The sequence below is a fragment of the Synechococcus sp. PROS-7-1 genome, assembly GCF_014279795.1.
GTDB lineage: Bacteria > Cyanobacteriota > Cyanobacteriia > PCC-6307 > Cyanobiaceae > Synechococcus_C.
Genome location: NZ_CP047945.1, coordinates 230,687 through 344,557, shown reverse-complemented (window position 1 = coordinate 344,557; position 113,871 = coordinate 230,687). Strand labels below are relative to the sequence as shown.

General features: G+C 59.8%; 105 protein-coding genes, 1 tRNA gene, 1 other RNA gene and 1 pseudogene (2 of these 108 only partly in view). 45 read left to right on the top strand and 63 right to left on the bottom strand.

From position 1 onward, the window contains the following. The 6 genes from SynPROS71_RS01625 to SynPROS71_RS01600 all read left to right on the top strand — a co-directional run. Positions 1-674, top strand: partial view of a phosphoglucomutase/phosphomannomutase family protein gene (locus SynPROS71_RS01625; RefSeq protein WP_186597807.1) — the end only. 790 nt of this gene lie to the left of the window's left edge; only the last 674 of its 1,464 coding nucleotides appear in the window; its start codon lies beyond the left edge, outside the window; it ends in the stop codon at positions 672-674. Then, a complete protein-coding gene (rdgB, locus tag SynPROS71_RS01620) occupies positions 671-1,264 on the top strand; it encodes an RdgB/HAM1 family non-canonical purine NTP pyrophosphatase (RefSeq protein ID WP_186596209.1) in 594 nt (197 codons plus the stop codon). The genes SynPROS71_RS01625 and rdgB overlap by 4 nt, the downstream gene beginning before the upstream one ends. Positions 1,265-1,340: 76 nt before the next feature. Then, positions 1,341-2,378 (top strand): SAM-dependent methyltransferase, encoded by a 1,038-nt coding sequence (locus SynPROS71_RS01615; protein ID WP_186596208.1) that lies wholly within the window; start codon positions 1,341-1,343, stop codon positions 2,376-2,378. Beyond that, positions 2,378-3,433 carry a Glu/Leu/Phe/Val dehydrogenase dimerization domain-containing protein gene (locus tag SynPROS71_RS01610; RefSeq protein WP_186596207.1) on the top strand — a complete coding sequence of 352 codons (1,056 nt, stop codon included), beginning with the start codon at positions 2,378-2,380 and terminating at the stop codon, positions 3,431-3,433. The genes SynPROS71_RS01615 and SynPROS71_RS01610 overlap by 1 nt, the downstream gene beginning before the upstream one ends. A gap of 11 nt (positions 3,434-3,444) precedes the next feature. Beyond that, positions 3,445-4,617, top strand: a complete 1,173-nt coding sequence (locus tag SynPROS71_RS01605) for an FAD-dependent oxidoreductase (RefSeq protein ID WP_370586838.1) — start codon at positions 3,445-3,447, stop codon at positions 4,615-4,617. 35 nt (positions 4,618-4,652) lie between these two features. After that, positions 4,653-6,233: a BCCT family transporter gene (locus SynPROS71_RS01600; RefSeq protein ID WP_186596204.1), complete on the top strand. Its 1,581-nt coding sequence runs from the start codon at positions 4,653-4,655 to the stop codon at positions 6,231-6,233. On the opposite strand, the gene SynPROS71_RS01595 is transcribed toward SynPROS71_RS01600, so the two are convergent. The 5 genes from SynPROS71_RS01595 to fabI form a co-directional block, all read right to left on the bottom strand. Then, positions 6,160-7,392, bottom strand: a complete 1,233-nt coding sequence (locus tag SynPROS71_RS01595; RefSeq protein WP_186596203.1) for an MFS transporter — start codon at positions 7,390-7,392, stop codon at positions 6,160-6,162. The genes SynPROS71_RS01600 and SynPROS71_RS01595 overlap by 74 nt on opposite strands. A 57-nt stretch (positions 7,393-7,449) precedes the next feature. Beyond that, complete coding sequence (locus tag SynPROS71_RS01590) at positions 7,450-8,172, bottom strand: SIMPL domain-containing protein (RefSeq protein WP_255442283.1); 723 nt, start codon at positions 8,170-8,172, stop codon at positions 7,450-7,452. A gap of 88 nt (positions 8,173-8,260) precedes the next feature. Next, complete coding sequence (locus tag SynPROS71_RS01585; protein WP_186596202.1) at positions 8,261-9,748, bottom strand: carotenoid oxygenase family protein; 1,488 nt, start codon at positions 9,746-9,748, stop codon at positions 8,261-8,263. Positions 9,749-9,802: 54 nt separating this feature from the next. Further along, a complete protein-coding gene (gene hisB / locus SynPROS71_RS01580; protein ID WP_186596201.1) occupies positions 9,803-10,414 on the bottom strand; it encodes an imidazoleglycerol-phosphate dehydratase HisB in 612 nt (203 codons plus the stop codon). A gap of 40 nt (positions 10,415-10,454) precedes the next feature. Beyond that, entirely contained in the window at positions 10,455-11,237 is a 783-nt protein-coding gene (gene fabI / locus SynPROS71_RS01575; RefSeq protein ID WP_186596200.1) for an enoyl-ACP reductase FabI, read from the bottom strand. Positions 11,238-11,356: 119 nt separating this feature from the next. Between fabI and SynPROS71_RS01570 the strand changes: the two genes are divergently transcribed. Together SynPROS71_RS01570 and SynPROS71_RS01565 are read left to right on the top strand one after the other, a co-directional pair. After that, positions 11,357-12,283, top strand: coding sequence for an FAD-binding domain-containing protein (locus tag SynPROS71_RS01570; protein WP_370586837.1), 927 nt, complete (start codon positions 11,357-11,359; stop codon positions 12,281-12,283). Positions 12,284-12,307: 24 nt separating this feature from the next. Then, positions 12,308-12,736: a hypothetical protein gene (locus SynPROS71_RS01565; RefSeq protein ID WP_186596198.1), complete on the top strand. Its 429-nt coding sequence runs from the start codon at positions 12,308-12,310 to the stop codon at positions 12,734-12,736. A 2-nt stretch (positions 12,737-12,738) separates the two neighbouring features. On the opposite strand, the gene SynPROS71_RS01560 is transcribed toward SynPROS71_RS01565, so the two are convergent. Then, positions 12,739-13,221 (bottom strand): hypothetical protein, encoded by a 483-nt coding sequence (locus tag SynPROS71_RS01560; protein ID WP_255442280.1) that lies wholly within the window; start codon positions 13,219-13,221, stop codon positions 12,739-12,741. A 109-nt stretch (positions 13,222-13,330) separates the two neighbouring features. Between SynPROS71_RS01560 and SynPROS71_RS01555 the strand changes: the two genes are divergently transcribed. Then, positions 13,331-13,963, top strand: a complete 633-nt coding sequence (locus SynPROS71_RS01555) for a thioredoxin family protein (RefSeq protein WP_186597805.1) — start codon at positions 13,331-13,333, stop codon at positions 13,961-13,963. 10 nt (positions 13,964-13,973) lie between these two features. After that, positions 13,974-15,197 (top strand): DegT/DnrJ/EryC1/StrS aminotransferase family protein, encoded by a 1,224-nt coding sequence (locus SynPROS71_RS01550; RefSeq protein WP_186596196.1) that lies wholly within the window; start codon positions 13,974-13,976, stop codon positions 15,195-15,197. Positions 15,198-15,201: 4 nt separating this feature from the next. Here SynPROS71_RS01550 and SynPROS71_RS01545 read toward each other — a convergent pair whose 3' ends face one another. Genes SynPROS71_RS01545 through folK form a run of 3 tightly spaced genes read right to left on the bottom strand, consistent with a single transcriptional unit; the run spans position 15,202 to position 17,802 of the window. Next, the gene (locus SynPROS71_RS01545; RefSeq protein ID WP_186596195.1) at positions 15,202-16,680 is read right to left on the bottom strand and encodes an FAD-binding domain-containing protein; all 1,479 of its coding nucleotides are present in this window, start codon (positions 16,678-16,680) and stop codon (positions 15,202-15,204) included. Then, entirely contained in the window at positions 16,680-17,240 is a 561-nt protein-coding gene (locus tag SynPROS71_RS01540) for an NUDIX hydrolase (protein WP_186596193.1), read from the bottom strand. Before SynPROS71_RS01540 ends, SynPROS71_RS01545 begins: the two co-directional genes overlap by 1 nt. A gap of 49 nt (positions 17,241-17,289) precedes the next feature. After that, positions 17,290-17,802, bottom strand: coding sequence for a 2-amino-4-hydroxy-6-hydroxymethyldihydropteridine diphosphokinase (gene folK / locus SynPROS71_RS01535; protein WP_186596191.1), 513 nt, complete (start codon positions 17,800-17,802; stop codon positions 17,290-17,292). 3 nt (positions 17,803-17,805) lie between these two features. Here folK and SynPROS71_RS01530 point away from each other — a divergent pair, with 3 nt between their 5' ends. Beyond that, on the top strand, positions 17,806-19,989 hold the full coding sequence (locus SynPROS71_RS01530; RefSeq protein WP_370586836.1) for a putative cobaltochelatase: 2,184 nt from the start codon (positions 17,806-17,808) through the stop codon (positions 19,987-19,989). 10 nt (positions 19,990-19,999) lie between these two features. Here SynPROS71_RS01530 and SynPROS71_RS01525 read toward each other — a convergent pair whose 3' ends face one another. Continuing rightward, a complete protein-coding gene (locus SynPROS71_RS01525; protein ID WP_186596189.1) occupies positions 20,000-20,929 on the bottom strand; it encodes an MlaD family protein in 930 nt (309 codons plus the stop codon). 3 nt (positions 20,930-20,932) lie between these two features. Next, on the bottom strand, positions 20,933-21,742 hold the full coding sequence (locus tag SynPROS71_RS01520) for an ABC transporter ATP-binding protein (RefSeq protein WP_186596187.1): 810 nt from the start codon (positions 21,740-21,742) through the stop codon (positions 20,933-20,935). A gap of 122 nt (positions 21,743-21,864) precedes the next feature. Between SynPROS71_RS01520 and yvcK the strand changes: the two genes are divergently transcribed. Then, a complete protein-coding gene (gene yvcK / locus SynPROS71_RS01515; protein ID WP_370586835.1) occupies positions 21,865-23,289 on the top strand; it encodes a uridine diphosphate-N-acetylglucosamine-binding protein YvcK in 1,425 nt (474 codons plus the stop codon). Here the strand turns inward: yvcK and SynPROS71_RS01510 are convergent. Genes SynPROS71_RS01510 through ndhC form a run of 3 tightly spaced genes read right to left on the bottom strand, consistent with a single transcriptional unit; the run spans position 23,283 to position 24,968 of the window. Next, positions 23,283-23,831, bottom strand: coding sequence for an NAD(P)H-quinone oxidoreductase subunit J (locus SynPROS71_RS01510; RefSeq protein ID WP_186596185.1), 549 nt, complete (start codon positions 23,829-23,831; stop codon positions 23,283-23,285). The genes yvcK and SynPROS71_RS01510 overlap by 7 nt on opposite strands. Continuing rightward, positions 23,828-24,574, bottom strand: a complete 747-nt coding sequence (gene nuoB / locus SynPROS71_RS01505; RefSeq protein WP_186597802.1) for an NADH-quinone oxidoreductase subunit NuoB — start codon at positions 24,572-24,574, stop codon at positions 23,828-23,830. The genes SynPROS71_RS01510 and nuoB overlap by 4 nt, the downstream gene beginning before the upstream one ends. Before the next feature lie 31 nt (positions 24,575-24,605). After that, a complete protein-coding gene (gene ndhC, locus SynPROS71_RS01500; protein ID WP_006042402.1) occupies positions 24,606-24,968 on the bottom strand; it encodes a photosynthetic/respiratory NAD(P)H-quinone oxidoreductase subunit C in 363 nt (120 codons plus the stop codon). A 100-nt stretch (positions 24,969-25,068) separates the two neighbouring features. Here ndhC and SynPROS71_RS01495 point away from each other — a divergent pair, with 100 nt between their 5' ends. From SynPROS71_RS01495 to SynPROS71_RS01465, 7 genes are all read left to right on the top strand, one after another. Continuing rightward, on the top strand, positions 25,069-25,485 hold the full coding sequence (locus SynPROS71_RS01495; RefSeq protein WP_186596184.1) for a rubredoxin: 417 nt from the start codon (positions 25,069-25,071) through the stop codon (positions 25,483-25,485). A gap of 31 nt (positions 25,486-25,516) precedes the next feature. Further along, positions 25,517-26,527, top strand: a complete 1,011-nt coding sequence (locus tag SynPROS71_RS01490) for a photosynthesis system II assembly factor Ycf48 (protein WP_186596182.1) — start codon at positions 25,517-25,519, stop codon at positions 26,525-26,527. Between the two features lie 87 nt (positions 26,528-26,614). Beyond that, positions 26,615-26,863 carry a cytochrome b559 subunit alpha gene (gene psbE / locus SynPROS71_RS01485; RefSeq protein ID WP_011932178.1) on the top strand — a complete coding sequence of 83 codons (249 nt, stop codon included), beginning with the start codon at positions 26,615-26,617 and terminating at the stop codon, positions 26,861-26,863. 10 nt (positions 26,864-26,873) lie between these two features. Beyond that, positions 26,874-27,011 carry a cytochrome b559 subunit beta gene (gene psbF, locus SynPROS71_RS01480; protein ID WP_011932177.1) on the top strand — a complete coding sequence of 46 codons (138 nt, stop codon included), beginning with the start codon at positions 26,874-26,876 and terminating at the stop codon, positions 27,009-27,011. 18 nt (positions 27,012-27,029) lie between these two features. Continuing rightward, positions 27,030-27,149, top strand: a complete 120-nt coding sequence (locus SynPROS71_RS01475) for a photosystem II reaction center protein L (protein ID WP_006042407.1) — start codon at positions 27,030-27,032, stop codon at positions 27,147-27,149. An 11-nt stretch (positions 27,150-27,160) separates the two neighbouring features. Further along, positions 27,161-27,361 (top strand): photosystem II reaction center protein J, encoded by a 201-nt coding sequence (locus tag SynPROS71_RS01470; protein WP_011932176.1) that lies wholly within the window; start codon positions 27,161-27,163, stop codon positions 27,359-27,361. A 142-nt stretch (positions 27,362-27,503) separates the two neighbouring features. Continuing rightward, positions 27,504-27,935 (top strand): hypothetical protein, encoded by a 432-nt coding sequence (locus SynPROS71_RS01465; protein WP_186596180.1) that lies wholly within the window; start codon positions 27,504-27,506, stop codon positions 27,933-27,935. Here the strand turns inward: SynPROS71_RS01465 and SynPROS71_RS01460 are convergent. From SynPROS71_RS01460 to hisS, 3 genes are read right to left on the bottom strand one after another with little or no spacing between them, the layout of a single operon-like run. Further along, complete coding sequence (locus SynPROS71_RS01460; RefSeq protein ID WP_186596178.1) at positions 27,926-28,969, bottom strand: NAD-dependent epimerase; 1,044 nt, start codon at positions 28,967-28,969, stop codon at positions 27,926-27,928. The genes SynPROS71_RS01465 and SynPROS71_RS01460 overlap by 10 nt on opposite strands. After that, complete coding sequence (locus SynPROS71_RS01455) at positions 28,966-30,399, bottom strand: nucleotide sugar dehydrogenase (RefSeq protein WP_186597801.1); 1,434 nt, start codon at positions 30,397-30,399, stop codon at positions 28,966-28,968. The genes SynPROS71_RS01460 and SynPROS71_RS01455 overlap by 4 nt, the downstream gene beginning before the upstream one ends. Positions 30,400-30,454: 55 nt before the next feature. Then, positions 30,455-31,759 (bottom strand): histidine--tRNA ligase, encoded by a 1,305-nt coding sequence (hisS, locus tag SynPROS71_RS01450; protein ID WP_186597800.1) that lies wholly within the window; start codon positions 31,757-31,759, stop codon positions 30,455-30,457. A gap of 92 nt (positions 31,760-31,851) precedes the next feature. On the opposite strand from hisS, the gene SynPROS71_RS01445 reads away from it, so the two are divergent. Next, positions 31,852-32,256, top strand: a complete 405-nt coding sequence (locus SynPROS71_RS01445; RefSeq protein ID WP_186596176.1) for an HI0074 family nucleotidyltransferase substrate-binding subunit — start codon at positions 31,852-31,854, stop codon at positions 32,254-32,256. Between the two features lie 58 nt (positions 32,257-32,314). Here the strand turns inward: SynPROS71_RS01445 and SynPROS71_RS13820 are convergent, their stop codons facing one another. Genes SynPROS71_RS13820 through SynPROS71_RS01425 form a run of 5 tightly spaced genes read right to left on the bottom strand, consistent with a single transcriptional unit; the run spans position 32,315 to position 34,837 of the window. Continuing rightward, positions 32,315-32,443, bottom strand: coding sequence for a hypothetical protein (locus tag SynPROS71_RS13820; protein WP_255442276.1), 129 nt, complete (start codon positions 32,441-32,443; stop codon positions 32,315-32,317). Next, positions 32,440-33,189 (bottom strand): YdcF family protein, encoded by a 750-nt coding sequence (locus SynPROS71_RS01440; protein ID WP_186596174.1) that lies wholly within the window; start codon positions 33,187-33,189, stop codon positions 32,440-32,442. Before SynPROS71_RS01440 ends, SynPROS71_RS13820 begins: the two co-directional genes overlap by 4 nt. A gap of 13 nt (positions 33,190-33,202) precedes the next feature. After that, positions 33,203-33,553, bottom strand: coding sequence for a nucleotidyltransferase domain-containing protein (locus SynPROS71_RS01435; RefSeq protein ID WP_255442470.1), 351 nt, complete (start codon positions 33,551-33,553; stop codon positions 33,203-33,205). Beyond that, entirely contained in the window at positions 33,510-33,917 is a 408-nt protein-coding gene (locus SynPROS71_RS01430) for a HEPN domain-containing protein (RefSeq protein ID WP_186472489.1), read from the bottom strand. The genes SynPROS71_RS01435 and SynPROS71_RS01430 overlap by 44 nt, the downstream gene beginning before the upstream one ends. A gap of 20 nt (positions 33,918-33,937) precedes the next feature. After that, positions 33,938-34,837, bottom strand: a complete 900-nt coding sequence (locus SynPROS71_RS01425; protein ID WP_186596172.1) for an N-acetylmuramoyl-L-alanine amidase — start codon at positions 34,835-34,837, stop codon at positions 33,938-33,940. A gap of 110 nt (positions 34,838-34,947) precedes the next feature. Here SynPROS71_RS01425 and SynPROS71_RS01420 point away from each other — a divergent pair, with 110 nt between their 5' ends. Together SynPROS71_RS01420 and SynPROS71_RS01415 are read left to right on the top strand one after the other, a co-directional pair. Beyond that, positions 34,948-35,187: a hypothetical protein gene (locus SynPROS71_RS01420; RefSeq protein WP_186596170.1), complete on the top strand. Its 240-nt coding sequence runs from the start codon at positions 34,948-34,950 to the stop codon at positions 35,185-35,187. Further along, positions 35,184-35,618 (top strand): TA system VapC family ribonuclease toxin, encoded by a 435-nt coding sequence (locus tag SynPROS71_RS01415; protein ID WP_186596169.1) that lies wholly within the window; start codon positions 35,184-35,186, stop codon positions 35,616-35,618. The genes SynPROS71_RS01420 and SynPROS71_RS01415 overlap by 4 nt, the downstream gene beginning before the upstream one ends. A gap of 46 nt (positions 35,619-35,664) precedes the next feature. On the opposite strand, the gene SynPROS71_RS01410 is transcribed toward SynPROS71_RS01415, so the two are convergent. The 12 genes from SynPROS71_RS01410 to SynPROS71_RS01350 all read right to left on the bottom strand — a co-directional run bounded on the left by SynPROS71_RS01410 (position 35,665) and on the right by SynPROS71_RS01350 (position 51,048). Then, positions 35,665-35,880 (bottom strand): hypothetical protein, encoded by a 216-nt coding sequence (locus SynPROS71_RS01410; RefSeq protein ID WP_255442271.1) that lies wholly within the window; start codon positions 35,878-35,880, stop codon positions 35,665-35,667. A gap of 167 nt (positions 35,881-36,047) precedes the next feature. Beyond that, a complete protein-coding gene (locus SynPROS71_RS01405; RefSeq protein ID WP_255442270.1) occupies positions 36,048-37,967 on the bottom strand; it encodes a nucleoside-diphosphate sugar epimerase/dehydratase in 1,920 nt (639 codons plus the stop codon). A 1,002-nt stretch (positions 37,968-38,969) separates the two neighbouring features. Further along, positions 38,970-40,067 (bottom strand): hypothetical protein, encoded by a 1,098-nt coding sequence (locus SynPROS71_RS01395; protein WP_186596166.1) that lies wholly within the window; start codon positions 40,065-40,067, stop codon positions 38,970-38,972. 16 nt (positions 40,068-40,083) lie between these two features. After that, positions 40,084-40,809: a sugar transferase gene (locus tag SynPROS71_RS01390; protein ID WP_186596165.1), complete on the bottom strand. Its 726-nt coding sequence runs from the start codon at positions 40,807-40,809 to the stop codon at positions 40,084-40,086. Then, positions 40,806-41,696, bottom strand: coding sequence for a hypothetical protein (locus SynPROS71_RS01385; protein ID WP_186596164.1), 891 nt, complete (start codon positions 41,694-41,696; stop codon positions 40,806-40,808). The genes SynPROS71_RS01390 and SynPROS71_RS01385 overlap by 4 nt, the downstream gene beginning before the upstream one ends. Continuing rightward, positions 41,693-42,493 (bottom strand): transketolase, encoded by an 801-nt coding sequence (locus SynPROS71_RS01380; RefSeq protein WP_186596163.1) that lies wholly within the window; start codon positions 42,491-42,493, stop codon positions 41,693-41,695. Before SynPROS71_RS01380 ends, SynPROS71_RS01385 begins: the two co-directional genes overlap by 4 nt. 3 nt (positions 42,494-42,496) lie before the next feature. After that, the gene (locus tag SynPROS71_RS01375; RefSeq protein ID WP_186596161.1) at positions 42,497-43,609 is read right to left on the bottom strand and encodes a DegT/DnrJ/EryC1/StrS aminotransferase family protein; all 1,113 of its coding nucleotides are present in this window, start codon (positions 43,607-43,609) and stop codon (positions 42,497-42,499) included. Between the two features lie 43 nt (positions 43,610-43,652). Then, positions 43,653-44,825, bottom strand: coding sequence for a glycosyltransferase (locus tag SynPROS71_RS01370; protein ID WP_186596159.1), 1,173 nt, complete (start codon positions 44,823-44,825; stop codon positions 43,653-43,655). After that, complete coding sequence (gene wzy, locus SynPROS71_RS01365; RefSeq protein ID WP_186596157.1) at positions 44,825-46,261, bottom strand: O-antigen polysaccharide polymerase Wzy; 1,437 nt, start codon at positions 46,259-46,261, stop codon at positions 44,825-44,827. Before wzy ends, SynPROS71_RS01370 begins: the two co-directional genes overlap by 1 nt. Continuing rightward, positions 46,258-47,406, bottom strand: a complete 1,149-nt coding sequence (locus tag SynPROS71_RS01360; RefSeq protein ID WP_186596155.1) for a hypothetical protein — start codon at positions 47,404-47,406, stop codon at positions 46,258-46,260. Before SynPROS71_RS01360 ends, wzy begins: the two co-directional genes overlap by 4 nt. Then, positions 47,403-48,737, bottom strand: coding sequence for a polysaccharide biosynthesis C-terminal domain-containing protein (locus tag SynPROS71_RS01355; RefSeq protein ID WP_186596154.1), 1,335 nt, complete (start codon positions 48,735-48,737; stop codon positions 47,403-47,405). The genes SynPROS71_RS01360 and SynPROS71_RS01355 overlap by 4 nt, the downstream gene beginning before the upstream one ends. Positions 48,738-48,798: 61 nt before the next feature. Further along, the gene (locus tag SynPROS71_RS01350) at positions 48,799-51,048 is read right to left on the bottom strand and encodes an N-acetylneuraminate synthase family protein (RefSeq protein WP_186597799.1); all 2,250 of its coding nucleotides are present in this window, start codon (positions 51,046-51,048) and stop codon (positions 48,799-48,801) included. 496 nt (positions 51,049-51,544) lie between these two features. On the opposite strand from SynPROS71_RS01350, the gene SynPROS71_RS01345 reads away from it, so the two are divergent. Beyond that, entirely contained in the window at positions 51,545-52,699 is a 1,155-nt protein-coding gene (locus SynPROS71_RS01345) for a sialidase family protein (protein WP_255442469.1), read from the top strand. Between the two features lie 750 nt (positions 52,700-53,449). Here the strand turns inward: SynPROS71_RS01345 and SynPROS71_RS01340 are convergent. Both SynPROS71_RS01340 and SynPROS71_RS01335 read right to left on the bottom strand, forming a co-directional pair. Then, entirely contained in the window at positions 53,450-54,121 is a 672-nt protein-coding gene (locus SynPROS71_RS01340) for a cytidylyltransferase domain-containing protein (protein WP_186596152.1), read from the bottom strand. A gap of 489 nt (positions 54,122-54,610) precedes the next feature. Beyond that, positions 54,611-55,255 (bottom strand): annotated as a pseudogene (locus SynPROS71_RS01335) (GDP-mannose 4,6-dehydratase); the annotation flags it as partial. A gap of 327 nt (positions 55,256-55,582) precedes the next feature. On the opposite strand from SynPROS71_RS01335, the gene SynPROS71_RS01330 reads away from it, so the two are divergent. From SynPROS71_RS01330 to SynPROS71_RS01320, 3 genes are read left to right on the top strand one after another with little or no spacing between them, the layout of a single operon-like run. Then, complete coding sequence (locus tag SynPROS71_RS01330) at positions 55,583-56,797, top strand: polysaccharide biosynthesis/export family protein (protein WP_186596151.1); 1,215 nt, start codon at positions 55,583-55,585, stop codon at positions 56,795-56,797. Further along, positions 56,794-58,491, top strand: a complete 1,698-nt coding sequence (locus SynPROS71_RS01325) for a Wzz/FepE/Etk N-terminal domain-containing protein (protein ID WP_186596150.1) — start codon at positions 56,794-56,796, stop codon at positions 58,489-58,491. Before SynPROS71_RS01330 ends, SynPROS71_RS01325 begins: the two co-directional genes overlap by 4 nt. Further along, positions 58,491-59,714 carry a hypothetical protein gene (locus SynPROS71_RS01320; RefSeq protein WP_186596149.1) on the top strand — a complete coding sequence of 408 codons (1,224 nt, stop codon included), beginning with the start codon at positions 58,491-58,493 and terminating at the stop codon, positions 59,712-59,714. The genes SynPROS71_RS01325 and SynPROS71_RS01320 overlap by 1 nt, the downstream gene beginning before the upstream one ends. Position 59,715: 1 nt before the next feature. Here the strand turns inward: SynPROS71_RS01320 and SynPROS71_RS01315 are convergent, their stop codons facing one another. Then, positions 59,716-60,741: a hypothetical protein gene (locus tag SynPROS71_RS01315; protein ID WP_186596148.1), complete on the bottom strand. Its 1,026-nt coding sequence runs from the start codon at positions 60,739-60,741 to the stop codon at positions 59,716-59,718. A 69-nt stretch (positions 60,742-60,810) separates the two neighbouring features. On the opposite strand from SynPROS71_RS01315, the gene galE reads away from it, so the two are divergent. Together galE and selD are read left to right on the top strand one after the other, a co-directional pair. Further along, complete coding sequence (gene galE / locus SynPROS71_RS01310; protein ID WP_186596147.1) at positions 60,811-61,878, top strand: UDP-glucose 4-epimerase GalE; 1,068 nt, start codon at positions 60,811-60,813, stop codon at positions 61,876-61,878. Beyond that, positions 61,875-64,028, top strand: a complete 2,154-nt coding sequence (selD, locus tag SynPROS71_RS01305) for a selenide, water dikinase SelD (RefSeq protein WP_186596145.1) — start codon at positions 61,875-61,877, stop codon at positions 64,026-64,028. The genes galE and selD overlap by 4 nt, the downstream gene beginning before the upstream one ends. A gap of 4 nt (positions 64,029-64,032) precedes the next feature. Here the strand turns inward: selD and SynPROS71_RS01300 are convergent, their stop codons facing one another. Together SynPROS71_RS01300 and SynPROS71_RS01295 are read right to left on the bottom strand one after the other, a co-directional pair. Continuing rightward, positions 64,033-66,420, bottom strand: coding sequence for a UvrD-helicase domain-containing protein (locus tag SynPROS71_RS01300; protein WP_186596143.1), 2,388 nt, complete (start codon positions 66,418-66,420; stop codon positions 64,033-64,035). Further along, positions 66,417-67,631 (bottom strand): O-antigen ligase, encoded by a 1,215-nt coding sequence (locus tag SynPROS71_RS01295; RefSeq protein WP_186596141.1) that lies wholly within the window; start codon positions 67,629-67,631, stop codon positions 66,417-66,419. The genes SynPROS71_RS01300 and SynPROS71_RS01295 overlap by 4 nt, the downstream gene beginning before the upstream one ends. 35 nt (positions 67,632-67,666) lie before the next feature. On the opposite strand from SynPROS71_RS01295, the gene SynPROS71_RS01290 reads away from it, so the two are divergent. From SynPROS71_RS01290 to SynPROS71_RS01280, 3 genes are read left to right on the top strand one after another with little or no spacing between them, the layout of a single operon-like run. Next, the gene (locus tag SynPROS71_RS01290) at positions 67,667-68,710 is read left to right on the top strand and encodes an SIS domain-containing protein (RefSeq protein WP_186596140.1); all 1,044 of its coding nucleotides are present in this window, start codon (positions 67,667-67,669) and stop codon (positions 68,708-68,710) included. Further along, positions 68,710-69,273, top strand: a complete 564-nt coding sequence (locus SynPROS71_RS01285; protein WP_186596139.1) for an HAD family hydrolase — start codon at positions 68,710-68,712, stop codon at positions 69,271-69,273. The genes SynPROS71_RS01290 and SynPROS71_RS01285 overlap by 1 nt, the downstream gene beginning before the upstream one ends. Further along, the gene (locus tag SynPROS71_RS01280) at positions 69,266-70,132 is read left to right on the top strand and encodes a sulfotransferase family protein (protein ID WP_186596138.1); all 867 of its coding nucleotides are present in this window, start codon (positions 69,266-69,268) and stop codon (positions 70,130-70,132) included. The genes SynPROS71_RS01285 and SynPROS71_RS01280 overlap by 8 nt, the downstream gene beginning before the upstream one ends. On the opposite strand, the gene SynPROS71_RS01275 is transcribed toward SynPROS71_RS01280, so the two are convergent. Genes SynPROS71_RS01275 through SynPROS71_RS01260 form a run of 4 tightly spaced genes read right to left on the bottom strand, consistent with a single transcriptional unit; the run spans position 70,056 to position 74,324 of the window. Beyond that, on the bottom strand, positions 70,056-71,549 hold the full coding sequence (locus SynPROS71_RS01275) for a hypothetical protein (RefSeq protein ID WP_186596137.1): 1,494 nt from the start codon (positions 71,547-71,549) through the stop codon (positions 70,056-70,058). The two genes, SynPROS71_RS01280 and SynPROS71_RS01275, sit on opposite strands and share 77 nt — an antisense overlap. Further along, a complete protein-coding gene (locus SynPROS71_RS01270; protein WP_186596136.1) occupies positions 71,546-72,793 on the bottom strand; it encodes a CCA tRNA nucleotidyltransferase in 1,248 nt (415 codons plus the stop codon). The genes SynPROS71_RS01275 and SynPROS71_RS01270 overlap by 4 nt, the downstream gene beginning before the upstream one ends. A 2-nt stretch (positions 72,794-72,795) precedes the next feature. Then, on the bottom strand, positions 72,796-73,608 hold the full coding sequence (kdsB, locus tag SynPROS71_RS01265; RefSeq protein WP_186596135.1) for a 3-deoxy-manno-octulosonate cytidylyltransferase: 813 nt from the start codon (positions 73,606-73,608) through the stop codon (positions 72,796-72,798). Beyond that, positions 73,608-74,324 (bottom strand): glycosyltransferase, encoded by a 717-nt coding sequence (locus SynPROS71_RS01260; protein ID WP_186596134.1) that lies wholly within the window; start codon positions 74,322-74,324, stop codon positions 73,608-73,610. The genes kdsB and SynPROS71_RS01260 overlap by 1 nt, the downstream gene beginning before the upstream one ends. Positions 74,325-74,400: 76 nt before the next feature. On the opposite strand from SynPROS71_RS01260, the gene kdsA reads away from it, so the two are divergent. The 3 genes from kdsA to SynPROS71_RS01245 are packed head-to-tail and all read left to right on the top strand — an operon-like array spanning position 74,401 to position 78,716. Beyond that, the gene (gene kdsA / locus SynPROS71_RS01255; protein ID WP_186596132.1) at positions 74,401-75,252 is read left to right on the top strand and encodes a 3-deoxy-8-phosphooctulonate synthase; all 852 of its coding nucleotides are present in this window, start codon (positions 74,401-74,403) and stop codon (positions 75,250-75,252) included. Further along, entirely contained in the window at positions 75,252-76,862 is a 1,611-nt protein-coding gene (locus SynPROS71_RS01250; RefSeq protein WP_186596130.1) for a hypothetical protein, read from the top strand. Before kdsA ends, SynPROS71_RS01250 begins: the two co-directional genes overlap by 1 nt. Positions 76,863-76,874: 12 nt before the next feature. Then, on the top strand, positions 76,875-78,716 hold the full coding sequence (locus SynPROS71_RS01245) for a hypothetical protein (RefSeq protein WP_186596129.1): 1,842 nt from the start codon (positions 76,875-76,877) through the stop codon (positions 78,714-78,716). Here SynPROS71_RS01245 and SynPROS71_RS01240 read toward each other — a convergent pair. From SynPROS71_RS01240 to SynPROS71_RS01200, 9 genes are all read right to left on the bottom strand, one after another. Next, on the bottom strand, positions 78,683-79,549 hold the full coding sequence (locus tag SynPROS71_RS01240) for a sulfotransferase (protein WP_186596128.1): 867 nt from the start codon (positions 79,547-79,549) through the stop codon (positions 78,683-78,685). The two genes, SynPROS71_RS01245 and SynPROS71_RS01240, sit on opposite strands and share 34 nt — an antisense overlap. Beyond that, positions 79,546-80,694 (bottom strand): glycosyltransferase, encoded by a 1,149-nt coding sequence (locus SynPROS71_RS01235; protein ID WP_186596127.1) that lies wholly within the window; start codon positions 80,692-80,694, stop codon positions 79,546-79,548. Before SynPROS71_RS01235 ends, SynPROS71_RS01240 begins: the two co-directional genes overlap by 4 nt. Continuing rightward, positions 80,691-81,974 carry a glycosyltransferase gene (locus SynPROS71_RS01230; RefSeq protein ID WP_186596126.1) on the bottom strand — a complete coding sequence of 428 codons (1,284 nt, stop codon included), beginning with the start codon at positions 81,972-81,974 and terminating at the stop codon, positions 80,691-80,693. Before SynPROS71_RS01230 ends, SynPROS71_RS01235 begins: the two co-directional genes overlap by 4 nt. Then, positions 81,967-83,115, bottom strand: coding sequence for a glycosyltransferase (locus SynPROS71_RS01225; protein ID WP_186596125.1), 1,149 nt, complete (start codon positions 83,113-83,115; stop codon positions 81,967-81,969). Before SynPROS71_RS01225 ends, SynPROS71_RS01230 begins: the two co-directional genes overlap by 8 nt. After that, positions 83,115-85,340 carry a glycosyltransferase gene (locus tag SynPROS71_RS01220; RefSeq protein ID WP_186596124.1) on the bottom strand — a complete coding sequence of 742 codons (2,226 nt, stop codon included), beginning with the start codon at positions 85,338-85,340 and terminating at the stop codon, positions 83,115-83,117. The genes SynPROS71_RS01225 and SynPROS71_RS01220 overlap by 1 nt, the downstream gene beginning before the upstream one ends. After that, entirely contained in the window at positions 85,333-87,156 is a 1,824-nt protein-coding gene (locus SynPROS71_RS01215; protein ID WP_186596123.1) for an ABC transporter ATP-binding protein, read from the bottom strand. Before SynPROS71_RS01215 ends, SynPROS71_RS01220 begins: the two co-directional genes overlap by 8 nt. An 83-nt stretch (positions 87,157-87,239) precedes the next feature. Then, complete coding sequence (locus SynPROS71_RS01210) at positions 87,240-88,304, bottom strand: glycosyltransferase (RefSeq protein ID WP_186596122.1); 1,065 nt, start codon at positions 88,302-88,304, stop codon at positions 87,240-87,242. Continuing rightward, positions 88,301-89,014 (bottom strand): heme oxygenase (biliverdin-producing), encoded by a 714-nt coding sequence (locus tag SynPROS71_RS01205; protein WP_186596121.1) that lies wholly within the window; start codon positions 89,012-89,014, stop codon positions 88,301-88,303. Before SynPROS71_RS01205 ends, SynPROS71_RS01210 begins: the two co-directional genes overlap by 4 nt. Before the next feature lie 74 nt (positions 89,015-89,088). Further along, positions 89,089-89,541 (bottom strand): hypothetical protein, encoded by a 453-nt coding sequence (locus tag SynPROS71_RS01200; RefSeq protein ID WP_186596119.1) that lies wholly within the window; start codon positions 89,539-89,541, stop codon positions 89,089-89,091. 71 nt (positions 89,542-89,612) lie between these two features. On the opposite strand from SynPROS71_RS01200, the gene SynPROS71_RS01195 reads away from it, so the two are divergent. Then, positions 89,613-90,917, top strand: a complete 1,305-nt coding sequence (locus SynPROS71_RS01195) for a ChbG/HpnK family deacetylase (protein ID WP_186596117.1) — start codon at positions 89,613-89,615, stop codon at positions 90,915-90,917. Here SynPROS71_RS01195 and SynPROS71_RS01190 read toward each other — a convergent pair. Then, complete coding sequence (locus tag SynPROS71_RS01190) at positions 90,892-91,842, bottom strand: glycosyltransferase family 2 protein (RefSeq protein WP_186596115.1); 951 nt, start codon at positions 91,840-91,842, stop codon at positions 90,892-90,894. The two genes, SynPROS71_RS01195 and SynPROS71_RS01190, sit on opposite strands and share 26 nt — an antisense overlap. 91 nt (positions 91,843-91,933) lie before the next feature. Between SynPROS71_RS01190 and SynPROS71_RS01185 the strand changes: the two genes are divergently transcribed. Together SynPROS71_RS01185 and SynPROS71_RS01180 are read left to right on the top strand one after the other, a co-directional pair. Beyond that, positions 91,934-93,358: an NADP-dependent isocitrate dehydrogenase gene (locus SynPROS71_RS01185; RefSeq protein WP_186596113.1), complete on the top strand. Its 1,425-nt coding sequence runs from the start codon at positions 91,934-91,936 to the stop codon at positions 93,356-93,358. Between the two features lie 33 nt (positions 93,359-93,391). Next, positions 93,392-94,717, top strand: a complete 1,326-nt coding sequence (locus SynPROS71_RS01180; RefSeq protein WP_186596111.1) for a (Fe-S)-binding protein — start codon at positions 93,392-93,394, stop codon at positions 94,715-94,717. A 12-nt stretch (positions 94,718-94,729) separates the two neighbouring features. Here SynPROS71_RS01180 and SynPROS71_RS01175 read toward each other — a convergent pair whose 3' ends face one another. Continuing rightward, positions 94,730-96,133 (bottom strand): four-carbon acid sugar kinase family protein, encoded by a 1,404-nt coding sequence (locus SynPROS71_RS01175; protein WP_186596110.1) that lies wholly within the window; start codon positions 96,131-96,133, stop codon positions 94,730-94,732. On the opposite strand from SynPROS71_RS01175, the gene SynPROS71_RS01170 reads away from it, so the two are divergent. Then, the gene (locus SynPROS71_RS01170; RefSeq protein ID WP_186596109.1) at positions 96,132-97,388 is read left to right on the top strand and encodes an FAD-binding oxidoreductase; all 1,257 of its coding nucleotides are present in this window, start codon (positions 96,132-96,134) and stop codon (positions 97,386-97,388) included. The genes SynPROS71_RS01175 and SynPROS71_RS01170 overlap by 2 nt on opposite strands. 7 nt (positions 97,389-97,395) lie before the next feature. Here the strand turns inward: SynPROS71_RS01170 and SynPROS71_RS01165 are convergent, their stop codons facing one another. Beyond that, on the bottom strand, positions 97,396-98,253 hold the full coding sequence (locus SynPROS71_RS01165; protein WP_186596108.1) for a galactose mutarotase: 858 nt from the start codon (positions 98,251-98,253) through the stop codon (positions 97,396-97,398). 36 nt (positions 98,254-98,289) lie between these two features. Further along, the gene (locus tag SynPROS71_RS01160; RefSeq protein ID WP_186597798.1) at positions 98,290-99,219 is read right to left on the bottom strand and encodes an alpha/beta fold hydrolase; all 930 of its coding nucleotides are present in this window, start codon (positions 99,217-99,219) and stop codon (positions 98,290-98,292) included. A 73-nt stretch (positions 99,220-99,292) separates the two neighbouring features. Here SynPROS71_RS01160 and SynPROS71_RS01155 point away from each other — a divergent pair, with 73 nt between their 5' ends. Further along, positions 99,293-99,598 (top strand): hypothetical protein, encoded by a 306-nt coding sequence (locus SynPROS71_RS01155; protein WP_186596107.1) that lies wholly within the window; start codon positions 99,293-99,295, stop codon positions 99,596-99,598. On the opposite strand, the gene SynPROS71_RS01150 is transcribed toward SynPROS71_RS01155, so the two are convergent. Next, complete coding sequence (locus SynPROS71_RS01150) at positions 99,595-100,989, bottom strand: cation:proton antiporter (RefSeq protein WP_186596106.1); 1,395 nt, start codon at positions 100,987-100,989, stop codon at positions 99,595-99,597. The two genes, SynPROS71_RS01155 and SynPROS71_RS01150, sit on opposite strands and share 4 nt — an antisense overlap. A gap of 172 nt (positions 100,990-101,161) precedes the next feature. On the opposite strand from SynPROS71_RS01150, the gene SynPROS71_RS01145 reads away from it, so the two are divergent. Genes SynPROS71_RS01145 through SynPROS71_RS01135 form a run of 3 tightly spaced genes read left to right on the top strand, consistent with a single transcriptional unit; the run spans position 101,162 to position 107,246 of the window. After that, positions 101,162-103,597: a phosphoketolase gene (locus SynPROS71_RS01145; RefSeq protein ID WP_186596105.1), complete on the top strand. Its 2,436-nt coding sequence runs from the start codon at positions 101,162-101,164 to the stop codon at positions 103,595-103,597. A gap of 57 nt (positions 103,598-103,654) precedes the next feature. After that, positions 103,655-106,177 (top strand): glycogen/starch/alpha-glucan phosphorylase, encoded by a 2,523-nt coding sequence (locus SynPROS71_RS01140; RefSeq protein ID WP_186596104.1) that lies wholly within the window; start codon positions 103,655-103,657, stop codon positions 106,175-106,177. A 10-nt stretch (positions 106,178-106,187) separates the two neighbouring features. Continuing rightward, positions 106,188-107,246 (top strand): acetate/propionate family kinase, encoded by a 1,059-nt coding sequence (locus SynPROS71_RS01135; protein WP_186596103.1) that lies wholly within the window; start codon positions 106,188-106,190, stop codon positions 107,244-107,246. Here the strand turns inward: SynPROS71_RS01135 and SynPROS71_RS01130 are convergent. The 3 genes from SynPROS71_RS01130 to SynPROS71_RS01120 all read right to left on the bottom strand — a co-directional run bounded on the left by SynPROS71_RS01130 (position 107,229) and on the right by SynPROS71_RS01120 (position 108,244). Beyond that, a complete protein-coding gene (locus SynPROS71_RS01130) occupies positions 107,229-107,684 on the bottom strand; it encodes a hypothetical protein (RefSeq protein ID WP_186596101.1) in 456 nt (151 codons plus the stop codon). The genes SynPROS71_RS01135 and SynPROS71_RS01130 overlap by 18 nt on opposite strands. A gap of 37 nt (positions 107,685-107,721) precedes the next feature. Continuing rightward, entirely contained in the window at positions 107,722-108,075 is a 354-nt protein-coding gene (locus SynPROS71_RS01125; protein ID WP_186596100.1) for a hypothetical protein, read from the bottom strand. Between the two features lie 95 nt (positions 108,076-108,170). Continuing rightward, a tRNA-Arg gene (locus tag SynPROS71_RS01120) sits at positions 108,171-108,244 on the bottom strand. A 22-nt stretch (positions 108,245-108,266) separates the two neighbouring features. Here SynPROS71_RS01120 and rnpB point away from each other — a divergent pair. Beyond that, positions 108,267-108,664: RNase P RNA component class A (rnpB, locus tag SynPROS71_RS01115), an RNA gene on the top strand. A gap of 159 nt (positions 108,665-108,823) precedes the next feature. Here the strand turns inward: rnpB and SynPROS71_RS01110 are convergent. Next, positions 108,824-111,835: a M10 family metallopeptidase C-terminal domain-containing protein gene (locus tag SynPROS71_RS01110; RefSeq protein ID WP_186596099.1), complete on the bottom strand. Its 3,012-nt coding sequence runs from the start codon at positions 111,833-111,835 to the stop codon at positions 108,824-108,826. An 83-nt stretch (positions 111,836-111,918) separates the two neighbouring features. On the opposite strand from SynPROS71_RS01110, the gene SynPROS71_RS01105 reads away from it, so the two are divergent. After that, positions 111,919-112,614: a ribonuclease III family protein gene (locus SynPROS71_RS01105; RefSeq protein ID WP_186596098.1), complete on the top strand. Its 696-nt coding sequence runs from the start codon at positions 111,919-111,921 to the stop codon at positions 112,612-112,614. On the opposite strand, the gene SynPROS71_RS01100 is transcribed toward SynPROS71_RS01105, so the two are convergent. Together SynPROS71_RS01100 and SynPROS71_RS01095 are read right to left on the bottom strand one after the other, a co-directional pair. Further along, the gene (locus tag SynPROS71_RS01100; protein ID WP_186596097.1) at positions 112,611-113,432 is read right to left on the bottom strand and encodes an ion transporter; all 822 of its coding nucleotides are present in this window, start codon (positions 113,430-113,432) and stop codon (positions 112,611-112,613) included. The genes SynPROS71_RS01105 and SynPROS71_RS01100 overlap by 4 nt on opposite strands. A gap of 5 nt (positions 113,433-113,437) precedes the next feature. Continuing rightward, positions 113,438-113,620, bottom strand: a complete 183-nt coding sequence (locus tag SynPROS71_RS01095) for an NAD(P)H dehydrogenase subunit NdhS (protein ID WP_186596096.1) — start codon at positions 113,618-113,620, stop codon at positions 113,438-113,440. Positions 113,621-113,688: 68 nt separating this feature from the next. Between SynPROS71_RS01095 and rimM the strand changes: the two genes are divergently transcribed. After that, positions 113,689-113,871 carry the beginning of a ribosome maturation factor RimM gene (gene rimM, locus SynPROS71_RS01090; RefSeq protein ID WP_186597797.1) on the top strand. Its footprint extends 345 nt past the window's final position, so the window shows 183 of its 528 coding nt (coding positions 1-183); it begins with the start codon at positions 113,689-113,691; its stop codon lies off the right edge, out of view.

Below are 113,871 nucleotides of genomic sequence, written 5' to 3'. Positions count from 1 at the left end.
GCGATGGTGACAGGATCGCGGCCGTTGATGAAACCGGTTGTTTCTGCAGCACCCAGCAGTTAATGCCTCTTCTGATCGACCATCTGGCAGGGTCCAGAAAGCTGCCGGGCACTGTTGTGAAGACCGTGAGCGGCTCTGACCTGATGCGCCTGGTTGCCGAGGATCTCGGTCGAACCGTGCTCGAACTGCCCGTGGGCTTCAAGTACATCGCTGCCGAGATGTTGAGCGGAGATGTCTTGATCGGCGGCGAGGAATCCGGCGGCGTCGGCTTCGGCATGCACCTACCGGAACGGGACGCCCTGTTCGCAGCGATGTTGGTTCTTGAGGCTCTTGTGGAGGGCGGCAAGCCTCTGGGGAAACGCCTCGAGGCATTGCGGGATCGTTGCGGAGGTGCCGGCCATTACGACCGCCTCGACCTGCGCCTGCCCGATATGGCCTCGCGCCGCCGCCTCGAGGCACTGCTTGGGGACCAGCCACCGCAGACGGTGGCTGGTGTTGCCGTTCAGGAGGTGATCACCACCGATGGGGTGAAACTGCGACTCGGCCCAAGCCATTGGCTAATGCTCCGTTTCTCTGGAACCGAACCGCTGTTGCGCCTCTACTGCGAGGCGCCAGACGCTGGGCGTGTAGCCGAAGTGCTCGCCTGGGCCCGCAGCTTCGCGGAGGCAGCATGAGTCCGTCCCCGCGAACGTTGGTGATCGCCAGTGGCAATCGCGGCAAGATCCGAGAGTTCGAACACCTTCTGAGCAGTCTTCCGCTTCGAATCACCGCCCAACCGGAGGGGCTGGAGGTGGAGGAAACGGGGCAGACATTCGCGGCCAATGCCCGCTTGAAAGCCTTAGCCGTCGCCAACGCCACCGAGTCCTGGGCCCTCGCGGACGACTCTGGCTTGAGCGTTGACGCTCTCAACGGAGCCCCTGGGGTGCATTCCGCCCGCTATGCCCCAACCGACCCGGAACGCATCAGCCGACTGCTCGAGGCTCTAAAAGATCAGGACAACCGAAGCGCGCATTTTTGTGCCGCCTTATGTCTGGCGGCACCTGGCGATGGCGTGCTGCTGGAGGTGCAGGGACGCTGCGAAGGACAGATCACCCGAAGCCCCAGAGGCGAGGGGGGCTTCGGGTATGACCCGATCTTCGAGGTGGATGACACCGCACGCACCTTCGCCGAAATGTCCACACCCGAGAAGAAAGCGCAAGGCCACCGGGGCCGGGCCTTCGCCCTGCTGGAACCCCAGCTCCGGCAACTCCTCTTCAAGGCCTGAGGCTACCGTGGTGACCTATGTCACGAAGTCCTGACAGATGACTCCTGTACCGTGAACGCTGTCGCTGACGAGGTCTATGGCCATTGCCATGACCACGGGTTACAGCGCGCAGACCGAAGGCGCTCTCCTCTGCATCGAAGCCGCCTCGGACTGGGCCCTGACTTGTGTAGATCAACTTCCTTTATCTGACAGCCACGTGCTGATCGATTACGGAGCAGCCGATGGAGGTACCGCCGTAGGGCTCTGGAACCAGATCCTCGATCGCCTGCACGGCAATCAACCGCAGGCTCACCTCACGCTGATCGGCAACGACCTGCCAAGCAACGACAACGTGGCCCTGGCCGAAAACCTGGCTCTGCAGATTCCCAGGGAGCCCAAGCCCACCGTTCTGGTGAGTGCCCGCAGTTTTTACGAGCCCTCTGTTGGCCCCAACACCATCAGCTTCGGCTTTTCTGCGACAGCCATGCATTGGCTGAGCCAGTCGCCCGGCCCCCTCAATACCCATACGCATGTGCTGGCCTCGGGCGACGCCGATGCTCTGCAGCGCTTCACCGCCCAGGCTCTTAAGGACTGGACCTACGTGCTCGAACTGCGCAGCCGTGAGCTGATCGTGGGTGGTCGTCTGTTGACCGTGAACCTGTCACGGGACAACGAAGGCCGCTATCTCGGACACAACGGCGGCGAGACACGCAATGTGCACGACCAATTGCATCAGATTTGGCGTGGATTGGCCGACGAAGGAGTGATCAGTGAAGAGCAGTACCGCAATGGCACGGTGCTCAACTTCTACAAATCTCCTGACGAATTCATGGCGCCGCTGAAAGATGAATCATCAGCGCCGTACAGCAACGGTCTGCGTCTGGTGGATGAACGCACGGTGTACGTGAAGTGCCCTTACCGCAGGCGCTGGAACGAGGATGGCGACACAGCCACCTTCGCGGCGGGCCTGATGGCCACGATCCGCAGCTGGAGTCGACACAGCTTCGCCAGTGCTGCGGGCGACAAAGCTGCTGACCTGGTCTATGAGCGCCTCCAGCAACGCATCGCCGATGCGCCGAGCGAGTGGAGCCTTGATTACGTCGAACACCACCAGATGATGGAGAAAGTGGCCTGATGACAACCACCACCCGAACCAAGCCGACCGTGTCGGTGCTTGCTGAGCACGTGTCCGATCATCTGTCCGTGTTTGTTGTCGCTGAGAACACCGACGCCGCTCGCCCCGCCAATGGCGGACTGCGTTTACTCAACTATCCAAGCGACGAGGCGTGCATCGCCGACGGAGAACGTCTGGCTGGACTGATGACGCACAAGCATGACCTCTACGGAACGGGGTTCGCCGGAGGCAAGATCGTGGCGCGCGCCGCTGAACCGGCGGCTGTCAAGGACGAACTGATCCACGTCACCGCCGGCCTACTCGAATCTCTCGATGGCGCCATGATCACTGGCTGTGATCTGAACACCAGCCTGGAAGACATGGAGCGCCTGACGGCGCTCACCCCCCATGTGCTGGCTGCTGTGGGAAGTCCGGTGGACGCCAGTGCCGCCACAGCCCACGGAACCTTGGGCGCCGTTGAAGCCGTGTTGGACGCTGAGCTCAGTCAGGCCACCCCTGGCCGCGCTCTTGTCCATGGCTGCGGCGCCGTGGGGGGCACAGTCGCCCGCGTGCTGGTCCAACACGGTTGGACCGTGTTCACCGCCGATCTCGACCGATCGCGCGCGAGTTTCCCTGGAGCCACACCCCTGCCAAGCAACTGCCCGTGGTGGGAGATCAAGGTGGATTTGCTGATCCCATGCTCCATCTCCGGGCTGATTAACGCAGACATGGCCTCTGCCCTGAAGGTTGCTGCGGTGGTACCGGCAGCGAATGCCCCCTTCCAGCAACCCCAGATCGCGGACGAGCTGCGCCGTCGCAGCATTCGGGTGCTTCCCGACCCGCTGGTCAATGCCGGCGCCGTGATTGCCGATTCGATCGAACGCTTTTCACCGGACGCCTGGGAAGGAGCAGGTGCGAACGATGTCTATGCCTTCGTTCGCCAGGAAGTGCGCCAACGCGCCGCCAACTATCTCAATCAGCGTGATCAGGGCTTGTCGGTGGGGGCTGCCCTGGTGGAAGTGGCTGCAGAACCGGAACATGATCCGATCGGCCTGAGTTTCGGAGACGCGGCATGAGCCAACCACCAATGCCTGTCCAAGCCGAGGTCGTGATCGTCGGTGGCGGTATGGCCGGTCTGAGCTGTGCAGCCGCTCTGGCTCGGCGAGGAGTGCGTGATGTGGTGCTACTGGAAGCGAAGACCCTGGCCCATGCACGGGCCAGCAGCTTCGGCGAAACCCGCATGTTCCGGGAAATGTATTCCGACCCGGTGCTCTGCCGCCTGGCCCAGGAAGCCAATCGGCTCTGGCGAGAGGAAGAGAAGCACGCCGGAGAGCCCCTGCGGGAAACCCACGGATTGCTGTTCTACGGCGAAAGCTGGGACGAAGAAACCATCGAAGGGTCCATCCCTGGCGCCCGGCGGGTGATGGATGAACAGAACATTCCTTACGAGGCTCTGAGCGCAAAGGAGATCGCCGAACGCTTTCCGCTCAAACCCAAGCCCGACTTCACAGGTTTATTCGAACCCACCGCCGGAGCGGTACGCAGCGACAAGGTGATCGCCCACTGGCGGCGCACAGCGGAACAGGCGGGTCATCGCCTTCTGGAAGACACTCCAGTGAAGGGTGTTGATGCCGACGGCGGCGGCGTCACATTGGTCGACGGTCATCACATCGCCGCCGATCAGGTGGTGGTGGCTTGCGGCATCTGGAGCGATCTGTTGCTGGCCCCTCTGGGTCTGTCTCCAAAGCTCGAGATCTGGCCCATGTTGTGGGCGCATTACACCGTTGCCCCCTCCCTGGCGGATCGCTATCCGCAATGGTTCTGCTTCCAACGGGAACGCGGCGACGATGGCGGCCTGTACTACGGATTCCCTGTACTCAGCCACACGGCGGAAGGACGGCCGCGCATCAAGGCCGGTATCGACTGGGCTCCCAAGGAGCTGCGGGTTGCTGAACCGAATGCCATGTGCAGTGAAGCCCCGGCTCGACTGGTCGAACTTCTCGACACCTTCCTGTTCAACGAACTCGACGGAGTGCAGCAACGGGTGGAGACGGTGATGAGCCCGTACTCCATGACGAGCGATGTGAACTTCGTTCTTGATCGCCTCACGCCAAAGCTCAGCCTGTTTGCCGGGGGCTCAGGCCAGGCGTTCAAATTTGCTCCGCTCGTCGGCGATTCCCTCGCCCGATTGGCCTGTGGAGAATCACCGGCCGTGGATCTCTCCTGCTGGAGTCACCAGCGCGAGGCCGTGCGCGCCTGAAGCGCGACCTGTCAATTCTTCGTTAAAGCGTTTTCGTGAGCGATCAAACCAACCTCGGCGACGGACCTGTTTCAGCAGGGCCCTGGTGGCGTCGCCCGCCCCTCTGGATCGGTGCTGGCCCGCTGCTGGCCTTTCTGGTGCTGGCGGCCGTTGACCTCGCACTGGCCCAGCAATTCACCAGCTCCGGTAAGGCCATTGTCAGTGGATCCCTGGGCGGCTTGTGGCAGTGGATGGTGCTGTTGCTGTTCGTGATCGCCGTGGTGATGGCGATCAGTCCAGTGGGCCGCCTGCGTTTGGGAGGCGTCGACGCCAAACCAAGCCTGAAATTCTTTGACTGGTGCGCCGTGCTGATCTGCACGCTGCTGGCCGGTGGCGGGGTGTTCTGGTCAGCGGCTGAACCGCTGTTCCACTTCCGCACTCCGGCGCCTTACTTCAGCAACGTTGAAGGCTCCACAGCCGCAGCCGTCGATCCCTCTTTAGCCGTGAGCTTCCTGCACTGGGGATTTCTGGCATGGGCACTGGTGGCCACCACGGTCACGATCACCCTCTCAATCCAGGAACAACGCGGTGAACCGCTGCGGCCTCGCACCCTTCTGGTGGGACTGCTTCCCCATCGATGGGTCGAAGGTCCGCTTGGAGACCTCGCCGACGGACTGTCTGTGGTGGCAGCCATTGCCGGCACGGTGGGGCCGCTCGGCTTCTTATCACTGCAGCTCAGCAATGCCGCGGGCATGCTCCCAGGCCTCAGCGATAGCGCGGGCCTGCAGTCGCTGGTGGTGGTCCTGCTCACCGCCGTGTTCGCCACCTCCACGGTGAGTGGGATTCAACGGGGCATCAAGTGGCTGTCGGAAGTGAACGTTTGGCTCACGCTCGGCCTCGCCGCGGCCTTGCTTCTGCTGGGGCCAAGGCTTTGGCTGATTCAACACTTCGCCAGTTCCTTCACGCTCTACGTGAGCAACTTGGTGCCGATGGCTCTGGCTCCCAACCGTGGACCCGACAACTGGGTCAATGCCTGGACGGTGTTCTACTGGGGCTGGTTTCTGGGATACGCCCCCTTGATGGGGCTGTTCACCGCAGGGGTTAGCCGGGGCCGAACCCTGCGCGAACTGGTGCTGGCCGTGGCAATCCTCTGCCCAATCGTGACCAATCTTTGGTTCACCCTGCTGGGGGGCACGGGCATGCAACTGGAGCTGAGCAATCCAGGAGCCATCAGTGGACCTCTTGCTGCCAGTGGCGAAGCGGGCGCTCTGCTCGCCATCCTTGGCCAGCTCCCACTCCCCTGGCTGCTGATTCCTGTTGGCTTGATTCTGGTGGTGCTGTTCATGGCCACCAGCGCCGACTCGATGAGCTACGCCGCCGCCATGGTGGTGAGTGCCCAGCGAAAGCCACCCGCACTTCTGCGCCTGTTCTGGGCTCTGATGATTGGCAGCCTCACCCTGGTACTGCTGCGCATCGGCACCAGCCTGGGAGACAGCACGTCGATTAATGCTCTGCAGGCCTTCATTGTGATTTCAGCCGTTCCGGTCACGCCTTTGGTGTTGATCACTCTCTGGACTGCACCGCGTCTGGCCTGGAAGGAATGGCAGCAGCGTCAACAAGCTCCGGGTTCAAGCTGATCCACCCCGCCATCACCACCCCGAACAGGGCTAACGCGCCGTAGATCACCAGCACCAGCGACAGATCACCGCTTGGCGAAGCCTGCAGGATCAAGCCTGACACCACGCTCATCACTCCGCCCATCAGGGTTCCGCAGGTATTGACGATCGAAACGGTCATCGCCGTCTGCCCGAGAGGGGCCGAGGCCTCCGCAATCGGAAAGGCCAAGACTGCCGAACCCATGCCGATGCCGAATGTGAGCGCAGGCAATTGCAGCAGAGGTTGGGGAATCCAGGATGTCAGCAGGAGAAGCAGGGACAACAGCGTGATGAGGGTCCCCAGCAGCAGCACACGGCCCCGTCGCTGGGGCCGACCACCAAGCGCCCCACTGCCGACCATGCCCACCATCAAACCGATCGACATGGTGAGGGTGAGTCCTTCCATCAAGGGGCTGGGCCATCCCTTCAGGGTGGAGAGAAGGCCGTACTGGGCCATCCCGAACACAAATCCCAGCCCCCAGGCATACAGCAGGCAGCACTGAATCAGTCGCAGCACTCCCCCCCGGCTCCAACGCGGCACGTCCACCGGAGAAGCGACGATCGGCAGCCGATCCGCCCTGACCCGCGCATGCCTCGACACGCTCAAGAGCAACACGGGCAAGGCCACCACCAGCAGCAGCGAAAGGCCCTGCAGCAGCACCAAACCCCGCCAGGCTGAGCGACCCAGAAGCAGGGGAACCACCGCAGCGAGCGCAGCCCCCAAACCCACCAGAGCATCGGTACATCCCATCGCCAACGCAAAGCGATGGGTCGGCAGGGTGCGTCGCGCCAGGACCGCCGATGCCGGGAATGCAACGGCACAGGCCATGCCAGTGCCGATGCGGGAGAGCAACAACCCCATCAGGGTTTCACTGCGAGCAAACACCACGCTGCAGCTCGCAGCGACCAACGCAGCAAGAAGCAGCCAGAGCTCAACCCGCCCGCGATCGATCAGTCGCCCCACGGGAACCTGCACAAGCCCGTAGGGCACCAGAAAGCTCCCTGCAATCAGCGCCAGACCCGCTGGCCGGACAAGCAGCTCCGAACCGAGCGCCCGTTCGTAGTACTGAAAGCCGGTCTCCACCCAGACCAGCCAGAGAACAAAGAGAAGACTGAACAGCCAGAGCAGGCGATCACGCACAGCCAGCGAGCAGCAACGACCTCAGTTTGAAGTGATCATCGGGTTGTGCTTCGCGGCTTAAGACAGGCAGTAGTCCAGGGTGAGGCTCAGACTCCCGGTGGGGAGCGGAGCCTCCCCGGGCCTAAAGCGGGGAGCGGCCGTTGCCGCCATCGCCAGCCCACGGGTCGCGGGCTGGCTGCGCTGATCAATGCGCAACAGCTTCACCTTGGACAGCCCCAGGGCTGAAGCCGTGCTCGCCGCCTGCGACTGACCACGCTCCAAGGACCGCTTCAGCAAGCGCTCCTCCAGCTCTGTCTGACCCTGCACTGAAGCCAGGGAGGTCATGCCCTGCAGGCGAACCCCGGGCAGCCGGCCGGCCCGCTGAATCAGCGTGTCGTAATTGCTGCGACTGACCGAGCCTCGGATGGTTGTCGACGCCCGGTAGCGATCAGGAGACTGCGATCGACTGATGGGGAATGTGCTCGGCGCCGGCACTTCCAGATCGCCTTGCACCAATGGGGTGAGCTCCGTGCGCACACGCGCGAGACGACCATTGAGCTGCTCCAGGGCAGCAGCGCTGTTGGACGCTTCAGCCTCCAGACGCAGCGTGAAACGAAAACGGTCGGTGCGCGTGTCGCCTCGCTCCTGCACAGTGAGCTGCAGCACGGTGCCGTTGCAGCGAGGTCCCTGAACCTGCGCCCGAGCCGGCAGTAATCCTGCGGGAAACCCCAGGACTGCCATCGGAACGGCGAGGAGACGAACAGCAGATGTCCCAATGCGCATGGCGGAGGGCGAAGACACAACCTGGACGCTGTCTAAATCCCACCGGCGATGGACGGGTGACTGAACGGTGACGCGTCAGCCGGCAGTTATCACAGAGTGCATCCGATCATCGGGCGTCAACCCAGCTGCCGTGCAGCCCATGGGGAATCGCCAGAGGCAGCTCAATCACAGCAACCTCCTTGAGATCGGCCGCATCAAGAATCACCAAGTCGGATCCTTCCCGGGCCCCATTCCAGACCAGTTCCAGGATCCAGCCATCGTCCTCAGCGGTGGCACCGGGCCTGGGAACCATCAGCGGTTCGCTGACGAAACCATGGGGTGCGGCACTCCAGATCCGGCGTTCCCCGTTACTGAGGTCCAGCTTCTTGATCACCTGCAGGGGATCATTGCCCTGCTCCCGGGCGGCGGCGGCCATCCAGGCATAGCGGCAAGGGAGACCTTCCTTATCAGGATTCACCATGGCGAATTCGCAGCAGCGTTCGCTCAGGCGCGTGGTCTTCACCTCCCCACGTTCCAAGTTGATACGGCATTGCTCCAGCAGGCCTTCTGGAATCAGATCGAAATCCACTGCAGTGAAGTCCATCTCTGGGCCGACGGAGGGGAAGTCGCTGTAATAGATGCTTTCCACCACCACATCGCCGTCGTCTTCCCAAGCGTTGAGGTGATGGAACACAAAACCGTCCGGGGCATCCACAATGCGAGGCGGCTGCCCTGCAAAGGCACCGCTTTCTCGCGGAATCAACCAGAACTTGGCCTGACCATCCGGCTTCGACTGCAGACACTGAGCAGCCCCCTTCTGGCCGAGTACGAATGGCAGGGGATTGAAGGCGATGGCGTTCTGAAGAAACACTGCCCAGTTGGGTGTGATCGCAAAATCGTGGAGAAAGGCAAAGCCGTTGAAACTGTCTTTGCGTTCACAGAGAAGGTCGCCAGCTGTGATGCCCGCAGCAGCATCGGTTTCGGTGGCGAACTCCATTAAGCGGATGGTGCTGCGTGGTCCGGTTTTGACCCCGAAGGTCACCATGCGCGGACGGTCGTGATGGCCGGGATCGAAGCGGGGGTGCGCACTGAAGGCCTCACCTTTCTTGAGCACTCCTCCGAGAAGGCTGATGCCATGGGTTTCAAGGGTGCGGGGATCAAGCGCGTGCGGTTCCGCCGCCTCCCAGAGCGCCAACAACTGATCGCCCAGCTGCACCACCCCGGTGTTCGCAATGTTTTTCAGGCGAAGATCAAAGGCATTCGCCAGGGGCCCACCGGGCTTCTGACTGCCGAATACACCGCGATACAGCACCTTTCCCGCAGCTTCCTCTTCCTGCCAACCGGCCGTTCGCACAAAGCGATTGCGCAAGGCAAGCGTGCCCTCTTCAAAGCGAAGGGCCGTGATCATCCCGTCGCCATCAAAAGGGTGATGCACCCGTTGGCCGTTGCGCTCGAGCCGACCGGGACCGTTGCGGTACAAGGTTCCCAACAAGTCGGCAGGGATGGCGCCGCGCACCGGGGTCAGAGGCACATCGGTGAGCTCCTGCTCCACATTGCGAAAGGCACTAGCCCATTCCGACCGTTCGAAACGGTCAACGGCGGGAGCGACGGTCACAGAAGACGGAGCAGTTAGCCCCATCCTCTCGTAACGGACTGTGAAGCGCGCGCTTCAATTCATTCCGGCCTGCTCCAGTACCCCCTTACTGCTTGGCACCGCATCGGCTCTGCGTGGGTCGATCTCTGTGGCCTGGCGCAGCGCTCTGGCGAAGGCTTTGAAACAAGCCTCCACGATGTGGTGGGAATTGGCGCCATCGAGCTGGCGGATGTGCAGAGTGAGTCCACTGTTGTTCACCACAGCCACGAAGAACTCCTTCACCAGCTCAGTGTCGTAAGTGCCGATTTTCTGGCTGGGAATGCTGAGGCTGTAACTCAGGTGCGGACGACCAGAGCAGTCCAACGCCACCTGCACCAAGGCCTCATCGAGAGGCGCAAGGAAATGGCCAAAGCGATGAATGCCGCGGCGATCTCCGAGCGCCTGAGCCAGGGCCTGGCCCACGGCGATGCCCACGTCTTCATTGGTGTGGTGATCATCAATGTGCGTATCGCCTTGCGCGCTGATCTCCAGATCGATCAGGCCATGGCTGCTGATCTGATGGAGCATGTGATCGAGAAAGGCCACTCCGGTGCTGACCTGGCACTGACCGCTGCCATCGAGGTTCAGGCGCACCTGCACATCGGTTTCTCCGGTGACCCGGTGGATTTCACCTGTACGCATACTCATCGGCCTCAGGATCGGGGACGCCTGCGCTGATCATGCCGGCTCACATGCCATTGATGCAGTAGCCGGCATCCACGTAAAGGGTTTGCCCCGAGATGCCGCTGGAGAGCTCGCTGAGGAGGAAAGCCGCCGTGTTGCCCACCTCGGTCTGCGTGACCGTGCGACGCAAGGGAGCCTTCTCCTCCACGTTGTGGATCATGTCGAGAATGCCACCGATGGCCGAACTGGCCAGGGTGCGGATCGGACCGGCACTGATGGCATTCACGCGCACTTGCTTCTCGGGGCCAAGTTCGGCGGAGAGATAGCGCACAGAGGCTTCGAGGGCCGCTTTGGCCACACCCATCACGTTGTAATTGGGGATCGCCCGCTCAGCGCCGAGGTAGGTGAGGGTGACGACCCCTGCCTTTTCACTGAACAGGGGCTTGGCATGGCGGCAAAGCGGGGCCAGGGAATAGGCACTGATCTCAAGGGCACGGGCGAAACCTTCGGCCGTTGTGGCGCTGTAATCGCCCACCAACTCCTCCTTACCAGCGAAGGCCAGACAGTGCACCAAGCCGTCGAGAACGCCCCACTGGCTCTTGATCTCAGCAAACACGGCCTCCATCTGAGCCGAATCCTGCACGTTCAAAGGAAGAAAGAGGGAGGGCTCCAGGGGTGCGGTGAGCTCACGCACCTTCGACTCGAAACGACCTTTGTCGTCAGGGAGGTAGGTGATGCCCAGCTCAGCCCCTGCGGCTTTGAGCTGCTGGGCGATTCCCCAAGCGATCGATCGGTTGTTGGCAATGCCGGTAACGAGAATCTTCTTGCCCGTGAGATCGAGAAGCATCGGACCGGCTGACGTTGAACAGTGCTGGGATTCTCTCCCATCCCGCACCCCTGCCCTGAGAAGCCTGTCGCAGTTGTCTTCAGCGATCGACAGGATGACGGCGTTCCTGTGATCCCGTGGTGCTGCCCTTACCCCCCGTCACACCCCTGTCCTGGCCTGAACAGCCAGGGGATCTGCCGCGAGACCTGCCGGATCGCAACGCACTCGATCAACTCCTGGCCAACGAATTCCCCAGCGCCCAGGGGCCACTCAGTGGGATCCAAGGTGGCAGGCGAGCGGCCGAAAGCCAGCTGCGCCGTGTGGATGCGAAGCGTTACGGCCGCAGCCGCAACCATCTCAAGGGTGCCGTCACCCGCTTGTCCCCCTGGATTCGACACGGCGTGCTCACCCTGGCGGAGATCAGGGAGGCGGTGTTTGCCCAATTGCGAGATCGCGGCCAGAGCAGGGAGGACGGCGGCAAGCTGATCAATGAGCTGGGCTGGCGTGATTTCTGGCAGCGGATGTGGGGCGATCTCGGCGATGGCATCCATGAGAGCCAAGAGGAGCTGAAGACCGGCCACGATCCCGCCAGCTACAGCCGGAAGCTTCCCGACGACGTGCGCGAAGGCCGCACGGGCCTGGCCTGTATGGATGGATTCAGCGAGGAGCTGGTGAGTAGCGGCTGGCTCCACAACCACGCACGGATGTGGATGGCGGCGTATCTGGTGCACTGGCGCCGGGTGCATTGGAAAGCAGGAGCTGACTGGTTCCTGGAGCACCTGCTTGACGGCGACCCCGCCAGCAACCACCTCAGCTGGCAATGGGTTGCCAGCAGCTTCAGCCACAAGCCGTACTTCTTTAACCGCGGCAACCTGGAGCGCTACAGCGACGGCAAGTACTGCAAGAGCTGCCCGAGCGCGGACACCTGCCCATTCGAGGGAAGTTACGACCAGCTGGAGTCGCAGCTATTCGCGCCCCAGCCCGCAATCCGGGATGTCCCCAGCCGAGGCCGCAACAGCAACTCCCGAGGCAGTGCCAGCGCCGCCTTCGCCCGACCGAAGCGCTGAGCCTCCGATTCCCCCCAAATACCCATGCCATTCCAAAACCCGATCCTCTGGATCCACGAGGAAGCCCTTGGCCCCCGAAACCCTGCCCGGCTCGCCTGGCCTGACGCCCCAGCCCTGTTTGTGTTCGACACGCAGTGGATCGAGAACGACGGCATCAGCCGCAAACGCCTGGGCTTTCTCTACGAGAGCGCCCTGGAGTGTGCGGTGACCCTGCGCAAAGGAGATGTGGCGGCCGAGGTGATCCGTTTTGCCCAGCGGCATCAGGCCGATGGAGTCGTTACCAGCGTGCCCGTGGACCCCCGCCTGGCGGGAATCGCAGCACGGGTTGAGAGCCAATACCCCCTGGAACGACTGGAGCCGGAGCCTTTCGTGAGCCTGCCGCGGCCACCGCGCCTGGGCCGCTTCAGCCGTTACTGGCGTGAAGCAGAACCGGTGGTCTGGGAAGGCTTTTAGGTTTATGACGCATCGTCCTTCAGCAGCGCCTCTTCCCTCCTGAGCTCCTCAGCGGGATCGGTGAGCAAGTCTTCTTCCTCCAGGGCAGGGAGCGCAACGGGGACCACCTCCGATGCCTTGGTCGGCGGCTGAACCCACTGCCAGCGGGCCTTCGGCGCCCGGTCTGCACACAGAGCCTTCAACTCCTCTTGGAGCGCCTTCAGAACAGATCCACGCTGAACAACGTCAAAAAACTCCGAACGCGGGGCCAGGCCAGCACTGAACGGTGCCGTGCCATTGCCGTTAAAGAGACGAGCGGCATCCACAAACCAGCGCGGTTTGCAGACCGCCGGATCACGGGTATCCGTTTCCAAGAACAAATGAAGACCGAATCCATCGGGTTGGCTGACCACAGCCAGCCCGTCATGGGGAACTCTCCGCTGCAGCGGGAACACCGCCCAGGAGGCCTCAGGAGATGCACCACAACCCGCCAAGGTGAAAGCCATTGCAGCCAAGCCTGCAGGAGCCTTTTGAACCCAGCGCACCAACGCCTCACCGCAGGAGTGCCGGATTCTGAAGCAAGATCAGCGACACTGCAGGCTCTTGGCCGGTCGCATGGTGCTCACTCCATCCACGATGCTTCCCCTTGGGCATCCACTCCCCGCCTTCCGTCTGCCCGTCGTGAGCGGCGCGCTGACGCAGCGGTCCCCTGGCACAACCTCGCTGATACCCGAGCTGGGGCGCGACGATCTGCCCAACCAACCGGTCCTGGTGATGCTGATCTGCTCCCACTGCCCGTTTGTGAAGCACGTGGAACCGGAACTGAGCCGCCTGGAACGCGACTACGGCCAGCGCGTCTCCCTGCTCGCCGTCTCGAGCAACAGCGTGATCACCCATCCCCAGGACGGACCTGAAGGCCTGCGCCAGCAGGCCGAACGCTTGGGCTGGGCGTTTCCTTATCTCTTCGACGAGCAGCAGAGCCTGGCGATGGCGCTTCGCGGCGCCTGTACGCCGGAGTTTTATCTGTTCTCACCGGATTCCAGCGCGCAACAGACCCTGCGCTATCGCGGGCAACTGGATGGCAGCCGGCCGGGAAGCGCCGTGGAACTCGATGGCCGCGATCTAAGGCATGCCATGGATGCCGTCCTGGCTGGTCAGCCGCTGGAAGACCAGCAGCACCCCTCGATCGGCTGCAACATCAAATGGCATCCCGGACAAGAACCTCCGTGGTTTGGGAGCCCGGCTTAAGGTGCCCTGCATGCAGGTGCCACCCTTCAGTCTCAGCCAACAGCTCGCGGATCTCGGGCAGGAACTCGATGCCGCAGCGCTTCGGGTGCTGCACAGCGGTCAGTACATCGGCGGCTCCGAGATCCAGGCGTTCGAGCGCTCCTTCGCAGAGGCCGTGGGGACTGCCCATGCCGTGGGCTGCAACAGCGGTACGGATGCCCTTGTCTTGGCCTTGCGAGGCCTGGGGATCGGCAGCGGCGATGAAGTGATCACCGCATCCTTCAGTTTTTTTGCCACGGCGGAAGCGATTAGTGCCGTAGGCGCCACGCCGGTGTTCGTGGACGTCGACCCCGCGACCTATCTGATCGACCTCAACCGCATCGAGGCGGCGATCACCCCCAGAACCCGTGCGCTGCTTCCAGTGCATTTGTTCGGCAGGCCCGTGGACATGACACGGCTGATGGCCATCGCTGAACGCCATGGCTTGCAGGTGGTCGAAGACTGCGCTCAGGCCACCGGTGCCCATTGGGCCGGACGGGGCGTGGGCAGTTGGGGGGACGTGGGTTGCTTCAGTTTTTTCCCCACAAAGAATCTCGGTGCAGCCGGCGACGGCGGAGCCGTTTGTTGTCATAGCCCTGAACTGGCTCAGCGGATGCGCGAACTGGCCGTTCACGGCATGCCACGCCGTTATCTGCACACCGAGCTCGGTTACAACAGCCGGCTCGATGCCCTGCAGGCGGCTGTGCTCAATGTGAAATTGCCCCATCTCAATCAGTGGGTGAAGCGCCGCGGTGCCATTGCAGCCCGCTACAGCGAAGCCCTTCAAAATCTTCCTGGTTTGCAGCTTCCGGAGCCAGACGCCCACGGAGGCCATGGCTGGAATCAGTTCGTGATCCGCGTTCATCGCTGCGCGAGCGGGCAGGAACTCTGCAGCGGCAGCTGCCCGGCGGCCTGCAGTGAGCATGGACTTCCCGACAGCCGCTGCCGCGACTGGCTGAAGCAAAGTCTTCAGCAACAGGGCGTAAACACGATCATCTACTACCCGATCCCCATTCATCGCCAACCGGCTTACGGCGATCTAAATCTGGCGCCTGGGTCTCTACCGATCACTGAACAACTCTGCAGTGAGGTGCTCAGCCTGCCGATTTTTCCCGAACTCAGTCTGGAACAACAAGACCGAGTGATCACCGTACTCAAAAGCTTGCTGAATCAGCGCGACTTCAAAGCCGACCAGTCCTGCGACGTTGCAGCCTGATGCTTCAGACTTTGATCGTGGCGTAGAGCGCTTTGAATTTGGCCTGCTGAATCTTGTGATTCACGAGTGGTTCCGGGTACCCCCTGCGCTCCAGAGCACCGATCTCACCACTAAGCAGATCCTTGGTGCACACATGCCGCAGCTCGGGAACCCAGCGACGGATGTAGTCCCCATCGGCATCGAATTTGGACGCTTGGGTGGCGGGATTGAAGATGCGCAGGGGCTTGGGATCCATGCCGCTGCTGGCACTCCACTGCCAGCCGCCGTTGTTGGCGGCCAGATCGCCATCCACTTCAAGCTCCATGAAGGCCCTCTCACCCCAGCGCCAGTCACAGATCAGGTCCTTCACCAGGAATGAGGCCACGATCATGCGACAGCGGTTGTGCATCCAGCCGCTCTGCTGGAGCTGGCGCATGGCCGCGTCGATGATCGGCATCCCGGTCTGACCGTCCTTCCAAAAGTCGAACCAGTCCTCGTTGTTTTCCCAAGGGAATCGGCGCCACTGTTCCCTGTAAGGACCATCAGCCAGCTCTGGGAAATGGAACAGGGCCTGCTGGTAGAACTCACGCCAGGCCAGCTCCTGTTCCCACACGGCGATGGCCTGACGCTGTTCATCACTACGGGCCAGATCCTTTGCGGCTTGAGCCGCGCACCAGGCCTGCCTCGGACTCACCGTGCCCACACTGAGTGCAGCACTCAGGCCGGAGGTACCAGCGGTGCCGGGGAAATTGCGATCGGGCTCGTAACCCAGAAGCGGACCATCCGCGAAGACAGCCAACTGGTCGGCAGCGGCCGCTTCACCTGGACGGCAAGGGCAGAGATTCATACCGGCGAATCCATGCTCCGTTTGCAGACGCTGCAAAGCCTGCTGCCCATCTGCCCAAAGACGGCCAAGCGCCGTCTCCGTGGAGCTGATCGCCTGCTGCTGTTCCGCTGTCAGATCCTGGAGGTCTGTGGGGTCAGCCACAGTGCTGGGACGCAGGCGTTCCACCTGCCCACGCCAGTTGCGCAGAAAGGGGCCATACACGCGATAGGGATCACCGTTGCCGGTTTTCAGCAGCTCCGGAGCCACCAACAGCTGATCCCAATCCACAAGCACTTGGCGTCCATCGGCCTGCAGAGCCTTCGCCACGCCGCGATCACGTTCGCGGGCGTAGGGCTCCACATCCCGGCTCCACACCACGGTGGAACTGTCCAGGAGCGCAGCGAGCTGCGGAAGCAACGTGAGCGGATCCCCCTGCAACACCAGCAGGCGACTTCCCGCCTCACGCCAGCGATCCTGAAGTTCGACCAGGCTCTCCACCAGGAACCACAGCCGCGCTGGGGCCATGGGCGGCAACTGCGGAGGTGGCGTGATGATCGCCGGGTCGAGGACATAAACCCCGGTCACCGCCGGACCGAGAGCCGCAGCAGCCTGAAGACCAGTGTTGTCCGCCAGCCGCAGGTCACGCCGATGCCAGAAGAGGGTGCGTGCAGACGCCATCACAGACCCAGACGTTGCTTGGCACGGAACCAGGCCGTGACACTCTTGCCATCAAGCCATTCCTCACCGGAGGCCAGGGCAGCGTCGAGCTCAGCCGGGGTCATCTCCAACACCTCAAGGTCCTCATCTTCATCCCCGGCCGGTGGGTTCGCCAATGGGGTGAGCTGCCGGGCCAGAAAACAGTGAATGACCTCATCGGAATAGCCTGGGCAAGGCAACATTGGACCCAGGGAATCCCAAACGGCAGCGCTGTAACCGGCTTCCTCTCCGAGTTCGCGCTGCATCGACTCCAGGGGATCCTCCCCATCCTCGAGGGTGCCAGCGGGGAATTCGAGCAGGCGGGCCTGAACGGCGAAACGGTATTGACGCAGCAGCACCACCCGGCCCGCATCGGTGATCGGCACCGCCAGGGATGCGCCCGGATGCCGGATCAGTCCAAAGGTGCCCTCCACGCCCAGGGGCAGCTTGATGCGATTGCGCTCGAAGCGGATCTTGCGTGCCTGCATCACCTCGATGGTTTCCAGCAGCTCGAAGGGCTCGGGGGCTGGCAGCGGTGCCATGGAGCAGGGGCTCAGGGTGCCCCAGCATGGCGCATGAATCCAGGGACTCTCATGCAGTCCAGTTCACGGATTCCCCCATGGCGGCCAGCAAAGGCTCCATCACAAAAGGCCGCAGATGCAGGCGAGGGTGGGGAAGCACCAGACGCGGATGGTCCAGGCGCCAGGCGCCCCAGAACAGCAGATCAAGATCCAGGGTGCGCGGTCCCCAGCGCTGTTCGCGGGCACGATCACGGCCAAACGCACGCTCTAGGTCATGCAACTGATCCAGTAGCTGCAAAGCATCGCGGGCATTGCAGGCGCGCTGGACGCCCCTGAGGAGCACCACCGCGTTGCAATACATGGGCTGACCGCTGGGTCCGCCCACGGGGTCGGTCATCAGCAAAGGCGACCAGGAGCACACCAGTCCTGAGGCATCACCAGGTTCAGACCAGCGCAGCAACAGCTGCTCGAGCCTGGGGCGAACAGCGATCAGGGTGCGGCGAGGATCACCGGTAGGGCCTGGACGATTGCCGCCAAGGGCCACGGCCAGATCGTTGGGCTGATCAGCGAGACTGGCGCTCACGCGATGGGTCGGACAACGTTCATGGTTTCAGGTGGAGGGGTTGCCGATGGAGTGAGAAGCACGGCCGCTCAGGACCAGGCGAACCGCGCGTTCCCCTTGGCTGCGATCACAGGCCACGGCACGCTCAAACTGGCGTTAATGCTGGCAGCCGTCGACCCGGGATTGGGCGGAGTGATCATCGCCGGGGGACGCGGCACCGGCAAGTCCGTGCTGGCGCGGGGACTGCATGCGCTTCTGCCTCCGATCGAAGTCTTGGATCCAGAGGCGGCAGGTGTTCCCTCAGGCCCAGGGCGCAACCTCGATCCCACTCGCCCTGAGGAATGGGATGCAGCGAGCCGGGAGCAGCTGAGCGCTGAACCACCGGCACGGGTCATTCCGGCTCCTTTCGTGCAGGTGCCCCTCGGCATCACGGAAGACCGCCTCGTGGGTGCCGTCGATGTCACCGCCTCCCTCAGCAGTGGCAGCCCTGTGTTTCAACCTGGCCTCCTGGCCGAGGCCCATCGGGGTGTGCTGTATGTGGACGAGCTCAACCTGTTGGATGACGGCATCGTCAATCTGCTGTTGGCCGCCGTGGGAGCCGGCGAGAACCAGGTGGAACGCGAGGGTCTGAGCCTCAGCCACCCCTGCCGGCCCCTGTTGATTGCCACCTACAACCCAGAGGAAGGCAACGTCCGCGACCATCTGCTCGATCGCTTCGCGATTGCACTCTCTGCCAATCAACTCGTCAACACTGAGCAGCGGGTTGAGATCACCAACGCGGTGCTCAGCCATGGACAGTGCAGCCGCAGCTTCGCGGAGCGCTGGAAGGAGGACACCGATGCCCTGGCCACCCAGCTACTGCTGGCACGGCAATGGCTCCCGGATGTGCAAATCAGCCGCGAGCAGATCGAATACCTGGTCACAGAAGCCATCCGCGGTGGGGTCGAAGGCCATCGCTCCGAGTTGTATGCCGTGCGCGTGGCCAAGGCCCATGCGGCCCTCAGTGGCCGCGATCAAGTCGACGCCGACGACTTGCAGGTGGCCGTAGCCCTGGTGATTGCGCCACGGGCCTCCCAGCTACCACCACCGGATCAGCAGATGGAGCCACCGCCACCGCCCGAGCAACCGGAGGATCAGTCCCCGCCGCCACCGGACTCCGGTGAGCAGAACAACGACGAAACGCCTCCCCCACCCGAGGGGTCCGCTGAGGATGACAACGATCCGCCAGACGACAGCAGCGACGACAGCGACAACGATGACGACAACAGCGACGACGATGAGGACTCGGAGCAGGACGAGGCACCGCCATCGGTACCAGAGGAGTTCATGCTGGATCCCGAGGCGGTGGCAATCGATCCCGACCTGCTGTTGTTCAATGCCGCCAAAAGCAAAAGCGGCAACAGTGGCAGCCGTTCCGTGGTGCTCAGTGACAGCCGTGGCCGTTACGTGAAGCCGATGCTCCCCCGCGGTCCCGTCCGGCGCATCGCCGTCGATGCCACGCTCCGAGCAGCCGCGCCGTACCAAAAAGCCCGGCGGGCACGCCAACCGGATCGCACCGTGATTGTGGAAGAGGCGGATCTGCGCGCCAAGCTGCTGCAGCGACAAGCAGGAGCCCTGGTGATTTTCCTGGTGGATGCCAGTGGATCCATGGCTCTGAACAGGATGCAGAGCGCCAAAGGTGCCGTGATCCGTCTGCTCACGGAAGCCTATGAAAACCGCGATGAAGTGGCGCTGATTCCCTTTCGCGGCGATCAGGCGGAGGTGCTGTTGCCACCCACCCGCTCGATCACGGCCGCCCGCCGGCGGCTGGAATCCATGCCCTGCGGCGGTGGTTCACCGCTGGCCCATGGCCTCACCCAGGCGGCCCGCGTCGGTGCCAATGCCCTAGCCACAGGCGATCTAGGGCAGGTGGTGGTGGTCGCCATCACGGACGGGCGCGGCAACGTTCCCCTCAGCACATCCCTGGGCCAGCCGGAGCTTGAAGGTGAAGAGAAGCCCGATCTCAAGCAGGAAGTGCTCGATGTGGCCAGCCGCTACCGGATGCTTGGTCTCAAGCTGCTGGTGATCGACACCGAACGCAAATTCATCGGCAGCGGCATGGGCAAGGATCTGGCAGAAGCGGCTGGGGGGAAATATGTGCAGCTGCCGAAAGCCAGTGATCAGGCAATCGCAGCCGTGGCCATGGAGGCCATCAATTCCGTGACTTGAACCTGATCCGCTAGTTCGATGTGCCCGTCTTGGCCGGGTACACCTCATCAAAGAAGGCGCCGAGGCCGATCATCACGCTGCGGAGGCCTTGCATGAACTGGCGATCATCGGTGAGTTGTTCGATGTCTCCGCCCACCGCATCAATGCGGGCCGTCAGCTTCCTGGCGTTGGTGACGGTCTGCTTGAGATCACCCACCGTTTCAGGGTTATCAAACGCCTTGGCGAGGTTATTGATGCTGGCCGCGGCAGACGCCGCTTCGGCAGTGGCCCGGTTGAGATTGTCGATCGTGGGCTGGGCACGGGACACCTCAGCGCGCAGTTGTTGCACGAGAGCATCCACGTTTTGGGCTGCCACGTCAGCAGTGTCGAGAAATTTGGAAGCGTCCTCACTGGTCGTTCCAAACTGTTTGGTGGACTCCACAAGCTGGGGGATCAGGTTGGACTTCTGTGCCTGATCGAGCAGCTGCTCCAAACTGGTGGTCACGGATGTGAGGCTGGCTCCCGACTGACCGGGAATCGTGGCACCCGCGCACAGCACACCACTGTTTTTGCAGTTCCCCGCTTTCGGCGATGGCGCGTTTTTGGGCACCGGACGTCCTGTGGTGATGAGCTCCACCTGAGAATCTCCCCCGAGCAGAGAGGCCGAAGAGACAGTGGCCGTCACTGGCAAGGGAAGCCTGAGGTTGTCCTGGTTGATTTCAATGGTGGCCCGAACAGCCATGGGGGTGACTTCAATCGCTCGCACCGTCCCCACAGTGATTCCCCTGAAGGTGACAGGCGAGCGATCAGCCAGACCACTGGCATTCTGGAAATCCGCCTGAACCGTCCAGGTTTCTGAGCCCAAACGCACCCCCCTAAGCCAAAGCATGGTGCCGGCAAATCCGGCGATCGCTCCAACGAGCGAAAAACCGACAAGGGCTTCGCGGACACTACGGCGCATGAATTAATGGTCGGAGGGTTGCATCGGCCCGCGCAGATTACCCGTCCTGAACTGAACAACGTAAGGATTGTCTGAATTGCGGTACTCCTCGACGGTTCCATCCCACTGAAAGCGCCCGCCGTACAACATCACGATCCGTTCAGCGGAGCGCTCGATCGTGCTGTGAACGTGACTCACCACCACCGAGCAGCCGCGCGCCACGGTGGTGGTTTTCACAATGAGGTCTTCAATCCGAGTGGACGCCACCGGATCCAGGCCAGCTGTGGGCTCGTCGTAAAGGAGAAGAGGCATCGCACCCTCTTCACGGTCGGGATCATCGATCAAAGCCCGAGCGAAGCTCACCCGTTTCTGCATGCCGCCACTCAGCTGGCCTGGGTACTTGTCGGCCACTTCATGAAGCCCGACGGCTTCCAGGCACTGCTTCACCCGTTCTCGGATCTGAGCTGGCTTCAGGCGACCCAGGCGTGTCAGCAGAAACCCGACGTTTTCCTCCACCGTGAGAGAGGCCAGCAGGGCTGGGTTCTGAAACACCAGTCGCACATCCTGAGGTCGACGCTGGTCGAGGCGCAGGTAGGTCTGCGGTTCACCGAAGAGGCGCAGTTCACCAGCCGTTGGCAGCTGCAGACCAGCAAGCAAGCGCAACACCGTTGACTTACCGGCACCGGAGGGGCCGACAACGGCAATCCGCTCGCCAGGTTTCATCGTGAGCGACACACGATCGAGCACGGGCCGAGGGCCCCATTGCATGGTGAGGTCGCGCAACTCCACCACGGGCGTCTGCGTTGTTGCTGGGGTGGCGCTCGGCCGGCTCATAGGGGGCCGCTTGACATCTCAAACCATCCTGCCGCGTTTGCCATGGGGGGATGGCCATTGGGGCCAGCTTCCGTAGAGTTTGCTGATTGCAAGGGATGCGAACCCCTCGCTTCGGATCGCACTTGACCAGTCCTCCACGCCGCGGAAACCGTCAACGCATCCGCGCGATGCAGGCGGAGCGGCAGCGCGATTTGATGCTGCGCTCCCGGCGTGCCATGCGCTGGCTGCAGCCCGGGCTGGTGGTGAAGCGTTGGCTGCTCACCTCGGGCATCGGACTGGTGCTAGCCCTGCTCGGTGCGGCCGTTTGGGCCGACCTTCAGCCGATTTACTGGACACTCTGGGCCATCCAGGAAGCCCTTGGCTGGATCACGCGCGTGATGCCCCGTGGAATCACCGGTCCGCTCGTGCTGCTCGTGGGGATCGGCCTGCTTCTTTGGGGCCAGAGCCGCAGCTTCGGTTCGATCCAGCAGGCTCTCGCTCCTGAAAAAGACACCGTTCTGGTGGACGCTCTGCGCGCTAAGAGCCGGCTGAACCGGGGACCCAACATCGTGGCCATCGGCGGTGGCACTGGGTTGTCCACTCTGCTCAGCGGTTTGAAGCGCTACAGCAGCCACATCACCGCCATCGTCACGGTGGCCGACGACGGAGGCAGCAGCGGTGTGCTGCGCCGCGAGCTTGGGGTGCAACCACCGGGCGACATCCGCAATTGCTTGGCTGCACTCTCCACTGAAGAACCACTGCTGACGCGCCTGTTTCAATACCGCTTCTCCTCGGGAACAGGACTGGAAGGCCACAGCTTCGGCAATCTCTTTCTCTCGGCACTGACAGCGATTACAGGCAATCTCGAAACGGCGATCACCGCCTCGAGCCGCGTGCTGGCCGTGCAGGGCCAGGTGGTACCGGCCACCAATGCCGATGTCCGGCTGTGGGCAGAACTGGAGGACGGGCGCCGCATCGAAGGGGAATCCGCCATCGGCAAGGCGCCGAGCCCGATCGTGCGTCTGGGTTGTTTGCCGGAGCGACCACCGGCTCTCCCGAGAGCTCTGGAGGCTATTTCCCAGGCAGATCTGATCCTGCTGGGCCCCGGGAGCCTGTACACATCACTGCTTCCGAATCTGCTGGTGCCCGAACTGGTGACAGCGATTCAACGCAGCCGTGCTCCAAGGCTCTACATCTGCAATCTGATGACCCAGCCCGGCGAAACCGATGGGCTCGATGTGAGCGGCCACCTGCGGGCGATCGAAGCGCAATTGGCCTCACTCGGCATCAATCAGCGGCTGTTCGACGCCGTGCTGGCTCAGGAAGCGATCGCGGATTCTCCTTTGATTGCTCACTACCGATCCAGAGGCGCTGACCCTGTTGTTTGCAACAGGCGGCAGTTGATGGCCGAAGGATATGAAGTGATGGAAGCCCCTCTTCAGGGCAGCAGACCCACGGCCACCCTGCGTCACGATCCACGCTCCTTGGCTCTGGCTGTGATGCGCTATTACCGCAAACACAAGAGAGATCTTCAGAGCTCAGCCAGCCAGCAAGCCGCTCATCAATAGGCGTCCTGCATTTCGTAGAAATCAGGTTGGACGTAATCCTTGCGCAGGGGCCAGCCGGTCCAGTCTTCCGGCATGAGCAGGCGCTTGGGATGGGGATGGCCTTCGAACTGAATGCCAAACATGTCGAAGGTCTCCCTCTCCTGCCAGTCGGCACCTCGGAACAGCCCGTAGAGGCTGGGAACGCTGGGCTGCCCGTCTCGGGACAAGAACACTTTCAAGCGCACTTCACGCACCTGGTCGGCGCCACCTTCGGTGACTTCTGCCATGGCCAGCAGGTGGTAGAAGCACACCAGCCGCTCGCCGGGGCCTTCGTCGTAGCCGCCCTGGCACTGCAGATAGTCAAACCCATGGCTCTTGAGTGCCGCGGCGATCACCGGCAGAAACAGGGCCTCGACAGCGATCTGCTCAACGCCCACATGATCGGGCTCGAGCAGCTCATGCTCGAAGCCCTGCTGGCTGAGCCATTGGCTGACAGGGCCAGGCTCAGGGGCCACGGCCACAGGAGCGTCATCAGTCACTTGCTTGTCAGGAGTGGTGCTCATGAGGGCTCAGAGGTTTGAACAGCGTCCGCGGTTTCCAGGGCAGGCATGGGCAAGCCAGCGCCAGGCTGGAGCGCAGCCACTTGGGTTTCAGCACGGAGATAGGCACCCGTCACGATGGGTTCCACTGGGGTCATCGCATGCTCAACGGTGCAATACCGATGGGTTTGCTTCAGCTGACGACGATCGGCGACGGATTCGTTGGCCACCTTCTTTCTGAGTTTGATCACCGCATCAAAGATCGCTTCCGGGCGAGGGGGGCAACCCGGCATGTAGAGATCCACGGGGATGAGCTTGTCAACGCCACGCACCGCCGTTGTGGAATCGGCACTGAACATTCCACCGGTGATGGTGCAGGCGCCCATGGCAATCACATACTTCGGCTCAGGCATCTGTTCGTAGAGCCTCACCAGGGCAGGAGCCATTTTCATCGTCACCGTGCCGGCCACGATGAGCAGGTCGGCTTGGCGCGGCGAGCTGCGGGGCACAAGCCCGAAACGGTCGAAATCGAAACGAGACCCAAGCAATGCCGCAAATTCAATGAAGCAGCAAGCTGTGCCGTAGAGAAGCGGCCAGAGGCTGCTCAAGCGGGCCCAGTTGTGGAGATCGTCGAGGCTCGTGAGGATCACGTTCTCACTCAGGTCCTGGGTCACCGTGGGGACGCCGTCAGCAGCACCAGCAACGGGACTGCAGCTGGCCTCGCGCAGATCGCGCAGCGCCTGAATGGAAGGGGAGTCTCCGGCCATGGCAGAACGATCAGTGGATGAGGTCATGGGGTCAGCTCCACTCCAGAGCGCCCTTGCGCCAGGCGTAGGCGAGAGCCACCACAAGGATGGCGATAAAAATCAGAGCTTCGATGAACGCCAGCAAGCCCAGGCGATGGAAGGCCACTGCCCAGGGATATAGGAACACGGTCTCCACGTCGAAGATCACGAAGACCAGCGCGAACATGTAGTAGCGGATATTGAACTGAATCCAGGCACCGCCGATCGGCTCCATTCCGGATTCGTAGGTGAGCTGTCGCTCTCCGGCCTGACTTCGAGGCGCCAGCAGTTTGTTGGTCACCAACGCCAGCACAGGAACGGCTGCTGCGATCAGCAGAAAGCCGAGGAAGGCGTCGTATCCCGGAAGCACAAACATCCAATGGGCTCCGATCTGCGGGTCAGTCTGGCATTTGCAGGCGCCATCTGACGTTTGCCGTGATCACGCCGATAGAGTGATAGAGCCCGGATGAGCGACGGTGAGCGACGAATCACAGGCCCCAGACCACGTTGCAGCTGAGGACGCCGAATCCGAAGCTCCCCAGGCGCCCGCCGAACAGACCCTCGCTGAAGCGACGGATCCGCGCACCCACCGCTTCGAATGCCGCAGCTGTGGCTACGTGTACGACCCCGACGAGGGGGTCAAGAAGCTGGCGATACCGAGTGGCACCGCCTTTGAAGATCTGGATGCAGCCAGCTTCCGATGCCCGGTTTGCCGCAGCAGGGTTGGTGCCTTCCGCGACATCGGCCCCCGCTCCAAGGCCAGTGGTTTCGAAGAGAACCTCAACTACGGCCTGGGCGTCAATCGCCTGACCCCGGGACAGAAGAATGTTCTGATCTTCGGTGGCCTGCTCCTCGGCTTTGCCTTTTTCCTTTCGCTGTACTCCCTGCGTTGATCGCGCCGCCCCATTGTTTTCTGTGCCCGGCATGTTTTCTCTGCTTAAACCCCTGATCCAGCTCGTGCTGGTGGCCTGCATCGGCTTCGGCCTCGGCGGCTGTGTCACCACCCGTGTTCCTGTGGCCACGAGCAGTCCCTGGCAGGTTGTGGATCTCAACACCGACGCCAATCCTCTGGATGTGGCCTTCACCAGTGCGGATCACGGCTTTCTTGTGGGCAGCAACCGCTTGATCCTTGAAACCAACGACGGCGGTTCCAGTTGGAACGAACGCAGCCTTGATCTCCCCGATGAGGAGAACTTCCGCCTGCTCAGCATTGCTTTTGAGGGAGACGACGGCTGGATCGCAGGCCAGCCTGGCCTGCTGATGCACACCACCGATGGCGGCCAGAACTGGACCCGCTTGTTCCTTGACACCAAGCTTCCTGGCGAGCCTTACCTGATCACCGCGCTGGGACCCGACAGCGCTGAACTGGCCACCAACGTTGGCGCGGTGTATCGCACCCGCGACGGCGGCGGCAGCTGGGAAGCGGAGGTGAGTGATGCAGCCGGTGCGGTGCGCGACCTGCGCCGCAGTGCTGACGGCGGCTACGTGAGTGTGAGCAGCCTGGGCAACTTCTACGCCACCTGGACTCCAGGACAGGAGGTGTGGCAGGTGCACCAGCGCGTGAGCAGCCAGAGGCTGCAAAGCATTGGTTACCAGCCGGATGGAAACCTGTGGATGGTGGCCCGGGGCGCTCAGATTCGTCTCAATGACAACGCTCAGGACCCCGAGAGCTGGAACAAGCCAATCATTCCCATCACCAACGGCTACGGCTACATGGACATGGCCTGGTCGAAGGATGGTGCCATCTGGGCCGGTGGCGGCAACGGCACCCTGCTGGTGAGCCGTGATGGAGGCGACAGCTGGGAGCGCGATCCCGAAAGCCGCCAGGCACCAACCAATTTCAATCGCTTCGTCTTCGACGACAGCGAGGGGCAGGAGCACGCGTTCCTGCTCGGAGAACGTGGCTTGCTGCTGCACTGGACGGCAGTGAGCTGAGGGCAACGCTTCGTAACCATGGGCAGGCCCCGGCCGCGAAGGCCGGAGCCCTACCCCTAGGATCACCAAGCTGATACGCCCGAAGTCATGGCCGCCGGCTCCACCGGGGAACGCCCGTTTTTCGAGATCATCACCAGCATCCGCTACTGGGTGATCCACGCCATCACACTGCCCTCCATCTTTTTGGCGGGTTTCCTGTTTGTGTCCACCGGCCTGGCCTACGACGCTTTCGGAACACCCCGTCCTGACGCCTACTTCCAGGCCACCGAAAGCAAAGCTCCGGTCGTGAGCCAGCGCTACGAGGGCAAGTCTCAACTCGACGACCGTCTGCAATAAAGCCTGAACCATGACCCAATCCCCCGCAACATCCACGCCGCGCAACTATCCGATCTTCACGGTGCGTTGGCTCGCCGTTCACACCTTGGGCGTTCCCACCGTGTTTTTCTTGGGCGCTCTGGCCGCCATGCAGTTCATCCGTCGTTGATTTCTTCCTGACATCCCCATGGAGCGCAACCCCAACCCCAACAACCTGCCGGTTGAACTGAACCGCACAAGCCTCTATCTGGGCTTGTTGGTGGTGTTCACCACGGGCATCCTCTTCTCCAGCTACTTCTTCAACTGAGGAAACCAATCATGAGTGGTAAGAAATCAGGTCTTCCTGACGGCCGTATTCCCGATCGTCTCCCCGATGGTCGTCCCGCTGTTGCCTGGCGTTCCCGTTGGACCGAAGGCACCCTGCCTCTCTGGCTGGTTGCCACTGCCGGCGGCATGGCTGTGTTGTTTGTCGTTGGCCTCTTCTTCTACGGCTCTTATACGGGTGTCGGTTCCGCTTGATTGTGAACCAAGTGATTGATCTGAAGCCTCCGGCACGACTGCCGGGGGCTTTTTTTTGATTCCACTCAGGCAATCATCAGGCCTACTTGCTTGTGTTCCAGCAGCCTGCTCACCTAGTTTTTTTTGGTGGATAAGGGCCCCGATGGTCTGCATCGAACCACGACGTCAACGTCGCCCCAAGAAGCGCGAGCTGTTCTGCCCAGCGCACCCGGAACAGCACATTGAGGGCAATGGCAAGAAGTACTTTCTGCACCTGCTCAACCCCCAGCAGTTGCAACAACGGGGCGTGTCAGCCAAACGCGCCCAGCTGATCATCAATGCCCACCCCGTGCTCGTTCTCAATAACGAATGGCTGGAGGAGCTGTATTGCCCGTTGTGCCGCAGCCTGCACTGGTGCCACATCACCAAACACGACCGCGTGTTGCACACGGTGCGCTGGGCCCCACGAGAGCTTTGGCAGCAGGTGGCCCATGTGGATCCGATTGCCGCCAACCCAACAGTGAGTGAATTCACCCGCAACGCCGCACGACGCCACCGCCAGAAGCGGGTTGATGGCAAACGCTTTTACGACTGAGCGCTGTAAACGTTGCGGTACCAATCGGCAAAGCGCTCCACACCATCTTCAATTGGAGTGGAAGGCTTGAAGCCCACCCAGGCCTCCAGGGCCGCGGTGTCGGCTGCCGTAGCCACCACATCTCCCGGCTGCATGGGCTGAAAATCCTTGATCGCCTCACGCCCCAGGGCCTGTTCCATCACTTCAATAAAGCGCAGCAATTCTGTGGGCTGACTGTTGCCGATATTGAACACCCGGTGAGGCGCCGCCGCCGTTGCTGGATCGGGAGCCAAGGCATCGAAGCTGGGATTGGCCGTTGCCGGCTTGTCGCAGCAGCGCAGCACCCCCTCAACGATGTCGTCGATGAAGGTGAAATCGCGCTGCATCTTGCCGTGGTTGAACACCTTGATCGGCTCGCCCGCCAGGATCGCCTTGGCGAACAACATCGGTGCCATGTCCGGCCGGCCCCAGGGGCCATACACCGTGAAAAAGCGCAGTCCCGTCGCCGGCAATCCGTACAGATGGCTGTAGGTGTGCGCCATCAGCTCGTTGGCCTTCTTGCTGGCGGCATACAGACTCACCGGATGGTTCACCGGCTGCTGCTCATGGAAAGGGAGATTGCGGTTGCCGCCATACACCGAACTGCTTGAGGCATACACCAGGTTCTCCACCCCGTGATGCCGGCAACCTTCGAGGATGTTGCCGAAGCCCACCAGGTTGCTCTGGATGTAAGCCGCAGGATTCTCGAGGGAGTAGCGCACCCCTGCCTGGGCAGCCAGGTTGACCACCACCCGGGGCCTCTCCCGGGCAAACAGCTCCTGCAAGGCGTCCGCTGCTTCCAGCGCTTGATGGCAGAACGTCCAGGCCTCAGGGGGCGCCACGGCCTCGATCTGCCGCAGGCGAGCCTGCTTGAGAGCAGGGTCGTAATAGCTGTTGAGGTTGTCGAGGCCGATCACCCTCTCGCCGCGCTGGAGCAGGCGTTGCGCCAGGGCCGCACCGATAAAACCGGCAGCACCGGTAATCAGAATCGGACGAGACTCAGAGGCAGTGGTCATGCGTCACCGTCTCCCACACGCCAAAGCTGCAAGCCGGCCGCGCGGATCGTGTCCCGCGACACCACTGAGCGAGCATCGAACACCCAGGCGGGCTGACGCATGCGCGGGGCGAGATCAGACCAGTCGAGCTGCCGGTACTGGTCCCACTCCGTGAGAATCAACACGGCATCAGCACCCTCCAGTGCATCGGCCACAGACGCGCTCGGCCACCAGGTGCCTTCGCCGCTAAGGGAAGCGCGGGTGGGGCCGGACTCGGCATCCGGGGCTTCGCTGGCGGGCAGGCCCAGATCGCGGGCGATCTGCTCGGGCTCCACTTTCGGGTCGTGGATGGCCAGCTGCGCCCCTTCTTCCAGCAGATCCTTGGCGATGCGAATGGCAGGAGCTTCGCGGGTGTCGTTGGTGTCGGCCTTGAAGGCAAAGCCGAGGATCGCCAGACGCTTGCCGGTCACGGTGCCGAACAGCTTCTGCACCACCGTGCGAGCGATGCGGTGCTGTTGCCAACTGTTCAGGTTCACCACCGATTCCCAGTAGTCGGCCACCTCCGGCAAGCCGAAATGGCGGCAGAGATACACCAGGTTGAGAATGTCTTTTTGGAAGCAGCTGCCCCCGAAGCCAGGGCCGGCATTGAGGAACTTCGGACCGATGCGACTGTCGGTGCCGATCGCCCGGGCCACCTCACGCACATCAGCGCCGGTGGCTTCGCAGAGAGCTGCCACGGAGTTGATCGAACTGATGCGCTGGGCCAGGAATGCATTGGCCGTGAGCTTGGAGAGCTCACTGCTCCAGAGATTGGTGCGCAGGATGCGCTCCTGGGGGACCCAATGGCCGTAAACGGAGGCCAGAGCATCAATCGCTTCTGGATGCTCGCCGCCGATCAACACGCGATCGGGTGATTCAAGATCCCGAACTGCGGTGCCCTCAGCCAGGAATTCAGGGTTGGACAGCACCGCAAAACTGCGGGGAGCTTCGTGATCGGATTGCTGCGCTGCCGACAGGATGGCTTTCACGGCCTCGGCGGTGCGCACCGGCAAGGTGCTTTTCTCCACCACGATCGTGTGCCCCTGGGCGGACTTGGCCACCTGGCGAGCGCAGGCCTCAACCCAGCGCAGATCACTGGCCTGGCCAGCACCCAGGCCTTTGGTTTTGGTGGGGGTGTTCACGGAAATGAACACCATGTCGGCCGCAGCGATGGCCTCATCCACAGCCGTGGAAAAGCGCAGATTGCGGCCCCGGGCGCGGCCCACCACGGCGTCCAAGCCAGGTTCGTACACCGGCAGCTTGCTGAGGTCGGCGTCATTCCAGGCATCGATGCGCGCCTGGTTAATGTCCACCACGGTGACTTGAATGTCGGGGCAGCGATCCGCGATCACCGCCATGGTGGGCCCGCCCACATAGCCGGCACCAATGCAGCAGATCCGTTGCACTGGCATGGCTGGCACAGACGTTGCCATCAAGGATCTTGCCCCTCAATCGTGTTGGGGAAGGTTACCGCTGCTGAAGAGCGTTGAGCAGCAGCGGCAGATCGGTGCGGGGGTCGGCCCAGGCCAGGGTCTGCTCGTGGGCGTCACCGCGAAGAGCCTTCAAGCGCACCTGGCCCTGCTCGGCTTCGCCATCACCGACCACCAGGGCCCAAGGAGCTCCGCAACGATCAGCGCGTTTGAACTGCTTGCCGAAGGCGGCACCGGAGCCGTCGAGCTCCACGGCGATACCGGCCTGGCGCAAGTTACGAGCTAAACCAAGGGCCGCCGCTTCGGCCGCCTCACCGCGGTTCACCAAATAAACCGTGGGTGGTGTGGGGGCGGTGAGCTGCGCGGCGGGGCCATCAGGATTGGCGTTGGCAGCAGCTTCGAGCACCAGCAGCAAGCGCTCCATGCCCAGGGCCCAGCCGATCGCCGGCGTGGCAGCACCACCAAGTTGTTCCACCAGGCCGTCGTAACGGCCCCCGCCACAGACGGTGGCCTGGGCACCGAGCTGATCGCTGGTGATTTCAAAGGCGGTGTGGCCGTAGTAATCAAGGCCCCGCACCAGCCGGGTGTTCACGCGAAAGGGAATCGCCAGCTGACCCAGCAGGGCCTGCACCTGCTCGAAGCGCTGGGCACTTTCGGGGCTCAACGCCTCCAACAAGGTGGGGGCGTCCGCCAACAGAGCCTGGGTGGCCTTGTTTTTGCTGTCGAGGATGCGCAAGGGGTTGGTGCTGAGGCGCTCCTGGGAATCCGAATCGAGCTGATCAACGCGCTCCTGCAGCCAGGCCACCAGTTGGGCGCGGTAATGCTGACGATCCTCAGGGGTGCCAAGACTGTTGATCTCCAGCTCCAGGCCTTGCACGCCCAGGGCAGCAAGCAGATCCCAGGCGAGAGCGATCGCTTCCACGTCGCTGCGGGCACTGCTCACCCCCAGGCACTCCACACCGATCTGATGGAACTGGCGCTGGCGGCCGGCCTGGGGGCGCTCGTAGCGGAACATCGGCCCGGCGTACCAGAGCTTCTGGGCACCCTGGCTGAGCAGACCGTGCTGCACGGCTGCCCGCACCACCGAAGCCGTGCCTTCCGGCCGCAGGGTGCAGGAGCGCTCACCGCGATCGAGGAAGGAATACATCTCCTTGCCCACCACATCGGTGCCCTCACCGATGCCGCGGGCGAACAAGTCGGTGACCTCCAGCAGGGGCGTGCGGATCTCCTCGACCCCAGCCCGGCGGAAGTGATCGCGGGCCACAGCCTCCACCGCCTGCCAGCGGCGGGTCTGCTCCGGCAGCAGGTCGACCATGCCGCGCAGGCTCTGCAGCTGACTCACGCCCATCCCCTCGTTCGCTGCCTGGAAGTCTGCCGTCTTGCCGTGCCTCTGAACGGCAAGGCGCCTCGCTTGAAGTTGAACACGCTTGCTGAATGGCCGAGTCGGATGTGCGTTGGCTGCAGCGCCTCGAGAATTACGGACGAGCGCTCGGCACACTCGAACGCGCCATTCAGCTTGCTCAGACTCGAGCCTTGAGCGAGCTGGAACAACAGGGGTTGATCCAGGCGTTTGAATTCACCCATGAATTGAGCTGGTTGTTGCTCAAAGACTTTTTGGTGAATCAAGGCGTGAGTGGCATCAGCGGCTCCAGGGACGCCGTGCGTGAAGCGGTTGTGCGTGAGCTGCTGCCGGCGGGAACGGAAACCACCTGGATGGCCATGATCCGCAGCCGCAATCTCACCAGCCACAGCTACAACCCAGCGATCGCCAGAGAGATTGCCGACCTGATTGTGAGCCAGTCCATCGATGCGCTGCAGGCCAACAGCTTCTCAAGCTGATCCGAGCGCATCCAAGCGTGAACCGTGTGGTGCTGTATGGGTCCAGGGCGCTCGGGCGTCAGCGCTCGATGATTTGCTGTTGCCATGGCGAATTGATCTGCAGCTGCGCCATTTGATCGATCACCAAGACCTTCTCGACCACATCGAACGCGCGGGCCAGGTGCTGTGGGCCCGCGATTGCGTTCACCACACGCGGTAGACGATCCGGCCCAACAGTTCACGCAAGGCCCGGGAGCTGTCATCGAGGGAACGGGCGCTTGGGAACCACTGGGTGGGATCGCGCCAAAGGGGGCCCGCCCAGGCGCCGCGGGCCTGAAAATCCACCGGAAACGGCTGCACCACGAGGCCCCGGCGCTCGAAGAGGCGCTGGGCGCGGCGCATGTGAAAGGCGCTGGTGACCAGGAGGATCGGCGCGCGCGCGGGCAGCAACTGAGCAATGGCGGCCGCCTCCTCGGCGGTGTTGACCACCGGCGGCGTGCTGGCCATGGCAGCAGAGGGAATGCCCAACTGCTGGGCTTCGCGGAGGTAGCGCTCACCTTCCGGGGGCTGACCGGGGCGGAAGGGACTGGACCCACCGGTGAACAGCAACCGCGGCGCCTTGCCGGCGCGGAAGAGATCGAGACCGGCCAGGAAGCGATCGGGATCGTGCCACTCGCTCACCCGGGCCGGGCCCGGGGCGGGATGGCGGCCGCCGCTGAGCACCACGATCGCATCGGCGCTGGGGGCCGCAGCAGCAGGCTGACGGGTCCAGGGGGCTTCCAGCCAACGCCAGAGGCCCTGGCTCACCAACCCCAGAGAAAACACCCACAGCAACAGCAGGGCGGTGATCACGGGCCAGCGCCAACGGCCGAGCAGACCCACCAGCAGCAGGATCAGACTGAGGCCGAGGGGGAGCAGTGCTAGGGGGAGAAGCTTGCTGAGGATGTAGGCCATGGCCGGCGCAGCGTCAGAGCAGCCAACGCAGGTCGCGCTTGAGCTCTATGGCCATGCGGGAACCGTCGTTCAAGCGTTGCTCCAGTTCAGAAGGGGTGAGCACCAGGGCATCACAACTGAGGGGAAGGTCGGCGAGCGGCCACTGCTGCAGGCGCTCAATCTGACCGCCTTTGGCCTGGGCATCGACCAGGATCAGATCAAGGTCGCTGCCAAAGGCGGCCGTGCCACGCCCGTAACTGCCAAACACACCCAGGCGCTGCAGGCTTGGAACCCGCCGTTGCTGCTGCTGTGCCCAGACCTGCACGTCGTCGAGGACCTGCTCAGGAGCTGGCCAGCGCCAGACGGATTGCTTCAACGAGCGCACGGGCATGGCTAATGGCGTCTGAACTTTGCAGGCGGCCGAAGTGGTCGGTGGGGGCACCTTCCGGCAGGCTATCGGGGTAACGCGTGGGGATGTATAGAGCATCCAGCACCCGCAAGCGGTCTTCCAGATCCGTCACCGCTGCGGCCAGTTGCTCAACAACCGCCTCAGGCAGCTCCCGGTAAGACCGCCCCAAGCCGTGGCCCCAGCTCTGCTGCCCCTGCTGAAGATGCAAAGCTTTCAAGGCCTTTTCAACAGCCTGATGGGAGGCAAAGCAGGCCCATTCGTGGTGGCCCGCCCCTGCGCTGAGGCTGGCCTGGGCTAGATCCGCCTGGGCCTGATGCAACCAATCCGCCGAACGATTCATAAGGCCATTCTGAATCGGCACTAGCCTCCCCGGCGCTCAGCCAGCACCAAAGGCTCGTAGCTCACGGAGATCCCAAACTCCTCAGCGAACTCCACCACCCGGCACCAGGCGCGGTCACCGCTGGGGCCTGGGCGGAGGATGCCGGTGAGGATCACCGGGGCGTTGCCGGTCTGCAGGGTGAGTTCCACCAACGGCCATCCCACCGACGCCTGCACGGCATCGTCACGGTAGGTGGGAGCCACATCGAGGGCCCCGATCAGGATGCGGCGCAGGCTGGCATCCCAGACGTAGGGAATCTCGTAGCGGTTGAGCAAATCCGCGGCGAGTGCCCAGGAGCGGCCCAGCGCGTCGATCTGCACCGCCAGATCGGCGCCACGGGCCTGGATCACGGTCTCGCCCTTGAAGAGCAAGGGCGCGGCAGGCGTGGGTGAGGGATCACCGCACAGCAGGGCGCGGATGCGCTGGCGCAGCTGCTCGCCACCGTCGCTGGGGCCATTCTTCTCGAGCTGCAGCAGATCCCAGCGCTCGCCGCTGCCGCCCCAGATCATGGGCCCGTAGTTGTCGTGCATCACGCGGCCATCGCGATTGGAGGCGGCTTCCGCGTGGGTCATCACCGATTGCAGGCTGATGTCTCCCTCCTGCCAGCCCCAGCTGCGGGCGATCGCGGCGGCTTCGGTGCAGAGGCTGGTGAGCTGAGCGGGAGTGGGCGGCAGGGTCCAGGGGTCGGGGATGCCGCCCATGCACGCGCAGGAGAGAGCGACGCTGTTGCGGTTGCGGCCGTAGGTGTGGGCGGGCAGATCCACGCTGTAGGCATGAAGCCGATGTACCCGGCCGTCGCCGCCGATGATCGAGTGGTAGTGCCCGGGCCGGATCCAGTCGTAACCGGTGGCCGTCCAGTGCAGATACAAGGTGGGAGCCATGGGGCTGATGGAGCGTCCGCTCAACCCTCAGGATCAATCAAGCCTCGCCATCACGCCATGGATAGATCGCGTTGATGCGCATTAAAATGCGCATACAAATAAGCTGCTCCATGCGAACAACGCTCGAACTACCAGACCCACTGTTCGCGCGACTCAAAGCGAGGGCTGCCAGGGAACAGCTGACCCTGAAGCAGCTTTTGCAGCACTACGTGGAAAAAGGGCTTGAAGCCCCGACGCCATCGACCGCAGCGCAACGCTCAGCTCGTCAGCTGCCAAGACTTGAGGGTCACCTTGCAATTGACTCCAGCCGCATGAGCAATGCGGCCCTGTTTGAACTGCTTGAGCCATGAGCGGCCGCGTAGACCTACCCGACCTGAACGTGTGGCTGGCATTAGCGACAGCCGATCACAAGCACCACGATCATGCGGTGGCCTACTGGGAGAGCGAAGCCGCTGAACAGGTGCTGTTCTGCACGGTGACGGCCCTGGGCTTGGTGCGCCTGGCAAGCCAAGCGAAGGTGATGGGCGCCGCGGTGAAAAGCGCCCGGGATGCCTCTGAGCTTCTGCGAGCGTTTTGCCAACTCGAGGGGGTGGGCATGGCGACACCAACGAGTGATGGCTGGGATGTCTTCCACGAGCTAATGACAGAGGGCAACCACCCGGCCCGCCTGTGCACCGACACCTACCTGGCAGCGCTGGCCATCAGCAATGGCTGGCGGCTTGTGAGCTTTGATCGCGACTTCGAGCGCTTCGCCGGCCTCGAACGACTCCTTCTGGCCTGACGCATGTTGTCAACTTTGCCTGCTGAGCAAAGCGATGGGCATGGCTTCAGCTCTCGTCATCACGCAGCTGATTCACCAGACTGAGATCCACCACACAACCTGAGGTGTTGATCGGCAGGAGGGGCAAGCCGGACCGCTCCGATCGCGGCTCCTCCGGCCCAGCGGGGCGGCGCAACGCCTGGCGCGCCAACTCACTGACACCGCACCAACACTGAGGTGTCGCTGGCGGACAAGAACGCGTGCGGCATCGAGCATCACTCATCTGACACCACGCTAAACCCGACTGCTGGACCCACCCCTCCCCAGCAGCGTTCACAAGGCCGCCGGCCGCGATGACAGCAAATCACCCCAAACCCCATGGGGAAGGAGTAGCGCCATGAGAGACCGCTTTATGCCCATAAGCGCATAAATCACCCACAAAAAATCGGCTCACGGCTGTCTTGTCCCATCCCCCCGCTGCCACTCGGGAACCAGCTCCGCCAGCAGAGCAAGGGCACCGTCCACATCCTGGGCGGAGATCGCGGCGTCGAGCGCATCGAGGCGAGGCCAGAGCACGTCTGGCGGCAGAGCCCGTTCCTGGGCGCGGAAGATCAGGGGGTGTTGGGTGGATTCAGACTCAGCATCAATGAGAAGTTCTTCATAAAGCTTCTCGCCGGGGCGCAGACCAGTGCAAACAATCTCGATGTCGCCGCTGGGATTCTGAGCATCACGAAGCGACAAACCTCCGAGGCGCACCATCTGCTCCGCCAGGTCTTTGATGCGCACCGGTTCTCCCATATCGAGCAAGAACAGATCACCGCCCTGGGCGAGGGTGGAAGCCTGCAGCACAAGCTGGGCCGCCTCTGAGATCGTCATGAAATAACGAATGATCTCCGGGTGGGTGAGGGTGATCGGTCCGCCAGCGGCAATTTGCTTTCGAAAAAGGGGGACCACAGAACCCGACGAGCCCAGAACATTCCCGAAACGCACCATCGCCAGTCGGGTGCGGGGCTGACCAAGGCCCTCAGCACTCTGGGACAGCTCCAATGCCGACGCCTGCAGCACCAACTCAGCCAAACGCTTGCTGGCCCCCATCACATTGGTGGGTCGCACGGCCTTATCGGTGGAGATCAGCACCAGTTCGCTGACGCCCGTCGCCACCGCGGCCTGGCAGACCACCCGGGTGGAGCCCACGTTGTTGGCGAGGCCCGCCAGCGGGTTCGCTTCCACCAGGGGCACGTGTTTGTAGGCGGCGGCATGGAACACGGTCTGCACGCCATGGCCGGCAAACAGCCGTTGCACCAGCGCCGGATCGGCGGCGCTACCGAGCACCGGCAGCAGGGTCACTGATGCAGGCAGCTGCTGGCGCAGCTCCTGCTCCACGGCATAGAGCGACGGTTCGCTGCTCTCGAGCAGGATCAGCGTTTTCGGAAACAGCTGCAGGATCTGGCGGCAGAGCTCCGAACCGATCGAACCACCGGCGCCGGTGACGCACACCACCGCATCACGCAAGCCAGGGCCGAGCAGCTCCGGCACAGGCGGCACGGGATCACGGCCGAGCAGGTCTTCAATGGCAACGGGGCGGAGTGCATCGATGCGAGCCCGGCCGGAGGTGAGGTCATCGACTGAGGGGATCTGCAACACCGGGATCGCCTGGCGTTGCAACTCAGCCACGATGCGGCGACGTTCACTGCGGGGCAGCGAGGGAATCGTCAGCAACACCTGATCGAGCTGCTCCTGGATCTCGCTCAGCACCTGGGGCGGCTGAATCGGAAAGCCGTTGATCGTGCGCCGCCAGAGACTCGGCGCATCATCGAGAAAAGCCACGATCTGATGGTTACCAGCCAGGCGCAGTGCAGCGGTGAGCTGGGCACCAGCCTCACCGGCGCCGTAGATGGCCACACGCACCATTTGCTTTTGGCTCACCGACCGCAGCGACAGGAGCAGATCACGCAGGGCAAACCGCACCGCTCCGGTGAAACCGGTGAGCAGCAACCAGAGCAGAATCCAACTGCTACGGGGCGGCATCGGCAGACGCAACATCACGCCGGTGCCCGCCAACAGCAGCACCAACAGACCATTGCGACCTGCAAGCCGGTAAAGAGCACGGCTACCGACGTAGCGCGTGAGGCCTTTGTATTGCCCGGTGAGGGCATACAGCGGCAGGCCAACCAGCAACACTGCTGGGATCAACCACAACCCGGCAGACTGAAAGCTGGGATGGAGCGGATGGGCCAGCCGCAGCCAAAAGCTGAGCCACACCGCCAATGGCAGCAGCAGAGCGTCGATGCCGATCAGCAGCAGCCGGCGGGCCCTGGGCGGAAAGCGAACAGCTCGCTCAGCGACTCCAATCGAATAGGAACGCGACAACTCAGGTTTCAATGTCGGGAAGCCACGGCAAAGGGAATGGCAACGTGTTGATCCAGCCAGAGGAAGACGCTCACTCTGTCGACACCCCTCAAGCAAAACCTGTCAAACCAAAAGCTGAGCATTGAAACCAAAACGTTGCACAAAGTCTTTACCAACCAAGCACACGCCTTTGAGGTTGGCATCAATCACCTGGCCTCCGAGAAAGCACCGAAATCAAAAAACAAGAAATGCTCCAGAGAAAAGTGGAGTGAATAGCATGCCTCAAAAATAGCAAAAACTACGCTCAAGATTCTCACGAAAAGGCGCTAAATTCAAAAGAGCAAGTCGGAGCAAAGAGAGAAAGCATTCAAGAAAACAGAATGGTGTGAATAGAGAAACCCGAAAAAGAAGTTACAACAACGCGGTGAATACTGTAGTTAGAGCAATAGTAATCAAACAATCGCTTATTATGAGTGCGGGTGACAATGCAGTTAACACCATAGCTTCTGCAGTGGAAGATATAATGAGACAGAAGAGCGCGACCAACGCCAAGAGAGCGATAACAAGAGTTCACGGCAAAGTGACTTAAGGTCGAGGTACTGAAATTTCGAGGCAAAACAAAATAAGATCTTATACGATGAAAAAAGGTTAGAATAGAAAAACAAATAATACTACTAACGGAGGGAAATTTTCTAAACAAGAACAAGATCAACTTTCGTAGATATCGAAAATACCTGAAGACAAGGAAGCATGACAATAAATGATCGACAGTCGAAGTTTTTCTTGAGGCCGGCGGCCGAACATCAACGTCACCAATAATAAAGCCAATTAAAGATTGAGAAACCGGCAGAACAGCAGCCAAAGCAATGCGCGAAGATGCAACTAATTCGGAATACAGAGAAAACAAATAATCATCACCAAAAGCTTGAGTAACACCAAACTCGAAAGAAGATTTGTGAAGACTGACAAGCTCTGGGACATCCGCAAGCTCAAGACGCCTAAAAGTGCAGGATTCAACAATATTCATATCAATGAATAAGGCACACATGATTCATCAAGCAGAGAAAACAAGTGATTAATATTTTTCAAAAACTTTGTGGGAATGACTAAAGTACTACAAGAAAGTGCAGATGAAACAGACATTCCATCGCAAATAACGATATTAGAATTATCAAGCAAAATCCGAGAAATCTCACTAGTACAAAGCGGATGAATTGGCGTGTCGAACCAAGTGTATGTCACTATTCCATGCTTTGAAAGAAAATTAAATGCTTCATTTTTGTTGCCTAAATTAATGACTAAGTATGGGTTATTTGCGTAATTAGAATTTCGCAGCTGAGGGAAAAGGGCAAGATCTATAGCACTCCAAATCCGCAAATTTCTCGTTGCAGAAGGAGATTCAACAAGACAAGAAATAAAGTGAACCAACAGATTAGACGGAGGCCTGCAGTGATACAAATCATGAATCTTCAAAGAATTGACATTACCCCTAGACTTAGATTTCAATACTAATAAAAGCCAGATAATCAAAGGTGGAGAAAACCTAAGAAGCCAAACATATAAAATGTTTATAACAAAAGATTTAACTACAAAATAGGCAGGAGTTGATCTTGAAGTAAAAAGCTTGCTATAACCATTCATCAAAGAGTGGTGGACATTGCAATTTGGATTGAGCGACAAAGCCCCACCCATACCTAAAGATAAAGGCTTGCCGTATTCAAAAGAAAAAAATCTTCCAATAACCTTAGAAGAGTAATAATACATTTCATGATAGAGATTATGTATCGAAGAGTGACAACTGTCAATTAAAATGTAATCAAAAGACTTATGGAGGAAATCAATAAGAGTATGCGGAATTTGCCTTCCGAAAGTCTCCTGGGCAATAAAAATATTTAATGAGTTTACGTCTAAGGCTTTATTGATTGTTGAAATTGAAGGAGGTTCATATGTCAAGGTAGGACTTAAAACAATAATGGTTAAGTCTAAATTAATTAGCGGCTGCAAGACAGCAAAACATGTATAAGATTGCATATATACAGTAACTTGACGAAGCTCATGCGGATTCCTCGAATCAAGTATATGTTTTACGACTAGATAGATCGCATCTCTACCTTTGGTCAAGGGAATAATCATAATTCTACCAAGATATAGACGAGGCTGAAACGGGAGGATCTATGATTACTTGTTCAAGTGGGATAGATCTTTTTGCAACATTAGAGTAGATAGAATTCGAAGGGCATTTAAGAATTTTCGAAACGAGCCGAAGTGCATTGACTCTATTTATACCTGACATAAAAGTAAGAATAATAACTAGAAAATCTGTTAAAGAAGTATTGTCTTTGAAATAACGGAGCGCAAAGACGTTTTTCCAAGGCCTTATAAGTTTATTGTATGCCAAATCTGGGGATGAATAAGGCTCAAGAATAGAAGACTCATCGCTAAAAATAATAGAAGAAGGGTCGGTTATTCCAGGCAAGTATTGTAAAAGTGTACGCTCATAGGGGGTATATAAATCCACGTCAACCTGAACATTTGGGCGAGGGCCTACGAAAGACATTGTTCCAAAAATTATATTCACAAGTTGAGGTATCTCGTCTAACTTGATTTTACGAATTATTCTACCCGTTTTAAGGATTCGCGGATCTTTTGAACTCGTTGATGTAAAGTTTACAGATTTCAAGGGTCGCATTGAACGTAACTTATAAAGTCTAAATAATTTACCGTGTTTACCAACCCTTTGCTGAACATAAATAGGTGATGAAGAGGGATCTTCTAAAAATATTAACAACAAAAATACAGAAAGCAACGGGGTCAGCAAAAATAAAACAACAAACGCAAGAAGTCGTTCAAGAATATTTTTCATAATAAATTTAAGAGTGATTGAAGATGATTAGAGGTCAAATCATAATGCTCTCGGAGATATGATTGTGTTCCAACAACAGAAGAATGCTCATGCGGTAAAGCAATTGGTAAAAGCTTAACCTTACTATTAAGTTGAATGATTAGAGATGATATGAAAGATGCAAAGCCATTGCAAATGGAGTGCTCTTCTATTGTAATTATATAATCGGAGTCGCATATAACTTTGTCTAAGCCTACAGAACGCTTCAGGCATGGAACACTATATAGATCAAAAGAATTATTATCAATACACTGAAAAGCGATTGATCCGATTGAACCATGGAAGAGAACAGAGACCTTAGGGGCAGAGACACTCGATGACGAAGCATACTTAATAATGTCGATCCCAAGAGATATATCTTCTGGCTGATGATCGCAAATGCTTTTATCAATTCGAAGATAACACGGTCCATTAAGCAAGGGATATGCTAAATCAAGCTCAAATTCGTTGGCCGGAGTACATATAGTGATACCCGGGATAGATGAGACAAAGCCTATATCTTGTACGCAATGATGAGACATACCTAAGGCTCCATAACTAAAGCCAGCACCACTAGAAATAAATGTCACATCATTTTCATGATAAGTAACGTCATTTCTTATTTGCTCAAGGCAACGCAAAGTGGGAAAAACACCAATACTATAACAAAAAACTTTCATTCCCTCAAGTGCTAATCCACAAGACATAGAAGCCATTAGTTGCTCTGAGACTCCAACATTAAAATACTGAGAATCTCTAAATTCTTCAAATACATCAAAAACACTATAACCTAAATCTGCGGTAAGCAGAACAGATTTGCTGTCAGAAAGCAAAGAATTGTGGATCAATTGGACAAGTTTATCTCTCATGATAGCAAATCAGTAGCTAGACTAAGTTCGTTTGCGGACGGAGATCTATAATGCCAAAGGACTTTGTTTTCCATGAAATCAACACCTTTACCCTTAATAGTATTGCATATAAATATCTTGGGTTTATCTTTTATGAGCGCTGATTTTTGAATATTAACACTTAAATCTTCGTGGGAATGGCCATCAAGTGTTGCAACATACCATCCAAAAGATTCAAATTTAGATGTCAACGGCTCTAAAGCTAAGGTCTCTTCAGTAGATTCAATGCTCTGAAGAAAATTTCTATCAATAAATACATATAAATTGTCAAGTCGATGGTGCGAAGAATATAAAAATGCTTCCCAATTTGATCCTTCATCTAATTCTCCGTCACTCATGAGAACATAAACATTTGAATCTGATTTTTGTAACTTTAAGGCCTGCGCAATACCACATGATATTGGCAAGCCATGACCTAGTGAACCTGTAGAGACCTCTATACCTGGAAATAATTTATGACACACATGACCCGAAAGATAAGAACCATTTTGATAGTGAGTATTTAATATAGATGTATCAACAAAACCTAGACACGCTAAAGTAGCATACAAACCGGCGCCTGCGTGTCCCTTACTCATCACAAACCTATCTCTAGATTGGGATTTAGGATTTACTACGTCATAATTGATGAAATTCGAATAAAGTACAGCCAATATATCAGCACAAGAAAGAATAGAGCCAATGTGCGATGATTTACCCTTTGAGCACATATTTAGTGCTTGTAAACGTATTTTTTTTGAAAGAGTGAGAGAATCCATTACTTATGCCCCATAGAATTCAGTGATTGATTGCGTGATATATATAATTTCTTCTTCTTCAAGCATATGGTTCATGGGCAGTAAAAACATTCGATCAAATTGGTCTAATGTACGCGGATAATTGTCTATATTAAAGCCTAAGTTTCTTAAATGAGCTATAGAAAATCCACCCCACTGTCGTATTGTTCCGATACCTTTATCTTTAAGAAAAGCCATCAAGTCACTACTTTTTTCTGCAAGTACTTCATAATTTTGATACGTAGAAGGATTATCACTGGCAACTGAGTGTTTGGCCGGCAACTTAAGAACGCCTTGGTCCTGCAAGGCAGAAAGATTATTATCATATAGAGATGCAAGCCGGCGACGCTTTTCAATATAGTAATCAATATTCAACAACCTTGTTAACAAAATATTTGCATTAAGACTATCAAGTCTACTGTTCCTCCCCCAATAAAGAGGCTGAAGATCTACGCCACGGCCATGATCTCTTACGCTGTAAGCATATGAAGCCAAATCATCATTATTAGTAATTATAGCTCCCCCATCACCTAAACACCCTAAAACTTTTGCAGGATAAAAAGATAGACATCCACCTACTCCAAAACCACCTGCATGAGTACCTTTATAAAAAGATCCTATACCTTGGGCAGAATCTTCAACTAAGGGGACTGAGTTAGACCTCAAAAGATTCATTATTTCATCCATATCTGAACAAATACCGTTTAGTTGTGTAATCATACAGGCTGATACATTGCTAAGATTTACATTCGATAACTCCTTGCTAGTCAACAATCCATAGCGAAAATTTACGTCTATAGGTTTAACTTTTAGGCCGGCGGAAACAGCTGCTGAAGCTGTTGCTATCATAGTGTGGGCTGGTACTATAACTTCAGAGCCTTTGGGTAAATCAAGAAAATCAAAGATTATTTCCATTGCATCAGTTGCATTGCCGACTGTGATGCAATGTTTAATTCCAGTATAATTTACGATTTCTTCTTCAAATTTAGATATTGCAGGTCCACCTATCAAATAGCCCGAACTTAATGTTTCAGAAACAAGATCTGCGTATGGTAGTTCTTTGCAATACTTTTTATAGTCAAAAAAAGGGATTTTCATTTTAGTGAACAATAAACAAAAGGTGGGGTGGAAAACTGTATTACTATATACAGTCAATAGCTCTTTCTACGACTGGGTTCACAATCTTTTTTTCGCTAAATGATTCTTCAATCGTAGCCCTAGCATTGTACCCCATTTTTTTCAATTTTGCCCTGTCCTCATAAAGCTCGATAATATAGCTGGCCAGAGCCTCTGAATCACCTTTTTCTACTAAGTAACCATTAAAATTGTGAGAGATTGGTCCCCTGCAATCCTCAGTATTTAAACCGATTACCGGTATTTGCATTGACATTGGCTCTGTCAAAGCTCTTGGGTAACCGCCTTCTCTATAGTATGAAGGTAAAACAGCAATATTTGAGCAGGCGTATATATCCAATATATTTTCTCTAAATCCTAACCATGAAAAATTAGGAAGCTTTTCCATATCCAGTATTACTTCACTAGCAACTGCATCAGGACTTGTAAATTCTAGCGCGCCTACAAGAAGAAATTTAATTTTTTCGTTAAAATCATAGCACTTTACAGCTGAATCGTAGAATTGTTGTATTCCTTTTGGCCAAATCATGCGGCCAACAAGCACTACCACAAAATCTTCGTTTTTCAAGCCAAGTTTTTCTTTGAACTTCCTGCCTCTATCTTTTAATGTAGGGGTAATTTTATATATATCTTCATCAACATAATTTTTTGTCAGCAAAGATTTTGATTCATTAGCAATACCCTCCTTCAAAAAGTAATCATAGTCATTAGGGTTTGTAAGCCAAGCAAACGAAGAAAGATTAAATGCTAATCTGTAAAGAATATTTCCTAGAAATCGGTAAGCATGTCTGATCTTATTTTTTGAATCCAGGAAAAGCGTGCCTCTACCCCATATAGAGATACAAGACGGAGTTCCCACTATATTTGCAGCAATAGGACCATAAATATTGGGCTTCGTACATACACAAAAACAAAGCGATGATCTTAAAGAGATAAGCTTTGAGAAAATAGCAAATAAGTACTTAAAATCGTCGTATATATTAAAATGTCTATTCATTTTCACAGGGTGATAAGTGGCTCCGTAAGACCTAATATTCTCACTATATATATGTTGTTGAGATCTCGGCGCAAGTACATGAACTTCAAATCCTTTTTCAATGAATTTTATAATAAGCCATTTACAGCATAATGATACGGTAAAATCGAGTGGCGCAACAAGTAAAATACTTTTTCTAAGCATTAAGCTTCACTACTCTTGCATATATTTTTTAAAATAGCATATGTCAAGCATATAGTACCAGTTATCACGAATTCTTTGTTAACAAAAGAAAATATTGACCCACGTGGAGAAAACAGATATGAGCTAGTAATTATAAAGCTTATGAAGAAAAAGATCGGGCTGCTACCAGCTTTTCTTACAAAGCATAAAATAAAATATGTTATCGCCAAGGAAACAATACCGCCAAACAAGTAGAATTGATCTGAAATCTCTAATGTTTCTGCAACAATAGATGACCCAATCGTGGAGCCTCGAATTAATTTTTGAGGATCTAATAAGTAAGTAAGATGTTGTGAGAGGTAAGATTTTGACTGGAGAGCTGAAAATGTATAATTCTCTTCGAAATTAAAAACTGCAGCTGGGTAACCTAAGAGGAAAGGCGTTGAATTAAAAAACTTCTGGATGTTATCCATGGTATATGAAATAACTCCCAAAGAAGAGCCTATTTCCCCTGCGAATAGCAGCACAATGTTACCAATATCATCACTGATAGTATTAATTGCATAGCCGAAATCACGATAAACTCTAAATACTGCCAGGAAAGAAGAAAACAACAACATTGAAGTGCCTGCAACAATTAGTCTCATTGCAGGGATATAGCTTTTTTGGTGACAAAACAAATAAATAAGTGACACCGTTGTCACCATAATAGGGCCGCGTTGTCCTGATATTGCGATAACCAGGTAAGGTAAAATAAATATTGTAGACCGTAGAATGTATCCTCTTGTAGTGCGTGAGTTATACAAAAAGAAAGAACCCGAAATAGGATATAAGAGTTCAAATACCCTCAATATCCTAGGCATGTTTATATTTCCCAGGTGAAATGTTTCTGTGTACCCAAAATTTAAAGAGCCCTTTAGCATGACATATGAATAAATCGACATGCCTATGAATACAGTAAAAAATAAGAGTAGCGAGATGACTGAGTTCAAGCTTTTATTAGTATTTATATTGACATTTAAAAAAGAACTTTTAATGAGATTTATTGGGGGGAAAAAAGAATACTTATATGAAAGCCACCAACCAATAGAGCAAAAACATATGTGTAAACTTACTAGTTTAATAGACTGAGACAATGTATAGTCACTTACAGGTATTATAATGCCCGCTAAAGCAAAAATAGCATTATCAGGAGGGTATTCAAAGAAACCGAATAGATTTGCGAACGGCTGGATCAGCAAAAAAACCAAAATCGTGAAAAGATAAAATCTAAATAATGAAACCTCTCTTGTATTAATAGTCACAACCGAGATAAATATAAATGTGAAAAATGCAATGCCCTCAGACTCATAAATTGAGGATGAATTGATGAAGGCGATAAAGTTAATAATCAATATAGAAGTTAATAATAACAATCTTTTTTTGCTATCGCTCAGAAAAATTTTATAAAGTTTCATAAATTATTTTTTTGAATGATTTTTAGCATAGTGACAAGCTCTGATAAGCTATTGGGTTCAAGCACCTTTAGGGGATTTTTGTAACTATTTCGAATACTTTTGCAAATCATACTGGCCTCAGGAAAGCATTCGAAAAGCATTCTGTAAAGCATTATAATAGTAGGCTCTTTGTCAAAAATTATTTTTGGCACAAATGCAGCAGATGAGAATACACATATAAGTATACTTTGATCATTTATGTGATTGAAGCATTCATTCTCCCAAATTGATGGGCTGTCTTGTTTTGGTATAAATCTAAAATATGACATGTGTTGACTATGCCTTTCCTTTGGGTGCGATCTATATTGCAAACCAGGAAAAACTTTAAATGTTAATTGAATGCTCTCAATTAAGGTTGAAATTTTGTCAGTTGACAAACATGTCTTTCCATTTATCAAAGTATGTAATGTATTTACAGGTTGAGAAAGGTATAGGCATTGTCGAGAAACCTTGTCAACAATTGACTGGCTATTATTAGAATTGAGGAGCATTTTTAATATATTTTCTTTGCAGTAATCAATCTGGATAATCTTGTGGGATCTTTTTGTTGCTACGGTCGGCCTCCACAAATATTCACCTTGAGGCGGTCTCAATAAGTGCTTATTAAACAACAATTTATCTGCTAATTTTAAATACTTGTTCCTGTATTTCAAGCTCGAATTGATATTAGTGTAGGAACTTAAGCCGTCTTCGAAGAGATAAAATTCTGCTTTGGTGAATATTCGCCTAAATAAACCTAAGTAAATAAAGTTAGGGCTGTAGACATACAGGGTGTTAGGGGCTGAATCAATTTGTTCCTGCAATTCTCTATAGAATAAGCAAAAAATCTGGCGGGCAAAAATAAATATCAATGCAACAATGAATTTATTAAACTTATTAATTGGGGGAATATTTAGGTTTATTTTATCTGATTCTGAGTCGAGCGCCATCACCACAGAATTATCAACATTGAGATCACTTTCTGCGGCGTTGATAAAAATTTTAAGGTCCGCACTTTGATTGCTAGAAAGGCAAATAGCATTAAAATAAGTATAATTTGAAGTTAAAATATATAATTTGATATCACGACTGCGGGTGATACTAAATTTCTTGATAGAAGAGCTCATAGTTTATTTAAATATGCTTTAGCCGAATTTGATAAGCAGATAAAAGTATTCATGAGATTATACGATTTAAGTTGTGAACTGAAAGGCAATGACTTTAGACCATCGGAATCGAAAAAAGGATCGAGTATTAAAAGGCCTAAGAATTGACTTATCACAGTTGCAATAGCCGCACCAAGGATTCCATACGAGGGCATTAGTAATATGTTAAGACCAATATTGATAATAACAGAAATGAATTGACTCTTCAGCAAGACATGTTCTTTCTTTGCCAATGTATAGTGAATGGATCTGGGTATAGCTGAAAAAATAAATAAAGAACCTATTAGTAATAACCTATATATCTCTACAGATTGCAAATACTTGCTTCCAAAAAGTATATTAAGCATGATAGGTATTAAATTGTAGCCGAGAATAGCTATCGAGATATAAAGCAATACCAATAGACTTGTAAGTCTCCAATAGAAGTATTCGTATTTTTTATAATTAGTAGTATGCAATTTCTGCATTTTTGAAAAAATTGATACTTGCACTGGTGCGTTTAATATAGATGTCAAGGCTATAAAATTTACCGCCATACTATAAACTGCAACATCATCGAAGGTAAGCATTTTCCCTATCATAACTTGATCAACTTTTGCATATATAATCGAACAAATTGCTGCCAAGGCCAGAGTAAAGCTCATTTTATAATTTCTGAATATTAGAAAAAGAATTTTTTTTATAGATTTAATTGATTCTCTCTTAATCGTAGATTGAGTAATTGAAGGGTATTTAAGTGGATTTATAACTATAAGCTTTGCAATAGATGCTGCAATCATCGCGAATGGAACAAAATATAAATCACACTTGAAATAAACAATACCAGAAACTAGTGTAAGCTCAATCGAATTAAAAAATAAAATCGCTGGAATGATTTGACGCACATTGGAAGTGTAATCATGATAGTGCTTAATAGTTAAGACAAGAGTATTCAAAAAGTAAAATCCAGTCAACGATGCTGAAATAATATAAAATTTGGAACTGTTACTTAATGCCTGAGAGGCTAATAATAGCAAAAACAAAGAAAAAGGTAAAAGGAGTATCTTTCCCAAGAGTGCATTAAACAAAACAGACTGGCTATCAAGATATGCATATTGTTTTGCAATTATCTTATCGTCTACAAATAAAAAGATTGTTGACACAATCAAGGCAAAGCTGGATGCATATTGGAATAAGCCATAATCATTTTTTGCCAAAAATGCCGCCAAAACTGTAATAAGCACAAATTGACAAAATGCATAAAAAAATCTCTCAAAAACATTCCAGCCTATGTTATTTATTATCTTTTGCATTGATAGTGTTTAAATGCTTGTAAGAGCTTGAGATAAATAATATCCTAATATTGAATTGTACTCATGCAGCGGCTTCCAGGCGTTCCAGGGCCAGCCAGGCGCCCTCGCCGCCGTTCTTGTGGCCCTGCCAGATCTCCGGAATGAAGGAGGCCTGCGGGCAGTGCTGATTGATCTGCTCGAACAGTTGCACCCAGTCGATCTCACCGTCCTGGATCTGAAGCCCCTCGCCATCCACGTCGCGCGCGTCCGCCAGATGCAGGTGCGCGGTGAAGGGAAGAATCTGATTAAGAAAGTCCCGGAAGGGCAGGTGCAAATGGTTGCAGGCGAGCTTGGAGTGCGACACATCCAGGCAGACCCGCATCCTCTGCTGCTCGCAGAAGCTGTGGATGAAGCCGGGATCCACGAAGAGGTTGTGAAAGCGCTGCCCACCGAAATGCCAGGGAAACGGGGGCATCGTCTGGGGGATGATCTCCACGTCTCCGCCGCAGTTCAGCCGTCCCAGGCTTTCGATCAGACGATGCTGCAGGGGTTTCCGTTCGTCGCGATCGAGGTGGCGATGTTCGGAGAAGCCCCCGACGTTGGTGACCAGCAGCACCGGGGCCGGGCAGCGGAAGCGACCCCGCAGATCTCTTGAGATGTCGATTACCCGCTGAAGTTCCCTGACGGAGTGAACGCGGTAGCCCTCATCGGCGGTGCACAGATCCAGAGTGTGATCACCGGCGAACAATTCCGGTGCGTGCACAACCAGGCCGATGTCCTGGCGCTCCGGCAGCACCTGATCCAGATCCACTTCGAGATCCTTGTAGCTCAGATGGATCTCCACCAGATCGAGGTTGCTCACCTTGGAGAACACCTTGATGTCGTGATACCTCACCGGCAACCCGAAGGGTTGGCGGAAGCGGTAGGTCCGGGGAGTCGCCGCGGGAGTTTCCAGGTCGGAGGGGAAAAACACCTCGCCCTGGGCCTTGGCCACCGGCAGCCGTCGCCCCAGCAGGTCAGGCAACCAGTTGGGCTGGAGCCCCTGCCCCGGGCTCTGGATGCGCACCATCGCTTCAGTGATCTCGCTCCCGGCCGGGATATCGCAGGCGGCAACCAGGCTTTTGGCCAGCACCTCGCGGTTCATCATCTCGCCCTGGCTGATGCTGCGTTCACCGCCCTGGCCCATGGATTCTTCCACCCGGCGGATGCCCTGGATCATCTGGGCGAATTCCTCCTGCAGCAGGCTCACCTTGTGATCGTTGCCCTCCATGCCACGGTCAAGGGTGATGTGCTTCTCGATCACCGCAGCACCCATCGCCACCGCGGCGATCGGGACCTCAATGCCCCGTTCATGGCCGGAGTAGCCGACCGGTGCATCCGCCAATTCCCGCAGCCGTTCCAGGTAGCGAAGATTCACATCCTTGAACGGTGTGGGGTACGTGGAATTGCAGTGCAGCAGCACGTAATTCGCCCCCTCCTGCTGCAGGTGACGGATGCCGGAGCGGATCTCCAGTTCGGTGGCCATACCAGTGGAACAGATCAGCGGTTTGCCCGTGGCTGCCAGCTGACTAATCAACGCGTGGTTGGTGAAGTCTGCAGAGGCCACCTTGAAGCCCTCCATGCCCCAGCGGTTGAGTTTCTCCAAGCTGGTTTCATCCCAGGGGGTGCAGAGGGGCACCAGTCCCTTGCCGGCGGCGTAGTCGAAACAGCGGAACAGTTCGTCGTCACTGAGCTGGAACCGTTCCAGCAAATCCAGGGTGTACTGCGTCCCCAGGTCGGACGCCATGTCGTTGCTGTCGCCGGCGTTGCTGTACAGCTTGCTCATATCCCGCATCTGGAACTTGGCGCAGTCGGCGCCGGCGGCATGGGCGGCGTCGATCAGCTGAAGGGCGATGCCGATATCGCCGTTGTGGTTGTTGCCGATCTCGGCGATCACGAAGCTCGGTTCGCCGTCGCCGATGCGGCGGCTGCCGAATTGCAGGCCATCTGTGGCGGGCAGGGCCACCGCCACGATGCGGCCGTGGCTGTCCAGAAGCGGCAGGGCGATGATCTTGGAAGTGAGCAGCCCCGAGAGCTCGGCCGGTGACGTCCCCTCCGGAGCGCTGAGGCAGTTGGGATTCATCGCCGCTGTCACCGGGCGGTTCAGGTCGATGTCGCCGCAACTGGCGACCCAGCGGCGGAAATCGCCGTCAGTGAGCACCCCTTGGAGGATGCCGCCTTCCGACACCACGAAGATCAACCGCGACTGGTTCGCGGTGATCTTGCTGAGGGCCGATAAAATACTATCCTCAGCAAAAATTATATACGAAGTGATTGCGTATGATATGCTTATCTTTATAGCCACAACGAAACGGTATTAGAGAAATAAGTCTTAGCCAAAGTAAGCCAATGCAAGACCAAGAGGTGGACGGTTTAATAGCCGACTTTTGCTAGCCCAACAGATTCGCCGTCAGAAACACAAATTACTGCCAAAGGCAAGCAAAAAAAGATTTGTGTAAAGCAAACTACAAAGAAGACTGCGGCGAAACAGTAACACTACAATCAAGCTTCAATCGACAGAAGACAACGTTGAAATAGAAACAGAGCGAACAGCGGGAGAGCGCAAGTATCACTGCAAAGACAAGGCAACTACACGAACACCCGACAAAATGAACAGCAAAGGCTTAGACACATGCAATTAATTTTCGCAGCCAACAAAGGAATCACTAAGATCAAAGTGACGAGAGATCGGAAAAGTGCTAATAGTGAAAAGCCTTTTAACAGAATGGGGGCTAAAAGTGGCATTGCGAATTAGGCCAATTTTTATAGTACTAGCTTCAGCCTTGGGAGTGTCCGCTGGTTGCAGCGCAAAACCGCCGCAATCATGTAGCGAATATTCAAGCGAATTAAACAAAAAAACCTATATCCAAAAGAGCAAAAATATTAGTTTGCAAACAAAAAAAATCTGGAGAGAGAGAGGAGGATGGGGTGGAATCGTAGCGGACAATAAAGGGAATTTAATTATATCCAGGAGCCCTAATGGCAGCTCAATCGCGACCTCATCAGACGGTGGAGAAACCTGGGTAAAGAATCTAAGAATAGATAAATTGTCTAGGCAGGCTAGTACAAGTGGGGGGAATTTAATAAATGGCGGATGTGGAATAATCTATTACCTTAGCCCTAAGAATAAAGCTATTTACACAACAACAAACGGTGGGATTAATTGGAGTAAACGAAGGGCAAATATACTTCTGCCCAATGGGTATCAAGAGAATGAAGAGCTGATAGCCGCAATGCAGCCTGGCATAAGACTTCATCAAGGGAAGATGAAGGGAAGACTGATCACTCCAGCTAGGCTATGGGGCCTTGAGAACAACAATCTGCCTGAAAATCGAAAAGAGCATACAGGCTTAGCACTATATAGTGACAATCAAGGTGAAACTTGGACTTCTTCAGCTATGCTTGATCAAAAAGGCATAGGTGAAAGCGGTATAGCTGAACTTGGTGACGGAGTTTTGTTGTACAACACTAGAGAGCATATGACTGCAGGAGGTAGGTTTTCGGCTGCGAGCATTGATCAAGGCATCACATGGGAGGCGATGAAAAGAGTGGAGATTCCAGATGGCCCTATTGGGAGTAAGTATGGGCTTATGGGTGGATTGATAAGACTACCAATCAAAGGAGAAGATTACTTAATATTTAGCAACGTAGATAGCAAAGTCATCAGCACCGGAACAGTTAATAGTGGACAATCAGACGTAAGGGGGAGAGAGAATTTGACACTATGGCTATCGAAAGATGGAGGAAAGTCATGGACATGTAAATATTCAATTCACAAAGGCGGCTCGGGTTACTCTAGTTTGGCCTCAGGACTATATAAAGACCAAGCATATATATACGTACTTTACGAAGGAAGAGAAAGCAATAGTTCGAACTGGGGCGTATATTTTTCAAGGACAAGCCTGTCAGCAATTCTTGAATCTAAAGAATGCAGTGATAAATAAAATTGCCTAGCAGGCTAGAGTTCAAACAACGAGAGTAGTAGTAATGGAAAATCTCTTTTAGGGAATCGTGCAACTAATGAAAGCCGCCGATAGTTTCGATCCCCCTAAGTGATTAACAAAGACAGAAATAGCAATGTCGCCATCAGTAATGTTGATCCTCGAAAGCTCTCTAAACAACTTTTTGCAGCTCTGCAACATTTTTTTTACAATGATTGTGACTCATAAACAAGCTTTGAAGGATTAGGCAAAGATCTTCACAAAGTTGACTTCCTTGTGAAAGATCTGCAGATCATTCCGCAAGACATGAGGTGAATTGGAGCGTCAGTGGAAGCTGTGAAAGCAGAGCAGATCAAAACGTTGCGATTGAGCATCGCCTAAAGCGTCAAGCAACGAGTATGCCAAAAACGAACCCAACAGTTTGGGGAGGTGGGAGGGATAGGCCCAGAATCAGCGCGTCCACTGCCCTTGGGATAACTAAGGGGAAACTCTAGACATCAGCCCGAGCCTGTCTTCTATTGAAATGCAAGGTTTGGCTTACGAAAACTGCAACCCTTAAGCCTCCTCCGCTCCGGTGATCGAGCTCAAGCCAATTTGGGATAATCCCGATTCATTGTTTGCGTAAATCACTAGCAGCGTTGTCGCATTCTTCTTGAAAGAGTCGGAACAAACCTCTACCGCCACCCTTCATCAGGGCAGCTTTTATTAACTCAAAGCGAGATTGAGCTCAATTTCAGGTTAAACATTTACTGCTCAGTGGTGTTGGATTTGCTCTAAACTACGACAAAGAGCTAAATCGGCAGGTGTATCAATCTCAGGGCCGCTATCGACGATCACTACGGGCCGCCAAGGTGCACAGAAGCGGCTGCCGCTCTGCCGGAAGGCGGATGTACGTATCGCATAGATCGCACCGGTTTCTATGTAGGAAGGCTCTAGATCCTGGCGGCGTTTGCGGGGGTGTGTTGGGTCATGGTTGATGCCCCGGCCATCTTCCCTCCAAAGGAAGCCATGCCAGGGCTGAACGGAAAAACTGCTGTTGATTACCGGATCTTCTAGGGCCTTCAGCACTCGGTCGATCTGCGAGGCGTTGGTAAATGGTGACGTACATTGCAGGAAGACCAAGCGATTAGGAATGGGGCCTAGCTGTTCGAGCACCTTGATTGCATGGAGCAGGGCTGATTCAGAACTGGCGACATCCCCAGCGATCCCCGAGGGGCGCTCCACGACTTCGGCGCCGGCCTTGAGGGCTGCAGCTCTAATGGTGAAATCATCTGTGCTGACGACAACTCGCTTCACATTTTGACTGGCCCGCGCGGCATCGATGGTGCGAACTACCAACGGACGGCCCCCCACCTCCTGGAGATTCTTGCCTGGAATTCCCTTAGAGCCTCCGCGAGCAGGAATCAGCGCTAATGCCACAGGCATCAATATCAATCGGTGGGAATCTAATCAGCCCGCACTACCCGATTGCCAATAATGGAAAAAACTTAATATTATAATTAAGCTTAGTTTATCGAAGGTAGTGTATTTGATACGCTATTAAAATAGAGTTTATTGCGGCTTTGGAGACTAACACTTTATGCTAATAAGAAAATTTTTAAGCATCAGAAATTCGGATTATGAATTCTCTGCAATTTTATCTTCGACGAGATTATTGCGAGTCCTGCCTAAGCCAATTTAAATTCAGGGGTATCCGCAAAATCACCAATTCAACAGATTCAAAACCCCAGATCTAGACATTCCCATTGATACTGGCTTTTCATGGAAACTTTAATATGCATTTAAACCCAAAAATCTATAGATACTTTTATTTTATTTTCCTGATAATACGGCTTTACTTTTTTGCAGAAGCTCGTGGAATTCAAGCTAAAATTTGCCAACCGAGCAGGCCGCTTTATTAGCAGTCTCAACAAGGTTGAACAGGATGCCGTTACAGGCATACATCCCGTAGGCCTCGCGGTAGTTCACCGTGATCTAGTAAGCGTAAAGCTTAGCCACGCCGTAGGGGCTGCGCGGATAAAAAGGTGTGAACTCCTTCTGCGGCACCTCCTGAACCAGGCCGTAGAGCTCGCTGGTGCTGGCCTGATAAATCCGGGTTTTTGCTGTGAGCCCAAGCATCCGCACCGCTTCCAGGATGCGCAGCGTGCCAAGCGCGTCGGAATTGGCGGTGTATTCCGGCGCCTCATAGCCGCCAGGCTTCTGCGAAGCAGTAGCTCACAGCCACATGGCTTTGTGCACCAAGGTTGTAAATCTCATCGGGCTGAACCTGCTGGATGATGCGGATCAGGTTGGTGCTGTCGGTGAGGTCGCCGTAATGCAGCACCAGACGCGGATCGCTCTCGTGCGGGTCTTGGTAAAGGTGATCGATCCGAGTGGTGGTGTTTGCGAAGCGGGCCGGAGGCCCTAGCTGCTGGCCCGGCGTTTGATGCCGTGCACCATATAGCCCTTCTCCAGCAGGAGCTCCGCCAAATAGCTGCCGTCTTGGCCGGTAATGCCGGTGATCAGGGCGGTTTTGGCGAGGGTAGCTGTTGTGGCGGAGGTGGTAAGGGAAAGAGGCATGGAAACTTCAAGACGTCGTTCAGGCACAAAACATCTGCCTGCGGTCACAGCGGACGGGAGCAGAGCTCAACCGTCTCGGCAGTGACGTATTAATTGCGAGCTTCGCATAGCTCAGGCGAAGTCCTGAGCTGATTCGCCTGAAAGGAAGCAAGCAACCGTGCCCGTAGGAGAGAGAGAGAGAGCTTGCGTTTACGCATACGTTACGCATGCACGACGGTTCCGAAACGAATTCGTGCCACAAGACTCAAGGCATCGGAATGCGGGCCACTCCGGCACCCGGCCACTGGCGATGCAAAACCGGTCATTTCTCCGGGTAAGTTCCCGGCCATGAAGCGTCCTGCATCAACACTTTTCCAGCGCTGCCTGCGCCTCACGGCAGCGGCGGGGATCACCTGCAGCCTTCAGGCTCCGCTTGTGAAAGCTCAGGACGCGCAGCAGCAAGACGAACGACCAGTTCCGCTCGAGCAGCGCGCCCAGGTCACCTACGACGCCTACATCCTCGGCCCCGGCGATGGCCTCCAAATCGAACTGCTGGATCTGCCTGAGCTGAGCGGCCGCTTCTCGATCGGTCCCGACGGCACCCTCTACCTTCCCCGCCTGCGCGCCCTTTACATAGAGGGGCTCACGGTGGAGGAACTGCGTTATTTCCTCACCCAGCAGTACGGCTTTTACGTGCGCGACCCTCAGGTGTATGTGCGCCCTGTGGCATACCGGCCGATCCGCGTCTATGTGGGCGGCGAGGTGAAGCGGCCCGGGTATTACACCCTCAGCGGAGAAACAAAGCTGTCCCGCCTCTCGGAAACCGCCGAAGCCAATCGCCTGCAAAGTGGCACCGCCATCGACACTGGCCGTCCAGGCCTGGGCCAGCTCCCCGGTGGTGCCTCTCCTTCTCCTGGGGGCAGTGGTCTCAGCACCTTCGGGGCCGTGTTTCCCACCGTGTTTGATGCCATCCGCGCCGCCCAGGGCATCACGCCCTACTCCAAGCTTGCCGACGTGCAGGTCACCCGCAAGCGCGCCCAGGGCCTCGGTGGTGGGCGCATCCGCACCAACCTCGATTTCCTCTCCCTGATCACCGAGGGCAACGAATCACAGAACATTCGCCTTTTTGATGGTGATGTGGTGAGCGTGGGCCGCAGCACCACTGTGCTGCGGGATCAGCTGCTCAAGGCCGGACAAACCAACCTCAGCCCCCAGTTCATCAGCGTGTTCGTGAGCGGGCGGGTGAAAACCCCCGGTGGCGTCACCATCCCCCAGGGATCCTCAGTGAACCAGGCCATTGCCCTGGCCGGCGGCCCCCGCTTGCTGCGCGGCAAGGTGGAGTTCGTGCGCTTCACTCGCGAAGGTGAAATCGACCGGCGCACCTTTGGTTACAACCCCGGTGCTCCCGCCGATGCCCCCAACAATCCCGTGCTCATGGCCGGGGATCTGATCAACATCAAGGAATCACCGCTCAGCGCCACGGTCACCGTGCTCAACGAGATCACCGGCCCCGCCGTGGGCATCTATTCCGTGTACTCCCTCTTCAACGGAATCTCGCGATGAGCACAACCAATTTCGACGACGAGATCGATCTCCGCCAAGTAGCTGGCGCCCTGCTGCGCCACAAACGTTTGATCGCAGCGGTTGCCGGTGCCTCCGTGGTGCTGTCTGGGATCTACGCCTTCACGCGTAAACCCGTCTGGGAAGGGCAGTTCCAGATCGTGCTCCAGAACAATGAGAGCGCTGCCAGTGGTCGCCTGGCCCAACTCGCCGCCTCCAATCCGATGCTGGCCTGCTTGGCGGGCCTCGGTGGCGGAAGCAGCTCCAGCAGCCTCGAAACCGAGGTGAAAATCCTGGAGAGCCCCTCGGTGCTCAAACCCGTGTTCGATTTCGTCAAAAAGCAGAAAACAGAAGCGGGAGAGAACGTTAAGGAACTCACCTTCACAGATTGGCTGAAAGAGAACCTGAGCGTGGAACTTGAAAAAGGTACATCTGTGCTCAACATCGCCTACCGCGATACCGAGCAAGCCTTGGTGCTGCCCGTCATCGGCCGCATGTCCAAGGCTTACCAGCAGTATTCCGGCCGCGACCGCTCCCGCGACCTCACCCAGGGAGTTGCCTACCTGGAGCATCAACTTGCCAAGCTACTGCCTCAGGCTGATGCCTCCATGCGCGCGGCCCAGAATTACGCCTTAACCAACGGGTTAGGCCTCCAAGATGGGATTGGCACCATCGCTGCAGCAGCTGGTGCCGGTGGTAGTTCAGCCAATCCTTCGGTGGAAGCCAGCCGGGAGGCAGCTCAGAACAAAGTCAATGCCCTCCAGCAACAGCTGGCCTCGGCCCGTGCCGCTGGGGGCAATCGGCTTTATGTGGCGCCCCAGCTGGAAGCGAACGCCGATCTCTACAGCAAGCTGCAGAACCTCGATGCCGAGCTGCAGCAAAAATCGGCCCTGCTGCGCCCCAACGACCCCACGATTCAAGCCCTTCAGCGTCAACGCCGTTCCCTCACCCTGGTGATCAACCAGCAGACCGTGGGGCTTCTCCAGGGGCAACTGCAAACCGCCCAGGCCCAACTCGCCTCCCTCAGCCGGCCGAGAGAGGTGATCCTCAAGCACCGCGAACTGGTGCGCACCGCCCTGCGCGATGAGAAAACGGTCGCTGAGCTGGAAACCCAACTCCAGACCCTTCAGCTCGAGAAGGCGCGCCAGACCGACCCCTGGGAGCTGATTTCCACACCCACCCTGCTCGACCGTCCCGTCGCTCCCCGCAAAAAGCGGATCGTGGCCCTGGGCTTGCTGGCCGGTCTGGTGCTTGGCAGTGGCGCCGCCCTCGTGGTCGATCGCCGCACGGGCCTGGTGTTCAGCATCGAAGAGCTCCAGGGCCTCCTGCCCTGCCCCCTGCTCAAGCACCTGCCTGCCCTGGCGCCTGCGGCTTGGAGTGATGCCGCCGACCTACTGGCCGCAGGGCCCCTCGCCGCCGCCGCTGGCACCGGACCCATCGCCCTGATCCCCGTTGGCGCGCTGCCGTCTGATCAGCTCCAGGCCTTCAGCGCTGAATTGCGCCGGGCCCTGGCGGGGCGTGAGCTGCTGGTGAGCACCGATCTGCGCCAAACCAGCACCTGCGTCACCCAGCTGCTGCTCACGGCCCCTGGCGTGGCCACCCGCACCCAGCTCTCCCAACTCGGCCAGAAACTGGCCCTTCAAGGCACCCCCATGGCCGGCTGGGTGCTGCTCGATCCCGCCCTGGAGCTGGGTTGATGCTCCACCGCTGGCCCGCTCCTGCCAGAAGCCTGGCGTTAGCTGGTGTGTTGGCGTCGGCCGGTCTCACCATGCCCAACCTCGGACATGCCCAAGACGTGGTGTGGGAATTGGTCACCCCAGAGGAAGCCTCCACGCCAATCCCCGCCAGCGATGCCGGTGTGCAATGGCGGACGGTTCAGGAGCCCGGGGCGGCGGAGCCAGCAGGCGTCAACACCAGCAACGCCATTGTCTGGCGCGAGCTGGATCCCCCATCCGATGCAGCTCCTTCCACTCAGGTGGTGTGGGAAGACTTGCCCGCAAGCGCAGACCCCCTGCCGCCAGAAGCCATCGCTGAACAGCACCGCGAGGAATCAAACGGCTCCAACCCGCAACCGCCGCCACCACTGCCTCCACTGCCGCGCCTGCAGGCCCTCGACCGCTCCATCGCCTTCAGCGACGGCAACGTCGGCCCAGACATCAGCTGGAACATCCCCAACGGCCTGCGCTGGAGTGAACGCTGGTTCGCCAGTGCTTCGCTCCTCGGCCAGAGCCGGCGCCAGCCTGGGGAAGACTTCTTTGCCTGGAACAACGGCGACTCCGTCGCCATCGTGCACGCCAATGTGATTCAAAGCGGCAGCTGGAGCCTGGGCCTCAACACCTCCATTCGCAGTGTGTACCAGGGCAGCCAGGCCGCTGGTGGCGGCACGCAGGTGGGTGAAGGCGTCTCCAGCGGCTTCCGGATTGCCACCGCAATCGGCGACACCGGTGGCATCGCCTTTGGTGGTGAGCAGGTGATCCAGTGGGATGACGACACCGACACCGGCCGCAATCTCTACCTGATGGCCTCCAAGGGCTGGTGGCTCGGGGATCAGGGCCGAGGGTTTCCTTTGTTCGTGGCCAACGGCGGCATCGGCACGGGCCGGTTTGCCAACCAGGACATTCTCAGCTGGGACAACCCCCTGCGCTTTGCCTGCATCGATGGCGTTGAAAACCGAACAGAATCATTCTCAGTCGACAACGATCTCTGCTGGAGTCCGATCGGCACCCTGGCCCTGGTGGTGAATGAGTACTGGAGCATGTTTGTGGAATACCGCAGCGGCACGGCGCAGGCCGCCACCTCCCTCAGCCTCGGCAGTGGCATTCCCTTGCGTTTCACCTGGGGCGTGAACTTCGCCGGCAAAAACGAAGTGATCGAAACCAATCAATGGACCTGGGTGTTCCGCGCCAGCCTCGGCTTCTGATTCAGCCCTTCAAAGGCGGCAGCAGCGTGGCCAGCTCCAGCAAGGACACAGCCGGATAACAGGGCAGCTCAGCCCGCAGCAGCTCCAGCTTGGCCCGATAGCGCTGGAACAGATCCAGGGCGCACTGTTCCTCATCGGCGCTGAGCCAGCGCCGCACAAGGGTTTCTTCCAAGGTCTGGTCGAACACACAACGCTCTGCATCCAGCCCCAGAGGCAGATAGCCCTCCTGCAGATCCAAATAGGCCAGCAACCTCAGACGAATCGGCAATTCACCCTGCCGGATCAACGTCAGCGCCTGATCCCGATCTGCACTTTTGGCGTCTTCGAAACGGTTGCAAAACACCTTGATCAAACAATCACGTGCACTCCGGCCCCAGAAATGCACCAACACGAGCCCGTGCACACCCAGAGGAATCGAGGTTGGCCCCTCCACAGCATCAGGCAGCAGCGCGAAGCAGTGGTCATGGCTGATCGCCGCCATGCGCGAGGAGCGCACGATTGGCTTGCCCACATGGCCCCAGAAGCCCCCCTCGCCAGCATCCACGGGCGAGACCAACGGGCGCATCAGCCAAGGCAGATACCACTGGGAACCTGTGGGATAGAGATCGAACAGCTGCGCCAAGCCGAAGGGACTGCGTTGAAACCCCAGATACTCATCACAATCCACCAGCAGGGTGAACGGCGCCTGATTGCGCAACGGGGTGAGATCCAGCTCCCGCAGGGCCTGATCCGGCGTGAGCTCAGCACACAGCCGGTGCACCTGCAACCAGCGCGATCCCTCCAACCCAGCGCTCTGCTCCAGCCAGGCACGGTCGGCATCGCTCTGCACGCAGGCGTGAATCCGCTCAACCCCCAGATCGCGGTAATGCTGCACAAACGCCCGCCAATAGGGCTGCTCCCCTTCGCAAAATCGCGTGATCAGCTGCACGCCCTGCAGGGGAGCAGCACCAGAATCAGCGCCAACCGGCCGATTGGAGTGCGTCAGGGGAAAGGAGCCAAAACCATCAACCGGAAGAAGCGATGTCATCCCTGGCGCCCTTCATCGGCTCTGGGTTGATCCTCACCGATGATGGCGCGTAGGTCGAAGGCTCGGCTCATGTCCCAACTCCTGATCACGGGCGGCGCCGGTTTCATTGGCAGCCACACCTGCGTGATTCTGCTCGACGCAGGCCACGATCTCATCGTGCTGGATGATTTCAGCAACAGTTCGGCGGAAGCCCTGGTGCGAGTGGCGGAGCTTGCCGGGGTCGAGCTCGGCAGCAAGCGCCTCAGCCTGCAGCGCGCCGATATCCGCCAAACCAGCGCTCTGGAACAACTCTTCGCAGCCGCCCAGAGCCGGGGCTGCCCGATTGAGGCCGTCGTGCATTTCGCAGGCCTCAAAGCCGTGGGGGAGTCCGTACAGAACCCCCTGCACTACTGGGATGTGAACGTGGGTGGCACGGTCAGCCTGGTGAAGGCGATGCAGGAGTTCGGATGCCGCACCCTGGTGTTCAGCAGCAGCGCCACCCTCTACGGCTATCCCGACGAGGTACCGATCAAAGAAGGCGCACCGATCCAACCGATCAATCCCTACGGGCACACCAAAGCCGCGGTTGAACGCCTGCTGAATGATCTGGCAGCGAGCGCCCCGGAGCAATGGCGCATCGCCTGCCTGCGTTACTTCAACCCTGTCGGCGCCCATCCCTCCGGGCGCATCGGCGAAGACCCCCTTGGGCGCCCCAACAATCTGTTCCCCTTTGTGAGCCAGGTGGCCGTGGGCCGTCGGCCCGAGATCGAAGTGTTTGGTGGCGACTGGCCCACAGCCGATGGCACCTGCATTCGCGATTACATCCACGTGATGGATCTGGCGGAGGGGCATCGCGCCGCCTTGAGCACACTGCTGCAGGAGCCCCCACAGGTGCTCACCCTCAACCTCGGCAGCGGCCATGGGGCCTCGGTACTGGACGTGATCCAAGCGTTCGAGACGGCCTGCGGACGGCCCATCCCCCACAGCATCCAGCAGCGTCGCCCGGGCGATGCGGCAATCACGGTGGCCGATCCAGCAGCCGCCAAGGAGCGGCTGGGGTGGAGCACGCGGCGCAATCTCCACGACATCTGCCGCGACGGCTGGGCCTGGCAGTCAGCCAATCCTTCGGGATACGGGCCGGGTCCAGCGAGCGCATGAGCGGCCTTGTGCTGGCTGGGGGTGGCCACAGCCATGCCCTGCTGCTGCGCCGCTGGGCGATGCAGCCACGCAAGCGCCCTCAAGGGCTGATCACCCTGGTGAGCCGGAGCAGCACAGCGCTCTATTCCGGCATGGTGCCGGGGCTGATTGCTGGTCTTTACGACCTGGACTCGGTCGCGATCGATCTGCGCACCCTGGCCGACCAGGCCGGGGTGGCCCTGGTAGTGGCCGAGATCACCGGCTTGGATCCAGTGGCGAGGCGCCTGCAGCTCGAGCAACGCCCTGATCTCAGCTACGAATGGCTCAGCCTCAATCTCGGGGCCGTCACGCGCAAGGCCGCCGCCTCAGAGAGCGCCCTGGTGCCGATCAAACCCCTGGAGCCGGCCTTGGCCTACCTCAGCCTCCAGGACCAACACACCCTGGATTCAGCTGCTCCAGACTCACCATTCCGGGTGGTGGGCAGTGGACTGGCCGCCGTGGAAACGGTGCTGGCGCTGCGGCAACGCTGGCCCCACCGTGCACTGGAATTGCAGGTGCGCGCCGAGCATCTCCACCCGTCGATGCACGAGGCCTTGCAACGCGCTGGTGTGCATCAGCTCAGCAATGAGGCCCCGTCCAGGGCCAGCACAGGACTGTTGTGCACTGGCAGCAGCGCGCCCCAGTGGCTGGCCCGCAGCGGTCTGCCCTGCGATCCCACCAGCGGCAGAGTGCTCACCGACGCCACCCTGCAGGTTGCGGGGCATCCGCATCTGTTCGCTGCCGGCGACTGTGCCGAGATCACGTCAGATCCCAGGCCCGCATCTGGCGTGTGGGCGGTGCGTGCCGCCAGTCCCCTGGCGCGCAATCTGGAGGCCGCAACCCGGGGCCAACGGCTGCAACCCTGGCGCCCCCAGCGCAGAGCCCTGCAACTGCTCGGCGGCTTTCGCAACGGCCAACCAACGGCCTGGGCCTTGCGCGGCAGCCAGCTGATCGGTCCCCATCCCCTGCTCTGGCGCTGGAAGCGCCGCATCGATGCCCGCTTCATGGCCCGATTCCGCCGCTCAGCGGCCATGCAGAGCAACGCAGCGATGGCCTGTCGGGGGTGCGCAGCCAAACTTCCGGCAGCGCCTCTAGAGCAGGCGCTGCGGGACGCCGGTCTCGCCGGCGATCAAGTGCAGCCTGAGGATGCCGCGATACTCCCTCTCCAGGCTGATCAGCAGAGCAGGGCTGTGATTCAGAGCGTGGATGGGTTCCCGGCCCTGGTCAGCGATCCTTGGCTGAACGGCCGGCTCACCGCCCTGCATGCCTGCTCCGATCTCTGGGCCTGCGGCGCACGGGTGCTGGCAGCTCAAGCGGTGGTGACCCTCCCCCAGGCGGCACCAGCAGAGCAAGCCTCCCTCCTGGCTCAGACCCTGGCCGGCATCCGCTCGGCCCTCGACCCCCAAGGCACACCGCTGATCGGCGGCCACACCCTGGAGGGCCGCGATGGCGCGGCCGCAGCCCCCCTGAGCCGATCCCTCCAGGTCAGCCTGAGCGTGACCGGCCAGTGTGCGCATGGGTTCTGGCAGAAAACGACCCTCCAGGCTGGCGATCATCTGCTGATCAGCCGGCCGCTTGGCACCGGCGTGCTCTTCGCCGCAGCCATGGCCGGAGCAGCCCGGCCAGCAGCCCTCGACACCGCGCTGGAGCAGATGGCCACCAGCCAGCACCCCTTGCTGGATGCGCTTCTCAAGCTCACGCACGAGCAGCCTGGGGCCATCCACGCCGCCACCGACATCACCGGCTTCGGCTTGCTGGGCCATCTCGGCGAAATGCTCAGTGATCCAAGCCTGCGGGTGACCCTGACGGCGAACGCGATTCCTGCCCTGCCCCAGGCCCTGGAGCTCTTGGAGGCAGGCCACGCCAGCAGCCTGGCCCCCTCGAACCGCAACGCCTGGAGCCTGCTCGACGCAACGGAGCGAGGCGAGCCGCCCGTGACCCTGCTCCTTGGCGACACTCCCAGCGCGAGCCCGCAGGCTCGCGCGTTGCTGGAGCTGCTGGTGGACCCGCAAACCTGCGGCCCACTGCTGATCAGTGTGGCGCCAGAGGTGAGTCAGCGTCTCGAGAACGATCCAATGCAAGCCTGGCGCCGGATCGGCGTTGTTCATTCGGCAGAAGCACCATCGCCCTGACGGGTCAGCTGTCGATGGGCTCGATCGGTGCCAAGCGCGGATCGAGGATCTTGGGACCCATCCCAGCGAACTTCACCGCGATCGACACCTTTTCGCCGCTGCCGAAGGTGTGCGTAACTTCCCCTTCCCCGAAGCTGCTGTGCAGCACCCGGTCGCCCACGCTCCAGCTCTTGCCCGGAGCCGGACCAGCCTGACGACGGCGCACCGCATTGGCAGGGGCACTGCTGGGTTGTTCTCGATCCACCCGGGTGAGGCGATCCAAACGTTGTTCCCGGCGGATCGCCGCACCGCCAGAGCGCGGAATCTCGCCCTGCACCAGCGCTTCCGGCAGTTCGGAGAGGAACACACTGGGCACGGCCGGTTCGCGCATGCCGCCCCAGAGACGCCGCTCGCTGGCATGGGAAAGGAACAGGCGCTCCTTGGCTCGGGTGATGCCCACGTAACAGAGCCGACGCTCTTCCTCCAGCGAAGCGGGATCGTCGAGAGAGCGATAGCTGGGAAACAGCCCCTGCTCAAGGCCCACCAGGCACACCACGGGAAATTCCAAGCCCTTGCTGCTGTGCAGCGTCATCAGGGTGACGCGATCGGCTGCGGTGTCCTTGCTGTCCGCATCGCTGGCCAGAGCAGCGGAGGCCAGAAACCCCTCGAGATCCCCCTCCTCGTTTTCCTCTTGGTACTGCAAACCTGCATTCACCAGCTCCTGCAGGTTGCGCCGGCGTTCCTCCGCCTCATCGGTGCCTTCGGTGATCAGTTCGCTCACGTAGCCGCTGCGCTCCATCACCTGCTGAATCAGGTCGGAGGGAGGCGTGTCGTGAAGCTGTTCACGCAAGCCGTTGATCAACTCACAGAACTGCAGCAACCCCCTGGCGGAACGGCCACCGAGGGAGCGCACCGCTTCGGGATCACTCACCACATCCCAGAGGGGAATGCCCAACTGATTGGCCGCATCGGTGAGCCGCTGGATCGTGGTCTTGCCGATCCCCCGCTTGGGCACATTGATCACGCGCAGCAAACTCACGGTGTCGGCCGGGTTGATCAGCAGGCGCAGGTAGCCGAGCACGTCCTTGATTTCGCGCCGGTCGTAGAAGCGCAGACCACCCACCACCACGTAGGGGATCCGCCAGCGCACCAGGGATTCCTCCAGCGCCCGAGACTGGGCATTGGTGCGATACAGGCAGGCCATATCCCCCCAGGTGAGCTCAGGATTGGCTGCTTCCATCATTCGCAGCCGATGCACCACCGCTTCGGCCTCAGCGATCTCGTCATCACAACGGGTGAGCGAAATCAACTCCCCCTCGCCGCGGGTCGGACGCAGCACCTTGTCGATGCGCTCGCTGTTGTTCGCAATCAAGGCATTGGCCGCCTCGAGGATGGTGGCCGTGGAGCGATAGTTCTCCTCCAGTTTCACCATCGTGCGGGTGGCCTCATCAGGCTTCTGGTCTCCGAAGTCGTCCTGAAAGCCCATCAGGATCGTGAAGTCCGCCGCTCGGAAGCTGTAGATGCTCTGATCGGCATCGCCCACCACAAACACCGACCGCCCAGCCCAGTTGTTGTAGGTCTGGGGATCCTTGCCGTCGGTGACCAGCAACTTGATCAGGTCGTACTGGGTGCGGTTGGTGTCTTGATATTCATCCACCAGCACATGGGCGAAACGGCGGTGCCAGTAGCCACGCACTTGCTCGTTCTGCTGCAGCAGCTGCACCGGCATCAACAGCAGGTCATCGAAATCGAGAGCATTGTTCGCCGCCAACGCCTTGCGGTAACGCCGGTACACGTCGGCGGTGAGTTTGCCCCGCTGCCCCTCGGCATTGGCCTCGAGCTGATCGGGCAGCCACCCCTGATTTTTGGCGTTGCTGATCGCCCAACGGGTTTTTTTCGGTTCGAAACGCTTGGGATCAAGCTGAAGCTCCTGGGTCACGATCTCCTTCACCAGGCTCTGGGCATCGGCCTCGTCGTAGATGGAGAACTGCTTGGTCCAGGACAGGCCCTCACTGTCCTTGAACTTGTCGATGTCGTAACGCAGCATCCGCGCGAAGAGGGCGTGGAACGTGCCGATCCACAGCTCCTTGGTGACTTCCCGGTAGATGCGTGAGCGCAGCTGACGCTGCTCCACCGGCGGCAGGGTGCTCCAGGGTTGGCCGAACTGACTCTGGGCCAGTCGCTGGGCGAGCAGGAGCTCCAGACGCTCCTTCATCTCCCGGGCGGCTTTGTTGGTGAAGGTCACCGCCAGGATCTGGGCGGGATCGGCACCGTGTTCCCCAATGAGATGGGCAATTCTGTGCGTGAGTGCCCGGGTTTTGCCGCTGCCCGCACCGGCTACCACCAGCAGGGGCCCCTCATGGTGATCAACCGCCCGGCGCTGGGCGTCATTGAGGCCGGCGAGAAAGCTCATGAAGCGATGGTACGGACATTGGCTTTTAGAAGCGCCGCACCAGGCATCCAGGCCAGAGCCAGGATGTAACCAGTGATCACCTGCTGCAGGGACGTTTTCAACAGGGTGGATTCCACCAGAGACGACATCAGGATGAACACAGCACAGGCCAAAGCAAGCCTGCAGAGCGGCCCCTGATCCCCGGCCAATCCCTGAAACAAGCGCTGAAAGGTGAGCCCCAAGGCGATCAGCAGCAGCACCAGGCTGACAAGCCCCTGATCGGCGAGCACCTGCAGAAACACGTTGTGCGCATGGGGAATGCCCGTGGTGTAGCCGGGGAGGAACACCTTGCCGGCGCAATAGTCCGACACCCGGTCATACCCCTGGCCGGTGAACAGATCAGGGCCCGCCTGCAATGACCGCAGCACGAAGCACTGAGCCACGCGGGCACGCCCGGCATCGCTTGGATTCAGGTTCGCCAATGGGCTGAAGGGGGCATACAACGCCACGTTGAACACCAGGCACAGGGCGAGAACGGCAGCCGCCAAAGCTCGGCCATGGCGAGCCACCCACCGGCGACGCTGCCAACACAGTTCAGCGACAACAACAGCAAGGATCGGAAATAGCAGCGCGGCCCGCGAGCCCGTGCCAAAGGCCAGGACGAAACTGAGCGCACCGATCAGCGCCGCCCCACGAGACCACCAGATCCGCGCCTCCCAGCGGAACAGCCCGTACCCCACGAGCGCCAGCAAGCCGTATAGGTATCCGCTGCGGTTGATCGTGATCTTTTGGATGCGAAGGGCTTCCTGAGGAAGACGATCGCGCAGGGCAGACCAGGGAATGACATCGAGGTTGCCGTTCAGGCGATCGAATTCCACAAACGGAAGCGACACCACAACGGTGCACAGCACGATCCATAGAGCCAGGGGCCACTGCGCCGGTGACTGGCGCAAGCCTGCGGCAAACGCCAGCAGAACCAGGATGAGATCGGTGGGCGCCGCCACGCTCACCGGATGAATCACAGCTCCCACGCTCACTGCCAGAACGCCGATCAGCACCGCATAGGCCGGCTGCCCCGGCAGGTTCCCTAGCAATTTCAGACTGCACCAGAGCGCCAGGATCCAGATCATCCCCGCGGGATCGCCGCTGCGCTGCCACGCCAGCCCGAGGAGCGAGAGCGGCAGCAGTAGATCCAGCCAAGGGGAGGCCAGGCGTTGGAGCAATCCTGTCAATCGTTATCGCTCTTGTGGTTCTAAGCCTGCCAGAGATGAACCACAGCATTCCTGTCGTGGCCGAGAATGCCGACCAACTTGATCCTTCGATCGTGTCCGCACTCACCCGCTGCCTGCAGGAAGAAGCTGCCGCGATCGCAGCCGCAGCGGCACGGTTGCGTGCAGACCAGGTGGAAGGGGCATTGACCCTGCTGGAGCGTTGTGCAGACCGCAAGGCCAAATTGGTGATCACAGGCGTGGGCAAAAGCGGCATCGTGGCCCGCAAGATCGCCGCCACCTTCTCCTCCATCGGCCTGATGGCCCTCTACCTCAACCCCCTCGATGCCCTGCACGGCGATCTCGGGGTGGTGGCGGCCGACGATGTCTGCCTGCTGCTGTCCAACAGTGGCGAAACCGCCGAGCTGCTCGATCTCCTGCCCCACCTCAAACGGCGCGGCACAGCCCGGATCGCTCTGGTGGGGCGCGCCGATTCCTCCCTCGCCCGCGGCAGTGATGTGGCGCTCGATGCCTCGGTCGACAGGGAGGTCTGCCCTCTCAACCTCGCCCCCACGGCCAGCACCGCCGTGGCCATGGCCATCGGCGATGCCCTGGCCGCCGTTTGGATGGAACGACGGGGCATCTCGCAGGCGGACTTTGCCCTGAATCACCCAGCTGGTGCCCTCGGCAAGCAGCTCACGATGACCGTGGCTGACCTGATGGTTCCTGTTGCCCAACTGCCGTCGATCACCCCCGCCACTCCGCTTCCTGAAGTGATCAGCGGCCTCACCCAAGGGGCGATCGGCAGTGGCTGGGTGGAGGACTCCGGCCAACCGGGTCGTCTGCTGGGACTGATCACCGACGGCGATCTGCGCCGGGCCCTGCGTGATCACGGTCCGGAACGCTGGCCGACGCTCACCGCTGGCGAACTGATGACAGCAGACCCGATCACCGTGTCGGCCGACCTCCTAGCCGTGGAAGCGATTCAGCGCATGGAGCACAACCGACGCAAGCCGATCTCCGTACTGCCTGTGGTGGAGGGGAAGGATGTGTTGCTCGGTCTGCTGCGTCTGCACGATCTCGTTCAGGCCGGATTGGCCTGATGCGACACCTCCTGCGCGAATGGCGGTGGCGCAAACGGCGCCAACAACTGGCCGACATCCAGCTGTTGGTGCTGGATGTGGATGGTGTGCTCACCGACGGCGGCCTCTGGTTCAGTGCCGACGGACAGCTGCAAAAACGCTTCGACGTGCGCGATGGCCTTGGCCTGCGGCTGCTGCAAAAAACAAGCCTGCACCTGGCCTTTCTCAGCGGCGGCCAGGGTGGTGCCACGGAAGTGCGCGCCCGCCAACTGGGCATCAGACACTGCCTGGTGGGGATCAAGGACAAGCCACCAGCCCTGGCCGCACTCCAGCAGGAGCTGAGCGTCGCGCCCCGGCAAACGGCCTTCCTGGGCGATGACCTCAACGATCTGGCTGTTAGGGGGCACGTGGGGCTGCTGCTAGCCCCAAGCGACGCCTGCCGCCCCTTGCGGCATCAGGCCGATGCCGTGCTGCAGAACCGCGGCGGGCACGGCGCGGTGAGGGAACTGGCTGAACGCATCCTGCAGGCGCGGGGTGACTGGGACACCCTGCGCCGCCATGGCTGGCGAGACCGCAATGACTGAATCACCCCAACCATCCCTCGGCAACTTCCTGCTGGGCGTCGGAGCCCAGAAAGCCGGCACGACCTGGCTACATCAGCAGCTGCAGGCCAGAGCTGATACCGACTTTGGCGTGTTGAAGGAGTACCACGTGCACGATGCCCGCACCGTGCCGGCTCTGGCGCGGTTCCGGCGCATTGAAATGTCACTGAGCCGGCCCCGCAGCTGGATTCAGCCGCGCAGCTGGATGCGTCAGCTGTTCATCCGCCAACCAGGCCTCTACTACGACTATTTCGCCTGGTTGCTGCGCCGGCCACGCCGCAACGGCGTCAACGTCAACCTCACAGGCGACATCACCCCCTCTTACGCCGCACTCTCGGCGAACACCTTCCAGTGCATTCAGGCCAGCTTCCAACAACGCGGCATTGCGGTGAAACCCGTGTTCCTGATGCGGGATCCGATCGAACGGCTGATCTCCAGCCAACGCATGAAGCAGCGCAAACTCGGCCAGAGGGATGCCGCAAGCGAAATCGCCGCCCTGCGCCGGCGGGTGCACAAAGCTCCTGGATTGCGCAGTGGATACGGCCGCACACTGAACAATCTCAAAGTGAGTTTCGGGCTCGAGCACTGCTATCTCGGCCTCTATGAAACCCTCTTCCAGCGTGAGTCCTACGGGGCACTCTGTCGCTTCCTAAACCTTCCCTACGCCGAACCCGCCTGGCACCAGCGGGTGAATGTGAGTGCCACCAGCAACGTGATTCCCAACGACCTTCTGGCCGCCATGGGGACCCTTCTGGCTGATGACGTCAGGGCCGTGGAGCAGCTGCTTCCAGGCGTGGATCTTGAGCAGCACTGGCCGACGGCCAGCCGCTGGTGCCGCTGACCCCAACCGGCGCACAGCGCAGAAGGTGGGCATAGGGCGCTTCCAAATCCACGGCTTCACAGCGGTAACCGGCAGCTTCTGCCCGCTGTTGCAGGCGGTTGAGACGGGGACGAGAAGCTCGGGCACTGCCGCTGTCGGCCAGCCAGAGCTGGGCTGGGGCTGGACGGCTGATCAAAGCCCGTTGCAGCGCATCGCCATCGCCCCAGGGAACGGACGGCTGGGCCATCCGTCCAGCAGCCGTCTCCATGCGATCACTGAGATTGAACAATCGGGCCCGTCGCGAGTAGCGATGCGGTTCAGCCTGCAAATGGCGGCTGAGCAACTGGAATTGGTTGGATTCCCGTGCCACCTGCCCACTCAGAGCAGGATCCAGATCAGCAAAGCTGTGCCACCACCAGCTCAGCAACAGCAGGACCAGGGCCGAGCCACCAAGCCACTGGCCGAGCCGATGGAGAGGAAGGGCCGCGGCCCGCAGCGCCAACCAGGGAATCAGCGCCGGCAGCAGCACCACGAAATAACGGCTGAAGGCCAGGGGCTTGAAGAACGACACCGCCACCACGGCCAGCACCATCAACAGCGAGGGAATCAAGCCACTGCGATCGGCCGCAGACCACTCGCCCGCTGCGGCTCGACTGGTGGGCAGACATCCCCAACGCTGAATCGCCGCCAGCACCAGCAGCAGCACGCCCAGCTTGGGCAGCGGCCAGAGTCCCAACGCCCTCGCCAGGGTGTCTTCCAGCAAGGCGAAATCCGGGGTGCCGATCCAAGCCCCCGTGCCACTGCGCAACAGGTAGGCCGAAGCCACCACGATCCAGAGCAACGAGGGCACAAGCGCGACAGCCCCAACCCCGGCCAGCGGCCAGCGCCGCCTGCTGGCATCCCAGAGGCTCGTCACCGCGAACAAGAACAGTCCATAGAAATGGGTGCAGGCCGCCAGGGCCACGGCAAGGCCATAGAAAAGCGGCCGCTGACGCTGGCGCCACCACCAGGCCAACGCCACCAGCAGCACCAACAGGGCATAGCCTTTGCCCTCGATTGCAAAGCGCACGGGGTAAGGCGAGCAGAAAGCGAACAAGGCCGCCAGCACTATCGCCAGGCGCGGGCGGACCGAAGCCAGACGTCCGGCCTGGGCCGTGATCACCACACCGCCGGTGAGATACATCACCCAGGAGAACAGGCGCAGCGTGACCGCTGAAGGGGTCAGCAGCTGCCCCCAGATCCAGAGCAACGAGTAATAAAAAGGCGGGTGGGTGTCCCGACTCAACATCTGAAGCAGGTCAGGGTAGCTGGGCTGAAAGCTTTTGCCTGTGGTGTACAGCTCATCGGTCCAGAGGCCCGTGGCGTCGATGAGCCCCAGCGCTCTGAACGCAAAAGCAGCACACACCAGCAGCACCAGAAGCGGCAGCCAGCGCTTCATCGCAGTCCCTCCAGCACCTGATCCCTGGAACGGCGCAGGGCCTCCCCCAACAGCGGTCCGGGTTGGAGGCCCTGGGCGATCAAGTCTTTGGCGCTGACCGCGGCGGTGGCATGCCGCCAGCGCCCCCACCAACGCAGCAACGGACGCCAGCAGGGTGGGGCTTCCACAGCGGCTAGAGCCACCACCGGCGCCGGCCAGTTGGCCCGTTCCAGGCGCGCCGTCCACTCCCGCGCACCCCACTGCGGCCATGGCTGGGGCAACACCTCCTGCTCCAACCACTGCCGCAGCTCTTGCAGCTGCTCCAGCCAGCGCAGCTGCTGAATCGGAATCTGCAGCCTCTGGGCCAGAGCGACGGGTTCCCCAGCCGCGGCGATCAAGGCGCTCAGCAACGGCAGTTGCAGGCGGGCCGCCCGCCGCAGTCTGCGGCTGAGCTTGACCTCGTGCTGCAACAGCGGATCCAACAAAGGCAGCGCCGACCATTTCTGCAGCAGGGTCAGAGCCCGGGGCCAGGGTTCCCGCTCCAGGAGCAGATCCAGCTCCATGCGCAGGCGCGTGCCCAAGGCCGGGGGCACTCCATCCCCAGCATCGCCGTGCCGCCAGGCCCAGGGCCAGCGCTCCAGCGTGGTCTTCAGCTGCTGCAAGGATCCCGAATCCAGATCGAATCCAAGCCGGGCGCCATAACGGGCAGCCCGGATCACACGGGTCGGGTCATCAGCAACGCTGGCTTCATGCAGAAACACCAACTGCCGTGACGCCAGGTGGTCGAGTCCGCCATGGGGATCGAGCAGCTGCTGACTGCCATCAGCCCGGATCACCAACGCCATGGCATTCACCGTGAAATCCCGGCGCGAAAGATCGTCTTCGAGAGGTCCTGGCTGCACCACGGGGTTCTCACCAGGAGCGGGGTAGCGCTCCTGGCGGGCACCAGCCAGATCGATCAGCACCCCATCCAGCCTTAGTTCCGCCGTGCCGAAGCGCTCATGCAGCTGCAACCACGACACCCGTTCAGTGCCGAGCCGTTGCTGCAAACCAAGGGCCACAGCGGAACAGGATCCCTCCAGCACCAGGTCGAGGTCCGGCAGCCCCTGCCAGGACGCACCGTGGAGTTGATGCCGGAGGGCATCACGAACGGCACCTCCCACCAACGCCAAGCGACCGTGGCCCTGAAGCCGCACCTGCTCGGCAAGGGCAGGCGTCAGTTCCGGGGGAATGCCTGGAAGCGCGAGGCGAGGGATCGCGCCCATCGCTAGGTCCGAGCCATGCGGCGCGCCTCCTCCAGCTGCTCCGGTGTATCCACCGACAACGACGTTCCCTCCACGCTGAAGGTGGCGATCGTGTGACCGGCTTCGATCAGGCGCAGCTGCTCCAGGCGCTCCAGATCCTCAAGGGGAGAAGCCGGCAGCTGACCCCATTGGGCCAGCACATCGGCGCGGAAGCCGTACATGCCCACATGGCCCCAGTACGGCGCATGGCGATGCCAGTCGGCGGGATCGACATCGCGAACGTGGGGGATCGCGGAACGGGAGAAATACAGCGCCCGGCCGTCGTGGGCCACCAGAGTCTTCACCACAGCCGGATTGTGGATGGTGTTCGCAGTTAAGCGGTAGATCGGTGTCACCACAGCAGGCACCGGCTCACGCCGCCCGAATTCCTCAACCATCGCCGTGACCACGGCGGGATCGAGAAAAGGCTGGTCTCCCTGCACATTGATCACCGCCGTGCTCAACAGCCTGTGCGCCCTCTGAGCCGAGTCCCATGCATCGGCCTGTTCGTCCCAGGCCAGCGCCACCAGCTGGTCAGCCACAGAGGCGATGCGCTCGCTGCCGGAGCTGCAGGACTCCGCCGTCATCAGCACCGGAAAGCCCCACCCCTGCGCCAGCTGCTGCAGCCGGGAACTGTCCGTGCAGAGCACCACGGCTGCAGGCCCAGCGGCCTGGGCACAGCGTTCCAGCACCCGCTGGATCATCGGCTTACCGCCGATGTCAGCCAACACCTTCTCGGGCAAGCGGGAGGAGGCCAGGCGGGCCGGCACCGCCACCACAGAACGCTGAATCGCCATCAGTCCCAGAGCTTCATGGCGTCATCACGGGCCGCGAACCATTCAGCCGCAAGCGGACCACCCATCGTGCGCTGCTCCCGGAACCAGGGGCCGCCCAGGGTCCAGTGAAGCAGGCGCGGACCACCCTCCTGGGCTGCCGCCTTTGGTGGCGCCTGCACATCCACCAGATGATTCCACCCCCCATCCAGAGCGCCAATCTCATGATCGCCCTCCAGCCAGTGGAAGCGGTGCAGCTCCAAGCCGCTGGCCGTGTTCACGTAGTCCAAGCTGAGCTTGGTGCAACGGCTGCAGTTGAGCAGCATCAACGAACTCCAGTTTTTCTTGGGGTAAGCGCTTTGCACTTCACCCAGAAATTTCACCGTTTCACCGGGCACGTGCTCGTGCTGCACACACATCGCCACATAGCGGTCATCCCGCTGATCCCAGAGCTGCTTGATATCCCCACGGCAGAGCATGTCGCAGTCCATGAACAGCGCCCAGCCCTCGTATCCCATCAAATGGGGCACCAAAAAGCGGGAGAAGGAAAAGGCTGTGCTCTGTTTGGGGTCCCGCTGGCGCCGGTACAACCCCTGAGCCTCCAGCTGGGGGGTCACCAGGGGCGTGATCGCCAGTGTTGAGGAGCTGTGCTGGTACAGGCTGTCGATCAGCACATTGGTGGCAGCCCGCTCACGCGGGTCGTAACCGATGAAGATCGGAATCGGAGCGAGGGTTGTCACCGGCTGGCCAGATCTGGGCGCAGATTACGGCCCGCTCCAGCACGAGGCCTAGGCTTTCAGCCCTGGAAGCTCAACCATGGCAGCGCGGCAGGTCAGTCTTGGATCGATCACCTTCGCCAACGACGCGCCCTTCGTGCTGATTGGCGGCGTGAACGTGCTGGAGTCGCAGCAGTTTGCTCTCGATGCAGCGGCGCAGTACGCCGATATCTGCCGCCGGCTCTCCATCCCCCTTGTCTTCAAGGCATCCTTTGACAAGGCCAACCGGTCCTCGATTCATTCCTTCCGTGGCCCCGGGCTGACCGATGGGCTGGCGATGCTGCAGGCCGTCAAGGACGCGCACGGCATCCCCGTGATCACCGACGTGCACACCCCGGAGCAGGCCGCCCCGGCGGCAGAGGTGTGCGACATCATCCAACTGCCCGCCTTTCTGGCCCGCCAGACGGATCTGGTGGAGGCAATGGCACGCACCGGCGCCGTGATCAACATCAAGAAACCGCAGTTTCTGAGCCCCTCTCAGATGGCGAATGTGGTGGAGAAGTTCCGCGAATGCGGCAATGAGCGGCTGCTGATCTGCGAGCGCGGCAGCAATTTCGGTTACGACAACCTGGTGGTGGACATGCTCGGTTTCGGCGTGATGAAGCGCTGCTGCGATGACCTCCCCTTGATCTTTGATGTCACCCACGCGTTGCAGTGCCGTGATCCCGGTGGCGCTGCCTCGGGGGGTCGCCGCAGTCAGGTGCTGGATCTCGCCCGCGCAGGGATGGCCGTGGGACTGGCCGGCCTGTTCCTGGAGGCCCATCCAAATCCAAGCCAGGCCCGCTGCGATGGACCGAGCGCCCTTCCGCTCCATCAACTGGAGCCATTCCTCACCCAGCTCAAAGCCGTGGATGCCCTGGTGAAGTCGATGCCAGCTCTCACCATCCAATGATGCCGGCCGCCGGCAAGCCATGGCTGCTGGCTTACAACCAGATCAGCCACGGGGTCGTGCTGTCGCTGGCAGGCATCAGCGTGCTGGGCCTGCTTGTGATCGCTTATCGCGATACGCCCTCCCGGACGTGCGCCTCGCACCCTCTCCACCGGCAGATCCTGCATTGGATGCGCCAGCACCCGCTGGTGAGTGTGTTGTTTGCGGCTTACACCGCAGCGATGGTGCATGGCACCAACTGGTTTTATCCAGAACTGCCCGATCTGGTGCAAGGGATCGTCCAGAGCCCCCTCATCGACAACTTTCAACTCCAAGAGCGTTTCATCGCCGAAACGATGCAGCGCAACAGCTTCCGGTTTTTCCCACTCGCCCATCAGGATCTGCACGCCCTCAGCTGGTTCACGCCCTACGTGACGGTGTGGATGCTGGCGAGTGCCGCCGAGCTGATCTCCATCGTGGTGCTGAGCGCAAGGATCGTGCAGGACCTGGCGGGTCCACCACGCCGGCAGGAGCTGCTGCTCGTGATGGCCCTGCTGTTTCTGTTCGCCCCTGCAACGGGATGGGGGTTTTTCCAGCTGATCTACTGCGAACGCCTGCTTACGTGCCTACTGGCCTGGTTCGCGTTTTTTTATCTGCGATTTCAACGACACGGCCAGCGGCGTGATGGGGCTCTCACCCTGGCCTTGGCCCTGGTGGCCGTGTTCGTGAAAGACATCGCCGTGCTGTTGATCGTGACGCCAGCCCTGGTGCGATGGATCACCACACCCCAGGCCCGCCAGTGGCGCTCGCTGGAGGTGGGGTTGATTGCCTTGCTGCCCGTCGTCGCGGTGTCCTACGGCGTTTTAAGCCTGTTGCCCAGTCTGATGGCGCAGGCCAGTGCGTTCAGCAGCGACGGGCGCTGGCGCCTTGACGCGGACTGGCGTCTGCTCACGCTCGCGGGCTTCAGTGCACTGAGGCTGCAGGCCATGGTGCGGCGGCGCCTGCAAGCCAATCTTCTCGACGGACTCAATCTCGCAGCCCTCGTTTACGCCACGGCGCTCTGGGCGAGTGTGGGCTACCCCTACGCCAGCTTCTGGACCCTGCCCGTGCAGCTGATCACGGTGATGGATCTGGGCATGATCTGGTGCTGGGTCTCCGCGCGCCTCAGCCAGCGCCTGGGTGTCATCGCGGTCAGCGCCGTGGCTCTGAGCGCAAGCCTGCTGATCCTGGGACTTGAGCACCGTGCCTCCGACACCTTCATCAAGCGCGTCTCGCGAATCAAGACCACCCAGTCGATCTGGCACGAGACCTACAACGCCATGGAGGAGCTCAGCCGTGCCACCCGGGAGCAGGGGGCTGCGGTGAACGTGATCTTTATGCGCTCCTATTTCAACCAGCACACCTTGCAAGGCATCAAGGCAGACCGCCTAATCGAATACGACCGCACGCGCAAGACTTACACCGTGGTGGACGGCCGCAACCAGGGGCAGACCTACCAACCCCGCCGCGGGGACTACCTGCTGATCATCGACAAACGCCAACGCAGCGACCTCGGGCAGGATGGTGAGGCTTTCGAAGAAATCGCCCGCCATGGCGAGAGCAGGCGCGGCGGACGGATCTTTCGCCATCGCTGAAGAGCGCAAATCATGTTTCAGAGCCTCGTTCAACGGCGTCGTCAGCGGTGGGCCTGGATGTTCGGCCTCTGCAGTGCCCTGGGCGCCGCAGCCCTGGTGGCCTGGCTATGGCTGCTGCGGTCGTTGAACTCCCTGCCTTCCCCGCGCAGCAGCGAAGGCCGAGACCTCCTCTATCACTACAACCGCACCTCCCACGATCTGGGACTGGCCCTGCTGGGATTGGTGGTTGTGGGGTTGCTCTGGTTCAGCCGCCGTGACCCCCAACGGCCACCCACAGGCAGACCATGGCATCGGCAATTGCTCAGCTTCGGTCGTGAGCACCCCGTCGTACTGCTGCTGTTCATCGCCTACACCGTGGCGATGGTCAACGGCACCCACTGGTTGTTTCCAGAGCTGGTGGGCTGGTACGACGGCATCATCGACCACAAACTTCTCGACAACTTCAGCGTCCGCTACGAGTTCATCTCGGAAACGATGCTGCGCAACGACTACCGCTTCTTCCCCCTGGCCCACCAGGATCTGCATGTTCTGAGCTGGTTCACGGCCTACGTGAAGGTCTGGATGCTGGTGAGCGCCGCTGAACTGCTCGCCATCGTCGTCTTGGCCCATCGCCTGATCCAGCGCCTGAGCCCGGGGCCTCCAGCCAAGGCTCTGCTGCTGATGATCAGCCTCCTGATGCTGTCGGCACCATCCACTGGCTTTGCCTTCTTTCAGCTGATCTACGCCGAGCGCATGCTCACGCTGTGCCTGATGGCGTTCAGCGTTTGTTACTTCGATGCGCTGCAAAGCGGCGATCGGCGCAGCCAGGCACTCACCTTGATCTGGGCCCTGATCGGGCTCTTTTTCAAGGAGATCGCCGTGCTGCTGTTTGTCACACCAGCGCTGGTCACGCTGATCGCTGGAGCAGCTGGACGGATTGAGGGACGACCAGCCCTAACGCTGGCCGCGCTGCAGCGCCCGACCCGGATGGCCTGGATCGGTCGCTGGTTGCGGTCTTACCAGCTGGAGCTCTGGATCAGCAGCTTGCTGGTCGTGGTCGTTCTGGCGTACGTCTACCTCAGTTATCTGCCAAGCCTGTACCACGGCAAAACGGCTTACAGCTCCAACGACATCTACCAGCTCTCCGCGGATCCTCGTCTGTGGATTCCGCTCACCTATCTGGTGGTCCGCATCAGCACCCTGCTACGGCATGGAGGATCCATCCAGCTGCTGGATGGACTCACCAGCGGCGCTGTGCTGTACGCAGGCGCGCTTTACGTTCTGGTGGGATACGAGGGCAACAGTTACATGGCGCTTCCGGTGCAGCTGGTCGCCGTGCTGGACCTGGCCTTTGCCTGGACCGCCTGGATCGCACCCAGGCTCTCTCGCCGCCTAGGAAGCGCTGGCGCCACAGCCTTGGCAGGGGTCGTCGGTTGCGCAGGATTCATTGCCGTAGAACACCAGGTTGACGACAACTTTCTCGAGCGCGTCGTCAACCTGAAAACCAAACAGGCGTCCTGGCTGCAAACGGTGAAGCGCATTGAAACCATCACCCGAGACACCAGACGCAGCGGTCGCGATGTGAATGTGATCTACACAAAATCGTGGTTTCGTCGCAATCGCCATCTCGATCGCTTTCATTACGACCGCCTGGTGTACTTGGATCCCGACACCCGCCGCTACAGCGTTGTGGATGGGATCAACAAAGGCTCCGACTACCAGCCCAAAGCCGGCGATCTGTTGATCAACATCGACAAGGGCGGGCTGGGATTCCTCGGCGACACCCTCAACGACTACGAGGAGGTGTATCGCTACAGCGACCGCGTCCGCAATGGACGGATTTATCGCTTTCGGGCGCTGCCCACTGCGGAATAAACAAGCCGGCGATTGAGCTCAGCCACCCAGGGAACACCGAGCGCCAGCTCCGCAACCCCAGAGGGCCTCGCCATCCAGGCATTGTCGTAGCGAATGGCAGCACTGCGCTCAGGGTCAAAGCGCATGCGATTGCCTGACAGCACATGGCTTTGGCTGAAAGAGCCTGGCTGCAGCATCTGCTCCGAGAAGTCGAGATCCAGCCAACGGCACAAACGCTTGAGGGTGGCCTCAGGCTCAAGGGCTAGTTCTTCGTATCCCACCCGCAGCACCGAATGGGGACCGCGCTGCAACAGGCGATCGTGGCGGGCATTCGTGCGGCACCAGCGCAGTGCCGGGCGCAGACCCGGCAGCCAACGGCCCTGCTCTCGCCCGCGGCGCGCCCGGGAATGCACCCAGGAGCGCACGTCGCGGGTGAGATGCACGATGCGGATTTCAAGCTTGGGATCCTGCACGAACGGGAGGATGAAATCGTCCTGGTAGGAATCCACCACCCAGGCCGGAGGCGCCTGCTGCGGGTCCCGCACCCGCTCAAGCCCCTCAAAAAGACGATGCATCTTGGCCGCCAAAGACCAGTGGTCATGGGCAGGAAGCCACTCCAGGAGCGGCCCCCAGACAGGACACTCGGCGGCCACCGCCCCACAGGTACAGCGACGTTCGAAACGCAGCTCCCCGCGCAAGCGAGCCGGACCGCGATCACCATCAGCCGCGGCAGGCCGCTCCAGGATGCGCGCCGCTTCGCCCAGTCCAACCATCTGCGGGTGGGCACCAAGGGCCAGATCGAGGATGGTGGTGCCGCTGTGGCCAAGGCCACGGATCAACAGAAGCTTTGTCATCGCCGGGACGCCTCGATCACCTTTTTCAACAGCTCCGACACCTGGCGGAGGTGATGGTCAACGGTGAAACCCGCAAGCACCCGCCGTCGCCCGCAGTCTCCCAGACGGGCCGCCAGCTCCGGATCGTTCACAACCCGGGCCATGGCAGCGGCCATCGCCTTTTCATCACCTTCATCAACAAGAAAACCGCTCTCACCATCGAGCACCACATCGGGGATTCCGGCATGGCGAGTGGCCACCACGGGCAGACCACTGAGCTGGGCTTCCATCACGGCCACGGGGCTTCCCTCGCTGTCGCCATCCGAGGCCACGAGGGAATGCTGAACAAACGCTCGCACCTCACGCATCAGCGCGGCAACCTCAACCTGCGATCGCACGCCCAGCAACCGCACCTGCTGGGTGAGCGCCAGGGAACGCACCAGCGTTTGGGCTTCGGCCAGCAAGGGCCCGTCGCCCACCATCCACAACTGCAGCCTCGGCGTTGAAGTCATCGGCTGATGGCACAGCTGCGCGAAAGAACGGATCGTGTGCAGCGGTCCTTTCTTCTCCACGAACCGCCCCACAGCCAGCAACACCGGATCAGCAGCCGCTGGTCGGCTCCCCTGAAACAGCGCACTGTTCGCGCCTGACGGACTGATCAGCAACCAATCGGGCGAAGCACCCAGGTCCAGCAACGTGTCAGCCATGGGCCTGGACTTCACGATCACAGCCGATGCAATGCGCATCAGCCGTCGGTAACGCTCCTCCAACATCCCCAGCCGATCCCTCGCGGATGCATCGGAACCACGGAAGTGCACCACCAGGGGCACCCCGGTCCAGGCACAGGCCTCCATTACCCGCACCGCTTCAAACCCAAACTCCACCAGCACGACATCGGGCCGATAGCGGTGAATGAGGGCCCAGGTGACCCAGGAGGCTGGCCAGGTCGCCAGCCACGGACAGCGCAGGCGGGTGAGAACCTTACTGAACAGGATGGCGATGCCATACACCAGCCGCCAGGGGCTACGCAGAGGGCGCTCATCACCGAAGAACGCCGTGATGGCAAAGGGAAGTCCTTCCAGATTGGCGCGAATGAAGGTTTCACTGGCAGCCCGGCACGTCGGGGCCAGCACCAACAGTCGATCAGGCCTGGATGGCGCCGTCATGGGCCCTGATCTGGCAAGGCCAGCACTGAGCGCCAGTGGGGCTCCACGACAGCCCAATCGAGGGAGCACAAGGTCTCCCGAGCGGCTGCTCCCAGGCGGTCCCGCAGCGCCGCGTCGGACATCAGACGCTCCAACGCCTCGGCAAAGGCGCGCCAATCCTCATTGGGCACGACGCATCCGTGCACCCCATCTCGCACCATTTCCAGTGGGCCGGGTGAGGCATCACTCACCACGGAGGGCAGCCCCGCTGCCATGGCCTCGAGCAACGCGTTGGGCATCCCCTCAAAGCGGGAGGGCAGGGCAAAGATCGCAGCACGTTGCATGAAGCTCACCGGGTCGGGCCGGAAGCCCGCAAAGGTGACCGCGTCGGCGATTCCCAGCTGCCGCGCCTGTTCTGTGAGCGCTTGCCGCTCCGGGCCATCCCCCACCAACACCACACACCAGCCCGAACGGCAGGCCTCAGGCAGGGCTGCGAAAGCTTGCAACAGCAGATCCAGTCCCTTCTGAGGGACCAAACGGGCCACAGCCAGCACCATGGGCTCGCGCACCTGAGAGCGATCCACATCCCGCCTGGCCAGCCCAGCGGGCAGGGGGTTCGGCAGCAACTCGAGCCGTCGCCAGGCCCCCATCTCCTGCAACGCATCAATCACCCCTTGGGTGTTGGCCGTCACCACGTCGGCCCGGCGGTAGAACACCGAGCGCAGCCGACTCCAAAGCGGCTCCAGCTGTTGACGGCGCGGGTCATTGCGTTCTGACACCACCAAATGCAGAGGAAGATCCCAGGCAGCCGCGCAGCAGAGAACGTTGGTTTTGGTAAGCAACGACAGGATGCGCTTGGGCTGACGTTGCTGAACCAGCTGGCGCAGGCGGGCATAGCGATACCCGGCCAGGCGGGGCATCCCCCGCATCAGCAGACGCGTCGCCCAGGTGCTGCGCTGGGGATGCATCTGGCGTTCGATCAGCGGCCAGCACAGCATGATCGCCAGGCGCAAAGCGACACGCTGCACTTTGAGCACCTGCGCCAGGCTGAAGCGCCGCATCCGAGCCGATAGGGAGCGATCGGCGACATCGCGCAACCAGGGATGCAGGATCGCTTCATCCGGCCCGAGATCGAACACCTCGACGCCCGCAGGCAGGGCGTGCTTGATCGGATGACCATGACGCAGGGACAACACCCGCACCCGCAGGCCCTGGGAGGCGAAGTGTTCGGCAGCGAGAAGACCAACCTTCTGGGCCCCGCCGGCCCCGAGATGGGGCAATACGACCCAGAGATCATCCATCGCTCAGTGGCCGCAGAGCCTCCAGAAAATCATGGCGGAGGCGATCGGGCGCGAATCGCTCACGCACGACCATCGCGGCAGCAGCCAGGCGCCTGCGACGCGCGGCGTCAACGAGAAGCTGATCGATCGCTGCTACCCAGTCAGCTGTAGAGGCCTCATGGGGCATCAGCAGGCCATTCACGCCGTGCTCGATCAACTCTGAAGGGCCGGTGAGACAGTCGCTGGCCACGCAGGCGCATCCCGCCGCCATCGCTTCCAACAACACATTCGGGAATCCCTCGAAGCGCGAAGGAAGCACGAACACCGTGGCCCGCGCATACCAGGAGGCCATCGACCCCACCATCCCCGGCAGAAGCAGTCGCTGCTGCAAGGTTGGATCAGGCCCGAGGATGGTGCGCAGCCAGCTCTGCTGATCGAGCCCCTGGTAGGGCGCTTCGGGCACACCCGGCAGGGCGAGATGCAGCTGGGGATGGGTGACGGACAGGGCTGCGAACACCGGCATCAAGCGATCAAAACCCTTCTGGTGCGCCTTCGTGCCAGCTCCGAGCACCAACGGCGCATCGGGCGGCAGCCAAGACTCCGGCAGCACATGGGGCGCACGATCAGGGAGAGGCCACTGCACAGGATTGGGCATCAGCAGTTGGCGACGCACCCCGCAGTGACGCTGCAGCCAAGCGCCGGTGCGCTGGGTTTGCACCAGATGCAGATCGGCCCATGGATAGGTGAGACGACGCAGACAGCGCCAAGGCAGAAGGGGGGGTTTGGCCGGGGGATAGTTGCGTTCCGACACCACGCAGCGAACCGGCAAACCGATGCAGGCCAGCAAGAGCTTCACCGCCGGCAGCGTTGTGATCCCAACAGCCAAGCGGCACTGCTGCTGCAGCAGAAGCCCCCGCAAGCGCAGCACCCGCCAAGGGAAGGCCAGCCAGCCCAACCGGTCCAGAGGGCGTGGCAAGGGAGGTTCTTGAAGGCGTTGCACCCCAGCAGGCACGGGGTACACATCCCGCTGGGGTGGCTGTCGGGTGATCACCAGCACAGACCAACCCGCTTGTTGACACCAACCAGCCCAACGCAGCAACACCCGCTCGGCACCACCCAGCTTGAGGGAATCAATGCAAAACGCGATCCTCGGGGCTGCCATCACCCCATCACCCGAGGGCCGAGCGACTGCAGGAACTGACGCGCCTTCTCGGCCCGTTGACGGCGGAGATCAGGGAAATACACCAGCAGCACAGGGTCCACCAACTGTTCAAGATCCGGGCGCTGGTCAGGACACTCCCCAGACCAGCGCGCATCACTCAGCATCCTCAACAGAGCATCCGCAACCGCACGGTGATCTTCCTGCGTGCTGTGAATGATCGGCTCAAAGCGTTCATGGAAGCAGGCATCCCGCAGGCGGGACACCTCAGTCACAACCTGGTCGTAGCGATCGGCATCCCCTGCATGCCAAGCCATCACCGCCGCCACCGTGAGGCTGCGAAGGATATTTCGGGTCATCCGCACCGCCGTTTTGCGATCAATCGCAAACGGGTCGTAGCGACGCACACTCTCCATCAGCTCCAGAGAGGCACGCTCCAGACCAAGGGTGTCCTTCAGAGCCATCAAGGCCCGCAACCGGGTGAGCTGAGCGGAAATCAACAGCTTGGCCCTGTTCTCGCGGTTGGGTTTCAAGCAGCAATAGGTATTGGGATCCTGCTCAAGCCAAGCCACGATCTCCGAGAGGCCATCAACCCCATGGCGGAGAGCAACCCCATCTTTGGCATCGATCGCCCGGTAGGTGCGCACCACCCTGCAGTACCCGGAATAGTGAAGCGGCAGGCGCGTGCTGGAGGCCAGCGCCTCAAACAGAGCCAGCTGGTCCAACCGACTGCCGGGCCGCGAACCCCGACGAAACAGGAGATGCCGAAGGAGCTCAGCTTCCCCGTCCTCGTCCCAGATCCGTTCGATCAGGCGACAGGCTTCGTCGTAGTTGCCGGACTGAAGGCAGCGTTCCGTCAAACCGGCGAGCAGCACGGTGTTGTTCGGCCTTCGCTGGAGCGAGCCGCGCAACCAGGAATCAGCCCAGCGTCGCCCGCCTAACCGCTCGAGGGCATCCACACCGAGCAGATTGAGCTGGGCTCCAAGCCAAGACCAACGCCATTGCGATCGCACGTGGTGATAAGGCGGGGCCTGGGGTGGCAACGGCTGCATAGGCAGCAGACCATGACGATCCAGCACTGCGAGCATCGCCTGGGTACGCGTGCGGTAGGTGTTGCTTTGGGCCCGCTCCAGACGTAGCGCCTTCGCGGGACCATGCCCTGCCAGAGCCGATTCGATCGCCACGGCGAACGCCTGCGGCTCTGGGGGACACAACAGCGCCACATCACCCTGATCCAGCAGCGAAGGTATTGCCGTGGCCACCACCGGGCACCCAGCCGCCAGGTACTCGAAGAACTTCATCGGATACATGTGGCGGGTGTACGTGTTGAGCTGAAGGGGCAACAACGCCACATCAGCTTGCGCGAGATAAGCGGGCAGGGTGGCGTAAGGCCTCGGCCCCAGCAGATGCACATTGGGAAGTCGCTTCAAACCACGCACATCCGTGCTGGGATCGGTTTCTCCGACAGGCCCGATGAACACAAAAGACCAATGGGGATGCCCCGAGGCCAAGGTTTCCAGCAGGGGCAGATCGAGTTTGTAGGCATCAATGGCCCCAACGAACATCAGAACGGGACCGTCGCTGAAGCCGTCCTGCCAGTCCAGTGGCGGAGCCAGAGAGGGATCAAGAGCACGTCCGAAATGGTCGGCATCGGCCACATTGCCGAAGTAATGCGTGCCGGCGTTGCGCGGGGCGATGGAGGCCTGAAGCTCCGGCGAGGTGGTGAAGACCGCATTGGCGGCACCACTGAGATCCACTTCAGCTGCATCCAGTGCAGCCACCGGCATTCCCGGCTGGGCCTGGATGCGATCAACACAGTGATAGATGGTGGCGTGAAATTTGCGCAGACGCAGATAGCGGCGCGTCTGGGGGTTGAAGGTCCAGAGCAGGGGGCTACGAAAATCGAGAGCCCAGTCGGCCACAAACAGGGAGAAGGCCAAACTCCAACGGTTCAACGCGCCCCAGACGCCAGCACTGCGTCCAGGCAGAACCAACGGCGAAATCACCCAGAGATTGGGCCTGACCTGCCTCGGGCCTCGCAGTCCCCGGCGTAGACGACGCCAAATCCGTCGGGAATCCGAGCGATCAACCCGGGGCGACCGCACCCCAAGTGAATCGACGTAGAGCACGCGATGACCTAGTGCAGCAAGCGACAGCGCCTGATGCTGCTTATTGGTCCAGAGCGGATGATCCCAGTCCGCAGTGGACAACAGCACCACATCAGTCATGCGCAATGTCGAGCATGGTCATATCCCGAAAACTGGGCGACACCTGCTTGAGGGTTTCAAAGTCACCAGACGCCAGAATTCGCCCCTGGTCAATTTCATAAATCCGATCGCATTTTCGCACCGTCGATAAGCGATGGGCAATCACCACGATCGTGCAGCGACGCCCAATCAGATCCAATGCTTGCATCACATCGTGTTCTGTTTTGTTGTCGAGTGCACTGGTGGCCTCATCGAGAACAAGGAACTGCGCCTGTCGGTAAAACGCACGAGCAAGAGCCAGACGCTGACGCTGACCACCCGACAACTTGACGCCATCTTCACCACAAAGGGTGTAAAGCCCGTAGGGCATCTGAGCAACGAAATCGGAGAACTGCGCGGCCTCAAGTGCCGCCCAAACTTGATTGTCGTCGACCTCATCTGGATATTCGCAGAAGGCAACGTTCTCGCGGATGCTGGCATCAAGAAGCTTGATGTTCTGTGGAACAAAAGCGCAGCTTGCCTGCCAGGCGGGAATTTCCTCCTGAGACAACGGAAGTCCATCCAGAAGAAGATCTCCGGCGGTCGGTGAATACAAGCCCAGCAGGAGATGGGCGAGAGTGGTCTTTCCACTACCTGTGCGCCCCACCAGAGCAATTCTCGCCCCTACAGGAATGGATAGATTGATGTTGTCAAGCACAGCCGATTTGGCATCGGTGTAGGCGAACGACACATCACACAGATCAATTGAGCGACGCGGCAGAATCCCATCCGGCGAAGGCACACCGGGGTCCCCCAAGACAAAGCGATCCGGCCGCATTTTGAGAAGCTGAATGGCGTCGGTGACCTCGGGTAAGCCGCCGCGGAGCTTGTTGATGGACTTAAAGACGGATTGCATTGGGCCTGAAATCCTCAGCAACGCCACGAGAACCGTGGCGATTTCTGGCAATGATTCACGCAACCCTTCACTGGAACCAGAGAACAGCGCAGGAGCTAGACCCACAGCAAAAAGAATGGTGATACCCGCAGGTTCAATCACAAACCGAGGGACATTAGGAAGCAAACTGGCCAAACGATCATTGCGCTTCGCAATAGCACCTTCCTTCGAAAATCTCTCAACGAAATAAGAATGAGACGAATACAATTGGATGTCGCGCATGGAGCGCAATGACTCGGAAAAAATCACATGCAAGCGACGCGAATAGCGCGTTTTCTGCCTGAGAGCCAGACGCAGGTATGGAGTGATCAGCTTTGAAGACAGGGCATAAGCCACCACAAGCAACGAGAAGATCAAGAGCGCCTTTGCACCCAGCACGAAAGCAACTCCAAGGAGCAACGCCATCACGGAGATAAGACTGCTAGCAATGGCGATTAACGGCGTAATCACTGCTCCGGTGACACGACTGAGAATGCGGTTGAACTTCTCTGAAAGCACTGATGTGCGTTTGCGCATGAAAAACTCATAACGCTGAAGCATCAGATTGCGATAGACCTTATTAACAAGGTCAGCCCAGATATCAGCCGTCAACAACGATTCCAACAACGCCACCCCAAAGCGGATGCCCGACGCCAACCAGTACGCCGCGATTAGCAGCAAAACGATCCAACCGGCCTGATCAAACAGACCTCCACCGAAAAAACGAATCCCTGGAATCTGATCGCCGAGCCTGGCCCCTGCCAACAAGCCGACGAGTCGGGCAAGAAGACCGATCAGCAGAATGTCGACGATTCCCTGGAACAGGGACGCTGCCAGCACAAAACAGAGAAAGCGGAGGCGCTGCGGGGACAGCTCCTCAAGCAGAAGTTTGAGTTCTTTCCAGGTCTTGCTCTTCAGGGGCATCGACAAATGGCTGATGTCCACGGTCTGTGGAGTGACTTGGCCCTGAACATCCATTTATTAAAGGGTGTAGGCGAAGCCCTTCATCACCCTGGCAGCCAGCCAGGCAACCGATTGACCACCCTCCTGGCCGCACGCAGCCAGCGACGGCGACGCAGGGCAGCCAGGGAAACCGATCGGAGCGCAGGCTCAGCCTGAAGGCGAGGCATCAGTTCATCCAGTTCATTCAGCACCCGCTGCCAGCCATGCAACAAGGCACCCTCGCTGTAGGGAGTCAGCAATCGCTCGAGATCCGAAGCCGCGGGACGCCAGTCCGCGGGTCGGGCGACAGCTGCCGTGATGCGAGCAACATCATGCTGAAGGGAACCACAGCCCAGCTGATGTCCCAGTTCCCCAGGCGTGAGGATATCGGCGAGGGCGTGGTTCAAACTGCTGAAGACCACACATCCGCAGGCACTGGCCTCAAGCGGCGGCAGGCCGAACCCCTCACTGACGCCCGCACAACGCCAATGGTCAGCGGAATCGTAGAGATACACGCTGGCGTGATTGAACAGTTCCACAAGGTCATCGACCCAACCGTCCTGCACCTCAACGTTCAAGCCCTTGGCCCGCAGAGCAGGCACGAGCTGGTTCAAAACGTAGGCACTGCTTTTGCGCCGCTGCACCAACACATCAATGGGCCTCGCGGATTGCTGTGACGACGCTCGCGCACCGCGTTCAAACCACTGCGGCTCCAGGGCATTGGGAAGCAGAAAGAGAGGATTGCGAGGAGCACGATCTCCCCAGTACCCAAGGGTGTTCCTGCTGACGGCAACCACGGGAACCCCAGGGGGAAGATCAAAGCCATAACCACTGCTGTGGGCTTGATACAGCACGGAACGCCCTCGCAGACGCCGCAGTAGAGCCGGAACATCAAAGCCCCAGCTCACAATCCAAAGACCCTGACCTGGAGCCGGCTCCTGACGGAGCAGATCCGCGAGAAACGGCTGGGCGCCATTGCGCTCTCGATAGGTCACCACCTCCGTCGGCCTGAGATCCGACAACAAACGAGCGGTCTGCAGGGCAACGCTCAATCCGCCACAACGAAAACGGGTCCCAGTGCCTGGCACCAGAACCCGGATGCGTTGAGCGTCGGCTCCAGATGGGATCAAGCAGCCACAGCCTCGGTGCTGCCAGCGCGCTGACGGCGGGTGAGAAAGCCGAAGAGCACCTTGCCGATCGCTGCCACGAGGTTGCCCTCCAGTTCCTGGAACATCTTCATGTTGAGGTGGAAGGCATGGTTGGCCTCCTCCACCATGCGATCGGCCATTGCCTGATCAATCGGCAACTGGTCCATTGCAGCGCGATACGTGGTCTTGAAGGCTTTCTCGTCAGCGATTTCAGGGAAGGAATAGAAGTGCAGCCCGTCGTTCTCGCCAAGATTCATCGCTTTCTGCGCGATGTTCTTGAGGATTTGCCCACCGGAGAGGTCACCCAGGTAGCGGGTGTAGTGATGGCCCACCAGCAATTCGGGAGACTCTTGGGCGACCTGGCGGATGCGATCCACATAAACCTGAGCCGCAGGCGTTGCCTTGATCTGCTGAAGCCAGTCAGCTCCGTAGTAGAAGGCCAGATCCTGCTCAAGTGCCTCACGGCGGTTCAGTTCGCTGAAGGCGATAGGTGCGATCACCGGATGATCGGCGAGACGCGCCATCTCCTCTTCCATCGCGGTGTACACGAAGTAAAGATCAGCCACCAGGGTGCGATAGCTGCCCTTGTCCACCACACCTTTCAGGAAGCAACTGACAAACCCTGTGTTTTCAGCCATGGTGTGCGACTTCTTCGTTCCTTCACGGAGCTGGGAAGCGAGAGCGACGGGCATGGGAGAAGCGCGTGTTCAGTGCTTGCAACCATAAAAGCGATCTCCTTCAAGACGGTCCGGAGGGTTGCGAAGGGTTACGCAGCCGTATCCGACGCTGCCGAATCCTCAAAAAGGGCGAAGAGATCGCGACAGATCTCCTGCAACTGGTGAACCTGCTCCCGCTGAGGCAGGTGGGAGCCTTCCGGCTGCCAATCACCCATGGTCGCCAGACGCCAGCGTTCGCCATCAAAGGTCATGCCACGCATCAGCACGCCGAGAAGCTCGGGAGGTGCCTGGGGGTTCCTTGTGGCGGCACGCTTCAACCGCAACTGCAGGAGCAGACTGCGGCACTCCAGGCGTGGACTCCAGCCAGGGAAATGAAAGGAGAGATCAAGGGTTTCCTCCTCCAGCCAGTGGCGGGTCTGGGGATCATCTCTCCAGGGGCTGAGATTGGCGCGGGCGGCAGGGAAACGCTGCTTGACAAGGGTCACCGCCGAGGCAAGAGCCTGGACCAATCCCACGCTGTTCACGGCATCGGCTGCGTTCACCCGCCTTACATCGTTGTTCTCAGGTTGAATGCTGATGACGTCTCGCGCCAGCAGCCGTTACGGTTGCAACCATGATCCTGAGGTCTCTCAGCACCCGTCTCAGCCTCTACGGACTGGTCGGAGTCGGAGCTGCGGCCGTGCATGCCATGGCACTCCTGGTTCTGGGAGGCCTGATGCCGTTATGGATCGCCAACCCTCTGGCCTTTCTTGCCGCATCCCTGGCGAGCTATCTCGGCCACTCCCGCTTCACGTTCCGACCTGAAACCGGCGGCCAACGTTTCGCCCGCCGTTGGTTGATCCTTCAGTACGTCGTCAACCTCACTGTCAGCAGTGTGCTCCCGCTGGCTCTGTCTGGATGGCTCCCCAAAGCCGCCGAAGTGGCTGTGCTGGTGTTCACGCCAACAGTGCTGAATGCATTGATCTGGTCGAGAGCAGCTCGCTTCAGCCTGCAGCGCCGCCAGGGCGGAAACTTAATGCCACTCCGCCATGCTGATGATCTTGGCCTCAGCCACGCTGCGAACACTGCAATTGTGGCTCTGGCGCAGGCCGGAAAGCTGGAAGGAACCAGTCTTCTGGTGAACGGTCCAGCCGCAGCTGAAGGTGCCAAAGCCTGGCAAGCACTGGCGATGAACAAGCCAGACCTGCAGCTCTGTCTTCATCTCTGCCTCACCGAGGGGCCATCGAGTGCTGCCCCCGGATTGATTCCCGATCTCTTAGATCGCCAAGGACATCTCCACTGTTCCTTCGGACAATGGCTGTTGCTGTCACTGCTGCCGCGCCGACATCCCAGGCGGGCGAAGGTAGTCGCCCAGCTGGGACTCGAGATCGATGCTCAGATCAAACAGTTTCGGGCCTTGCGCGGGAACGGTTCCATCGCCCTCGATGGCCATCAACACATCCACCTTGTGCCGGTGGTGCTCGACGCCGTTTTGGACCGCGCAGGCGCATCAGGCATTACCTGGCTGCGCAGCACTAATGAACCGTTACCCACAGGGCTGCCCCTGGGCTGCTGGTGGCAGGCCTGCCGTGACGCAGGATTGCTCAAGTGGCTGATTTTGCAGCTGTTGAGTTGGCGTGCTCGAGCAAAAATTCAGGGGTGCGGACTGAGCACCAATGGGGGGTTTGCTGGCGTGCTGTTCACCGGGCACATGGCAGGTGCAGCGCTTCAGGCAGCCTGGAGAGAACTCAGCAGCCTGGAGGCCAACGCTCAAAACACAGCTCCGCTACTGCTGGCCCATCCCAGCGCACCCTTGAATCAGGATCTCGCCGAAGCCGGCTTCGCAATCTCCCAATCGTTTGCGCGATCAAACTGGAGACAGAGAGAGTGGCGAGCACTTGAAGCACTCACGATCACCCCTGATCAATCGAGCGGATGAAGTAGTGGGGCCGGGCCTTCGACTCCACATAAATCCGGCCGATGTAGTCACCGAGCACCCCAATACCAATCAACTGAATGCCGCCCAGAAACAACACGGCAACCATCAAAGAGGCGTAACCGGGTACATCGCGGCCCACAAGAGCCGTACGCAAAGCAATCACTAATGCATACAAAAGACTGAGACCGGAGACCAGGACTCCCAGTCCTGTCCACACCTTCAGAGGCAGCACGGAGAAGGAAAAAATCCCATCGAAGGCATAGCCAATTAGCTTGAGAGGGCTCCAGGAAGTCGTGCCTCCAACCCGGCTGACCCGCTGATAAGGCAACTCCACACTGCGATAGCCCGTCCAGGGCAGCAGGCCTTTGGAAAAGCGGCTCGACTCGCGCAATCGGGTGAACGCCTCCACAACCGCAACATCCAGCAAGCGGTAATCACCAGCCCCTTCCTGCAGCTGGATGGAATCCACCACCTTGTTGAACACCCGGTAGAACCACGAGGCACTCAACACCTTCAAACGCGACTCCTGATCGCGGTCATCGCGCACCGCTGTCACCACCTCGGCTCCGGCGCGCCATTCCGCCACCATCGCCTCGATCAACTCGGGCGGGTGCTGGAGATCGGAGTCAATCAACACCGCGGCGGCACAGCGCTCACGCACGTGATCTAATCCCGCGAGCATGGCAGCTTCCTTACCGAAATTACGGGTGAGTTCCAGCAAAGTGACCGGAACCGGAACGTCCAGGCTGCGGCGCTGCGTTAAGAAACCACGAATCTGATTCACGGTGGCATCCCTCGAGCCATCGTCGATCAACACCAGCTGGTCTACCCCAGGCACAGCCAGCACCCGCTCGATGAAGCGGATGATCACGGCCTCTTCGTTGAAACAGGCCGCCACCACCCACACACCATCTCGGGTCGTCATCGGACGGACGGCAGAATCTGTTGAACTGTAGAGATTGCTCCTCGAGTCATAGGCTCGCCGCAACGTGATGCCGCGAGGCGGCGAATCAGCCATGGCCCAGTTCGAGAAGCTCACCGCCCCAGCCCAGGGCACACCGATTCGCTTCGAGAACGGTCAGCCTGTGGTGGCCAACGACCCGATCATTCCCTTCATCCGCGGTGATGGCACCGGCGTGGACATCTGGCCTGCCACCCAAAAGGTGCTGGATGCAGCGGTGGCCAAGGCCTACGGCGGCGCCAAAACCATTGAGTGGTTCAAGGTGTACGCGGGCGATGAAGCCTGTGACCTTTATGGCACCTATCAATACCTGCCCGAAGACACCCTCGAAGCGATTCGCACCTATGGCGTGGCGATCAAGGGCCCTCTCACCACACCCGTGGGTGGCGGCATCCGCTCGTTGAACGTGGCCCTGCGCCAGATCTTTGATCTGTACTCCTGCGTGCGTCCTTGCCGGTACTACGAAGGAACTCCCAGCCCCCACAAGCGTCCCCAGGATCTGGACGTGATCGTCTACCGGGAGAACACGGAAGACATCTACATGGGCGTGGAATGGGAAGCTGATGACGCGGTCGGCCAGGAATTGCGGAGGCACCTCAACGAAGTGGTGATCCCCGCCAACGGCAAGCTGGGTAAGCGCCAGATCCCCGAAGGCTCCGGCATCGGCATCAAGCCGGTGAGCAAGCACGGCAGCCAGCGCCACATCCGCAAAGCGATTCAGCACGCCCTGCGCCTGGAGGGCGACAAGCGCCACGTGACCCTGGTGCACAAGGGCAACATCATGAAATTCACCGAGGGCGCCTTCCGCGATTGGGGCTACGAACTGGCCACCACCGAGTTCCGCGATGTGTGCATCACCGAGCGGGAGAGCTGGATTCTCGGCAACCTCGAGAAGGACCCAGGCCTGAGTGTGCAGGCCAACGCCCGCATGATCGAGCCGGGCTACGACAGCCTCACCCCCGAGAAGAAGGCGGACATCGACGCCGAAGTGCAGGCCGTGATCGACGCCATCGGCAGCAGCCACGGTGGCGGCAAGTGGAAAGCCATGGTGCTGGTTGATGACCGCATCGCCGACAGCATCTTCCAGCAGATCCAGACCCGACCTCAGGAGTATTCGATCCTGGCCACGCTCAACCTCAACGGCGACTACATCTCCGATGCCGCCGCGGCCATGGTGGGCGGCCTGGGCATGGCCCCCGGGGCCAACATCGGTGAAACCGCCGCCATCTTTGAAGCCACCCACGGCACCGCCCCAAAGCATGCCGGCCTCGATCGGATCAACCCGGGCTCGGTGATCCTCAGCGGCGTGATGATGCTGGAGTTCCTGGGCTGGCAGGAGGCCGCTGATCTCGTAACCAAGGGCCTGAGTGCGGCCATTGCCGACAAGCAAGTCACCTATGACCTGGCCCGACTGATGGAGCCCCAGGTGGATCCGGTGAGCTGCAGCGGCTTTGCTGAAGCGATCATCGAGAGGTTTTAAACCCCACGGCATTCAAGCCGCCAGACTGCCTGCATGAGCGCCCGTTCCAGCTCCGAGACCTCCCCGCCCTCACGGCTACCCGGGCTCCCCTCCGGTGTGACCGACCCCTGCGTGCACTGCGGCTTCTGCCTGCCCACCTGCGCGAGCTACCGGGTACTGGGCACGGAGATGGATTCCCCCCGCGGCCGCATCCACACCCTCAAGGCGATTGAAGCGGGTGAGCTCACGCTCGATGCCACCGTGGCCTCTCACTTCGACAGTTGCCTGGGGTGCTACGCCTGTGTGAGCGCCTGCCCCTCCGGCGTGCGCTACGACCAGCTGATCGAAGCCACCCGGCCGAAACTGAACACCGCGGAGCTGCGCAGCCCCTGGCAACAAACCTTCCGGCAGCTGCTGCTAGCGGTGCTGCCCTATCCCAGCCGCCTGCGCGCTTTGCTCACCCCCTTACGGGCCTATGCGGGAGGTCCGCTCCAGACCCTGGTCCGGCGCAGCGGCCTCACCCGCCTGCTCGGGCCTCAACTCGCAGCCATGGAAGCGCTGCTGCCGCCGCTGGCAGCGGAAGGCTTCGCCGATCGCTTCCCCCTGGTGACACCCGCCACAGGCGAGCGCCGCGGCCGCGTGGGCCTGGTGTTGGGCTGCGTGCAGCGCTGCTTTGACCCCCAGGTGAATGCAGCCACCGTGGCTGTTTTGCAAGCCAATGGCTTCGAGGTAGTGATCCCTGCCGACCAGGGCTGCTGCGGTGCAGTAAGCCATCACCAGGGACAGATGGAGCAGACCCGCTCCCTGGCCAGTGATCTGGTGCGCAGCTTCGAGGCGGTCGCAGGACCCGAGGGGCTCGACGCCGTGCTGGTGGCCGCATCCGGCTGCGGCCACACGATGAAGTCCTACGGCGAACTCCTCAGTGACGAGCAAAGCGGCTTGTCCTGCCCCGTGCTCGACGTGCATGAATTTCTGGCGGCACGAGGCCTCTCAGAGACTTTCCGCACCGCCCTGCAGCCCCTGCCGATCACCGTGGCGTATCACGATGCTTGCCACATGATTCACGGGCAGGGCATCAGCCGCGAGCCGCGGTCGTTGCTGCGCATGATCCCCGAATTGCAGCTGCGTGAAGCCACAGAAGCCGGGGTGTGTTGCGGCAGTGCCGGGATTTACAACCTGGTGCAACCCCAGGAAGCGGCCGAACTTGGACAGCTCAAAGTGGAAGATCTGAGCCGCACCGGCGCCAGTGTGATTGCCAGCGCCAACATTGGCTGCAGCCTGCAATTGCGCCGCCATTTGCCAGAGGACGGACCGAAGGTGCGGCATCCGATGGAGCTGCTGGCCCGCGCCGCCGGTTTAACCATCGATTCAACGATCTGAGCCGACACAGACTCAGCCCGCCTCCATCAGCCGCCAAGCCTCCGCCAGGGTGCTTCGATCTCCCAGGTTCCCAGGGAAGGTCACGATTGGCAGCCCATCCCAAGGCAGCCCTCCAGGCACCCAAGGCCGCACCAATGACAGGCCAGCCAGCAGCTGCCCCTCAAGCTGCACGGCCTCCAGCTGCAGACCCTCCGCCAGCAGGGTGCCGGTGGTGATGCCGCCCTTGCTAATCAAGTAACCCAGCTGCGGTGCGAGTGCCGCCGCCAGCCTGGCCGTGAGCTGGGCCAAGGCCAGGCCGAACTGCAGGCGCCGACGCTGGGCCGAAGCGCCCTCGCCGAAGGTGAGTTCTCCGCGACTGGTGAACAGCACCGGTGTGCGTCCCTGGGCCAGGCATGTCTGCAGATGCGCGCCCCACTCCTGCTCGAGATCAGCCAGTAGCAGATCCGGGGTGCCCCCCTCCAGCACCCGCGCGATCCGGGGCACCGGCAGCTCGAGTGCCGCGCAACGGCCATCCGCCAGCAGCTCTGCTAATTGCGCATCGGCCAGGGGCACATGGGACCCCACCAGCACCAATCCGGGCAAGGCCTCGCCGGTGGAATCCCGGCGACGCAGCTTGGCTAGAGCAGGCGCAGACAGGGGTTGGGGGCCCAGGGGCGCCTCGCCAGCATTCACCAGCCCATTGATCAGGCTCGCAGCGGCGCGGAACAGCAAACGCTTGCGCCCCTGCAACCGGCGCACGGCCGCCCCGAGGGCATCCAGCTGCTCCTGTCGCTCGGCGTCCACCACCACCGGAACATTGCCCTGCAAGGCCAGCAACCAGGCCTCCAGTGCTTCAACTCCTTCAGGGGCCGCATCAGCCGCCCGATCGAGCAGGTCTCTCCCCAGCCGCAGCACCGCATGCGCCGGAATCGTTCCCCCACTCTTTTCTTCCAGCCAGGCATCGAGAGCACTGGTGCTGAAGCCGAAGCTGCGATCGTTGGCGAAGGCCGTGGTGTGCACCGGTTCGCCATGCAGCAGGTGCACCCCATCCACAGTGGTGCGCCCCCCGGGCAGGAAGGCCGGCACATGCAAGGTGGCATCCACGGGCCCAAAACGTGCCTCCAACTCTGCGGCGAGCACGGCCGGTTCAAGCACGCCATGCCCGCGCAGGGTGGAATCGCCACGACTCACCAGCAGCAGCTGGGACTCGGGGATGCCCTCGGCCTCCAGAGCCTGGTGAAGGGCGCTCAAGATCTCCCGGTTGCGCTTAGCCGCCGCATCAGCCGAGAGCGCACGGGTATTGGCGAGAACAAACAGCAGCGGCGAGCGATGGCGCAGGCCCCGGCGCAGGCTGTCCACATCCCAGAGCAACAACAGCGGGCAGCTGTGCACCGTCTGCGACCCAGTGGGATCGTCGTCGATCACAACAATGGTCATGGCACGATCATGGCGCGCAACGCATCCGACCATCACCGATTCAGCACCAGTGGTCCACTCCGAAACGCTGCTGCAGCCGCAGAGCGAAGCCGAGCTGAGCGCGCTGGTGCGCGACCTGCATGCCAGTGGCCGTCCCTGGACGCCGGCGGGCCTAGCAACCCGCCTGCACTGGGGAGCGCCACTGCAGCAGGCCGGAGCGGCCGTGAGCAGCCGCCGGTTGAACGGGGTCGTCGACCACGCCGTTGATGACCTCACGATCACCGTGGAGGCCGGGCTGCCCCTGGCCGATCTGCAGCACGCCCTGGCCGAGCGCGGGCAGTGGCTGCCAGTGGACTGGCCCTGGGGCACGGCAGCGGAACTGGGGAGCAGCGCCGGAACGGTGGGCGGGTTGGTGGCCCGAGGACTCTCCGGCAGCTTGCACCAGCGCCATCTGGGGGTGCGCGATCAACTGATCGGCATCCGCCTGATGCGCAGTGATGGCGTTGCCGCCAAGGCCGGCGGGCGGGTCGTGAAAAACGTGGCCGGCTACGACCTGATGCGGCTGCTTTGCGGCAGCTGGGGCAGCCTGGCCCTGATCACGGGGGTGACGCTGCGGGTACAGCCCATCCGCAGGGCGCGAGGCCTGTTGGTGCTCCGCGGTCTCCCCACGGCCCTCGAGCCGCTGCGACAGGCGGTGGTGGGGGGGGGCTTCACACCCGACTGGATCGACTGGGAGCACAGCGAAGATCAGGGCTGCTGCCTCAGGCTGGGAGTGGCCAGCATCAGTGATGCCGCCGTGGACGACCAGCTCAATCAAATAAAGGCCTTGGCTGATGAGCAGCACCTCGCCAGCGAGCGCCAGAGCTGGAGCGACCCGCTGCCCGATCCGATCGCTCCCGGAGCTGATCCGGCCTGGTTACTGCGCCTCAACCTGCCGCCAGCCCGCTGCGCCGAACTGCTAGCCAGTGACACGTGTCAACAATTCAAGGGCTGGTGCTGGCGAGTCAGTGCCGGACGGGGGAGCGGCGATGCCTGGCAGGCGCAAGGTCCAGCCACTCCCGCCTACGCGATCGCAGACTTGCGCCGGCAGGTGGCGGATCTGGGAGGTGAGCTCACAGTGCTGATTCAACCGTCAGTGCCGGAGAGCCAGGAGGCGCTGGACGCCTGGTTGGATGCTCCCTCCAGACCCCTGATCGAAGCGGTGAAAAGGCAGTTTGACCCCAGGCTGCAACTGGCCCGGGGACGACTGCCAGGGGTGGCTACACCCTTCAGCTGAGACGTGCTCAGCTCACCACGTAGCGGCAGGTGAGGGTGGTGCTCTGACCGGCACTCAGTTCCAATTTGCGATCGCCACTGATCAGCGATTGCCGTGGTCCCGTCCAGGGTTCGAGGCACACCATCGGGCGGGGGGGTTCGGTCCAGACCACCGTGAGGTCCATCGGTTCGTGGTGCTGAAGCTGCAAACGAGTGCCAGCCGCCGTATCCACCAGGGTCACCGGTCCGGCGGGACGGGTGAGGAAGTCCACGCCGTCCGGCAGACGGCTGAGCTGGGAGGCCGTGTCGGCATCAGCCATCTCCAGGTGATTAAGGCAGCGGGGAGCGAGTCCTTCGAGCTCGGTGCGAGCCAGATCGGTCACATTGAAATACGGGTGCAGACCGAAGCTGAAGGGCATGGCCTCTCCGCCTTCCGCCGACGTATTGGTGACCGTGGTCACGATCTCCAGCGCTGAGGCCACAGGGCGCACGTCGATCTGCACCCGGAAGGCGAAGGGATAGGCCGCACGGGTGTCAGCCGTATCGACCAGACAGAGCCGCACACCGCCCTGATCCTCGAGCAGCTCGATCGTCCAGGGAAGATTGCGGGCAAAGCCGTGCTGCTTGAGGGTGTAGGTGCCGCTGGCCAGGGGCAAGTTGTCGCCGGGCAGATTGCCGCAGATCGGAAACAACACGGGAATGCCGCCGCGGATGCTCTTGGCAGGGTCGGCGTAGCGCTCCTGGTCGAAGTAGAGCACTTCACGGCCGTTGCAGAGCCATTCGCTCACCAAACCACCGCGCTCCGGCACGATGCGCAGACGATCACCACTGCTGGGATGCACGTATTCCCAGTGGGCGTAGGGAGCGGACTGCTGGCGGAAGGTCATGGCCACAGGACTTGGACACCCAAGACTGGCCGGAAATTAACGGGCTGGCTGCGGATCCAAGGTGTTCTCGCCAACACGCTCTGCCAGCCAGTCCTGCAAGGCCCGGTTCACCTGATCGGGAACCTCATCGTGGGGGCAGTGGCCGGCATCAAGCACCACTTCGGTGGTGTTCTCCGGAGCGTGGCGCTGGAAGCTGGATCGCCGTCCGGCGGCATTGATCCAGGGATCGCGAATCCCCCAAAGCAGCAGCAACGGCGCCTGCAGATGAGCAAACAATTCGTCGAGGGGCTGGCCGCGGGGGATGTCGAACACGGTGCGGAACACCCCGAAGGCTCCCGGGTCCAGCGACGGGCGTCGAATCGACTCCACCAGCCAGTCATCGACGTTCGTTTTGTCGATGTACACCTGCCGCAACGTGCGGCGGATGGTGGCGGGCCGACGCAGATTTTCAAACAGCAACCGCTGCAGCACTGGGCTCTTCAGCAAAGCGGAGCCGATGGTGCGCCGGGCGATCGCCCCCCACCCCCCCGGGCTGGCGGTCTGTTCATCGCTGAAGGGACCCGCAGCATTGATCAGCACCACCCCAGCCGCCTGGTCTGCAAGCGCGGCACCCGCTGCCAAGGCAGCGAATCCCCCCAGGGAGTTGCCGGCGATCACCGTGGGGCGGCCAATGCGCTCCTGCACGTAGGCCACCAGCTGATCGCGCCAGAGCGCACCGCCGTAGTTGAGTCCTGCGGGTTTGGCGCTGCGTCCGAAACCGAGAAGATCCACAGCGTGCACCTCGTGGGTTTGGGCCAGCACAGGAATGTTGTGCCGCCAGTGATCTGTGGAGGCACCAAAGCCATGCACCAGCAGAAGGGCAGGGCGCTCCAGCGACTGGGGGTTCTGGGCCGGTTCTGGCGCTGCGCACAGACCGTGCACGGCATGGCCACGGAACTGCCACCACGCTGCCTGGTCGTTGCTCACCGCACCTCCCGCTTCGGCTCGCGATGCTAGGCATCCCGTTCCTCCGGTGGTCCACCGGGCCGCCAGCACCGCGATGTTCGACGACAGCGTCAGCCCATTGCTTCAGGGAGCCACCCTCAGCGGAGGATTGTTCTGGGCGTTGGCCCTCTACATACCGCTCAGCGGACCCTTGAGCCGATTTGAAGCGAGCCTGGAAAGCGGCCCGCTGAATGAATCGTGGCGTCAGGCCGCCCTGGTCATCAGCAGCCTGCTGCTGGCCTTGGCCGTGGGTGTGGTGGTGCAGCTGATCCTGGGGTGGGCCCTCGGACCAGGCTGGGCCTCCAGCCTGGCTCTGATCAGCATCGGTTGGGGTTTGTTTATCAGCCTGGCCCGGCGTTAGAGCAGGCCCACGGGTTCAGCTGCCACGTCGTCGCTGACGCTGTCGCCGTCGTCCGGCTTGTTGCCCCCGAGCACGAGGCGCAGCAGCACCGGCGCCAGGAAGGTGGTGCCGATCACCATTAAGAGGATCGCGGCTTCAAGCGAGGGGGACAGCAGCTTGGCGCTGGTACCGAGGCCCAGGAAGATCAGTCCCACTTCGCCGCGGGGCATCATTCCCAGACCCACCACCAACCGGCGGGTGGGCTGCTTGCTGATGAAGGCCCAGCCGGCGGCAATTTTGCCGATCACGGCAACCACGAACAGGAAGCCAGCGACCACCAGCGCCGTGCGGCTGGAGGGGTCAGATGGATTGATCACTGAGAGATCCATACCGGCGCCCACCAGCACGAAGAAGATGGTGGCGAACAGGGTCACGATCGGCAGCACCGCCTGCTGAATGGCGTGGTTGTGCTTAGAACTGCTGAGAATCAGACCAGCCGCGAACGCTCCAAGAGCAGCTTCAAGACCGATGGCCGTGGCGGTGAAGCAGCTCAGGGCCAGGATCACAAAAGACGCCACCAACACTTCACCGGGTGCCTTGAGCTTGTCGATCATCCAGTCGAAGGCGGGAGCAGCGGTGCGGCTGAGGCCAATGGCAGCCACCACGAACACTGCAGCAGCAGCCACCAGCTTCACGATCGGGCCGATTTCCAGGTTGCCGCCTGAGGCCAGAGCCACCACCACCGCCAGGATCACGATGCCGAGGATGTCGTCGAGTACGGCGGCGCCGATCACGATCTGCCCCTCACGGGTCTTGAGAAAGCCCAATTCACTGAACACGCTGGCGGTGATGCCGATGCTCGTGGCTGTCATTGAGGCACCGGCAAAGATCGCCGGGATGGCATCCACATGGAAGATGGCCATGAGTCCCCAGGTGCCAAGAGCAAAGGGGAGCACCACACCGGCCACAGCCACGGTGAACGCCTGGGCGCCGACGGCGATCAGTTCTTCCAGTTCACTCTCCAGGCCGGTGAGAAACAGCAGGGCGTAGAGCCCGAGCTCCGCCACCGCTTCCAGCGAGGGGAAGCTCTCGTTGTAAATCTCCGGCACGGCATCCGGGGGGACATTCACCAGGCCGCTCACCAGGCTGATCACCCCATTGCTGAGCTCCACTTGCGTTTCCGGCGGCACCAACAGGTGCAAGCCGGAGGCACCGATCAGCACCCCAGCGAGCAGTTCCCCAAGGATCGTGGGCAGCTGAAGGCGCACCAGCACCTCCGCCAGCAGGCGCGCAGCCACGAAGATCAGGGCGAAACGGGCCACCCCAATCAGGGTTTCGGCCATTTCAAGGTCGTGGGAGGAGATCTCGGCCAGCAGGGGCACGAGCAGGGGCGGCATCGCAGCAGCGAGCATCGGAATCGTTTGGGCCTCTCCCGCGGACCTTATCTGTAAATGGGTTTTTGCACCGCATGCATCCATCCCGAACCGACGTGGGCCAGGCCACGATCCGCATGTGCGGTTCTTAACGAACGCACCCGTTTGAGCTGGCTACCTTCCGCGTACCCAGTTTTGCTTCGGGCATCGCATGACGGTCACTCCCTTCCTGCATCTCTCAGGCTCTGAACACCTTCAGGCGCCAGCGGATGACGAACTGCGGCGCCTCGATGCCTACTGGCGGGCCGCCAACTATCTGGCGGTGGGAATGATCTATCTGCAGGACAATCCGCTGCTGCGGGAGCCTCTGCAGCCCGAGCACATCAAGAATCGTCTTCTGGGCCACTGGGGCTCCAGCCCAGGCCAGGCCTTCATCTGGACCCACGCCAACCGGCTGATCAACGCCTACGACCTGGACATGATTTACATGTCTGGTCCTGGCCATGGGGCCCCCGGCGCCCGCGGTCCGGTGTACATCGACGGCAGCTACACCGAGCGCTATCCCGACAAGTCCCTGGATGAAGCCGGCCTGAAGAAGTTCTTCAAGATGTTCTCCTTCCCGGGACACATCGGCAGCCACTGCACCGCGGAGATGCCCGGCTCGATTCACGAGGGCGGTGAACTCGGCTACGTGCTCTCCCATGCCGCGGGATCGGTGTTCGATAACCCCGAACTGATCACGGTCGCCTGCGTGGGTGATGGCGAGGCGGAGACCGGCCCACTGGCCACCAGCTGGCACATCAACAAATTCATCAACCCGATCAAAGACGGTGCCGTGCTGCCGGTGCTGCACCTCAACGGCTACAAGATCGCGAACCCCACGATCCTCAGCCGCATCGATCACGAGGAGCTGGAAAGCCTGTTCCGCGGACTGGGCTGGACGCCGATCTTCGTGGAAGGCTCCGATCCCATGGAGATGCACCGCAAGATGGCCGTGGCCATGGAGCAGGCCGTGCTCGAAATCCGGGCCATTCAGAAGCAGGCCCGCGGCAGTGGTGAAGCCTTCCGCCCCCGCTGGCCGATGGTCGTGCTGCGTTCCCCCAAGGGCTGGACCGGTCCGCAGGAACTTGATGGCAAGAAGATCGAAAACTTCTGGCGCGCTCACCAGGTGCCGATCGGTGATGTGAAAACCAATCCCGATCACCTGCAGCTGCTGGAGGAGTGGATGAAGAGCTATCGCCCCTGGGAGCTCTTTGATGACAACGGCGCCGTGCGCGAAGAAATCCGGGCGTTATCCCCCAAAGGTGACCGGCGCATGGGCTCCAACCCCCACACCAACGGTGGGGTGCTGCGCAAAGATCTGCGCTTCCCGGAGCTGCGCAACTACGAAGTGCCCGTGGAGAACCCCGGGACGACGGAAAAAGAGAACACCTACCCCCTGGGTGAACTGATCCGGGATCTGATCAGCAACAACCCCGGCGGCTATCGCCTCTTCGGCCCAGACGAAACGGCCTCCAACCGTCTTCAGGCCGTGTACGAAACCACCAAGAAAGCGTGGATGGCGAATTTCCTGCCTGAAGACCTGAACGGCAGCGAACTATCCCGCGACGGCGCCGTGGTGGAGATGCTCTCCGAGCACACCCTGGTGGGAATGATGGATGGCTACCTGCTCACAGGCCGGTATGGCTTCTTCCACACCTATGAGGCCTTCGCCCACGTGGTGGCCTCGATGTACAACCAGCACTGCAAGTGGCTGGAGCACTGCGAGGAGATTCCCTGGAGAGCGCCGATCGCCCCCTGGAATTGCCTGATCTCCTCCACCGTGTGGCGTCAAGACCACAACGGCTTCACCCACCAGGATCCTGGCTTCATGGATCTGGCGGGCAACAAGAAGGGCAGCATCACCCGCGTGTATCTGCCGGCTGATGCCAACAGCCTGCTGGCAGTGGCCGAAAAGGCCCTCACCGAAACCGATGTGGCCAACATCATCGTGTCAGACAAGCAGAAGCATCTGCAGTACCTCACGCTCGACGAAGCCCGCCGCCATGTCGCCAAAGGTGCCGGCATCTGGCATTGGGCTTGCAACGACAACTGCGGCATCGATCCGGATGAGCCCGATGTGGTGATGGCCTCCGCCGGCGACATTCCCACCAAGGAATGCCTGGCGGCGATCGAGATTCTGCGTTCAGAAATCCCCCATCTCAAGGTTCGCTACGTGAACGTGGTGAAGCTGTTTGCGATGGCTAACCCCAAAGACCATCCCCATGGCCTCAGCGACCGGGACTTCGAGAGCCTGTTCACACCCGACAAGCCGGTGATCTTCAACTTCCATGGCTATCCCTGGCTGATCCACCGCCTCACCTACAACCGCCCGAACCACAGCAACTTCCACGTGCGTGGTTACAAGGAGCAGGGCAACATCAACACCCCGCTCGAGCTAGCCATCTGCAACCAGATCGACCGCTTCAACCTGGTGATCGATGTGATCGACAGGGTGGAGTCCCTCGGATCCCGGGCCGCCCACGTGAAGGAGCAGATGAAGGACGAGATCCACAAGCACCGCGCCTATGCCCATGAGCACGGCACCGATGCACCCGAGATCAACAACTGGCGCTGGAGCCTCGGCCGCAGCTCCTGCAACGTCTGAACCGCAGCGCTGATCCAGACCTCAATTCCACCTTTTCACCCTCTTTCCCGACCTCCCATGAGCTCCTCCCAGCCCCTCGATCTGCGTCTGCCCACCCCCGGCTGTTATGCCGACCCCGAACGTGCCGGCCTGGATGCCGAGTCCGTGTTCGACGGCATGACCGAGCACCTGTTCTTCACCCTGGGCAAACTCGCGCCATCCGCCAGCCGCCATGACCTCTACATGGCCCTGAGCTATGCGGTGCGCGACCGTCTGATGACTCGCTTCCTCGCCAGCAAGGAGGCGATCCGCGCCAGACCCCAGCGAACGGTGGCTTACCTCTCAGCCGAGTTCCTGATCGGTCCCCAGCTGGCCAACAACCTGCTGAACCTGGGCATCCAGAAGGAAGCGGAAGAAGCGCTCAAACGCTTCGGCATCGAATCCCTGCAGCAGATCCTCGAGGTGGAGGAAGAGCCCGGACTGGGCAATGGCGGCCTGGGCCGTCTCGCCGCCTGCTACATGGAGTCGCTGGCCAGCCTGGAGATCCCGGCCACCGGCTACGGCATCCGCTATGAGTTCGGCATCTTCGACCAGCTGATCCGCGATGGCTGGCAGGTGGAAGTCACCGACAAATGGCTGAAGGGTGGCTGGCCCTGGGAACTGCCCCAGCCCGATCAGGCCTGCTTTGTGGGCTTCGGCGGCCGCACGGAGAGCTACATCGACGACAAGGGCAGCTACCGCTCCCGCTGGATCCCGTCTGAGCACGCCATCGGTGTCCCCCACGACGTGCCCGTACTGGGCTATCGGGTGAACACCTGCGACCGCCTGCGTTTGTGGCGTGCGGATGCCACGGAGAGCTTTGATTTCTACGCCTTCAACATCGGCGATTACTACGGCGCCGTGGAAGAGAAGGTGGGCAGCGAAACCCTCTCCAAGGTGCTCTATCCCAACGACGGCACCGATGAAGGACGCCGCCTGCGCCTCAAGCAGCAGCACTTCTTCGTGAGCTGCTCCCTGCAGGACATGCTGCGCAGCCTCGACAGCCGCGGCCTGTCCGTGGAGAACTTCCCCGAGTACTGGACCGTTCAGCTCAACGACACCCACCCCGCCATCGCCGTAGCGGAGCTGATGCGCCTGCTGATCGACGACCGCCACCTGGAGTGGGAGAAGGCCTGGGATATCACCACCCGCTCGGTGGCTTACACCAACCACACCCTGCTGCCGGAAGCCCTCGAGAAGTGGGACCTGAACCTGTTCAGCAGCCTGCTGCCCCGCCACCTGGAGCTGATCTACGAGATCAACCGCCGCTTCCTGCAGCAGGTGCGCCTGCGCTACCCGGGCAATGACGCCATCCAGCGCAAGCTCTCGATCATCGATGAAGACGGCGGCAAGGCCGTGCGCATGGCCCACCTGGCCACCATCGGGGCCCACCACGTGAATGGTGTGGCGGCGCTGCACTCCGATCTGGTGCGTGAGCAGCTGATGCCCGAGTTCGCGGCGCTCTGGCCGGAGAAGTTCACCAACGTGACCAACGGCGTCACCCCGCGACGCTGGGTGGCCCTCTCCAACCCTGAGCTCTCAACCCTGCTGGATGAGCATGTGGGCCCAGGTTGGATCACCGACATGGAGCAGCTGCGCCGCCTCGAGGAGCGTCAGCATGACCATGGCTTCCTGGAGCACTGGGGCAACACCAAGCTCTCGGTGAAGCGCAAGCTCTCGGGGTACATCCACCGCAACACCGGCGTGCTGGTGGATCCCTCCAGCCTGTTCGACGTGCAGGTGAAGCGCATCCACGAATACAAGCGCCAGCACCTCAATGCCCTGCAGGTGATCACCCAGTACCTGCGCATCAAGAACGGCCAGGCCGATGGCATGGCCCCGCGCACGGTGATCTTCGGCGGCAAGGCCGCTCCTGGTTACTACATGGCCAAGCTGATCATCCGCTTCATCAACGGCATCGCCGAAACGATCAATGCCGATCCCGACATGGACGGCCGTCTGCGGGTGGTGTTCCTGCCGGATTACAACGTGAAGCTGGGTGAGCAGGTGTATCCCGCATCAGATCTCTCCGAGCAGATCTCCACAGCCGGCAAGGAAGCGTCGGGCACCGGCAACATGAAGTTCGCCATGAACGGAGCCCTCACCATCGGCACCCTCGATGGCGCCAATGTGGAGATCCGCGAACAGGTTGGCGGTGAGAACTTCTTCCTGTTCGGCAAGACCGTGGAGGAGATCGCAGACCTCAAACAGGGCGGCTACCGCCCCTGGGAGGTGATTCAAACGATCCCCGAGCTGGCGGAGGCCATCCGCCTTGTGGAGATCGGCCACTTCAGCAACGGAGACGGCGAGCTGTTCCGCCCACTGCTCGACAACCTCACCGGCAGTGATCCCTTCTTCGTGATGGCCGACTTCGCCGATTATCTGCGGGCGCAGGACGCGGTGAGCCGGGCCTGGGCTGATCGCATGCACTGGAACCGCATGAGCCTGCTGAACACCGCCCGCACCGGCTTCTTCTCCTCCGACCGTTCGATCCGCGACTACTGCCGCGACATCTGGAAGGTGCAGGCGATGCCGGTGGAGATCACCTGCGACGTGCGCTGAGGCCCCACGGATGCAAGACCTGGCGCTGGTGATCAATCTCGGCAGCTCCAGCCTGAAAGCGGCCCTGGTGGACTCCACCGGGGCCAGCCCCTGGCACAGCGGTCGCAGCTTGCAGCCAGAGGAGAGCCTTGATGGGGTGCTGAGCAGCTGGCTGGCGCCAGAGCTGGCGCCCTATCGCCAGGGCATCACCCTGGTGGGCCACCGGGTGGTGCATGGCGGCGAACACTTCACCGCCCCCACCCGCATTGATGCCGCGGTGGAAACCACCCTGCAGGAGCTGGTACCCCTGGCTCCACTGCACAATCCTCCGGCCCTGAAGGGTCTGGCCTGGGCCCGCGGCTGGGCGCCGGACCTGCCGCAATGGGCCTGTTTTGATACCGCGTTTCACAGCACCCTGCCGGAAGCGGCCAGCACCTATGCCTTGCCAGCGGATCTGCGCCAGAGGGGGTTCCGGCGCTTCGGCTTCCATGGAATCAACCACCAGCATGTGGCCGAAACCGTGGCAGCCCAGTGGCGGCAACAGGGCCGAGATCTCAAAAAGTTGCGCCTAATCAGCGCCCACCTTGGGGCCGGAGCATCGCTGGCCGCCATCAAAGGAGGCGTCTGCATCGACACCACCATGGGGTACACACCGCTGGAGGGGCTGGTGATGGCCAGCCGCAGCGGCAGCGTGGATCCGGGGCTGCTGCTGGAACTGATGCGTGAAGGCATGGGCGAGGCCGAGCTGGCAGATCTGCTGCAGAAGCAGGCAGGCCTGAAGGGACTCTCCGGCCTGAGCGGGGACATGCGTGACATCCGCGAGCAGGCGGCTGCAGGCCATCAGGGAGCGCAGCTGGCGCTGGGTGTGTTCCGGCAGCGCTTGCTGCAGCTGATCGGGGCCATGGCCGCCAGCCTGCGAGGCGTGGATGTGCTGGCGCTCACCGGCGGAATCGGCGAACACGACCAAGCCCTGCAAGCGGAGCTTGCAGAGGCCTTGGCCTGGCTGCCCAATCTGGAGATGGTGATCGTGCCAGCCGACGAGGAAGGAATGATCGCCCGGCTGTGCCGGCGCTCAGCCGCGGTCGGGTAGATCCGGGGTTTGGTGCAGCAGGCGGTTCAAGCGCAAACGATCGGCATTGAGAGGATCGGGGGCCAGCTCGCCGGCCAGTTCACGGAATTTCTGCTCAATGTCCTCTGGCACGCGCACATCAAAGATGCGCTCCATCAAGGCCTCAATCGAGAACAGGTGGGCGTTGATGTTCTCCAGATCAGCCATGGCCTGCTGGAGTGCATCGGTGGGCTCATCCACACCACCAACCGGGGTTGCATGCACCTGACCATCGCTGGTGCGAGGCCCATGCTGCTTCTGGAGATCTTCCAGCACCCGACCGGACAGGGTGCGGAACGACTGGAGGGCCGCCCAGCTCAGCTCCTGCTGTTGACGCAGGGTTGGATTCTCCCGGATCAGCCGGTCATGCTCCCGGTAGAAGCGTTGACAATCCGGGCATTGACAGGGCTCTTCTGGCACCGACGACCCACAGCTCAGATCTCATCATGACACCTGATCAGGCGGCAAGTGGTGGTTCCGAGGAAAACCCGCTGTCATCGCCTCCGTGACCATCGCGACGATCATCGTCGCCATCCACGATTCCTGGCAGAGGAATCTCGATGGAGGTGACCACCTGGATCACATCACGCAAGCGCATGGAGTCGGCAAACCAACCCATGGCCTGCTCTGTATCACCACGACGCTCAGCATCACTGGCCTGATCCTCATGGGCCTCAGCCAGCAGGGCGAGCCAGCAGAGACAACGGGCCTGAACCACCGACAGATCAAGGTCAGCAGGTTGGGAGTCGGCAATGCGCTCGCTCTCTTGCTGAACAAGAAGCCTTAACCGCAGATCGTGAAGCTGGGTCATGGATCCGGATTCGTTGCAGCAACGCTAGCGGGAGCGTGCCGTCTGGCCACCCCACTAAATGTAGTAGTCACTACCGGCGCCGCTGTTCAGTCTCACGGGGCTGGCGGGACTCGAACCCACGACCTACGGTTTAGGAAACCGTCGCTCTATCCGGCTGAGCTACAGCCCCATCACGCTTCATTATGGGGTTTGAAAGCAGGCGAGGTGATCGCAACCAACCCTGGGCTTCGTGCGCAGGTGAGGTTGAGGAAAGTCCGGGCTCCCCGATGGCCAGGCTTGCTGGGTAACGCCCAGTGCGGGTGACCGTGAGGAGAGTGCCACAGAAACACACCGCCGATGGCCCCATGGGAGCAATCCCTTTGGCACAGGCAAGGGTGCAAAGGTGCGGTAAGAGCGCACCAGCAGCATCGAGAGGTGCTGGCTCGGTAAACCCCGGCCGGGAGCAAGGCCCAGGAACGACGGCTGGCCATCGTCCCCGTTCCGCCTTTGTGAGCCGCTCGAGGTCGTCGGTAACGGCGATCCCAGATAGATGATCACCCCCCTTCTGCGGAAGGGAGAACAGAACCCGGCTTATGTCCTGCTTTCACCCCCTTTACCGATCGGTTCTCACCAATCACTCACCAAAGTCCGTGCGGAATCAGTCACGGTTCTTGCGAAAAGACACCAGAGTGGTTGGCGCGACGATTGGACTCCTCGCAGCTTCTCCCCTGGAACCCCCTAGGGGTTTTCTTTTGGGCGCGCGCACTCCTCAGGCCCAGTCGTAGAAGCCTTGGGTATTGGCCATCACAGCATCGGAAGCATCGCCGGTCACCTGTTGAAGCAGCTGACTGGCATTGAGGCTCCCCCCTGTGTAGAGAGCCTCTAAAGCGCCGTCAGCAAAGATTCCTAAACCGTTGAGTCCGTGAGCAGAGGCGTCCGCCACGGTGATTTGCTCCGTCGTCACTCCAAGAATCCGAATCTGATCAATGGATTCCAAGTCTTCGATCACATCGGCCTTTGCACCGGTGGAATTGTTGCCGTCTTTGCCATACCACCAGTTCACAAGATGCTGATCGGACTTGATCACAAGCAAGTCCGCTGCCCCATCGAGATTTCCTCTGTAGTAATTGCGTCCGAAGTCTCCCCAGAGTTGATCACGTCCACTCCCGCCATCGATGATGTCGCGGCCGTTCCCTGCCCGCACTTGATCGTCGCCGTCGTTAGCAGCGATCAAATCCCATCCGGCAAGACCCCTAACAAGATCCTGCTGACCACTTCCTGCCAGAACAGACCCTTCGACGAGGATATCGGTCTGATCGGCTGGCAGTTGACCGCTGACGTAATTCAGCTGCTTGGCCATGAGCGTGGTGCCACCAGTGGTGGCTCTCACAACACGGTTCACCGGAACGGTTCCAGTCCAACCGATGGCGTTCACGACCATCGTGAGGCCTGAGGGGTCTTGGCTCCCCGCCCCAGACAGAAGAGCATTGGCGATGGTGTCGGCACTGCCATCAAGGGAGACCTCAATCGAGCGCGTGCTTGGCGACGAGGAAGTTGCACCGCCACCACCGCCACCACCACCGCCACCGCCACCGCCACCGCCGGAGCTTCCCCCACTGGAACCACCAGAGCTGCTGGAGCTACCACCACCACTGCTGCTACTGCCACTGCTCGTGCCCGTGGATTCACTGACATCCAGCACGCGCACGCTGAGCGTTTGATCCGCTGTGTTCCCCGACGTGTCGGTAGCGCGCACCGTCAGCTCATAACTGTTGTCGGCACCGGCATCCTGCGGTGCCTCGTAATCCGGAGCGCTGGCAAAGGCCAGGGCCCCGCTGGAGCTATTGATGCTGAACAGAGATGCATCCGCACCAGCCGACAGGCTCCAACTCACGCTTTCATCTGCCGTGAACGTCGTCACCGATGTGGTGTTTTCGTTCACGGAAACCGTGGAGCTTCCATCTCCCGCACTGCCTGATGGACCACTGATCAATGGGGCTGTGTCATCAACATCAAGCACGCGCACGCTGAGGGTTTGATCCGCTGTGTTCCCCGACGTGTCGGTAGCGCGCACCGTCAGCTCATAACTGTTGTCGGCACCGGCGTCCTGGGGTGCCTCGTAATCCGGAGCGCTGGCAAAGGCCAGGGCCCCGCTGGAGCTGTTGATACTGAACAGGGATGCATCCGCACCAGCCGACAGGCTCCAACTCACACTTTCATCCGCCGTGAACGTTGTCACCGACGTGGTGTTTTCGTTCACCGAAACCGTGGAACTTCCATCTCCCGCACTCCCTGATGGACCACTGATCAATGGAGCCGTGGTGTCCACCAAGTTGAGCAGAGCCGCTAAGCCGCGGGTGTCGCCATCGAAATCAACGAATTCAATGTTGGTGAGCGTGTCGGTGCCATCAGGGCTGCCGCTGCGCAGATCCTGGAGCACCAGGCTGCTGCCGGAAAGAGTGAGCAGGTAATCCGTCAAGGCCCCACTCACCACAACGGTGTCGGTGCCAGCGCCGCCATCAAAGCTGTTGTCGGCAGTGTTACCGCGGAAGGAGTCGGCGCCGGAGCCCCCGATCGCCGTTTCGATCAGCGTGCCCGGGGCAATCGTGAGGTTGCCTTCTTTGCCGGCGATGTTGGAGGCATACACATCCGTGGCCGAGGCATCAGACGGCCGTAGATCAATCAGCTGGGTGGCGGAGAAACCACTGAAATCAAGGGTGTCATCACCACCGCCATCCACCACTGTGAACGCGGTGGTGGGGATCCAATCCTTCAGTTCATTGAACACCGCACTAGTGCCAGCACTGATGGTGGTGTTGAAGCCGTAGGTGGTGTCGTCGAGAAAGGCCCTGTTGATGCCGTAGCCCTGCGGGCCATACAGATCATCCAAAGCAATCCAATCCACCACCATGGGGGTGCTCAGATAGGCAAAGCTGGCGTCAACGGTTGTGTTCGTCGTTTGATCGAAGTACGACATCATCGAGGCCTTCCACGAATCGTTCGTGAAGTCGGCATCGGTGGCATAACTACCCGTGCCGTTGTAAAGGCCTTGATGGCCTAAACCGAGACCATGACCAATCTCATGCAAGATCGTTTGAAAGGTGTAATCGCCGAAAGTCTCACTGCCAGAATTCCAGCTTGATGCAACATTTATCCAAGAATAATCGACAGTACTGGCTGAAAGGCTTGTATCAGCAAAGGCACCAGAGCGGTTATCACTAAAATCGAAATCTGCATCTAAAGCACTTGATTTCTGAAAATCAATTCCGAGCGTGGCCTCAAAAACCTTGAAGGCCTCATCCACCAGATTGGCGCGACCAGTCGTCAGGCCATTGGCGTCGAACAAATTCCCACTAGTGTTGTAGGTCAGCTCTCCAGATTTGGCGTGAGTTCCTGTCTCCGAGAGGTTGAAATTGCGGTTGGTGGTATTGGAGTCGGTCCAGAACTGCGTTTCAAGAAAGTCTGCTAATTGATCGAGCGTGCCCAGTGACGCCGCGGCAACAGAACCACCACTGCCACCAGCGTTCGACAGGGCGGGATCCGACTCCGCCGGGGCGGATCGGCAGGCTGAACAGGCACAACCGGCGGCGTGCAGAACCAGCTTTTCACCCGCGGTCCTGACAGAAACCAGATCGTCAACGCTTTCAGTCAGCGTGGTCTCGCCTGCGCTGACAGCGTCGAGCCCCGTGGTTTCCGTGGTTTCAGGCGCCTCCGCGGCAAGCTCCTGGTCTTGAGGCAACGGGTCCGCGAGCTCCTCGACCAACACGGCAGGGGCAGCCATTCGAACGCTTCAGTCGACTTAACTGAAAGGTAGATGTGATCGCCCAGGGGCGTTGGTGAGAATTGCCTGAGACAACACAATCAGTGGACGCACTGTGGGCTGCGCTGGCGCTGAGCCCGCACCCCCTGGGCGACCGTGAACGGCGTTGCCTCCTGGAGGCCCTCACCCACACCTCCAGCGGTCTGGTTCCACACCACGAGCAGCTGGAGTTTCTCGGTGATGCGGTGTTGCGCCTGGCATCGAGTGAATTCATTGCTGAGGCCTATCCCCAGATGCCGGTGGGGGAGCGCTCCAGCCTGCGGGCCCAATTGGTAAGTGATCGCTGGCTGGCGCAGCTTGGGGAAGCGATCACGATCGCCCAGTGGTGGCGCATCGGCCCGAAGGCCAGCAGTGATCCCACCGCAGCGGCCACGATCCGCGCCGAGCTCAGCGAAGCGCTGATCGGTGCGGTGTATCGGATTGCCGGGCTGCAAACGGTGCAGGCCTGGCTGACGCCCCATTGGGAGACGAGCGCCGAAGCGGTGCTCGCCGATCCCTACCGAGGCAACAGCAAATCAGCCCTGCAGGAATGGAGCCAGGGCCAGGGGCTGGGGCTGCCCCAGTACACCTGCAGCGAAGTGAGCCAGCGCCATGGCGACCCGAAACGCTTTCAGGCCTTGGTGACCCTGCCCCCGGATCTGGCAGCCGAGGGCTGGGGCGGGTCGCGGCGCGAGGCCGAGCAGCAAGCGGCAGAGGCCTTGATGGCGCAGTTCAAAGCATCCAGAGCAGATCGTGCTTAGGCCTCCCCAGCACTGACGGGCAACGGCGCCCCGCAGCGATCGCAATGGGACGCCTCTCGGCGGTGTTCGGCATGGCTGCAGTGGGTGCAGACGCGCTGGTCGTGGCGCACCTGCTGCATTGTTTCCACGGTGACGATGCCGGTGGGGATGGCAATGATCCCGAAACCCAGCAGCATCACCACCGCCGCCAACACCTGACCGAGCACGGTCTGGGGAACGAAATCGCCGTAGCCCACGGTGGTCATGGTCACGATTGCCCAGTACACCCCCTGGCCCACGGTCTGGAACTGAGTGTTGGGATGGCCGCTTTCAATCACCACCATCAGGTAGCCGAGCACCACCTGGGCGAGCACCACGAAAAACAAAAATACGCCGATGCGGCGGGCACTGGCCTTGAGTGCCCGGCCCAGCAGCTGGGCCTCATCCATGAAGCGCAGCAGCTTGAACACCCGCAGCACCCGGCCGAACTTGAAAACCCAGAGGATCAGGCCGCTGTTGATCTGGGGCACGAAAAAGAACAGCACCGCCGAAAGGTCGATCAGCCCAAAGAAACTGCGGGCATAAACAAGCGGCTTGGGCGACACCCACAGATGCAGCAGGTAATCGGCCATGAACACCAGCAGGCAGAGGCGCTCGAGCTCATCCACCCAGCCAGGGATTTCACCGGGTGCTGCCACCCGCATTGGATGGGGCTCCACCAACAATCCCGCAACGCTGAGCAGGATCGTCCCGAAGATCACCAGGTTGTAGATCCGGCCCGCACGGGTGCCGGACTCCAGCACAACCCGCCGTAACCGCTGACGCAGGGCGAGCTCCATGGCTGTCAGTCGGCGCTGAGATCGCGCAGGCGCAGGGTCACAAGCTTGTCCCAGTTGCCGCCTTCAAACAACACAGCCGCCCGGTCGCCACTGATGCGCTGCACAAAACCGATGTAGCCGTTATAGATCGAACGCTGATCCACCACCGTCACCGTGGCGCCGGGAAGAATCGGAGCAGCGGAAGCCATGGCAATGGAACGATCAGGCTCTCAGTATTGCGCGGAAGGATGATGACGTGTCGACTGCTTCTGCCTACATGACTGCTGACGACTGGCTGCCGGTGGGCAAGGTGGTGGCCGTTCAGGGACTGAAAGGGGAAGTGCGGGTGAACCCGGCGAGCGACTTCCCGGAGCGATTCACCGAACCCGGCACCCGCTGGCTCAAAGCGCGCGGCAAAGCACCAAAAGAAATTGAGCTGACAAGCGGCCGGCAGCTGCCC

Excerpts from the sequence above, each read along its gene's own strand:
- rdgB (WP_186596209.1), top strand. The coding sequence starts at position 671 with ATGAGTCCGTCCCCGCGAACGTTGGTGATCGCCAGTGGCAATCGCGGC.
- SynPROS71_RS01615 (WP_186596208.1), top strand. The coding sequence starts at position 1,341 with ATGGCCATTGCCATGACCACGGGTTACAGCGCGCAGACCGAAGGCGCT.
- SynPROS71_RS01610 (WP_186596207.1), top strand. The coding sequence starts at position 2,378 with ATGACAACCACCACCCGAACCAAGCCGACCGTGTCGGTGCTTGCTGAG.
- SynPROS71_RS01605 (WP_370586838.1), top strand. The coding sequence starts at position 3,445 with ATGCCTGTCCAAGCCGAGGTCGTGATCGTCGGTGGCGGTATGGCCGGT.
- hisB (WP_186596201.1), bottom strand. The coding sequence starts at position 10,414 with ATGAGTATGCGTACAGGTGAAATCCACCGGGTCACCGGAGAAACCGAT.
- fabI (WP_186596200.1), bottom strand. The coding sequence starts at position 11,237 with ATGCTTCTCGATCTCACGGGCAAGAAGATTCTCGTTACCGGCATTGCC.
- SynPROS71_RS01565 (WP_186596198.1), top strand. The coding sequence starts at position 12,308 with ATGCCATTCCAAAACCCGATCCTCTGGATCCACGAGGAAGCCCTTGGC.
- SynPROS71_RS01560 (WP_255442280.1), bottom strand. The coding sequence starts at position 13,221 with ATGGCTTTCACCTTGGCGGGTTGTGGTGCATCTCCTGAGGCCTCCTGG.
- SynPROS71_RS01555 (WP_186597805.1), top strand. The coding sequence starts at position 13,331 with ATGGTGCTCACTCCATCCACGATGCTTCCCCTTGGGCATCCACTCCCC.
- SynPROS71_RS01550 (WP_186596196.1), top strand. The coding sequence starts at position 13,974 with ATGCAGGTGCCACCCTTCAGTCTCAGCCAACAGCTCGCGGATCTCGGG.
- SynPROS71_RS01545 (WP_186596195.1), bottom strand. The coding sequence starts at position 16,680 with ATGGCGTCTGCACGCACCCTCTTCTGGCATCGGCGTGACCTGCGGCTG.
- SynPROS71_RS01540 (WP_186596193.1), bottom strand. The coding sequence starts at position 17,240 with ATGGCACCGCTGCCAGCCCCCGAGCCCTTCGAGCTGCTGGAAACCATC.
- SynPROS71_RS01530 (WP_370586836.1), top strand. The coding sequence starts at position 17,806 with ATGGGTCGGACAACGTTCATGGTTTCAGGTGGAGGGGTTGCCGATGGA.
- SynPROS71_RS01525 (WP_186596189.1), bottom strand. The coding sequence starts at position 20,929 with ATGCGCCGTAGTGTCCGCGAAGCCCTTGTCGGTTTTTCGCTCGTTGGA.
- SynPROS71_RS01520 (WP_186596187.1), bottom strand. The coding sequence starts at position 21,742 with ATGAGCCGGCCGAGCGCCACCCCAGCAACAACGCAGACGCCCGTGGTG.
- SynPROS71_RS01510 (WP_186596185.1), bottom strand. The coding sequence starts at position 23,831 with ATGAGCACCACTCCTGACAAGCAAGTGACTGATGACGCTCCTGTGGCC.
- nuoB (WP_186597802.1), bottom strand. The coding sequence starts at position 24,574 with ATGGCCGGAGACTCCCCTTCCATTCAGGCGCTGCGCGATCTGCGCGAG.
- ndhC (WP_006042402.1), bottom strand. The coding sequence starts at position 24,968 with ATGTTTGTGCTTCCGGGATACGACGCCTTCCTCGGCTTTCTGCTGATC.
- SynPROS71_RS01490 (WP_186596182.1), top strand. The coding sequence starts at position 25,517 with ATGTTTTCTCTGCTTAAACCCCTGATCCAGCTCGTGCTGGTGGCCTGC.
- psbE (WP_011932178.1), top strand. The coding sequence starts at position 26,615 with ATGGCCGCCGGCTCCACCGGGGAACGCCCGTTTTTCGAGATCATCACC.
- psbF (WP_011932177.1), top strand. The coding sequence starts at position 26,874 with ATGACCCAATCCCCCGCAACATCCACGCCGCGCAACTATCCGATCTTC.
- SynPROS71_RS01475 (WP_006042407.1), top strand. The coding sequence starts at position 27,030 with ATGGAGCGCAACCCCAACCCCAACAACCTGCCGGTTGAACTGAACCGC.
- SynPROS71_RS01470 (WP_011932176.1), top strand. The coding sequence starts at position 27,161 with ATGAGTGGTAAGAAATCAGGTCTTCCTGACGGCCGTATTCCCGATCGT.
- SynPROS71_RS01465 (WP_186596180.1), top strand. The coding sequence starts at position 27,504 with ATGGTCTGCATCGAACCACGACGTCAACGTCGCCCCAAGAAGCGCGAG.
- SynPROS71_RS01460 (WP_186596178.1), bottom strand. The coding sequence starts at position 28,969 with ATGACCACTGCCTCTGAGTCTCGTCCGATTCTGATTACCGGTGCTGCC.
- SynPROS71_RS01455 (WP_186597801.1), bottom strand. The coding sequence starts at position 30,399 with ATGCCAGTGCAACGGATCTGCTGCATTGGTGCCGGCTATGTGGGCGGG.
- SynPROS71_RS01445 (WP_186596176.1), top strand. The coding sequence starts at position 31,852 with ATGGCCGAGTCGGATGTGCGTTGGCTGCAGCGCCTCGAGAATTACGGA.
- SynPROS71_RS01440 (WP_186596174.1), bottom strand. The coding sequence starts at position 33,189 with ATGGCCTACATCCTCAGCAAGCTTCTCCCCCTAGCACTGCTCCCCCTC.
- SynPROS71_RS01430 (WP_186472489.1), bottom strand. The coding sequence starts at position 33,917 with ATGAATCGTTCGGCGGATTGGTTGCATCAGGCCCAGGCGGATCTAGCC.
- SynPROS71_RS01425 (WP_186596172.1), bottom strand. The coding sequence starts at position 34,837 with ATGGCTCCCACCTTGTATCTGCACTGGACGGCCACCGGTTACGACTGG.
- SynPROS71_RS01420 (WP_186596170.1), top strand. The coding sequence starts at position 34,948 with ATGCGAACAACGCTCGAACTACCAGACCCACTGTTCGCGCGACTCAAA.
- SynPROS71_RS01415 (WP_186596169.1), top strand. The coding sequence starts at position 35,184 with ATGAGCGGCCGCGTAGACCTACCCGACCTGAACGTGTGGCTGGCATTA.
- SynPROS71_RS01410 (WP_255442271.1), bottom strand. The coding sequence starts at position 35,880 with ATGAGTGATGCTCGATGCCGCACGCGTTCTTGTCCGCCAGCGACACCT.
- SynPROS71_RS01390 (WP_186596165.1), bottom strand. The coding sequence starts at position 40,809 with ATGAAAAATATTCTTGAACGACTTCTTGCGTTTGTTGTTTTATTTTTG.
- SynPROS71_RS01385 (WP_186596164.1), bottom strand. The coding sequence starts at position 41,696 with ATGAGAGATAAACTTGTCCAATTGATCCACAATTCTTTGCTTTCTGAC.
- SynPROS71_RS01380 (WP_186596163.1), bottom strand. The coding sequence starts at position 42,493 with ATGGATTCTCTCACTCTTTCAAAAAAAATACGTTTACAAGCACTAAAT.
- SynPROS71_RS01375 (WP_186596161.1), bottom strand. The coding sequence starts at position 43,609 with ATGAAAATCCCTTTTTTTGACTATAAAAAGTATTGCAAAGAACTACCA.
- SynPROS71_RS01370 (WP_186596159.1), bottom strand. The coding sequence starts at position 44,825 with ATGCTTAGAAAAAGTATTTTACTTGTTGCGCCACTCGATTTTACCGTA.
- wzy (WP_186596157.1), bottom strand. The coding sequence starts at position 46,261 with ATGAAACTTTATAAAATTTTTCTGAGCGATAGCAAAAAAAGATTGTTA.
- SynPROS71_RS01360 (WP_186596155.1), bottom strand. The coding sequence starts at position 47,406 with ATGAGCTCTTCTATCAAGAAATTTAGTATCACCCGCAGTCGTGATATC.
- SynPROS71_RS01355 (WP_186596154.1), bottom strand. The coding sequence starts at position 48,737 with ATGCAAAAGATAATAAATAACATAGGCTGGAATGTTTTTGAGAGATTT.
- SynPROS71_RS01340 (WP_186596152.1), bottom strand. The coding sequence starts at position 54,121 with ATGCCTGTGGCATTAGCGCTGATTCCTGCTCGCGGAGGCTCTAAGGGA.
- SynPROS71_RS01330 (WP_186596151.1), top strand. The coding sequence starts at position 55,583 with ATGAAGCGTCCTGCATCAACACTTTTCCAGCGCTGCCTGCGCCTCACG.
- SynPROS71_RS01325 (WP_186596150.1), top strand. The coding sequence starts at position 56,794 with ATGAGCACAACCAATTTCGACGACGAGATCGATCTCCGCCAAGTAGCT.
- SynPROS71_RS01320 (WP_186596149.1), top strand. The coding sequence starts at position 58,491 with ATGCTCCACCGCTGGCCCGCTCCTGCCAGAAGCCTGGCGTTAGCTGGT.
- SynPROS71_RS01315 (WP_186596148.1), bottom strand. The coding sequence starts at position 60,741 with ATGACATCGCTTCTTCCGGTTGATGGTTTTGGCTCCTTTCCCCTGACG.
- galE (WP_186596147.1), top strand. The coding sequence starts at position 60,811 with ATGTCCCAACTCCTGATCACGGGCGGCGCCGGTTTCATTGGCAGCCAC.
- selD (WP_186596145.1), top strand. The coding sequence starts at position 61,875 with ATGAGCGGCCTTGTGCTGGCTGGGGGTGGCCACAGCCATGCCCTGCTG.
- SynPROS71_RS01300 (WP_186596143.1), bottom strand. The coding sequence starts at position 66,420 with ATGAGCTTTCTCGCCGGCCTCAATGACGCCCAGCGCCGGGCGGTTGAT.
- SynPROS71_RS01290 (WP_186596140.1), top strand. The coding sequence starts at position 67,667 with ATGAACCACAGCATTCCTGTCGTGGCCGAGAATGCCGACCAACTTGAT.
- SynPROS71_RS01285 (WP_186596139.1), top strand. The coding sequence starts at position 68,710 with ATGCGACACCTCCTGCGCGAATGGCGGTGGCGCAAACGGCGCCAACAA.
- SynPROS71_RS01280 (WP_186596138.1), top strand. The coding sequence starts at position 69,266 with ATGACTGAATCACCCCAACCATCCCTCGGCAACTTCCTGCTGGGCGTC.
- SynPROS71_RS01275 (WP_186596137.1), bottom strand. The coding sequence starts at position 71,549 with ATGAAGCGCTGGCTGCCGCTTCTGGTGCTGCTGGTGTGTGCTGCTTTT.
- SynPROS71_RS01270 (WP_186596136.1), bottom strand. The coding sequence starts at position 72,793 with ATGGGCGCGATCCCTCGCCTCGCGCTTCCAGGCATTCCCCCGGAACTG.
- kdsB (WP_186596135.1), bottom strand. The coding sequence starts at position 73,608 with ATGGCGATTCAGCGTTCTGTGGTGGCGGTGCCGGCCCGCCTGGCCTCC.
- kdsA (WP_186596132.1), top strand. The coding sequence starts at position 74,401 with ATGGCAGCGCGGCAGGTCAGTCTTGGATCGATCACCTTCGCCAACGAC.
- SynPROS71_RS01250 (WP_186596130.1), top strand. The coding sequence starts at position 75,252 with ATGCCGGCCGCCGGCAAGCCATGGCTGCTGGCTTACAACCAGATCAGC.
- SynPROS71_RS01245 (WP_186596129.1), top strand. The coding sequence starts at position 76,875 with ATGTTTCAGAGCCTCGTTCAACGGCGTCGTCAGCGGTGGGCCTGGATG.
- SynPROS71_RS01240 (WP_186596128.1), bottom strand. The coding sequence starts at position 79,549 with ATGACAAAGCTTCTGTTGATCCGTGGCCTTGGCCACAGCGGCACCACC.
- SynPROS71_RS01235 (WP_186596127.1), bottom strand. The coding sequence starts at position 80,694 with ATGACGGCGCCATCCAGGCCTGATCGACTGTTGGTGCTGGCCCCGACG.
- SynPROS71_RS01230 (WP_186596126.1), bottom strand. The coding sequence starts at position 81,974 with ATGGATGATCTCTGGGTCGTATTGCCCCATCTCGGGGCCGGCGGGGCC.
- SynPROS71_RS01225 (WP_186596125.1), bottom strand. The coding sequence starts at position 83,115 with ATGGCAGCCCCGAGGATCGCGTTTTGCATTGATTCCCTCAAGCTGGGT.
- SynPROS71_RS01220 (WP_186596124.1), bottom strand. The coding sequence starts at position 85,340 with ATGACTGATGTGGTGCTGTTGTCCACTGCGGACTGGGATCATCCGCTC.
- SynPROS71_RS01215 (WP_186596123.1), bottom strand. The coding sequence starts at position 87,156 with ATGCCCCTGAAGAGCAAGACCTGGAAAGAACTCAAACTTCTGCTTGAG.
- SynPROS71_RS01205 (WP_186596121.1), bottom strand. The coding sequence starts at position 89,014 with ATGCCCGTCGCTCTCGCTTCCCAGCTCCGTGAAGGAACGAAGAAGTCG.
- SynPROS71_RS01195 (WP_186596117.1), top strand. The coding sequence starts at position 89,613 with ATGATCCTGAGGTCTCTCAGCACCCGTCTCAGCCTCTACGGACTGGTC.
- SynPROS71_RS01190 (WP_186596115.1), bottom strand. The coding sequence starts at position 91,842 with ATGACGACCCGAGATGGTGTGTGGGTGGTGGCGGCCTGTTTCAACGAA.
- SynPROS71_RS01185 (WP_186596113.1), top strand. The coding sequence starts at position 91,934 with ATGGCCCAGTTCGAGAAGCTCACCGCCCCAGCCCAGGGCACACCGATT.
- SynPROS71_RS01180 (WP_186596111.1), top strand. The coding sequence starts at position 93,392 with ATGAGCGCCCGTTCCAGCTCCGAGACCTCCCCGCCCTCACGGCTACCC.
- SynPROS71_RS01170 (WP_186596109.1), top strand. The coding sequence starts at position 96,132 with ATGGCACGATCATGGCGCGCAACGCATCCGACCATCACCGATTCAGCA.
- SynPROS71_RS01175 (WP_186596110.1), bottom strand. The coding sequence starts at position 96,133 with ATGACCATTGTTGTGATCGACGACGATCCCACTGGGTCGCAGACGGTG.
- SynPROS71_RS01165 (WP_186596108.1), bottom strand. The coding sequence starts at position 98,253 with ATGACCTTCCGCCAGCAGTCCGCTCCCTACGCCCACTGGGAATACGTG.
- SynPROS71_RS01155 (WP_186596107.1), top strand. The coding sequence starts at position 99,293 with ATGTTCGACGACAGCGTCAGCCCATTGCTTCAGGGAGCCACCCTCAGC.
- SynPROS71_RS01150 (WP_186596106.1), bottom strand. The coding sequence starts at position 100,989 with ATGCTCGCTGCTGCGATGCCGCCCCTGCTCGTGCCCCTGCTGGCCGAG.
- SynPROS71_RS01145 (WP_186596105.1), top strand. The coding sequence starts at position 101,162 with ATGACGGTCACTCCCTTCCTGCATCTCTCAGGCTCTGAACACCTTCAG.
- SynPROS71_RS01140 (WP_186596104.1), top strand. The coding sequence starts at position 103,655 with ATGAGCTCCTCCCAGCCCCTCGATCTGCGTCTGCCCACCCCCGGCTGT.
- SynPROS71_RS01135 (WP_186596103.1), top strand. The coding sequence starts at position 106,188 with ATGCAAGACCTGGCGCTGGTGATCAATCTCGGCAGCTCCAGCCTGAAA.
- SynPROS71_RS01125 (WP_186596100.1), bottom strand. The coding sequence starts at position 108,075 with ATGACCCAGCTTCACGATCTGCGGTTAAGGCTTCTTGTTCAGCAAGAG.
- SynPROS71_RS01110 (WP_186596099.1), bottom strand. The coding sequence starts at position 111,835 with ATGGCTGCCCCTGCCGTGTTGGTCGAGGAGCTCGCGGACCCGTTGCCT.
- SynPROS71_RS01100 (WP_186596097.1), bottom strand. The coding sequence starts at position 113,432 with ATGGAGCTCGCCCTGCGTCAGCGGTTACGGCGGGTTGTGCTGGAGTCC.
- SynPROS71_RS01095 (WP_186596096.1), bottom strand. The coding sequence starts at position 113,620 with ATGGCTTCCGCTGCTCCGATTCTTCCCGGCGCCACGGTGACGGTGGTG.